The organism is Streptomyces sp. NPDC089919 (genome assembly GCF_040684615.1).
Classification (GTDB): domain Bacteria; phylum Actinomycetota; class Actinomycetes; order Streptomycetales; family Streptomycetaceae; genus Streptomyces.
In genome coordinates, this window is sequence record NZ_JBFBGK010000008.1 from 1 (window position 1) to 109636 (window position 109636).

General features: G+C 75.2%; 113 protein-coding genes (1 of these 113 cut by a window edge). 59 read left to right on the forward strand and 54 right to left on the reverse strand.

The genetic code is table 11. The features are described 5' to 3' along the window. Positions 1-124: 124 nt before the first annotated feature. Complete coding sequence (locus AB0O40_RS05625; protein WP_365035965.1) at positions 125-478, reverse strand: VOC family protein; 354 nt, start codon at positions 476-478, stop codon at positions 125-127. Between the two features lie 52 nt (positions 479-530). Continuing rightward, positions 531-731 (reverse strand): hypothetical protein, encoded by a 201-nt coding sequence (locus tag AB0O40_RS05630; protein ID WP_365035967.1) that lies wholly within the window; start codon positions 729-731, stop codon positions 531-533. Positions 732-954: 223 nt separating this feature from the next. Here AB0O40_RS05630 and AB0O40_RS05635 point away from each other — a divergent pair, with 223 nt between their 5' ends. The 3 genes from AB0O40_RS05635 to AB0O40_RS05645 all read left to right on the forward strand — a co-directional run bounded on the left by AB0O40_RS05635 (position 955) and on the right by AB0O40_RS05645 (position 2950). Beyond that, entirely contained in the window at positions 955-1224 is a 270-nt protein-coding gene (locus AB0O40_RS05635; RefSeq protein ID WP_365035969.1) for a hypothetical protein, read from the forward strand. Positions 1225-1350: 126 nt separating this feature from the next. Next, positions 1351-2241 (forward strand): hypothetical protein, encoded by an 891-nt coding sequence (locus AB0O40_RS05640; protein ID WP_365035971.1) that lies wholly within the window; start codon positions 1351-1353, stop codon positions 2239-2241. Positions 2242-2284: 43 nt separating this feature from the next. Continuing rightward, complete coding sequence (locus AB0O40_RS05645) at positions 2285-2950, forward strand: response regulator transcription factor (protein WP_365035973.1); 666 nt, start codon at positions 2285-2287, stop codon at positions 2948-2950. Between the two features lie 7 nt (positions 2951-2957). Here the strand turns inward: AB0O40_RS05645 and AB0O40_RS05650 are convergent, their stop codons facing one another. The 7 genes from AB0O40_RS05650 to AB0O40_RS05680 form a co-directional block, all read right to left on the reverse strand. Continuing rightward, complete coding sequence (locus tag AB0O40_RS05650; RefSeq protein ID WP_365035975.1) at positions 2958-4220, reverse strand: sensor domain-containing protein; 1263 nt, start codon at positions 4218-4220, stop codon at positions 2958-2960. After that, entirely contained in the window at positions 4213-5580 is a 1368-nt protein-coding gene (locus AB0O40_RS05655) for an FtsX-like permease family protein (RefSeq protein WP_365035977.1), read from the reverse strand. The genes AB0O40_RS05650 and AB0O40_RS05655 overlap by 8 nt, the downstream gene beginning before the upstream one ends. Before the next feature lie 5 nt (positions 5581-5585). Beyond that, entirely contained in the window at positions 5586-6338 is a 753-nt protein-coding gene (locus AB0O40_RS05660) for an ABC transporter ATP-binding protein (protein ID WP_365035979.1), read from the reverse strand. 197 nt (positions 6339-6535) lie between these two features. After that, positions 6536-7024 (reverse strand): RICIN domain-containing protein, encoded by a 489-nt coding sequence (locus tag AB0O40_RS05665; protein ID WP_365035981.1) that lies wholly within the window; start codon positions 7022-7024, stop codon positions 6536-6538. Positions 7025-7154: 130 nt separating this feature from the next. After that, positions 7155-7799 carry a pyridoxamine 5'-phosphate oxidase family protein gene (locus tag AB0O40_RS05670; protein ID WP_365035984.1) on the reverse strand — a complete coding sequence of 215 codons (645 nt, stop codon included), beginning with the start codon at positions 7797-7799 and terminating at the stop codon, positions 7155-7157. Positions 7800-7942: 143 nt separating this feature from the next. Beyond that, complete coding sequence (locus AB0O40_RS05675) at positions 7943-8407, reverse strand: flavodoxin (RefSeq protein ID WP_365035986.1); 465 nt, start codon at positions 8405-8407, stop codon at positions 7943-7945. 494 nt (positions 8408-8901) lie between these two features. Further along, positions 8902-9942 carry a vWA domain-containing protein gene (locus tag AB0O40_RS05680; RefSeq protein ID WP_365035989.1) on the reverse strand — a complete coding sequence of 347 codons (1041 nt, stop codon included), beginning with the start codon at positions 9940-9942 and terminating at the stop codon, positions 8902-8904. Between the two features lie 118 nt (positions 9943-10060). Here AB0O40_RS05680 and AB0O40_RS05685 point away from each other — a divergent pair, with 118 nt between their 5' ends. Beyond that, positions 10061-10768: a hypothetical protein gene (locus AB0O40_RS05685; RefSeq protein WP_365035990.1), complete on the forward strand. Its 708-nt coding sequence runs from the start codon at positions 10061-10063 to the stop codon at positions 10766-10768. Between the two features lie 192 nt (positions 10769-10960). Here AB0O40_RS05685 and AB0O40_RS05690 read toward each other — a convergent pair whose 3' ends face one another. Together AB0O40_RS05690 and AB0O40_RS05695 are read right to left on the reverse strand one after the other, a co-directional pair. Then, entirely contained in the window at positions 10961-11227 is a 267-nt protein-coding gene (locus tag AB0O40_RS05690) for a DUF4235 domain-containing protein (protein ID WP_365035992.1), read from the reverse strand. Positions 11228-11357: 130 nt separating this feature from the next. After that, complete coding sequence (locus tag AB0O40_RS05695; protein ID WP_365035994.1) at positions 11358-12200, reverse strand: helix-turn-helix transcriptional regulator; 843 nt, start codon at positions 12198-12200, stop codon at positions 11358-11360. A 165-nt stretch (positions 12201-12365) separates the two neighbouring features. Between AB0O40_RS05695 and AB0O40_RS05700 the strand changes: the two genes are divergently transcribed. Together AB0O40_RS05700 and AB0O40_RS05705 are read left to right on the forward strand one after the other, a co-directional pair. After that, positions 12366-13145 carry an NAD(P)H-dependent oxidoreductase gene (locus tag AB0O40_RS05700; protein ID WP_365035996.1) on the forward strand — a complete coding sequence of 260 codons (780 nt, stop codon included), beginning with the start codon at positions 12366-12368 and terminating at the stop codon, positions 13143-13145. 96 nt (positions 13146-13241) lie between these two features. Then, positions 13242-13550, forward strand: a complete 309-nt coding sequence (locus tag AB0O40_RS05705; RefSeq protein WP_365035999.1) for a hypothetical protein — start codon at positions 13242-13244, stop codon at positions 13548-13550. An 87-nt stretch (positions 13551-13637) separates the two neighbouring features. On the opposite strand, the gene AB0O40_RS05710 is transcribed toward AB0O40_RS05705, so the two are convergent. From AB0O40_RS05710 to AB0O40_RS05780, 15 genes are all read right to left on the reverse strand, one after another. Continuing rightward, positions 13638-15449, reverse strand: coding sequence for an ABC transporter ATP-binding protein (locus tag AB0O40_RS05710; RefSeq protein ID WP_365036002.1), 1812 nt, complete (start codon positions 15447-15449; stop codon positions 13638-13640). Beyond that, on the reverse strand, positions 15428-17218 hold the full coding sequence (locus AB0O40_RS05715; protein WP_365036003.1) for an ABC transporter ATP-binding protein: 1791 nt from the start codon (positions 17216-17218) through the stop codon (positions 15428-15430). The genes AB0O40_RS05710 and AB0O40_RS05715 overlap by 22 nt, the downstream gene beginning before the upstream one ends. Before the next feature lie 19 nt (positions 17219-17237). Next, a complete protein-coding gene (locus AB0O40_RS05720; RefSeq protein WP_365036006.1) occupies positions 17238-17357 on the reverse strand; it encodes an ALQxL family class IV lanthipeptide in 120 nt (39 codons plus the stop codon). 142 nt (positions 17358-17499) lie between these two features. Next, positions 17500-17619 (reverse strand): ALQxL family class IV lanthipeptide, encoded by a 120-nt coding sequence (locus tag AB0O40_RS05725; RefSeq protein WP_365036008.1) that lies wholly within the window; start codon positions 17617-17619, stop codon positions 17500-17502. A 61-nt stretch (positions 17620-17680) separates the two neighbouring features. After that, the gene (locus AB0O40_RS05730; RefSeq protein ID WP_365036010.1) at positions 17681-17797 is read right to left on the reverse strand and encodes an ALQxL family class IV lanthipeptide; all 117 of its coding nucleotides are present in this window, start codon (positions 17795-17797) and stop codon (positions 17681-17683) included. Positions 17798-17861: 64 nt separating this feature from the next. Further along, positions 17862-17978 (reverse strand): ALQxL family class IV lanthipeptide, encoded by a 117-nt coding sequence (locus AB0O40_RS05735; RefSeq protein WP_365036012.1) that lies wholly within the window; start codon positions 17976-17978, stop codon positions 17862-17864. A gap of 74 nt (positions 17979-18052) precedes the next feature. Continuing rightward, positions 18053-18172: an ALQxL family class IV lanthipeptide gene (locus tag AB0O40_RS05740; protein ID WP_365036013.1), complete on the reverse strand. Its 120-nt coding sequence runs from the start codon at positions 18170-18172 to the stop codon at positions 18053-18055. A gap of 114 nt (positions 18173-18286) precedes the next feature. Next, on the reverse strand, positions 18287-18406 hold the full coding sequence (locus AB0O40_RS05745; protein ID WP_365036015.1) for an ALQxL family class IV lanthipeptide: 120 nt from the start codon (positions 18404-18406) through the stop codon (positions 18287-18289). Positions 18407-18442: 36 nt separating this feature from the next. Further along, on the reverse strand, positions 18443-18559 hold the full coding sequence (locus AB0O40_RS05750; RefSeq protein ID WP_365036018.1) for an ALQxL family class IV lanthipeptide: 117 nt from the start codon (positions 18557-18559) through the stop codon (positions 18443-18445). Between the two features lie 61 nt (positions 18560-18620). After that, a complete protein-coding gene (locus tag AB0O40_RS05755) occupies positions 18621-18734 on the reverse strand; it encodes an ALQxL family class IV lanthipeptide (protein ID WP_365036020.1) in 114 nt (37 codons plus the stop codon). 44 nt (positions 18735-18778) lie between these two features. Further along, the gene (locus tag AB0O40_RS05760; protein WP_365036023.1) at positions 18779-18895 is read right to left on the reverse strand and encodes an ALQxL family class IV lanthipeptide; all 117 of its coding nucleotides are present in this window, start codon (positions 18893-18895) and stop codon (positions 18779-18781) included. A 5-nt stretch (positions 18896-18900) separates the two neighbouring features. Next, positions 18901-20718 (reverse strand): alpha/beta fold hydrolase, encoded by a 1818-nt coding sequence (locus tag AB0O40_RS05765; RefSeq protein ID WP_365036026.1) that lies wholly within the window; start codon positions 20716-20718, stop codon positions 18901-18903. Next, the gene (gene lanL / locus AB0O40_RS05770; RefSeq protein WP_365036028.1) at positions 20715-23525 is read right to left on the reverse strand and encodes a class IV lanthionine synthetase LanL; all 2811 of its coding nucleotides are present in this window, start codon (positions 23523-23525) and stop codon (positions 20715-20717) included. The genes AB0O40_RS05765 and lanL overlap by 4 nt, the downstream gene beginning before the upstream one ends. 329 nt (positions 23526-23854) lie before the next feature. Next, on the reverse strand, positions 23855-26815 hold the full coding sequence (locus AB0O40_RS05775) for an AAA family ATPase (protein ID WP_365036030.1): 2961 nt from the start codon (positions 26813-26815) through the stop codon (positions 23855-23857). Between the two features lie 152 nt (positions 26816-26967). After that, positions 26968-27825 carry a dienelactone hydrolase family protein gene (locus AB0O40_RS05780; protein WP_365036032.1) on the reverse strand — a complete coding sequence of 286 codons (858 nt, stop codon included), beginning with the start codon at positions 27823-27825 and terminating at the stop codon, positions 26968-26970. A 175-nt stretch (positions 27826-28000) separates the two neighbouring features. Here AB0O40_RS05780 and AB0O40_RS05785 point away from each other — a divergent pair, with 175 nt between their 5' ends. The 5 genes from AB0O40_RS05785 (at position 28001) to AB0O40_RS05805 (ending at position 31707) form a co-directional block, all read left to right on the forward strand. Then, positions 28001-28945 (forward strand): hypothetical protein, encoded by a 945-nt coding sequence (locus AB0O40_RS05785; protein WP_365036035.1) that lies wholly within the window; start codon positions 28001-28003, stop codon positions 28943-28945. A 91-nt stretch (positions 28946-29036) separates the two neighbouring features. Beyond that, a complete protein-coding gene (locus AB0O40_RS05790; RefSeq protein ID WP_365036037.1) occupies positions 29037-29534 on the forward strand; it encodes a hypothetical protein in 498 nt (165 codons plus the stop codon). Beyond that, a complete protein-coding gene (locus AB0O40_RS05795; protein ID WP_365036039.1) occupies positions 29531-30316 on the forward strand; it encodes a hypothetical protein in 786 nt (261 codons plus the stop codon). Before AB0O40_RS05790 ends, AB0O40_RS05795 begins: the two co-directional genes overlap by 4 nt. Before the next feature lie 134 nt (positions 30317-30450). Then, entirely contained in the window at positions 30451-31068 is a 618-nt protein-coding gene (locus AB0O40_RS05800; protein WP_365036042.1) for a hypothetical protein, read from the forward strand. 207 nt (positions 31069-31275) lie between these two features. Continuing rightward, on the forward strand, positions 31276-31707 hold the full coding sequence (locus AB0O40_RS05805; protein WP_365036044.1) for a hypothetical protein: 432 nt from the start codon (positions 31276-31278) through the stop codon (positions 31705-31707). 105 nt (positions 31708-31812) lie between these two features. Here AB0O40_RS05805 and AB0O40_RS05810 read toward each other — a convergent pair whose 3' ends face one another. Continuing rightward, positions 31813-32481, reverse strand: a complete 669-nt coding sequence (locus AB0O40_RS05810; protein WP_365036047.1) for a hypothetical protein — start codon at positions 32479-32481, stop codon at positions 31813-31815. Between the two features lie 277 nt (positions 32482-32758). Between AB0O40_RS05810 and AB0O40_RS05815 the strand changes: the two genes are divergently transcribed. Next, positions 32759-34405, forward strand: coding sequence for an alpha/beta fold hydrolase (locus tag AB0O40_RS05815; RefSeq protein ID WP_365036050.1), 1647 nt, complete (start codon positions 32759-32761; stop codon positions 34403-34405). Continuing rightward, a complete protein-coding gene (locus tag AB0O40_RS05820; RefSeq protein WP_365036053.1) occupies positions 34402-35994 on the forward strand; it encodes an alpha/beta fold hydrolase in 1593 nt (530 codons plus the stop codon). Before AB0O40_RS05815 ends, AB0O40_RS05820 begins: the two co-directional genes overlap by 4 nt. A 95-nt stretch (positions 35995-36089) precedes the next feature. Here the strand turns inward: AB0O40_RS05820 and AB0O40_RS05825 are convergent, their stop codons facing one another. After that, the gene (locus tag AB0O40_RS05825) at positions 36090-36395 is read right to left on the reverse strand and encodes a hypothetical protein (RefSeq protein WP_365036055.1); all 306 of its coding nucleotides are present in this window, start codon (positions 36393-36395) and stop codon (positions 36090-36092) included. 275 nt (positions 36396-36670) lie between these two features. Continuing rightward, positions 36671-38998, reverse strand: coding sequence for a collagenase (locus tag AB0O40_RS05830; RefSeq protein WP_365036058.1), 2328 nt, complete (start codon positions 38996-38998; stop codon positions 36671-36673). Between the two features lie 265 nt (positions 38999-39263). Here AB0O40_RS05830 and AB0O40_RS05835 point away from each other — a divergent pair, with 265 nt between their 5' ends. Together AB0O40_RS05835 and AB0O40_RS05840 are read left to right on the forward strand one after the other, a co-directional pair. Continuing rightward, entirely contained in the window at positions 39264-39911 is a 648-nt protein-coding gene (locus AB0O40_RS05835; RefSeq protein ID WP_365036059.1) for a dihydrofolate reductase family protein, read from the forward strand. Positions 39912-39955: 44 nt separating this feature from the next. Beyond that, a complete protein-coding gene (locus AB0O40_RS05840) occupies positions 39956-40645 on the forward strand; it encodes an alpha/beta hydrolase (RefSeq protein WP_365036061.1) in 690 nt (229 codons plus the stop codon). A gap of 7 nt (positions 40646-40652) precedes the next feature. Here AB0O40_RS05840 and AB0O40_RS05845 read toward each other — a convergent pair whose 3' ends face one another. Next, positions 40653-41852 (reverse strand): aromatic acid exporter family protein, encoded by a 1200-nt coding sequence (locus AB0O40_RS05845; RefSeq protein WP_365036063.1) that lies wholly within the window; start codon positions 41850-41852, stop codon positions 40653-40655. A 135-nt stretch (positions 41853-41987) separates the two neighbouring features. On the opposite strand from AB0O40_RS05845, the gene AB0O40_RS05850 reads away from it, so the two are divergent. After that, on the forward strand, positions 41988-42803 hold the full coding sequence (locus tag AB0O40_RS05850) for a hypothetical protein (protein WP_365036065.1): 816 nt from the start codon (positions 41988-41990) through the stop codon (positions 42801-42803). 10 nt (positions 42804-42813) lie between these two features. On the opposite strand, the gene AB0O40_RS05855 is transcribed toward AB0O40_RS05850, so the two are convergent. After that, positions 42814-43557, reverse strand: coding sequence for a class I SAM-dependent methyltransferase (locus AB0O40_RS05855; protein WP_365036067.1), 744 nt, complete (start codon positions 43555-43557; stop codon positions 42814-42816). 191 nt (positions 43558-43748) lie between these two features. On the opposite strand from AB0O40_RS05855, the gene AB0O40_RS05860 reads away from it, so the two are divergent. Beyond that, entirely contained in the window at positions 43749-46139 is a 2391-nt protein-coding gene (locus tag AB0O40_RS05860; protein WP_365036070.1) for a hypothetical protein, read from the forward strand. A 42-nt stretch (positions 46140-46181) separates the two neighbouring features. Here AB0O40_RS05860 and AB0O40_RS05865 read toward each other — a convergent pair whose 3' ends face one another. After that, positions 46182-46463, reverse strand: a complete 282-nt coding sequence (locus AB0O40_RS05865; RefSeq protein WP_365036072.1) for a pyrimidine/purine nucleoside phosphorylase — start codon at positions 46461-46463, stop codon at positions 46182-46184. A gap of 216 nt (positions 46464-46679) precedes the next feature. Here AB0O40_RS05865 and AB0O40_RS05870 point away from each other — a divergent pair, with 216 nt between their 5' ends. The 4 genes from AB0O40_RS05870 (at position 46680) to AB0O40_RS05885 (ending at position 50922) form a co-directional block, all read left to right on the forward strand. Beyond that, positions 46680-48233 carry an alpha/beta fold hydrolase gene (locus AB0O40_RS05870; RefSeq protein ID WP_365036075.1) on the forward strand — a complete coding sequence of 518 codons (1554 nt, stop codon included), beginning with the start codon at positions 46680-46682 and terminating at the stop codon, positions 48231-48233. Positions 48234-48290: 57 nt separating this feature from the next. Next, entirely contained in the window at positions 48291-48989 is a 699-nt protein-coding gene (locus AB0O40_RS05875) for a response regulator transcription factor (RefSeq protein WP_365036078.1), read from the forward strand. Continuing rightward, entirely contained in the window at positions 48989-50374 is a 1386-nt protein-coding gene (locus AB0O40_RS05880; RefSeq protein WP_365036081.1) for a HAMP domain-containing sensor histidine kinase, read from the forward strand. Before AB0O40_RS05875 ends, AB0O40_RS05880 begins: the two co-directional genes overlap by 1 nt. Before the next feature lie 173 nt (positions 50375-50547). Further along, entirely contained in the window at positions 50548-50922 is a 375-nt protein-coding gene (locus tag AB0O40_RS05885) for an STAS domain-containing protein (RefSeq protein WP_365036083.1), read from the forward strand. Between the two features lie 95 nt (positions 50923-51017). Here AB0O40_RS05885 and AB0O40_RS05890 read toward each other — a convergent pair whose 3' ends face one another. Next, complete coding sequence (locus AB0O40_RS05890) at positions 51018-51563, reverse strand: CchlQ (RefSeq protein ID WP_365036085.1); 546 nt, start codon at positions 51561-51563, stop codon at positions 51018-51020. A gap of 354 nt (positions 51564-51917) precedes the next feature. On the opposite strand from AB0O40_RS05890, the gene AB0O40_RS05895 reads away from it, so the two are divergent. After that, positions 51918-52160 carry a hypothetical protein gene (locus AB0O40_RS05895; protein WP_365036087.1) on the forward strand — a complete coding sequence of 81 codons (243 nt, stop codon included), beginning with the start codon at positions 51918-51920 and terminating at the stop codon, positions 52158-52160. 51 nt (positions 52161-52211) lie between these two features. On the opposite strand, the gene AB0O40_RS05900 is transcribed toward AB0O40_RS05895, so the two are convergent. From AB0O40_RS05900 to AB0O40_RS05910, 3 genes are all read right to left on the reverse strand, one after another. Then, entirely contained in the window at positions 52212-52565 is a 354-nt protein-coding gene (locus AB0O40_RS05900) for a hypothetical protein (protein WP_365036088.1), read from the reverse strand. A 107-nt stretch (positions 52566-52672) separates the two neighbouring features. Continuing rightward, positions 52673-53158, reverse strand: a complete 486-nt coding sequence (locus tag AB0O40_RS05905; protein ID WP_365036090.1) for an SRPBCC family protein — start codon at positions 53156-53158, stop codon at positions 52673-52675. A gap of 43 nt (positions 53159-53201) precedes the next feature. Next, on the reverse strand, positions 53202-57071 hold the full coding sequence (locus AB0O40_RS05910) for a DNA-binding protein (RefSeq protein ID WP_365036092.1): 3870 nt from the start codon (positions 57069-57071) through the stop codon (positions 53202-53204). 155 nt (positions 57072-57226) lie between these two features. Between AB0O40_RS05910 and AB0O40_RS05915 the strand changes: the two genes are divergently transcribed. Continuing rightward, positions 57227-59137, forward strand: coding sequence for an SMI1/KNR4 family protein (locus AB0O40_RS05915; protein ID WP_365036094.1), 1911 nt, complete (start codon positions 57227-57229; stop codon positions 59135-59137). 36 nt (positions 59138-59173) lie between these two features. On the opposite strand, the gene AB0O40_RS05920 is transcribed toward AB0O40_RS05915, so the two are convergent. Continuing rightward, positions 59174-59854 carry a TetR/AcrR family transcriptional regulator gene (locus AB0O40_RS05920; RefSeq protein WP_365036096.1) on the reverse strand — a complete coding sequence of 227 codons (681 nt, stop codon included), beginning with the start codon at positions 59852-59854 and terminating at the stop codon, positions 59174-59176. 125 nt (positions 59855-59979) lie between these two features. On the opposite strand from AB0O40_RS05920, the gene AB0O40_RS05925 reads away from it, so the two are divergent. Beyond that, positions 59980-61095 (forward strand): FAD-dependent monooxygenase, encoded by a 1116-nt coding sequence (locus tag AB0O40_RS05925; RefSeq protein WP_365036097.1) that lies wholly within the window; start codon positions 59980-59982, stop codon positions 61093-61095. A gap of 62 nt (positions 61096-61157) precedes the next feature. Here AB0O40_RS05925 and AB0O40_RS05930 read toward each other — a convergent pair whose 3' ends face one another. Beyond that, complete coding sequence (locus tag AB0O40_RS05930) at positions 61158-61811, reverse strand: NAD(P)-binding domain-containing protein (RefSeq protein ID WP_365036099.1); 654 nt, start codon at positions 61809-61811, stop codon at positions 61158-61160. A gap of 249 nt (positions 61812-62060) precedes the next feature. Here AB0O40_RS05930 and AB0O40_RS05935 point away from each other — a divergent pair, with 249 nt between their 5' ends. Together AB0O40_RS05935 and AB0O40_RS05940 are read left to right on the forward strand one after the other, a co-directional pair. Next, positions 62061-63662 (forward strand): FAD-binding oxidoreductase, encoded by a 1602-nt coding sequence (locus AB0O40_RS05935; RefSeq protein WP_365036101.1) that lies wholly within the window; start codon positions 62061-62063, stop codon positions 63660-63662. Positions 63663-63840: 178 nt separating this feature from the next. Beyond that, positions 63841-64308 (forward strand): MarR family winged helix-turn-helix transcriptional regulator, encoded by a 468-nt coding sequence (locus AB0O40_RS05940; protein WP_365036103.1) that lies wholly within the window; start codon positions 63841-63843, stop codon positions 64306-64308. A gap of 51 nt (positions 64309-64359) precedes the next feature. Here the strand turns inward: AB0O40_RS05940 and AB0O40_RS05945 are convergent, their stop codons facing one another. Together AB0O40_RS05945 and AB0O40_RS05950 are read right to left on the reverse strand one after the other, a co-directional pair. Further along, positions 64360-64821, reverse strand: a complete 462-nt coding sequence (locus tag AB0O40_RS05945) for a hypothetical protein (RefSeq protein ID WP_365036104.1) — start codon at positions 64819-64821, stop codon at positions 64360-64362. A gap of 150 nt (positions 64822-64971) precedes the next feature. Then, positions 64972-65733, reverse strand: a complete 762-nt coding sequence (locus AB0O40_RS05950; RefSeq protein ID WP_365036106.1) for a helix-turn-helix transcriptional regulator — start codon at positions 65731-65733, stop codon at positions 64972-64974. A gap of 84 nt (positions 65734-65817) precedes the next feature. On the opposite strand from AB0O40_RS05950, the gene AB0O40_RS05955 reads away from it, so the two are divergent. The 4 genes from AB0O40_RS05955 to AB0O40_RS05970 all read left to right on the forward strand — a co-directional run bounded on the left by AB0O40_RS05955 (position 65818) and on the right by AB0O40_RS05970 (position 69167). After that, positions 65818-66633, forward strand: a complete 816-nt coding sequence (locus tag AB0O40_RS05955) for a sulfite exporter TauE/SafE family protein (protein WP_365036108.1) — start codon at positions 65818-65820, stop codon at positions 66631-66633. Positions 66634-66715: 82 nt separating this feature from the next. Then, positions 66716-67459, forward strand: a complete 744-nt coding sequence (locus AB0O40_RS05960) for a hypothetical protein (RefSeq protein ID WP_365036110.1) — start codon at positions 66716-66718, stop codon at positions 67457-67459. 68 nt (positions 67460-67527) lie between these two features. Continuing rightward, on the forward strand, positions 67528-67896 hold the full coding sequence (locus tag AB0O40_RS05965; RefSeq protein WP_365036112.1) for a transcriptional regulator: 369 nt from the start codon (positions 67528-67530) through the stop codon (positions 67894-67896). After that, positions 67893-69167: an acetylhydrolase gene (locus tag AB0O40_RS05970; RefSeq protein WP_365036114.1), complete on the forward strand. Its 1275-nt coding sequence runs from the start codon at positions 67893-67895 to the stop codon at positions 69165-69167. Before AB0O40_RS05965 ends, AB0O40_RS05970 begins: the two co-directional genes overlap by 4 nt. Positions 69168-69223: 56 nt before the next feature. Here AB0O40_RS05970 and AB0O40_RS05975 read toward each other — a convergent pair whose 3' ends face one another. The 5 genes from AB0O40_RS05975 to AB0O40_RS05995 all read right to left on the reverse strand — a co-directional run bounded on the left by AB0O40_RS05975 (position 69224) and on the right by AB0O40_RS05995 (position 73216). Next, positions 69224-69790, reverse strand: a complete 567-nt coding sequence (locus AB0O40_RS05975; protein WP_365036115.1) for a hypothetical protein — start codon at positions 69788-69790, stop codon at positions 69224-69226. Between the two features lie 63 nt (positions 69791-69853). After that, positions 69854-70453 (reverse strand): hypothetical protein, encoded by a 600-nt coding sequence (locus AB0O40_RS05980; RefSeq protein WP_365036117.1) that lies wholly within the window; start codon positions 70451-70453, stop codon positions 69854-69856. Beyond that, positions 70450-70827 carry a PadR family transcriptional regulator gene (locus tag AB0O40_RS05985; protein ID WP_365036119.1) on the reverse strand — a complete coding sequence of 126 codons (378 nt, stop codon included), beginning with the start codon at positions 70825-70827 and terminating at the stop codon, positions 70450-70452. The genes AB0O40_RS05980 and AB0O40_RS05985 overlap by 4 nt, the downstream gene beginning before the upstream one ends. Before the next feature lie 377 nt (positions 70828-71204). Next, the gene (locus AB0O40_RS05990) at positions 71205-72275 is read right to left on the reverse strand and encodes a YncE family protein (protein WP_365036121.1); all 1071 of its coding nucleotides are present in this window, start codon (positions 72273-72275) and stop codon (positions 71205-71207) included. 212 nt (positions 72276-72487) lie between these two features. Continuing rightward, the gene (locus AB0O40_RS05995; RefSeq protein ID WP_365036123.1) at positions 72488-73216 is read right to left on the reverse strand and encodes an SDR family NAD(P)-dependent oxidoreductase; all 729 of its coding nucleotides are present in this window, start codon (positions 73214-73216) and stop codon (positions 72488-72490) included. 197 nt (positions 73217-73413) lie between these two features. On the opposite strand from AB0O40_RS05995, the gene AB0O40_RS06000 reads away from it, so the two are divergent. Next, complete coding sequence (locus AB0O40_RS06000) at positions 73414-73878, forward strand: MerR family transcriptional regulator (RefSeq protein ID WP_365036125.1); 465 nt, start codon at positions 73414-73416, stop codon at positions 73876-73878. A 62-nt stretch (positions 73879-73940) separates the two neighbouring features. Here the strand turns inward: AB0O40_RS06000 and AB0O40_RS06005 are convergent, their stop codons facing one another. Beyond that, complete coding sequence (locus tag AB0O40_RS06005; RefSeq protein WP_365036127.1) at positions 73941-75251, reverse strand: SgcJ/EcaC family oxidoreductase; 1311 nt, start codon at positions 75249-75251, stop codon at positions 73941-73943. A gap of 98 nt (positions 75252-75349) precedes the next feature. Here AB0O40_RS06005 and AB0O40_RS06010 point away from each other — a divergent pair, with 98 nt between their 5' ends. The 7 genes from AB0O40_RS06010 to AB0O40_RS06040 all read left to right on the forward strand — a co-directional run bounded on the left by AB0O40_RS06010 (position 75350) and on the right by AB0O40_RS06040 (position 80396). Beyond that, entirely contained in the window at positions 75350-75880 is a 531-nt protein-coding gene (locus tag AB0O40_RS06010; protein ID WP_365036129.1) for a MarR family winged helix-turn-helix transcriptional regulator, read from the forward strand. 182 nt (positions 75881-76062) lie between these two features. After that, a complete protein-coding gene (locus AB0O40_RS06015; RefSeq protein WP_365036131.1) occupies positions 76063-76305 on the forward strand; it encodes a hypothetical protein in 243 nt (80 codons plus the stop codon). Between the two features lie 164 nt (positions 76306-76469). Beyond that, positions 76470-76691, forward strand: coding sequence for a hypothetical protein (locus AB0O40_RS06020; RefSeq protein WP_365036133.1), 222 nt, complete (start codon positions 76470-76472; stop codon positions 76689-76691). 63 nt (positions 76692-76754) lie between these two features. Further along, the gene (locus tag AB0O40_RS06025; protein ID WP_365036135.1) at positions 76755-77489 is read left to right on the forward strand and encodes a helix-turn-helix domain-containing protein; all 735 of its coding nucleotides are present in this window, start codon (positions 76755-76757) and stop codon (positions 77487-77489) included. A 103-nt stretch (positions 77490-77592) separates the two neighbouring features. After that, the gene (locus tag AB0O40_RS06030) at positions 77593-78585 is read left to right on the forward strand and encodes a DMT family transporter (RefSeq protein ID WP_365036137.1); all 993 of its coding nucleotides are present in this window, start codon (positions 77593-77595) and stop codon (positions 78583-78585) included. A 331-nt stretch (positions 78586-78916) separates the two neighbouring features. After that, positions 78917-79336, forward strand: coding sequence for a hypothetical protein (locus AB0O40_RS06035; protein WP_365036138.1), 420 nt, complete (start codon positions 78917-78919; stop codon positions 79334-79336). Between the two features lie 106 nt (positions 79337-79442). Next, entirely contained in the window at positions 79443-80396 is a 954-nt protein-coding gene (locus AB0O40_RS06040) for a hypothetical protein (RefSeq protein ID WP_365036139.1), read from the forward strand. A gap of 20 nt (positions 80397-80416) precedes the next feature. Here AB0O40_RS06040 and AB0O40_RS06045 read toward each other — a convergent pair whose 3' ends face one another. Then, the gene (locus AB0O40_RS06045; RefSeq protein WP_365036140.1) at positions 80417-81415 is read right to left on the reverse strand and encodes a LysR substrate-binding domain-containing protein; all 999 of its coding nucleotides are present in this window, start codon (positions 81413-81415) and stop codon (positions 80417-80419) included. Between the two features lie 123 nt (positions 81416-81538). Between AB0O40_RS06045 and AB0O40_RS06050 the strand changes: the two genes are divergently transcribed. From AB0O40_RS06050 to AB0O40_RS06100, 11 genes are all read left to right on the forward strand, one after another. Next, positions 81539-82972 carry a 2-hydroxymuconic semialdehyde dehydrogenase gene (locus tag AB0O40_RS06050; RefSeq protein ID WP_365036141.1) on the forward strand — a complete coding sequence of 478 codons (1434 nt, stop codon included), beginning with the start codon at positions 81539-81541 and terminating at the stop codon, positions 82970-82972. Then, positions 82969-83799, forward strand: coding sequence for a fumarylacetoacetate hydrolase family protein (locus tag AB0O40_RS06055; RefSeq protein ID WP_365036142.1), 831 nt, complete (start codon positions 82969-82971; stop codon positions 83797-83799). Before AB0O40_RS06050 ends, AB0O40_RS06055 begins: the two co-directional genes overlap by 4 nt. Beyond that, on the forward strand, positions 83796-84563 hold the full coding sequence (locus tag AB0O40_RS06060; RefSeq protein WP_365036143.1) for a fumarylacetoacetate hydrolase family protein: 768 nt from the start codon (positions 83796-83798) through the stop codon (positions 84561-84563). The genes AB0O40_RS06055 and AB0O40_RS06060 overlap by 4 nt, the downstream gene beginning before the upstream one ends. Next, entirely contained in the window at positions 84560-84988 is a 429-nt protein-coding gene (locus tag AB0O40_RS06065; protein ID WP_365036144.1) for a RidA family protein, read from the forward strand. Before AB0O40_RS06060 ends, AB0O40_RS06065 begins: the two co-directional genes overlap by 4 nt. Next, the gene (locus AB0O40_RS06070; RefSeq protein ID WP_365036145.1) at positions 84985-85554 is read left to right on the forward strand and encodes a 3-hydroxyanthranilate 3,4-dioxygenase; all 570 of its coding nucleotides are present in this window, start codon (positions 84985-84987) and stop codon (positions 85552-85554) included. Before AB0O40_RS06065 ends, AB0O40_RS06070 begins: the two co-directional genes overlap by 4 nt. Continuing rightward, positions 85551-86573: an amidohydrolase family protein gene (locus AB0O40_RS06075; protein WP_365036146.1), complete on the forward strand. Its 1023-nt coding sequence runs from the start codon at positions 85551-85553 to the stop codon at positions 86571-86573. Before AB0O40_RS06070 ends, AB0O40_RS06075 begins: the two co-directional genes overlap by 4 nt. Continuing rightward, entirely contained in the window at positions 86570-87484 is a 915-nt protein-coding gene (locus AB0O40_RS06080; protein WP_365036147.1) for an acetaldehyde dehydrogenase (acetylating), read from the forward strand. Before AB0O40_RS06075 ends, AB0O40_RS06080 begins: the two co-directional genes overlap by 4 nt. Beyond that, positions 87481-88536: a 4-hydroxy-2-oxovalerate aldolase gene (gene dmpG / locus AB0O40_RS06085; protein WP_365036148.1), complete on the forward strand. Its 1056-nt coding sequence runs from the start codon at positions 87481-87483 to the stop codon at positions 88534-88536. The genes AB0O40_RS06080 and dmpG overlap by 4 nt, the downstream gene beginning before the upstream one ends. After that, complete coding sequence (gene kynU, locus AB0O40_RS06090) at positions 88530-89765, forward strand: kynureninase (protein WP_365036149.1); 1236 nt, start codon at positions 88530-88532, stop codon at positions 89763-89765. Before dmpG ends, kynU begins: the two co-directional genes overlap by 7 nt. Before the next feature lie 93 nt (positions 89766-89858). Then, positions 89859-91616, forward strand: a complete 1758-nt coding sequence (locus AB0O40_RS06095; protein ID WP_365036150.1) for a hypothetical protein — start codon at positions 89859-89861, stop codon at positions 91614-91616. Positions 91617-91715: 99 nt separating this feature from the next. Then, on the forward strand, positions 91716-93131 hold the full coding sequence (locus AB0O40_RS06100; protein WP_365036151.1) for an amino acid permease: 1416 nt from the start codon (positions 91716-91718) through the stop codon (positions 93129-93131). A 67-nt stretch (positions 93132-93198) separates the two neighbouring features. On the opposite strand, the gene AB0O40_RS06105 is transcribed toward AB0O40_RS06100, so the two are convergent. After that, positions 93199-93630, reverse strand: a complete 432-nt coding sequence (locus AB0O40_RS06105; RefSeq protein WP_365036152.1) for an OsmC family protein — start codon at positions 93628-93630, stop codon at positions 93199-93201. A 51-nt stretch (positions 93631-93681) separates the two neighbouring features. Beyond that, positions 93682-94362, reverse strand: a complete 681-nt coding sequence (locus AB0O40_RS06110) for a DUF6215 domain-containing protein (protein WP_365036153.1) — start codon at positions 94360-94362, stop codon at positions 93682-93684. A gap of 260 nt (positions 94363-94622) precedes the next feature. On the opposite strand from AB0O40_RS06110, the gene AB0O40_RS06115 reads away from it, so the two are divergent. From AB0O40_RS06115 to AB0O40_RS06145, 7 genes are all read left to right on the forward strand, one after another. Further along, a complete protein-coding gene (locus AB0O40_RS06115; RefSeq protein ID WP_365036154.1) occupies positions 94623-95996 on the forward strand; it encodes a deoxyribodipyrimidine photo-lyase in 1374 nt (457 codons plus the stop codon). Positions 95997-96106: 110 nt separating this feature from the next. Continuing rightward, on the forward strand, positions 96107-96742 hold the full coding sequence (locus AB0O40_RS06120) for a sigma-70 family RNA polymerase sigma factor (RefSeq protein ID WP_365036155.1): 636 nt from the start codon (positions 96107-96109) through the stop codon (positions 96740-96742). Further along, positions 96739-97995, forward strand: a complete 1257-nt coding sequence (locus AB0O40_RS06125; protein WP_365036156.1) for an FAD-dependent oxidoreductase — start codon at positions 96739-96741, stop codon at positions 97993-97995. The genes AB0O40_RS06120 and AB0O40_RS06125 overlap by 4 nt, the downstream gene beginning before the upstream one ends. A gap of 68 nt (positions 97996-98063) precedes the next feature. Further along, positions 98064-98777 carry a DUF1365 domain-containing protein gene (locus AB0O40_RS06130; RefSeq protein WP_365036187.1) on the forward strand — a complete coding sequence of 238 codons (714 nt, stop codon included), beginning with the start codon at positions 98064-98066 and terminating at the stop codon, positions 98775-98777. After that, entirely contained in the window at positions 98774-100075 is a 1302-nt protein-coding gene (locus AB0O40_RS06135; RefSeq protein WP_365036157.1) for a class I SAM-dependent methyltransferase, read from the forward strand. The genes AB0O40_RS06130 and AB0O40_RS06135 overlap by 4 nt, the downstream gene beginning before the upstream one ends. 65 nt (positions 100076-100140) lie before the next feature. Next, positions 100141-100896, forward strand: a complete 756-nt coding sequence (locus tag AB0O40_RS06140; protein ID WP_365036189.1) for a DUF1295 domain-containing protein — start codon at positions 100141-100143, stop codon at positions 100894-100896. Next, positions 100893-101552 carry an alpha/beta fold hydrolase gene (locus AB0O40_RS06145; RefSeq protein WP_365036158.1) on the forward strand — a complete coding sequence of 220 codons (660 nt, stop codon included), beginning with the start codon at positions 100893-100895 and terminating at the stop codon, positions 101550-101552. Before AB0O40_RS06140 ends, AB0O40_RS06145 begins: the two co-directional genes overlap by 4 nt. On the opposite strand, the gene AB0O40_RS06150 is transcribed toward AB0O40_RS06145, so the two are convergent. Both AB0O40_RS06150 and AB0O40_RS06155 read right to left on the reverse strand, forming a co-directional pair. Further along, a complete protein-coding gene (locus tag AB0O40_RS06150) occupies positions 101541-102542 on the reverse strand; it encodes a MerR family transcriptional regulator (RefSeq protein ID WP_365036159.1) in 1002 nt (333 codons plus the stop codon). The genes AB0O40_RS06145 and AB0O40_RS06150 overlap by 12 nt on opposite strands. Positions 102543-102612: 70 nt before the next feature. Continuing rightward, positions 102613-103419, reverse strand: coding sequence for an SDR family oxidoreductase (locus AB0O40_RS06155; RefSeq protein WP_365036160.1), 807 nt, complete (start codon positions 103417-103419; stop codon positions 102613-102615). A gap of 704 nt (positions 103420-104123) precedes the next feature. Between AB0O40_RS06155 and AB0O40_RS06160 the strand changes: the two genes are divergently transcribed. Continuing rightward, positions 104124-104324: a hypothetical protein gene (locus tag AB0O40_RS06160; RefSeq protein ID WP_365036161.1), complete on the forward strand. Its 201-nt coding sequence runs from the start codon at positions 104124-104126 to the stop codon at positions 104322-104324. Positions 104325-104404: 80 nt separating this feature from the next. Here AB0O40_RS06160 and cynS read toward each other — a convergent pair whose 3' ends face one another. Together cynS and AB0O40_RS06170 are read right to left on the reverse strand one after the other, a co-directional pair. Continuing rightward, positions 104405-104875, reverse strand: a complete 471-nt coding sequence (gene cynS / locus AB0O40_RS06165; protein ID WP_365036162.1) for a cyanase — start codon at positions 104873-104875, stop codon at positions 104405-104407. A gap of 89 nt (positions 104876-104964) precedes the next feature. Beyond that, complete coding sequence (locus AB0O40_RS06170; protein ID WP_365036163.1) at positions 104965-105552, reverse strand: carbonic anhydrase; 588 nt, start codon at positions 105550-105552, stop codon at positions 104965-104967. A 123-nt stretch (positions 105553-105675) separates the two neighbouring features. On the opposite strand from AB0O40_RS06170, the gene cynR reads away from it, so the two are divergent. Both cynR and AB0O40_RS06180 read left to right on the forward strand, forming a co-directional pair. After that, a complete protein-coding gene (gene cynR, locus AB0O40_RS06175; RefSeq protein WP_365036164.1) occupies positions 105676-106569 on the forward strand; it encodes a transcriptional regulator CynR in 894 nt (297 codons plus the stop codon). A 19-nt stretch (positions 106570-106588) separates the two neighbouring features. Beyond that, positions 106589-107683, forward strand: a complete 1095-nt coding sequence (locus tag AB0O40_RS06180) for a GNAT family N-acetyltransferase (RefSeq protein WP_365036165.1) — start codon at positions 106589-106591, stop codon at positions 107681-107683. 50 nt (positions 107684-107733) lie between these two features. On the opposite strand, the gene AB0O40_RS06185 is transcribed toward AB0O40_RS06180, so the two are convergent. After that, positions 107734-109636 carry the 3' portion of a LuxR C-terminal-related transcriptional regulator gene (locus tag AB0O40_RS06185; protein WP_365036166.1) on the reverse strand. It continues 773 nt past the right edge of the window, so 1903 of the gene's 2676 nt are visible here — the last part of the coding sequence; the start codon falls outside the window, past its right edge — the gene reads right to left on this strand; it ends in the stop codon at positions 107734-107736.

Consider the following 109636-nt stretch of genomic DNA (forward strand, 5'->3'; position numbering starts at 1 on the left):
GAGCTGATGACCTCGCTGCGCCCGCCCACCCGCGCGCTGCGCCAGGACAACCCCGACAGCTGGAACCGAGGCGGCGCAGTGCGCGGGGTGGGCGGAGGCCGCCGACCCCGAAGCCGGCGGCCCGTCAGGCCGGCTGCCAGAGTTCGATCCGGTTGCCCTCCGGGTCGGTGACCCAGCCGAAGCGGCCGACGCCGTCCATCTCCTGGACCTCCCCGGCCACCTCCGCCCCCTTGGCGCGCAGCTGGGCCAGCATCGCGTCCAGGTCGTGGACCCGGAAGTTCAGCATGGTCTGCTGGGAGGGGGAGCCGAAATAGTCCGTGCCGGACTCGAAGGCCGCGAAGACGGTCGGCCCGGCGGGCTGGGACCACAGGCCGTGTTCGTCGGTGTCCAGGCCCAGGCAGTCGCGGTACCAGGCGCCCAGCGCCGCAGGGTCGGCCGCCCGCAGGAAGTACCCGCCGATACCTTGCACTCGTTCCATGCCGTCATCCTGCCAGCAGCGGCCTCGCACAGGCGGCAACGGCCTCGGCACGTCAGTCCGGCGGCTCGTGCGGGTCCGGTTCGTGCTCGGGCACCGGCGGGTGCTCCGGACCGGGGCCGGGGTCGGGCACCGGCACGTGGTCCGGGTCCATCGGGGCCGGGTCGCGCGGGATCGGCTGCGGGCTCCGCGGCTGCGGCGCCGGATCGGCCGGCGGGCGTTCCGGCCGGGCGGGACGGTCTCCGGCAATGGTCACCGGACTTACACGGCTCACAGGGCGTCCTCCTCGTCCTCGGCAGGCGGGCGCGGCGCCGCGGCGCGACGGGGTCCGCACCGGCCCTGCTGCAGGGGCGTCTGCCCCGGCCGGCCCCGGACATGCGCGGACGACATCGGCCTTGCCCGATCGGCGGACGGCGCCTGGAACCGGGCCGCGAAGGATGCCCGGGTCCGTTGTCAGTGCCGGATGGCACGCTGGCCCCATGGACGAGCGGATCATGCGCGGGCGGGTGTACGGGGCGGACCACGACGACCCCGACGCGGGACTGCGGCCGGGCCACGAGTACGCCGAGCTGGTCGGCGGCCCGCTGGACGGCCTGCTGCTGGACGTGACGGGCTGGAGCGCCGCCGAGCGGGCCGCCGACGTCCTGCTGCCCACCGAGATAGGCCGCTGCGGCCCGGGCGGCCGCGCCGCCTACGGCCCCCGGGAGCACGCCCCGCACCGCTTCGACTGGCGCGGCGACCTCCCGTAGGCCCCCTCGGGAGACACCGGGTGCCGGTGGACGAGAAAAGGATGCGGCCCGCCGCCCCTCCGTAGCGGAAGATCATCGGAGTATTCACGGCGGGCACCGGGCCGCAGCCGTACAGGAGGGTGAAGCATGGAAGCCGACAGGATCGCGATCGTGACCAGCGGCGCGGGGTTCGCGTACGACGCCGACCTGCCGTTGCTCGTGGACGCGCTGCGGGAGGCCGGTACCACGGCGGAGGCCGTGGCCTGGGACGCGGACCCCGCGGTCTGGGGCCGGTACGACCTGGCGGTGATCCGCTCCACCTGGGACTACGCCGGGCGCGTCGAGGAGTTCCTGGCCTGGGCCGACACGGCCGGCGCGGCCACCCGGCTGTGGAACCCGCCCGCGACGGTCCGCTGGAACAGCGACAAGCACTACCTCCGGGACCTCGCCGCCCGCTCGGTCCCCGTCGTGCCCACCCGCTACCTCGAGCCGGGCGAGACCTGCACGGAGAAGGACTTCGAATCGGCGGACGGCATCGTCGTCAAGCCCGTGGTCTCCGCCTCCGCGCAGGACACCGCCCGGTACGCGCCCGGCCAGGAGTCCCTGGCGCGGCAGCACGCCGAGGCGTTGCTGTCCCGGGGCCGGGGCGTGATGGTGCAGCCGTACCTGCACCGGGTGGCCGAGGGGGAGCGGGCGCTGGTGTTCTTCAACGGCGTCTTCAGCCACGCCATCCGCAAGGGACCGCTGCTCACCGAGGCCGGCGTGATCGACAACGACCGCGCCCCGCACCCGGACGTCGTCGCGTACCAGCCGTCCGCGGCCGAACTGGACACCGCCCGCGCGGCCCTGGCCGCCGCGCCCGCCCCGCAGCCGCCGCTGTTCGCCCGCGTCGACCTGGCCCTCGACGACCTCGGCGAGCCCGTCCTGATGGAACTCGAACTCATCGAGCCCGACCTCTTCCTCTCCCACGACCCGGCCGCGGTGTCCCGGTTCACCCGTGCCGTCACCGACCGCCTCGCGCAGGACCGCACCGGCTGACCCCCGGCCCGTCCGGCCCGGGGCGGCGGCCGATAATGGCCCGGTGAGCGAGACAGGCGTGCGGGTCGTGTTGGCCGAGGATTCCGTGGTGCTGCGGGACGGGATGGTCGAGTTGCTGGGCGCCCGCGGGTGCGAGGTGGTGGCGGCCGTGGGCACCGCGGAGGCCTTGGTCGAGGCGGTGGGCGCGCACCGGCCCGACGTCGCCGTGGTGGACATCCGGATGCCGCCCACCCACACCGACGAGGGAATCCGGGCGGCCGTCGAGATCCGGGCGGCGCATCCGGAGACCGGGATCCTGGTCTTCTCGCAGCACGTGGAGACCGTCTGGGCCGCCCGGCTGCTGTCGGACGGCACGGCCGGCCTCGGGTACCTGCTCAAGGAACGGGTCGCCCGCACCGCGGAGTTCGTCGAGGCCCTGCACCGGGTGGCGGCCGGCGGGACGGCTCTCGATCCGGAGGTGGTCGCCCAACTCCTGCGCGGCGGCCGGCGCGGCCGGGTGGACGCGCTGACCCCGCGCGAGCGCGAGGTGCTGGAGCTGATGGCGCAGGGGCACTCCAACCGCTCCGTGGCCGGTCTGCTGGTGGTGTCGGAGCGGGCGGTGGAGAAGCACGTCGCCGCCGTGTTCGCCAAGTTCGGCCTGGCGGCGACGGAGTCCGACAACCGCCGGGTCAAGGCCGTGCTCGCCTACCTGGCGGAGACCGGCGGCTGACCCTCCGTCACAGCCGGGCCGGAAGCTCGGCGGTGATCGTGGTGGGGCCGCCCGGCGGGCTGTCGACCCGCAGGGCGCCGTCCACCGCGGCGAGCCGCCCGGCCAGCCCGGTCAGACCGGTGCCGGCGCCCACCACCGCGCCGCCGCACCCGTCGTCGCGTACGGTCAGCAGGACGCGGCCGCCGGCCGCCCCGAGGCTCAGCTCCGCCGCGCCCGCACCGCTGTGCTTGGCGATGTTGGTGAGCAGTTCCGCGGCGCAGAAGTACAGGGCCGCCTCGATCGCGGGGTCCGGGCGCTCGGGCAGGTCCAGGCGCATGTCGACCGGTACCGGCGAGGTGGCGGCGAGTCCGGGCAGCGCCTGGGGCAGACCGCCGTCCAGCGCCGCCGGGTGGATGCCGCGGGTGAGCCGCCGCAGCTCGGCGATGGTGTCGTCGGTCTGGCCGCGGGCCCGGTCCACCAGGGTGCGCAGCCGGCCGAGGTCCGGGCCGCCGGCCGGGGAGGAGCCGGCCGCGCCCTCCCCGGCGGGCGGGAGCGCGTCCTCCGCGAGCGAGAGGGTGATGGCCAGCGCCACCAGCCGGGCCTGGGTGCCGTCGTGCAGGTCGCGCTCCAGCCGGCGCAGCCGGTCGGTGCTCTCCGAGAGCAGCACGGCCCGGGCGCTCTCCAGCTCCCGGACCCGCCGCTGGCTGCCGGCCGGGCCGAGCAGCAGCCGCACCAGCCGCCGGTCCACCGCGCTCGTTGCGCGGAGCGCGGCGGGGAACACCGCCAGCAGCCCCAGGCCCAGCAGCACCGAAGCGGCGTCCAGCGGGCCCGCCGGCCGCGGCCCCGGCTCCCACAGCCGCACCCAGAGCGGGAAGCCGATCAGCCAGCCGCAGCCCAGCGGGAGCAGCACCGCGGCCGTGAAGGCCAGCACCCCGAGCGGCAGCCGGACCACCAGGTACAGCAGCGCCCGCCAGCCGACCGGATCGGTCAGTACGGCCCGGCCACGGGCCAGCCGCCCGCGCGGCCGGGGCAGCGCCGCCGGTGCCTCGACCGCCACCCCGAGCAGCCGGCCGGCCAGCCGCCGGTGCAGCGTGCCCAGCGCCCGCGCCCCCAGCAGCCCGGCGACCAGGAAGGGCAGCCCGAGGACGGTCAGGGAGAGCAGCACCCCGGCGTACCCCACGGCGAGCGCGTAGCCGCCGCCCGCCACCGCGAGCGGCAGCCCGAGCGCGGCGAACACCCAGGGGCCGCCGGCCACCGAGAACGGCCGCGCACCGCCGCGCCGTTCAGTCACGGCCGCCTCCCACCAGCTCCGCCGCGGGGCCGCGCACCGCCCGCGCCCCGGCGATCAGCACGGCGGGGACGGTCAGCGCCGTCGCCAGGGCGACCGTCCACCAGCAGGCGCCCACCGGGACGGCCGGGAGGAGGGAACCGGTGGCCGCGGTGGCGAAGGCCGCCGACGCGGCGCCCGCGACCGCCGCGCCCAGCGCCACACCGACCACCGTGGTCAGCACCGCCTCCGCCGTCAGCATGCGCACCAGCTGCGCACGGGTGGCGCCCACCAGCCGCAGCAGGGCGAACTCCCGCCGCCGGTCGGCGGTCACCGCGACCAGGGTGTTGACGGTGGAGACGGCGGCGAAGCAGATCAGCAGGGCCAGTTCGGCCTGCCGGAGCCACATGTCGGTGGCGGAGGTGACGGAACCGGTCCGCGCCCCCGCGGCGTGCCCAGCGGTACAGGTCATGATCGACATGGTGCCCGACAACCCCACCAGCAGGGCCACCGGTACCACCGCCGACGACAGCCGCCGGGCGTACCCGCGCAGGTTCGCCTCGGCCAGCCACCCCGTACCCGGCGCCAGGGCCCGCACCGGCGCGCCCAGTACGGCCACCAGCAGGCCCGCCGCGAACGGCCCCAGCAGGGCGACCGCGACCAGCAGGACCAGCGCCCCGAGCAGGGCGGCCTGCCCGGCCTTGTCGAGCTCCCCGGGCGGCCGGGTCGAGGCCAGCCGCAGCAGCAGCCCACCGCCGGCCAGCACCACCAGACCGGCCACCACCCGCGGGGGACCCGTCCGTGCGGACTCGGTGGCACTCGCGCCGAGCGCGGCGGCGGGCGGGATCCGGGAGATCCGCCGGCCTGCGGCCGCGGCGGCGGCCAGGCCCACCGCGAGCGCCGCGGCCAGCGCCACCAGCATCGGCACCGGCGTCCCCGGCACCTGCACCTCGGGCGCCGCCATGCCCCGCTCCTGGAGCGCCGTGAGGAACCGGCGGGCGCCGATCCCGCCCGCGACCCAGGCCGGCCCGGCCACCAGCAGCATCGTCGCCACCACCTGGCCCCGGACCAGCCGCCGCACCTGCCGGGGCGTCGCCGCGACGGTGCGCAGCAGGGCGAGCTCGCGGTGCTGCCGGCTCAGTGCGAAGCCCAGCGCGTTGACCACGACGAAGAACGCCACCAGCACCGCGATCTCACCGAAGGCCCCCGCGATCACGGCGAGTCCGGGGCCGGCCACCGCCCGCGCCGGGGCGGGCGCCGCGAGGTCGGCGGCGAACAGCGAACCGAACAGCGTCACCGCGGCGACGGCGAGGAAGGACGCGGCCGCCAGGCCGGCGAAGGCGCTGGGCCGTCGGCGCAGCTGCCCGAGGGCGATCGGCACCATCGCGCTCACCCGCCCAGCCGGGCCAGCCGGTCGGCGACCCCGGCGGGGGTGGGCCGCGCCAGCTCGTCCACCAGCAGGCCGTCCGCCAGCAGCAGCACCCGGTCCGCGTAGGCGGCCGCGACGGGATCGTGGGTGACCATCACACAGGTCTGGCCCTCGCGGTCCACCCCGGCGCGCAGCAGCGACAGGACCTCGTGGCCGGTCGCCCGGTCGAGCGCACCCGTCGGCTCGTCGGCGAAGAGCACCCGGGGCCGGGAGACCAGCGCCCGGGCGATCGCCACCCGCTGCTGCTGCCCGCCGGACAGCTGCCCGGGCCGGTGCCGCTCCCGGCCCGCGAGGCCGACCCTCGCCAGTGCCTCTCGTACCAGCGCCCGTTCCGGCGGCGCCCCGGCCAACCGGCCCGGCAGTTCGACGTTCTGCGCCACCGTCATCGCCGGCATCAGGTTGAAGGCCTGGAAGACGAAGCCCACCCGGCTGCGCCGCAGCGGGGCCAGCCGCCGCTCGGGCAGTCGCGACACCTCGGTCCCGCCCCACCACACCGCGCCCCGGGTCGGCCGGTCCATGCCCGCCAGGCAGTGCAGCAGGGTGGTCTTGCCGGACCCGGAGGGGCCCATCACGGCCGTGAACGTCCCCGCCGCCAGCTCCACCGACACCCCGCGCAGGGCCTGCACGGCCCCGCCGCCCCGCCCGTACGCCCGGTGCAGCCCCACGGCCCGCGCGGGCACCTCCGTACCGCTCCTGCTCTCTGTCTCCGCCATGCCCCCATCCTCGGCACCCGGCCCCCGCCGATCGATGGTGTCCCCACCCGGATCCCGGGTACGGAAAACCGAACCCGCAGGGCGGCGCGGCGCGGATCCGGCGGGCAGGGCGGTCGGGGCCCCGCCGGTCGGCGAGGCCCCGATACGGTGGGCGATGCCTCACCACCCGTTCAGGCGCGGCGGTCGGCGGGGCTGGTTCAGACGGCCGGGATCCACTGCTGGTTGCGGCCGTCGTTGCAGTGCCAGAGGGCGAGACCGTTCGAGCTGGTGGACCAGTCCAGGCAGGTCTCGGCGGCGGCGTTGACGAAGGTGAACGTCGCGGGCGAGGAGCCCACCTCCGCGACGTACCAGGACTGGTTCGCACCGCCGTTGCAGTGCCAGACGCCCACCTTGTTGGTCGTGGCGGACCAGTCCAGGCAGGTGCCGCCGGCCTTGTTGACGAGGCGGACGGTGCTGGCCGACGTGCTCTCGGCCACCCACTTCTGGTTGTCGCCGCCGTTGCAGTGCCACAGGCCCACCCGGTTCGTCCCCACGGACCAGTCCAGGCAGGTGCCCGTCGCGGCGTTGACGTAGAAGAAGCCGTCGGCGGAGGTGCCCGCGGCGGCGGCGGGGGTGGAGATCCCGACGAGGGCGGCCAGGCCCCCGACCGCGGTGACGGCGAGGCTGGTGATCCGGTTGCGAAGCATGGTGACGTCCTGTCGTCGTAGGGTCGCCCGGCCGCGCCGTCCTCGGTGGGACGGTGCCGGCCGGGCGGGCTGACCCTTTGACGCTGCGGACCGCACGGAGGTAACAACGCCCCGGCGCCGACCGGCTGTTCTACGTGTACAGGTTGTCCCGGCCGTACTGCGGGCCGTAGTAGCGCTCCAACTCCTCCAGGGGCTGGTCGGGCTTCTCCAGGGCCTTGGAGATCAGGGCGCGGGAGGGGGCGGCCTCGGGGTCCCAGCCGTCCTGCTGCCACAGGCCCGAGCGCAGGAAGGCCCGGGAGCAGTGGAAGTAGATCTCCTCGGTCTCCACGACCAGGGCGAGCGAGGGGCGGTGCCCCTTGACCGTCATCGTGTCGAAGAACGGCGCCTCGCGCAGCAGCCGGGCCCGGCCGTTGATCCGCAGCGTGTCGCCCCGGCCGGGGACCAGGAAGAGCAGCCCCACGTGCGGGTTGGCGAGGATGTTGAGGTAGCTGTCGGCACGGCGGTTGCCCGGCCGGTCCGGGATCGCGACCGTGGTGTCGTCGAGGACCTTGACGAAGCCGGCCGGGTCGCCCTTGGGCGAGACGTCGCACCGGCCGTCCGCGCCGGCGGTGCCGATCAGGCACAGCGGCGACCGGGCGATCCACTGCTTGTGGTACTCGTGCAGGGACTGCCGTTCCTTCAGCCGGGCGGCGGGCGCCACCGGGCCGAGCAGTTCCCGCAGTTCGGCCTCGGAGGTGATCTCCACGAGGTCCGTCTTCGCGTTCTCCACCGTCACTGTCCAGCTCCCCCTGGTCCGTTGCACGGCGCCGGCCCCAGGCCCGTGACGCCCGTCCCATGATCGTCGCACGGCGCCCGGCAGGGCCCGCGGGCGCCCCGACCGTCCGGCCGGTACGGGCCCGTCGGGGCGCCGTACCGGGATCAGCGGGGCCCGCCCTGCCGCAGGCCTTCGGCGAAGGCCCGCGCGGCGGCCAGGTCGGCGGGGCCCGGCCGGTGCCGGCGGATGCCGCCGACCAGCCCGAAGGGCCCCCAGGTGTCGTACGCCCGGCAGGAGAAGGCCGCCTCGACCGTGACGCCCCGGCTCCCGAGGAGCCGGGTCAGCGGGCGGGCGTACGGCGCGAACGGCGGCTCGGGGAGCCCACTGGTGGCGAACACGAAGGCCCGGCCGCGCCCGGCGGGCAGCCGCCTGGCCAGGGCCGCCAGGCCCGGGTGCAGCCGGCCGTAGTAGACGCCCGAGCCGAAGCCGAGGAGGCCGGCCCCGGCCAGCTCGGCCGGGTCGGCCTCCTCGGGTGTCACGATCCGCGCGTCCAGCACCCCGGCCATCGCCTCGGCGACTCGACGGGTGTTCCCGTGCGCCACGGAGGCGCACACGATGACGGTCTTCATCCGCGAGGTCCCTTCTCCCGACTCTGCAAGAAGGACAGCGCGGCCGCGCGGAACGTGACATCGGGTCGTCGGCGACGCCCTTGTTGATACGGCCCACGGCGATCCGGTTCTGGGCCTCGTCGGGCCGGAAGACGGGGTAGTTCCGGTCGAGGTCCAGCTGCTTGGTCGCGACCGGCGTGCCGTCCGCGGCGAACGGGCCCTGAACAGCCGCAGCGTGGTGCTGTAGCCGACGACCAGGTCGGTCTTGGACCGACCCGAAGCGACGGTTCTCGGTCGCGTCCCCGGGCACGCCCGGGCTGTCCTGGTGAGGACCTTGAGGCCGGTCTGCTGCGCGCCGGAGCGGCTGCCGTACGAGACGGTGACGTCCCCCGCGGCGTTCAGCTGCTTGCTCACGCCGTCGGTGCCGGTGACGGTCACGAAGGCGTATGGGATCGGTTACACCCACCAGACACGGCAGCCCCCGCAAGGGTTGTACGGACGGCCGGGGGATTGCGTCACAGCATCAGCAGGAGCCGGGTGCTCGGCGCGAGCTTGCGGTTCACGCTGGTGCTCTGCACGAAGATCGTGAAGTCGGCGTTGTGGTCGGGCTTCACGCGGACCTCGACGTCCGGCAGCCCGAGCAGGGTGCGCGCCTCGTCACCGGAGTACACCCGGTCGGTCCTGTGCTCCAGGACCGCGATCTGCTTGCGCGCCTGGATCTTCTCGGACTTGCTGAGCTGGTAGAACGCCGCTCCGGTGCGGTAGGCGTGCCCGCTCTCGACCACCCACTCGCGGATCGCCGCGTCCCGGGTCACCGGCACCAGCCGGTACTGCGCCGGGTCCAGCGGCGCCAGACCGGCGGCCTTGATGGTGGCTTCGTTGAGCGCGTCGGCGTTCATCGAGAACACCGACCGGGAACCGCGGATGCCCTTGGACCGGCCCACCATGAACTTCTCGGTGGCCTCCTGGATGACCTGCCCGGCCTCTTCGAGGCCGGTGGTGCTGGTGGCGTCCCAGACGGCGATGTTGTCCTTCGGGAAGCCGCACTGCATGGCCTCGCGGCGGCCCATCTGGTCCGGTACCAGGACGGCCAGGGTCCAGTTGTCCTCCTGGGTCTCGATCATCCGGGCCACCGCCGCGACCAGCTCGCCCGGCTTGCGGGAGGGGGCGTCCGGGCAGCGGTGGCTGGCGTTCTCCTGGCCGTCGGTCAGCACGAAGGTCAGGAAGCTGTGGTCGCCGTAGAGCTGGGCCGTCTGGGCCAGCTCCCGCTGCGACTTCAGGGTGGCCGCCAGGAGCGCCGTCATCCCACCCGCCCGGTAGAGCTGCTTGAGCGACGGCATCCGCAGCACGTCCTTGTCGTAGACCACGCACTCCACGGCATTGGAGAAGACGTAGACCGTGACGCGGGTCTCCTGGTCCAGCTCCCGGGACCGGCGGGCGAGGTAGGCGATCTGCCGGTCGGCGACGTCCACGACCTTGTCGCTCAGGTGGGACATGGACGAGCTGGCGTCGAGGACGAGAGCGACGTGGTTGATGTAGTTCTGGCTTCCGGACATGGCAAGTGCCCCCTCTTTCCCGGTGGATTGCTTCCACGCTCTCACCCGCCACTGACAATCGATCTCCGCCCGGGGTCCGCGGGGCGGGCTGTCAGAGGCGGGGCCTAGGCTCCTGGCCATGAGTACGACGACCCTGCTGATCGACGCCGGCAGCACCGCCCCCGATGCCCCGGTCACCCGTCTGGGCGGGCTGCCGCTCGCCCCGGCCGGGACCGAGTGGCCGGTGTGCGCGGCCTGTTCGGGACCGCTGCAGTTCATCGCCCAGGTGGTGCCGGGGGACGGCAGCGTCCTCGCGGTCTTCATGTGCGCCAACGACCCGGGATCGTGCCAGGAATGGGACGCCTGGGCCGGGGCCAACAAAGCCTTCGTCTTCCCGGCGGAGGGCCTGCGCGCGATGCCCCTGCCGCCCCTTCCGGCGGCCGCGGACGCCGAGGACGACACGGCTGACGACGACGCAGACGAGGCTGACGACGAGGACGAGGACTACGCCGACGAGGACGACGACGAGGAGGTCCGGGTGCTCGGCGCCGTCCGGGCCGCCGTGTCGGTCGTGGTCCCCGGGACCGGGTACGACGAGGCCTGCGATGCCTGGGCGGGGAGCTCCGGCCGCGCCGAGCGCGAGGTCCTGGGCCAGCTCGGCGGGGAGCCGGAATGGCTCCAGTACGACCAGACCCCGGTCTGTCCGGACTGCGCCGCCCCGATGGCCTTCACCGCCTGCCTGGAGGAGGGCCCGGACGCGGTCACGGCGCCCAACTTCGGCTCGGGTACCGGCTACCTCCACGCCTGCGCACCCTGCGCCCGGGCGGCCTTCCTCTGGCAGTGCTGACCCGGGCGGGCGGCCGGACTGAGACCGGGCGGGCGGGCGGCCGGGACCCGGCCGCTCTCATGGGGACGGCCCGCAACCGGTACGGTCGCTCGCGCGACGGCCGCTCAGGCGGGCCGGGCGCTGAGGCGGGCCAGGCGCTCAGGCGGGCCGGGCGCTGAGACGGGCCCGGCGCTCAGGCGGGCCCGGTGCCGTTCAGGCCGGCCAGGTGCCGGTCAGCCTCCGCACGCCGGTGGCCCCGGCCCGGTCCACCGCCGCCTTGACCACCGCGAAGACCGCCCCCTGGAGGGCGGCGGCCGCCAGGACCTCGGTCCAGGCCCGGCCCTCGTCCAGCGCGTCCGGCGCGTCGTCCTGGCGGCCCGCCAACCGCCACGCCTGTTTGAACAGCATCCCCGCCGCCAGTCCGCTCAGGGCCCCGAGCCCCAGCCCGACCGGCCGGTAGACGAGCTTCGACTTGTTCACCGCACTCCTCCCGTCGTCGACCGCGCCGGCCTCCCACACCACGGGCGGGTGCCGCCGACGCCTTCCCCGCGCACCTGCCCCTTGCGGCGGCGGTGATTCGTGCGGATTCCGGCCGTGGTGCGGGGGTGCCTCAGTCGAGGGTCCGGGTCCGGGCCGGTGGGTGGGGGGCGGCGCCGTCCGCGCCGAGTCCGGCCAGCAGGCGCAGGCCGTCCTCGGCGGGGCTGCCGGGGGCCGCGGAGAGCACCAGCAGCTCCATGCCGGAGCCGTCCGGCAGGCTGAAGTTCTCCTGGTGCAGTTCCAGGACCCCGACCAGCGGGTGCCGGTAGGCCTTGCGGCCGTGGGTGCGGGCCCGGACGTCCGCGCGGGCCCACAGCCGGCGGAAGCGCTCGCTGCCCATCGCCAGCTCCCCGATCAGCGAGGCGAGCGCGGGGTCGTCGGGGTACTGGCCGGCGCCGAGGCGCAGATGGCCGACCACGTCGAGGGTGCAGCTGTCCCAGTCCGCGTACAGGCCGCTCTCCTCGAGGAAGAGGTGCCGGGCGATGTTCAGGCCCGGCATCGGGCGGCCGAAGAGGAGCCCGGCGAGCCGGTTGCCGGCGTGCACGTCCAGCCGGTGGTCCATGATCATCGCCGGGGCGCCGGAGACCAGGTCGAGGACGCGCAGCAGCTCCGGGCGGACCCGCGCGGCGGGTGCCTTGGCGCGGCGCCGGCGCTGCCGGGCGAGCCGGTAGAGGTGGTCGCGTTCGGTCACGTCGAGCCCCAGGACCCGGGCGAGCGCGTCGAGCACCTGCTCGGAGGGCTGGGTCGCGCGGCCCTGTTCCAGGCGGACGTAGTAGTCGACGCTGACGCCGGACAGGTGCGCGACCTCCTCGCGGCGCAGGCCCTCGACCCGGCGGCGGCTGTCGACGGGGATGCCGACGGCGGCCGGGTCGACCCGGGAACGCCTGGTCCTGAGGAAGCCCGCAAGATCGTCCATGCGTCCCAGTATGGCCGCGGCCGGGTCCGGGAGGGTGGCCCTGCGAGTACCAGGAACGCCGGTCCGACGGAAGCGGCGGCCCTGAACACCGGGCGCCGCACGGCCCAGGATCGAAGTCGTCCGGCCAGGCCGGCCGCTCCGTCGCTCCGATCCGAAGGAACTCCCATGAAGACGCTCATCGTCCACGCCCACCCCGAGCCGAACTCCCTCAACGGCTCGCTGACGGACCTGGCGGTCGCCACGCTCACCGGCGCCGGCCATCAGGTGCAGGTCAGCGACCTCTACGCGATGGACTGGAAGGCGGTCGTGGACGCCGCCGACTACGGCGCCGCCGCCTCGAACCCGCTGAGGGTCGCCCTGGACTCGGGCCGGGCCTTCCGGACCGGGACGCTCACCCCCGACGTCCGGGCCGAGCAGGAGAAGCTGCTCTGGGCCGACACCGTGATCTTCCAGTTCCCGCTGTGGTGGTACACGATGCCCGCGATCCTCAAGGGCTGGGTGGACCGGGTGTTCAGCTACCGCTTCGCGTACGGGGTCGGCGAGCACAGCGAGACCAAGTACGGCGAGCGCTTCGGCGAGGGCACCCTCGCCGGCCGCCGGGCGCTGCTCTCGGTGACCCTCGGGGGCCCGGAGTCGCACTACTCCGCCCGCGGGATCAACGGCCCCATCGACGACCTGCTCTTCCCGATCCAGCACGGCATCCTCTACCACCCGGGCCTGGAGGTGCTGCCGCCGTTCGTGCTCTTCGGCGCCGACCGGATGTCCGTCGAGGACTACCCGGACGTGGCCAAGGCCTGGCGGGAACGCCTGCTCACGCTGGAGACCACCGACCCGGTCCCGTACCGCCGCCAGAACTTCGGCGACTACGAGATCCCCTCCCTCCACCTGAAGGAAGGCCTGGAGACCCCCGGCCACAGCGGCTTCAGCCTCCACCGCCACGCCTGACCCCGACCACCCCGCGGGTGCGGTCCGGCGGGAATGGAGCGGGTCGCGCGGGGTAGGCGTGGGCGGACGGTGGCCGGTGATGGAGGGTGGACGGGTATGGGTGAGGAGTCCTGGGGTGCGGGCGACGCGGTGCGGGAGCCGACGGCCGCCGAGCATGCGGCGCGGGACCGGGTGCGGGCGCGGGCGGAGGGGATGACGCACCACGAGGCGGCCAAGGCCCTGGACGCGGCCGAGGAGGCGGCCGGGGACCTCGACGCGGCCGACGAGGGCACCCGCGCGGAGGTGGCGGAGTGGCGGCGCATCACCGACCAGCTCTACGACCACGGCGGGCCCTACACGGTCGACGCCGACGCGTTCGTCCAGGGCGAGCTGACCGCGCGCCGCAACCGGCAGGACGCCCCCTGACCGACCGGCTCACCCGCCGGAGCCGTCACCCCCGGCTGGTCCCGGCCCCGGACCGACCGGGGGCGACGGACCGGCCGGCCCGTGTCGTCATCCGCGGCCGGCTCCTGCGTGGACCGCGGTGCCCTCCCAGTGGCCGACCAGCTCTGCGTACTGGGGGCTGCGGACCAGGAGTTCGGCATGGCTGCCCAGGTCCGTCCGGGCGCCGTCCAGGAGCAGGACGCGGCGGGCCCGGGTGGCCGAGACGAGCCGGTGGGCGATGACGATCAGGGTGCCCGGGCGGTCGGCGAAGGCGGCCTCCGCGCGCTCCTCGGCGACCGGGTCCAGGTGGCAGGTGGCCTCGTCCAGCACCACCACCGGGGCGTCCCCGGCGTGCACCCGCGCCAGCGCGAACAACTGCCGCTCCCCGCTGGAGAGTTCCGTGGCCGGGGCGCGGAGTCGGGCGTCCAGGCCGCCGAGCCGGTCGATCACCCCGGACAGCCCGACCGCCGCGGCGGAGCGCTCCAGGTGTGCCCGGTCCGCGCCGGGGGCCAGGTAGGCCAGGTTCGCGGCGACCGTGCCGGGGAAGACGTACGCCTCCTGCGGCACCAGCGCGAACAGCCGGCAGCGCAGGGCCTCTTCGAGGTCCGCGACCGGTCGCCCGGCCACGTCGACCGTGCCGGCGGTCGGCGCGACGATCCCGGTGAGCAGGGCGGCGAGCGTGGACTTGCCGATGCCGCTGGGCCCCACGATCGCGAGGTGGTCGCCGAAGGGGACGTCCAGGCCGAGCCCGTGCAGCACCGGCTCGGCGTGCGGCCCGTACGCGAATCCGAGTCCGCGGACCGAGAGGGCGGGGGTGCCCGGGCGTGACGCGGGCGTCGGCGCCGCCTCGGCGGGTCCGGCCGACGGGGTCCGGGGTGCCGGCTCCTCCGGCAGTGTGGCCGCCTCCGCCAGCCGGTGCAGCACCACGCCCAGCTGGCTCCAGTAGCCGGACACCGCACCGGCCAGCATCTGGAGGGCCGGCAGCAGGTGCGCCGCCACGTAGGTGGCCGCGCCGACCACCGCCCCGGGCGTGACGGATCCGTCCCGCACCAGACCGGGGCCGGCCAACAGCAGCAGGATCAGGGGTAGTTGACCGCCCAGCAGGACCACGGGCACCCGCAGTGCGGCGGCCAGCCCGACGGAGAGCTGCGCCTTGGCCACCCCGGCGGCCTCCTCGGCCACCAGCGCGGCCGCATGCGACTCGGCCCCCGCCGCCGTGATGTCCCGGGCCGCCCCGAGCGCGGCCCCGGTCCCGCGCGCCACCCGCTCCTCCGCGAGGACGAGCAGCCGGCGGCGGGTCGTCAGCCGCCGCATCGACCAGAAGAACACGCCCAGCGCCGGTACCAGCGGTGCCAGGACCAGCCCGGCGAGCAGCGGGTCCAGCGTGGCCAGCCCGAGCACGGCGGCCAGCAGGGACACGCTCAGCGGCCGGGCGGTGCGCAGCAGCGTCCCGGTCAGGTTGCGGACCGTGTCCACCTGGCCGTTGAGCTGCGCGACGGCCGCGGAGCCGCCGCCGCGTCCGCCGGTGGTGGCCCGCTCCAGCACTCCGCCGACCACCCGGCGCACCAGCGCGTCCCGCAGCCGTTCGACCACCTCGGCCAGGGGCGTGAACAGGGCGCGCTCGGCGGCGGCCCGGGCGAGGAACAGCCCGGCCAGCACACCGATCCAGGCCAGCCCGACGCCGGGCCGGCCGGCCAGGAAGCCGCGGTCCAGCGCGGCGGCGGTCACCCAGCCGGAGGCCAGGGCGGGGGCGGCCTCCACGACCGACCAGCCGGCGATCGCCCGCAGCGGCCGGCCGCGGCCGCGCAGCCCGTCGGCGAGCAGTCGCGCCGCGGGGGCACTGAGTCCAAAACGGGATGTCACCGCTGTTCGACGCGACACCGCTCCTCCTCCTTCTCCATGGGCAGGGGGGCCGGGCCTGGGGCGGGCCCGGTGGTGGCCGCCGGGCCGAAGACCGCCCGGTAGGCGGGGTCGGCCCAGAGCCGGTGGTGCGGCCCGAGGGCGCGGATCCGGCCGGCGTCCAGCCAGGCCACCAGGTCGCAGCGGGCGGCGGTGGCGGCACGGTGCGCCACCACCAGGCTGGTACGGCCGGCCAGTACGTCGGTCACCGAGCGGCTGACCTCGGCCTCGGTCGCGGTGTCCAGGCCGGAGGTCGCGTCGTCCAGCACGTGCAGCAGCGCCGGTCGCAGCAACGCCCTTGCCAGCCCCAGTCGTTGGCGTTCGCCGCCGGACATCGGGGTCTCGTCCAGCGGGGTGTCGTAGCCGGCCGGGAGCCGCTGTACGAAGCGGTCGGCGCGGGCGGCGCGGGCGGCCCGGACCACGTCCTCGCGGCTGACCCCGGGCCGGCCGAAGGCGATGGCCTCGTGGACCGTGCGCCCGTACAACTCGGGCCGCTCGAAGGCGTGTACGACCAGGTTCCGCAGCTGCTCCAGGGGCAGTTCGCGCACCGGGACGCCGCCGATCGAGACCTCGCCCTCGTCGGGGTCGGTGAGCCGCCCGGGCAGGCCGGCCAGCAGGCTCTTGCCCGAGCCGGTACGGCCGACCAGGGCGACGCAGGCCCCGGCGGGCAGGTCGAGGTCCAGCCGGTCCAGGACGGTCTCACCGGCGTGCCGGACGGTGACGCCGCGCAGGCGCACCGCGCCGTCCGCGGGGGTGGCGCTCGTCGTGCCCCCGGCGGGCGGTTCGTGGCGGAAGACGTCGTCGAGCCGGCGGGCGCCGGCCCGGGCCTGGGCGATGCCGAGCAGCCCGTCGATCTGGTCGACGATGCCGGAGGCCAGGGCGAGGTAACCGGTGACGGCCAGGAGTTCCGCGGGGCCGAGCCGGCCGCCGGCCACCGCGAGGCCGGCCACGGCCAGCACCAGTACGTCGGTGAGGGGCATCAGCAGCCCCAGGCGCCAGACGACCTCGCGCTGGGTGCGCCACATCGCGCGGCCGGCGGCGGACAGCTCGGGCAGCGGTTCCAGCACCCGCTCGGTCTCGGCGCCGAGGGTGCCCGCGGCCCGGATCGTACGGGCGCCGGCGAGCGCGGAGACCAGGCCGTCAGCGAGCCGCGACTGGGCCGTCAGGTAGTTCTCCTGGGCCCGTCCCGCCTCGCTCATGAAGCGCTGGGCGATCAGTACGGTCAGCGGCATGGCGAGCGTGAAGGCCAGGCCGGCCTGCCAGTCGGTCCACCACAGGCCGGCCAGGCCGGCCACCGCGCCCAGCAGCGAGAGCGCGCTCTCGGTGGCCCGGGCCGGCAGGCCCGCGGCCATCGGCGCCGACTGGACGACCTGGGTGACCGATTCCCCGACGGCATGCGGCGATCGGGGCCCCAGCGCCAGGAGGTGACGTACCGTCAGCATGCGGAGCCGGAAGGTGCCGGTGGCGTTCGCCGAGGCGGCCAGGGGGCCCACGGCCGCCTCGCAGAGCCCGCCGGCGACCAGGACCGCGGCCAGCAGGCCCGCCGGGCCCCGGACGTCGGTGCCGTCGAGCACGGCGCCCACCGCGGCGGCGAGCAGGGCGGGCAGGGCGACGCCGACCGCGATCCGGGCGGCCATCAGGACGGCCAGCGCGACGAGTCGCAGCCGGACGGGTGCCAGGGCGGCGCGCACCGGCCGCCGGGCCGGGGCAGGGGCGGCAACGCCGGTGCCCCCGACTGCCGTCGGGGGCACGACGCCGTCCGTGGCCTGCTCAGGCACCGGAGGCCTCGCAGGTCGCCGGGCACGAGACGCAGCAGGTGGTGCAGCAGCGCTCGACGGCCTGCGTCTCGGGCGCCGGCAGCAGTTGCAGGGCGTCGAGGTCGATCTCCATGGGGTTGTCCTCTCGTGGGGTGGACGCCCACCGGGCCGCCCCGAGTGCGGGGCGGCCCGGTGGCGGGGTGTGACGGGGGAGGTCCGGCCGGCGGGCGGCCACGGTGGTCGTGGCCGCCGCCCGGCCCGGGGCCTTCCGACCGTCAGGCCGCGCCGGTCAGCTCACACGTGCTGGGGCACGAGTGGCGACATGTGTAGGCGCACTCGGTGGCCTGCTCCTCTTCGGCGGGCAGCTGCTGAAGGGTGTCGAGGTCCAGCTCCATGACGGTTTCCTTTCGGCGGAGTTGACGGGCGTGGCGGCCGGCGGTGCGGTCCGGCAGGGAGTCAGGAACCGCTGACGATGCAGGTGCTGTCGCAGGTCACGCGGCAGGTGTAGCCGCACACGGTGGCCTGGTCCTCGTCGGCGGGCAGCTGCTGGAGGGTGTCGAGGTCGAGTTCCATGAAGGTGTTCCTCTCAGAAGGTCGTGGGTGTGCGTGGCCGGCTGTGCGCAGGTCCGGTACGGACTCAGGCGCCGGTGACCAGGCAGGTGCTGGGGCAGGTGGCCGTGCAGGTGTAGCCGCAGCCACCGGCCTGGGCCTCCTCGGCGGGCAGCTGCTGCAGGGTGTCGAGGTCGAGCTCCATGACGGTGTTCCTCTCAGAAGGGGGTGGTGCCGGGTGGGGTGGCGGGACCGTCCGGGGACGGCCCGCGGCGGGTGCTATTCGGCGCCGGTGGACCAGCAGGTGCTGGGGCAGGTGGTGCGGCAGGTGTAGCCGCAGATACCGGCCTGGTCCTCCTCGGCGGGCAGCTGCTGCAGGTGGTCGAGGTCGAACTCCATGACGTGTTCCTTTCGTCGCAAGGTGGAGCGGAAGGGGTGGGGACGCGGGCGACGGCGGTGCCGGGCGCCCGTTCGGCCGGGTGCCGGGCCGGCGCCGCGGCAGCCGCGGCGGTCCTACTCGGCGCCGGTGGCGAGGCAGGTCGCGGGGCAGCTCGCCGAGCAGGAGAACTTGCACATGTTCGTCTGCTCCTCCTCGGCGGGGAGCTGCTGCAGGGCGTTGAGGTCGAGGTCCATGACGGTGTTCCTCTCAGAAGGTCCGGAAGGGCGGGGTCAGTTGCCGGTGGCGAGGCAGGTGTAGGGGCAGCTCGCCGAGCAGGAGAACTGGCACGCGCTGGTCTGCTCCTCCTCGGCGGGCAGCTGCTGCAGGGCGTTGAGGTCGAGCTCCATGGCGATCACCTTTCGGTCGGGGGTGCGGCGGCGCCGCTGGGGTCCGGGCGTGCGCCCGGCGTCACGCCGTGTCGGGCGTGGTGTACGGGCACGTGATCTTGCAGGTCTGGCCGCACACGGTGGCCTGGTCCTCCTCGGCGGGCAGCTGCTGGAGGGCGTTCAGGTCGAGCTCCATGGGGATTCACCTCCCTTCGCGGGTCGGCGGGACGCGGTGGCCGGTCAGGACGGGTCCTGGCCGGTGGCCGGGCAGGAGGTGCAGCACGAGTAGCGGCAGGGCCAGTTGGCCTGCGCCTCCTCGGCGGGCAGCTCCTGGAGGGCGTCGAGGTCGAGCTCCATCGGGGTCACCCCCTCTCGGACGGGGGCGGGCCGGGATGGCCCTGCCCGGTGAGGAACCGCACCACCGATGCGACGACCGGATCGGCGGTTCCCGTCCCGAGCGCGGCGTGGCCGCGGTCGGGAAGCTCCAGGTAGTGGAAGTCGGTGCCCGGGCGGCGGCCCAGGGCCGTCAGACGCGCGACCAGGGTCCGCGAGTGGGCCACCGGCACCGAGTCGTCCCGGGCGCCGTGCACCAGCAGCAGCGGCGCCGCCAGGCCGGGGGCCAGCCGCTCCACGTCACGCGGTCCCAGCCGGTCCTGCGCGGTGGTGAGCCCGTCGAGCCGTTCGACCATGCTCCGGACCTGCGCCGACCCGTCGGCGTGCAGCCGGGGGCCGGACAGGAAGGGCGCCACGGCCGCGCAGGCGCTCCACGCGTCCGGCTCGACGGCCGCCGTCAGCAGGGCCAGGTAGGCGCCGTAACTCACCCCGTACAGGGCCGGCCGCTCGCGCCCGGTACCGCGCTCGTGGATCAGGAAGCGCGTGACGGCGGTGACGTCGGCCAGGTCCGGCCCGCCCCAGGCCCCGCTGACGGCCAGCGTGTGGGCGGCGCCGTAGCCGGTGCTGCCGCGCTGGTTGAGCGCGATCACCGCCGGGCCGGCCGCGGCCAGGGCTTGCAGGAACGGGTCGAAGGCCAGGGTCCAGCGGCTGTTGGGGCCCCCGTGCAGGGCCACCACGACCTGCCGTGCGGTGCGCCAGTCGGGCCCGTAGAGCACCGCCTCGACCGGGCCGTCCGCGCCGGCGAAGGTCTCCAGACGGGCCGGGAGGTGCCCGGGCCGGGCCGGTTCGGGGAGTTCGAGGGCGCCTCCGGCGGGCGGTACCCAGGCCAGGGTGCGCGGCCGGCCCGGATCGGAGTACGGCAGCCACAGGCCGTGCCCGGTCCACGCCGCGGTGGGCAGCAGGTCCCCCGGCGGCAGGTCGACCTGCCGCGCGGTCCCGGAGACCGGATCCAGGAGGGTGAGGAACGACCTGGCCCCGCAGGTGGTGAGCAGGGCCAGCAGTTCCCCGGCCGGGTCCATCGCCAGCGGGTGGACGACGCCCGGGAGACCGGTGTCGCCGTGCACCTCCCGCGGCGGGGCGTCGCCGTCCAGGTCCGCCACGGCCAGCCGGTGGCCGTCCGGCGCGGGCCGGGCGATCAGGACGCGCCCGGCGGCCGCGGCGAGGACGTGGGCCGGCCCGGGGCCGGTCTCCAGTTCCAGCAGGGCGCCGACCCGCAGGTCCAGGACGACCGGCCGGGCGACCCCGTCCAGCAGGCGGGTGAAGAGCACCCGGTGACCGAGGACGATCCCGCCGAGCAGGCTGCCCGGGACCCGGGCCACCTCCTCGAAGCGCGGCCCGTCCTCGCGGACCGCCGTGACGACGGTGTCCGGCGCCGCCCCGCCGCTGACCCCGAGGGCAAGGAGTCCGGAGCCCGCGGGGGCCGGCAGCAGCCGCAGCGGCCGCCCGCCGGGCACGGGTACGACGTCCCGGCGGCCCCCGGCGCCCAGCCGGGCGAGCGACTGCGCACCGCCCTTGCCGTACCAGGAGACCAGCACGTCCGTGCCGTCGAGGGGCAGGAGTTGGGTCCAGGTGGGATCACTGCCCAGCGAAGTCCGCAGGTCGAGCCGGGGACCGCGGTCCGCCAGGCGCCAGCCCTCGGCGAAGTGCCTGCCGTCGGTGTCGGTCGCCACGCAGGCGGCCCGCAGGCCGTCGGCGGAGAAGCAGAAGCTGGTGCGGACCGTCACCTCCGCGCCGGCCGGCACGGCCCGGCGGTCGTCCGGCGGCCGGACGGCGGTACCGGTGCTCACGGCCGCTCCTTCGTACAGTCGGCTGCCCCGTCCCGCCCGGTCGCCGGGCCGTCGGCCATCCACGGCCGCGGGCCGCCGTGCCGGAGCCGGAGCAGGAAGCCGAGGACCCCGCTGAGTCCCACGTTCCAGTCGGCGGTGACCTCCGACCCGCTCTCGTCGGCGATCAGCAGCCGGCCGTCCCGGACGGTGTGCCGGGCGTACAGCGAGGCGGCCAGTTCCTGCGCCCAGCCCCGGTACGGCCCGCCGACCGCGTCGGCCATGTCGAGCAGGAAGTCGCCGTTGCCGGCCAGGCCGTGGCAGGCCGCGGTGGGGGAGTTCCAGCGCGCGCCGCGGACCGCGACGGCGGCCTCTTCGGCGGCGAGCAGGTGGGCGGGGTCCCGGGTGTCCTGCCAGAGCCGGACCAGGAAGGTACCGACCCCGGACGCCCCGCTGCACCAGTGGTAGAGCATCCCGCTGCCGGGCGCGTCGTCCCGGCCGGTGCGCCAACGCGCGCCCCACGGCCCGCGCTCGGCCTCGGCGACCAGGGTGTTGCCGGCGTCCACGGCGGCGTCCAGGTACTTCTGCTCCCCGGTGGCCCGGGCGGCGGCCAGCAGCGTGTAGCCGACGCCGGCCACGCCGTGGGCGAAGCCGAGGTGCCGGATGCCCGCGAGCGCCGAGTCGAAGTCCTTGGGGACCGGCCAGTACACCCGGTCGCCCTCGTACTCGGCGGCGGCCAGCAGGTCGTCGGCGGCCTCGGCCGCGCGGAGCCGGAACTCCTCGCGTCCGGTGCGGTGCCACAGGTGGAGCTGGGTGAGCGCACTGCCGGCGGTGCCGTGGCAGACGTCGGGGTTGGGCCAGCGCACCGGCAGGCCGAGGGCGAACTCTTCGGCGTGCCGGGCGAGTACGGGGTCGTCGAGACGGCGCGCGGCGTCGTGCAGCGCCCAGGCGGTGCCGGCCCGGCCGAAGTACAGCCCGGGCAGCGGCTCGGCCACGTCGGTGCGGCGGCGGTCCAGCCAACCGGCGACCCCGGACAGGGCGGCGCGCAGGGCGTCCCGGTCGGTCGCGGGGCCGGCGTGCGTGTCGGCGAGGGTCAGCAGGGCGAGTATCCCGGCCGCGCCGTGCTGGACGTTGCAGGGGTCGCTGGTACTGCCGAAGCCGGTACTGGCCCACAGGCGCGGGGAGTTCGCGCCCGGGTCGGGGAGGGTGGCGAGCAGGTGCGCCAGGCCGTCGTCGATGAGCAGCTGCTGCAGGCGGGGGTCCAGCCGGTCGGCGGGCAGTTCGCCGTCCGCCCGGTCCGGAACCCCCTCGGCGGAAGGAGAGGCGGCGGGTGCGTCGAGGTCGATCCCGGCCAGGAACGCGTCGAGCCGGTCGAGGGTCCAGCGGGCCCCCGGGTCGTCGTGGGTCAGGCCGAGCACGGCCGGTGCCAGCAGGCGGACCGCCCGGTTGTGGACCGCGCTCATGGTGAGCAGTCCGGTCACCTGCTGCCGCCGGGAGGACGGCAGCGGGCGGTCCTCCGGGAAGGCGGGCGCGCTGCCGACGGACAGGTAGAAGAGGACCCCGCCCAGGGCGTACAGGTCCGACTCGAGGCCGGGCGCCGGGCCGAAGCGCGGCCCGCGGGCCAACTCGGGACCGGCGAACCCCTCGGTGAAGCCGCGGGTGGTCCACTGTCCGGGGCGCACCGCCAACTCCGGGTCGATCAGGCGCAGTCCGCCGTCCGGGCCCACCATGATGTTGTTCGGGGTGAAGTCCCGGTACACCACGCCCAGCGCCTGCACCCGCGCCAGCAGCGCGGAGAGCCGCCGGGCGGTCGCCACCACCAGCGCCGGGGCCAGGCCGGCGCTCCGGTCGGTGCGGTCCAGCTCGTCCTGCACCCATTGGGTGAGGGTGGCGCCGGGCAGGGACTCCTGGATCAGGAAGGTGTGCCCGTCGACGTCGAGCAGGTCGATGTGCGCGGCGGCGATCCCCTCGAGCCGGGCCAGTGCGGCGGACTCGCGGCGCAGTGCGTCCCGGGCGTCCTCGCCGGTCACCCGGGTGCCGACGTGCGCCCGGGCCTGCTTCACCACCACCTCGGCCCCGGTCCGGTGGTCGAGCCCGCGGTAGATGCCGCCGCGGGCCGAGTGCCGGATCGCCTCGCGGATCTCGAACCGGTCGGCCAGCAGGACCGGTCCGGGCGTCCTGGGCGCGGCGGGCGCGGCCGCGGCTTCCGCGGGGAAGGGGGACACGGCCCAGGCCGGCGGGCTGAACCACGGCTTGCGCAGGTCCTCCATCGTGGTGCCGTCCGGCGCCTGGATCCGCAGCTGGTGGCTGCCGTCGTTGGTCAGTACCGGCACCCCGCCGTACACGCCGTAGCGGTAGTGCACCAGGCTGCCCGGCCGCAGCGGGCGGTCGGAGAGGATGGCCGGGCCGGGCAGTCCGGCGGTGGCCTCGTCCAGGGCCGCGGCCAGCGCCCGCAGCTGCTCGTCGTCCGCCGGGTAGCAGGTGACGATCTTGCCGCACTGGGCGCGGTCGTAGCGGTCCGAGGTCATCTCCTCGACCACCGCGATGCTCTTGGCGAACTTGAAGCCGCAGCCGGCCGCGACCAGCACGGTCGCCGCGCGGTGCACCACCTCGGGCGCCGACAGCCGGGTCGCCGACAGGTGCAGCTTCCAGCCCTGGACGCGCTCCTGTCGCTCCGGCGGCATCACCCGGCACCAGGCGTCGTCCTCGGTGACGGTCCACCCCTGCGCGCCCTGTTCGGCGAGGACCGCCTGTGCCACGCCCCGCAGACCGAAACCGTCCGCCGAGCCGGCCGTCGCGTGCTTCTCGCTCGCCCCTGCGACCTGTTGCACCTGCTGCCTCCCGTCCGTGTGCCGTGCCGGCCACCGCACCCCGTCCGACCGCGGGCGGGCGACGCCGCGCCGGCGGATCGAGGGGTGTGGGGCCGTGTACTCCGGCGGTCCGCCGGTCACAGGAAGGACGCTAATGCGGCGGGTGGGCCCGGCAGATCGTGGATTCCCGCAGGACGGACCCGTATCCGGCGGCCCGCGGCGGGACTGCGGGAAACCACGACACGTACGTACGGGGACCCGGAAACGACGCGGCCCCGGCCCCCGCCCCGCGGGTACGTCGGGGGAGGGGCCGGGGCCGTCGCCGGGTGCGGCGGTCTAGCGGTGGCGGGTCACGCCGCGTCCAGCGCGCGGGCGAGCGCGCCGCGGCGGGCGATGCCCAACTTGTTGTAGACCCGCGTCAGATGGGTCTCCACGGTACGGACGCTCACGAACAGCCGGGCCGCGATGTCCTGGTTGGTGAGCCCTTCGAGCACCAGGCCCGCGATCTCGCGCTCCCGGGCGGACAGCACGGAGTCGGCCGGCCCGCCGGGCCGCAGCGGCGGCTCCGCCCGGTCCGCCGGGTGCGGCAGGCCCCCGGCGGGGCCCGCCCGGTGGCCGTCCGGGCGGCCGGCGGGGGAGCCGGCGGCCGGGTGTGCCTGGCGCAGCTCCGTCGCCGTCCTCCGCAGCCCGTGGGCGCCGGCCCGCTCGAACTGGCCCTCGGCGGCGGCCGCGGCCCGGTCGAAGCCGTCCGTGCGCCCCAGGGCGAGGGCGGAGCGTGCCGCCACCAGGTACGCCTGGCCGGCCTTGACCGGCATCCCGGCCGCGGCCAGTTGGTCGCCGGCCCGGCCCGCGAGCTCGGTGGCCCACTCGTGCTGTTCCCGTACGGCCGCCAGCCGGGCCTCGGCGAGCTGCGCCACCGCCGCGGTGATCGCCAGGCCCGGGACCCGGACGCCGGTCGCCTGCGCGACGTGCCCGGCGACCGCTTCGACGTCCCCCTCCCGCGCCCAGAACTCGGCCGCCAGCGCATGGCCGTTGACGGACATCGGGTCGGTGCGCGTCCCGTTGGGGGAGCCCAGCAGCCGGACCGCCTCCGCCGGCGGGATCGGGGTGCCCAGGGCCAGCGCCGCCTCGATCCGGACGTGCCGTACGAAGCCGGCCCACATCCAGGTCTCCGGCTCCGGGTAGCCCTCCAGCAGGGCCAGCGCCGGACCGGCGTGCTCGGGGCCGGCCCCCCACACCACCGCCCGCAGCCGCAGGCCCGCGGCCGGCGCCAGCATCTCCGTGGTGCCCAGCGCCCGGCCCAGTTCGAGCGCCCGGTCCGCAGCCGCCAGCGCCTCCTCCATCGGGCCGGACTGGGCCAGCAGGGCGGCCCGGACGACGTACAGCTCCGGCAGCATGTAGCGGTGCCGGTGGGTCTCGGCCAGCGAGATCGCCTCCTCGACCCGGCGGGCGCACCGGTGCGGGCGCTCCAGAAGGATCTCCGCCCAGCACAGGTCGGGCAGTCCGCCCAGCAGCCGCAACTGCTCGTCGGGGGTGAGGGAGTCGGCCAGCCGCTCCGCCGAGTCGAGGGCGTCGGCGGCGCCGGTCACCTCGCCCCGGATGATGAGGCTGAGGCTGCGCAACGCATGCGCGGCCGCGCTGAGTTCGGGGCGGTCCGCCGGAATGTCGAGGGCGTCGAGGCGGCCCAGACATCGGTCCCAGCCCCCGTTCATCATCTCCCGTCTGGCCAGGCTGATCCCCGTCTCCACCGGGGTGACCGGCCGCAGGGCGGGGGCCGCACCGTCCGGGGTGCCGGCGGGCCCCCGGGGGGCCGCGCCGGCACCGGACGGCGCATCGGTGGTGAGGCCCGCCTCGCGCAGCAGCCGGTAGGCGCGTTCGCCCCGGCCGCGCAGCCGTTCGCCCAGCGCGAGCAGGTCCGCGGCGGCCGTGGCACCTCCCTCCGCGACGGAGAGCAGCGGGCGCAGCACCTCGGAGGCCTCGTCCAGCCGGCCGGTGACCGTCAGGGCCCGCCCCAACAGCACCGCGGCCCGCCGCAGTTGAACACTGTCCCCGCGGTCGGCGAGGACCCGCAGCACGGTCCGCAGCCGCCGGATGCAGGTCTCGGGCGCCTGGTGCAGCTCGGCCCGCGCGATCTCGACCAGCCGGGCCAGCTCCGCGTCCGAGGCCGTGTACGCCACGTGCTCCACGTGCGCGGCCCAGTCGCCCGGGGCGGCCCCGCGCCGGTCGAGGTGGCCGGCGGCCCGGCGGTGCGCCTCGACCCGCCAGCCCGGACCGGCCAGGCGGTACCCCACCGACCCCAGCAGCGGCCGGCCGAAGCGGTACCACCCGGCGGTGCCGACCACGCAGCCGTGGCCGGCCAGCTCGTCGAGGGCGACGCGGACCTGCCGGGCCGGCAGCACCGCCACCTCCGCGAGCAGCGCGGCGTCGAAGGCCGGGCCCGCCACGGCGGCGGCCTGCAGCACGGCGCGGGCCGGGCCCGAGAGGGCGTCGAACTCCCCGAGCAGGTCCGGGTCCGGGTACCAGTCGTCGAGCAGGCCCGCCGAGCGGGGGTCGCCGGAGGCCAGCTCGGCCGCCAGGTCGTCGGCGAGGTCGGTGGCGAGGGCGGCCGTCAGGGAGTGCAGGGCGCGCAGCTGGCGGGGGTTGCCGCGGCCCGCAGCGATCAGCTGGCGCTCCCGGGCGGGCGGCGCGCCGGGCAGCAGCCGCGCCGCGTCGGCCGGGGCGAGCGGACCGAGCGCGATCCGCAGCACGGCGGCGTCCCCGAGGGTGCGGGCGAGCCAGGGCGGGCAGCCGCCCGAGCGGTGCGCCAGGACGAAGCCCAGCCGCTCGTCGGACGGCCCCCGCAGCAGGTGCTCCAGGACCCGCAGCGACTCCTCGTCGGCCCACTGGAGGTCGTCCAGGACCAGGACCACCGGAGTGAGCTCGGCGTGCTCCAACAGGGCGTCCCGCAGCCGCCGGTGCCTGCGGTGGCGCTGGGAGGCACCGGCGGCCGGCAGATCGCCGAACTCCTCCAGCAGGTCCAGGGCCGTGGTGTGGTAGAACGCGTGCATCAGCAGCCCGTACGGCACTTCGGCGTCGGCGGGCGTGGCCGCCGCCCGCAGCACCTCCCGGCCCGCCGCCGCGGCCCGTTCGGCCAGGGCGGACAGCAGCCGGGTCTTGCCGATGCCGGCGGTCCCCTCGACCACCGCGACCCGTCCGCTCCGGCGTCCCGTCGCCAAGAGCCCCACCAGGCCGTCGAGTTCGGCCGCCCGGCCGATCAGCGGTCCCGCCGAGGTCTCCTCGGCGCCCGGGGTGGTCGTCCCCGTATCCGTCACTCCTCGAAGCACGGCATCTCCCCTGCTGTCGCGGGCACGGTGCGGACCGTCTGCCCAGGACGGTCCGGCACCAGACCTTCACGTCACGCCCGTCAGATCCCCGTAACTGGGGCTGATGGTCGCTTCACTCGCCCGTCCTGTCGAGCGGGGGATCAACTGCGGCCGGGCGCGGGTGCGGAGCCCGGCAGCGCTTCGTCCAGCAGGCGGCTGCGGAACAGGTCGAGCACCTGGTCCAGCGCCGCCCGGGTGGCCTCGCCGGGGGAGTCGACCAGGTGCTCGGTGAGCACGGAGTGGGCGGGCATCAGGGAATCGGGGTTGGCCGTGTCGTCGTCGAGTTCCACGGCCACGAAACCGTCGCCGAGTTGGCGCGTGAGGAAGGCGAAGCGGTCCTCGGGCACGAACTTGTCGCCCCGGAAGCGCAGCCCCAGGACCTGCAGCCCCTCCCGCTCGCAGCGGCCGCGGACCACGGCCAGTTCCTCGGGGGAGACGTCGATGGTCCGGGACCGGCCCGCGGTGACCGGCAGCGGCAGCGAGGGCTGCGAGAGCACCGGCGCCAGCAGCCGGGGGTCGGTGGCCATCGCCAGGGCGAAACCGCCGGTGAGGCACATCCCCACGGCCCCCACCCCCGGACCGCCGCACCGCTCGTGCTCCTCGGCGGCCAGGGCGCGCAGCCAGGAGACGACCTTGGAGCTGCGGCCGGTGGCGAGCACGGTGAACTCCCGGCTCACGCAGACCTTGAGGATGGAGGAGTTGACATAGCCCGCGGCGCCCAGTTTGCCGCGCGCGTCGGGGTGCGGATCGCGGCCGGGCCGCCCGAAGAGCACCGGCAGCACCGCCGTGCAGCCGATGGCCGCCACCCGGTCCGCGAACTCCAGTACCTTCGGCGTGATCCCCGGTATCTCGGCGATCACGATCACCGCCGGCCCGCTGCCGCGCCGCAGCACCCGCCGCTCCGTGCCCTCGTAGGTGAAGGTGCCCTGCTCGAAACCCGTCAGATCGTGGTCCGCCATGCGCGTGCCGCCTCTCGACCAGTCGAATACCCGGCGGTAACCCGCCGGTCGGGGCGAGTCTGGCACGCGCACCTCCGCACGCCCCCCTCGGATCCCGCCGACCGCTGTACGCGGGACGTGCCGCCCGCCATGCTGGGTCCGCCGATCGGCTCCGTACCGACAGAGGGGGACGTACATGGGGACGGGTACGAACGTGACGCGCCGGCTGGCCGCCGCGCTGCTCGCGTCGGTCGCCCTGCTGGGACCGGCCCCGGCGGGCGCCACCGCCGCGAGCACCGCGCCGGACACCGGCTACATGGCCTGGCGGGGGACCGGGAGCGACCCGAACATCTACTGGTCGAAGGTGGTCAACGGCCGGTGGACCGACCAGAGGGGCTTCCCGGCGACCACCGCCCGGGATCCCGACCTGATCCACCTCAACGGCCGCACCTACATGGCGTGGCGCGGGTACGGCGCGGACGACCACATCTGGTGGTCCCGGTACAACGGCAGCTCCTGGACCACCCCCAAGCAGCTCGCCGACCGGCGCAGCACCTACGCGCCGGCCCTCGGCGTGTCCAACGGCAAGCTGGTCATGGCCTGGCGCGGGACCACGCCCGACAACCACATCTGGTGGTCCACCTTCAACGGCACGTCCTGGTCGGGCCAGCGGGTGCTGGACGACCGCCGGGCGGTGGGGGCGCCGGCGCTGGGGTCGGCGGGCGGCAAGCTCGTCATGGCCTGGCACGGCGTGGGCACGGACGACCACATCTGGTGGTCCACCTTCAACGGCACCTCCTGGTCCGGCCAGCGGGTGCTGGCCGACCGCCGCTCCACCGGCTGGCCCACCCTGGGCGCGTACGGCCGGACGCTGGTGATGGCCTGGCGCGGCACCGGACCCGACGACCACATCTGGTGGTCCACGTACAACGGCACCTCCTGGTCCGCCCAGCACCTCCTGGACGACCGCCGGACCGGCAACTACCCGGCCCTGGGCCGGGGCGCCGGCCGCCTGTACATGGCCTGGCGCGGCACCGGCCCGGACGACCACATCTGGTGGTCCACCTTCAACGGCTCCTCGTGGTCGAGCCAGCACGTCCTCCTCGACCGCCGCACCAGCGGCTCCCCGGGCCTGAGCTGACGCCCGCGAGCCCGCCCGTGCGTCATGGCGGGCTTCCGGGGGCGGCTCGGCTCGGTCACCATGCAGGTCCGTCGGCGATCCGGGGGTGGGGATGAGCGAGGGTGGGAAGGCCCTGAACGGGCCGGAGGGCGGGGGAGAGCAGGTCGGCCCCGCCCCGTGGCTGGCGCTGGCCTGTCTGATCGGGCTGGTGCTGGCCTACGTCGTACTGGCGAACTTCACCGCGGAGCTTCGGACGGCGCTGTGGGGCGAGCCCGGCACGGTGACCGAACCCGACTGCCGGACGTACGACAACACCGTGGCCAACGCGGGCACGTCGACGTCCTGCTCGGGGACCTTCACCCCGGACGACGGCGGCTCGTCGTTCCGGGTCCCCGTCGAGGGCGACCTCGATGCGCCACCGGTCCGCGCGTGGCTGGTGGACGGCACCTCCGGCACCGCCTACGTCTCACCCTCGACGTGGGCCGGGGTGTTCCCGGTGGGCCTGTCCCTCCTCCTGGCCGGCCTCCCGACAGCCGTGACGGCACGGCACGTCCGCCGCGTCCACCTCCGACGACCCAGGATTTCGGACACGCGTACGATACGGCGGTGATGATCTACCTGTCCGTCGACACCACCTCCGAGGCGTACCAGAGCGGGAGGGCCCTGGGATTCCTGGTGCCCGTCGCCGTGCTGCTGGTCGGGATCTGGTTCGCCACCGGCTCCTGGCGGCGGGTCCGGGTACCGGCTCCCGGAGTGACCCCCGACGCGCGCACCGCGGCGCTGCGGGTGCGCCGGCGCCGCACCGTGCTGATCGTCCTGGGCGCGCTCGGGGCGGCCGCGGTGGTCAACGCCGTACTCCGGTACCAGCCGGAGCCGCGCGCGGCCGAGACCGCCAGCGCCTCGGCCGGCCCGGTGGAAGCCGACGTCGCCACCCGTCCGCGCACCGTCACGGCGCCCGCGGCCCTGGACGGCTACCGGCTGATGACGGAGGAGCAGGCCGCTGCCTACCGCCAGGCGGAAGCCGGACGCCTCCCCCGGGGCCGCACCTGGTACTACGACCGTGACGCCGACGGCCGCGTCGACGGCATCCTCCACGTCGACACCACGCAGTGGTCGCAGAAGCTGGCCGCGGAGAAGCGCCGGGACTCGATCACGCAGGAGTTCCGCAACTTCTTCGCCGGGGCCAAGAGCAGTGACGCCGCGGAGTACCCGGCCGGCCCGCTCGGTGGCCGGCTGGCCTGCGGGCACTACGAGGACCGCCCCTCGATGTCCATCTGCGTCTGGAGCGACGCCGACACCCTCGGCACGTTCGTGCAGAACGGCGTCGGCGAACTGTCCGAGGCGGCCAGGGCCACGCTGGACTTCAGAAACGCATCCGACCGGCGCACCTGACCGAGCCCCTGCCCCCCCGGGCCCGGGCCTGGGACCTGTCCGGGCGATCATGTAACAAGCCGGTGAGAGCGATCCTGATTGGGCCCCACAGGAAATGGATCTTCGTCCGCTGTCGGCTATGGCAGGGTGCTCGCATGTCCAACCCCATCGCGTACCCGATCTTCCGCACCACCGACCCGGTACTGGCACTGCACGTGGCGCGTCAGCTTGTGGCAGTGGGCGACCGGCAGTACGCGGAGGTGTCAGTGGACGTCGAACTGTGCACCGTCCCGGAAGTGTTGCGGATCCGCGAGGCGCTGCCGGATGCCTGGTTCCGGAAAGAGGACGTCGAGGACTGGGCGCGGGATCCTTCCGACCCGACGGGTTTGCACGGCGGAGTACACGCGCCCGACCTCTCCACCGATCGGGACTTCCTCTCCTCGCATCTGCCGCTCTGGGCGTCGATGGAGTACCGGCCCGTGGGCAGCGTCGAGGAGGACTTCGCTGCCTTGGTGGGCCCGAACATCGGCGAGATCTGGTGGTCCGGCTTGCTCTGGCCCGACGTACCCGACCGTGACATCCACGGCGAAGCCGATAACGCCCGGGTCTCTTTGCTGTTCAACTGCCGAACCCGAGGCCTCGACCAGTGCTCCGATGACCACACTGTGCTGGTCCACGTACGCCGTAGGAATCGCGACGGGTCCGAGGAACGGCACGCTTCCTGGCTGGCAGAGCAGATCGGTCAGTCGGTCATCGGGCCGCCTCAAGAATGATCCCGTGATCGGCCCCAGCCGCTCCAGGTCGATCACGTGACTGCTCCCGGCCACGCATCGTTTCAGGTGGACATGGGGCGGGGTGAACTGAGCAGTGCAGAGTGGGAACGGCTACGGCCGTTCCTGCCGGTGTACGGAAGGAGCCCGGACGGCTCCGGGTCCCCAACCCGATTGCCCTCGCTACCCGGCACGGTGTGACATGTGGGCATGAGCAGAATGGCGCAGGTCATCGTGTTGGCGCGATACGAGGACGAGGTGATGGAGCCGCTGACGCGGCCGGACGAGGCCCGCACCTGGCAGGGCTGCTTCGTGCAGATCCCCTGGTTCGTAGGGGGCTGGTACATCGAGTTCGAGCGATGGAACCGGCGCCGCGGCATCCTCAAGGACCTGGAGTCCCTGCCGTGGAACGAGCCCGCCTGCGTGCAGGTCATGCTGCACGACGAGGACGACGACCTGTTCGGTCTGTGGATGTTCCGCGGCGGAGCCCTCGTCGAGGTGGGCATCCCCGGCACCCAGCGGGTGCACACCGCTGCCCCGCCATGGGAGGTGGACCCCGGCTTCCTGGTCCGGACCGGCCTGGGCAGGGGAGAGGACCGGCACTCGCCAGAGCACGTACAAGACCCGCGGTCGTGCTGGTGACCCGCCGCGAGCCGGGGCCGGACAGGTACTGAAGTCGCCATTGCCGGTCCTGCCCGGGGCTGCACCGGCTTCATCTGGCTCCGAACATGACCGGCCGGACAAGTCCTAGTCGAGCGGGTCGGTCGGGGAGACCCGGTGGGCTTCCAGGGACGGGTCGGCGAGGAGGTCGGTGATCAGGGCCTCCGAGCCGGCCACGTAGGTGCTCCGCAGGTCCACGTCCCCGCCGAGGCACCAGGCGCGGTCCTCGGGCCACCACAGGTCGGGGAGTTCGGCGTACGGGTCGAGGGAGGTGGGTGAGTCGGCGTCCGCGAGCGGGCCGGCCATCAGCACCCGGCCGCGGTGGGGGGTCTCGAACCGCGGCACCGCGTACCACTCCCAGCGGCCGTACCCCTCCCACAGCGCGTACCAGCACCGCTCCGGGGTGCCGGTGTGCCGGGCGAGGACCGGCACGAGGGCGCGCGCCACGTCCGGCGGGGTGGGCCCCTCGCCGGGCTCCTCGTCCCAGACGCCCGGCAGGGACACGTCGCCGTACGACTCGTCCCGGGTCACGCCGATCAGTTCGTGCCACCGCACCGCCCCGCCCGGCCTGCGCCCGTACGCCGCCCCGACGGCCTCCCAGCGCACCGGCCGCTCGTCGAGATGAGCCGGGTGCAGGACCCGCGCGTACGCCGCGAAGCCCACGGCGGTCGCCCCGGCCACGGTCATGAACTCCCCCTGCCCCGACTGCCGTTCGGTCAGCCAGACGGCGGGGGAGAGGTCACCCGTCTGCACCACGAGCCGACCGTAACGGTCCGGCCCCGGCGGATTCCTGATCACGCGGTAGCTGCACACCCGCCCAGTCTGCCGCCCGCCCCGCCATCCACCGAACGAATATCGACGGCCCGGCGCTCGGGCGAGCCTGCGCCTGCTCCAAGTGGCGCCCGCGAGTGGCGGGGGCCACCCGGCGCCCGCACGCTGGCCGACGTGTCCCCGTCCGAACCGTGCGGCCTCGCCGGCCGGGACACAGCCGCGCGGCCGGAGGCGGCCCAGGATGCGAGAGGGACACGAACACATGACGGAACACGTCACCGGAACGGATGGCGTCCTGCCACCCGCGGGAAGCGAACGCGGTCCCAGCCGTGGGCGGCCGGGGCTGCGCGGCCGGGCGAAGGGCGCCCGCACCGGGGCGGCGGCATTCGCGGCGGCCGGTCTGGCCGTCCTCGGCGCCGTCGGCTCCGCACCGGCCAGCGCCCTGACCGGCCCTGACGGCCAGTCCGAGCCGGCGCATCACGCACGGTACGTGCCCGCGCCCTGCCCCCAGAAGCCGGACCCCGTACCCGGGCGCTGCGGGTTCCTGGAGGTGCCCGAGAACCGCTCCCGCCACCACGGACGGACCATCCGGCTGACCGTCGCGACCGTCCCGGCCACGTCGGCGAGGCCGGCCCATGACCCGGTGGTCTTCATGGAAGGCGGCCCCGGCGGCGATGCGCTCGGCGCCATCCCCTTCCTCGTCGCCTCCGGTGTGAACCGCGACCGCGACCTGATCGTGATGACCCAGCGCGGCGGTCCCGACGCGCAGCCGAGCCTCCTGTGCCCGGAGCTCGACCGGTTCGAAGCGGAATCCGTGGGGCTGGTCTACGACGCACCCTCGACCGGGCGGCTCCGGGTCCGCGCAGCCAAGGAGTGCCGGGACCGGCTGGCCGCCGACGGCGTCGACCTGGCCGCCTACAACTCCACCGAGAACGCCGCAGACTTCGCCGACCTCCGCACGGCCCTGGGCATCAGGAAGTGGAACGTCTACGGCTACTCGTACGGCACCGACCTGGCCCTCACCTACCTGCGCCGGCACCCCCAGGGCGTCCGCTCGGTGGCGATCGACTCGGTCGTCCCGCCACAGATCGTCAGCCTGCCGTGGACCTGGGACAGCGCCCGGGAGGGGCTTGACGGGATCCTCGCCGCCTGCGCGGCCCAGCCCCGCTGCAAGAGCCGCTATCCGGACCCGTACCGCACACTGACGGAGCAGGTGAAGCGGCTGGAGGCGAACCCCCTCAGGCTGAGCGTGACACCGCCCGGCGGCGGGGGTCCGGTGACGGTGGTCATCGACGGCGGCACGCTGGTGAACATGATCGTCAGCGACGGCTCCACGCTGCCGGCCGTGGACGTCCCCGCGGCCCTCGACGAACTCGCCCACGGGCGTCCCGAACGCCTCGCGCAGGCTCGCGCCGCCGGTGCGACACCCGTCATCGGCGAGACCGCCCACGGGCTGACGCAGTCGGTGGCCTGCGCCGAATGGGTGCCGGGCTTCTCCAAGAAGGACCTTCTGAAGGCCGGGCGCCGCAATTTCCCCGGCTGGCCGGACTCGGTGCTGGCGCAGGCCCCGCAGCTGCCGTTCGAGCACGACGTCTGCCGCGCCTGGAACGTCCCGGACCGCACCCCCGTCCAGCGGGTGACCACGCAGAGCAAGGTACCGGCGCTCGCCATCGGAGGCACCTTCGACCTGAAGACCGGGGCCAGCTGGGCGCAGTTCGCGGCCCGGACGCTGCACCGCTCGACCTCCGTGACGATCCCCGGCATCGGGCACTTCGTGGTGCCCCGGTCGCCCTGCGCGGCGAGCGTCCTGACCTCCTTCCTCGACCGGCCCACCGCGCCCGACACCACCTGCGTGGCCGGACTGACACCCCCGCCGATGACCATCACCCCTGAGCTGGAGAGCCGATGACGTCCCCCCTGCCCACCCACCGCCCCCGCACCGGGCGCAGGCTCCCGGCGACCCTGGCCGGCGCCACGGCCGGCGCCCTCGTCGTCGGCCTCGCCGCGATGCCCGCACGAGCCGAGTCCGGCGCCGGCGGCCCGATCGGCACGGTCGCCCGTACGGTGGGCAGCGCCCACTACGAACCGGGCCCCTGCCCCCGGACCGCGGACCAGATCCCCGACCTCGCGCGGGCCCGCTGCGGCACGCTCACCGTGCCCGAGGAGCACGCCCGGCCCAAGGGACGCAAGATCACCCTCGCGGTCGCGATCATGCCCGCCGAGACCAGGACCCCGGCCCCCGACCCGATCGTGTGGTTCGCCGGCGGCCCCGGTGACGACGCGGTCTCCGAGATCCCGATGGCGCTCGCCGGCGGCCTGAACCGCGACCGCGACGTGATCTTCATGTCCCAGCGGAGCACCTACTCGGCCGACCCGGCACTCACCTGCCCGAACATCGACGAGTTCAACGCCCGCGCCCTCGGCCTCGTCTCCAACGCGCCGTCCACCAGGCGCCTGCACGTGGCCGCGACGCGGGCCTGCCGCGACCGGGTGGTCGACCAGGGGGCCGAGCCCGCCGCCTACAACGACATCGAGAGCTCTGCCGACTACGACGCCCTTCGCAAGACCCTACGCGTGAAGAAGTGGAACGTCTTCGGGATCTCCTACGGCACCCAACTCGCGCTCAACTACATGCGCCTGCACCCCAAGGGCATCCGGTCGGTCGGCATCGACGGCATCCTGCCGCCGTCCCTCGGCGGCGGAGCCGTGACCTGGAAGGCGGCCCGTGAGGGCTTCGACGGCGTGTTCAAGGCCTGCGCGGAGCAGCCCGCCTGCAACACCCGTTACCCGAACCTCAAGGGCACCTTCCTGCGCCTCGTCAGCGAACTGGAGGCCAAGCCGCTCACCACCACCGTCACCGTCCCGGGACGGCCCGAGCCCGTGAAGGTCGTGATCGACGGAGCGAACCTGGTCGGCTGGCTGACCTCCGCCACCCACGTGGCGGCCGGAGTGCCCCGCTCCCTCGACGAACTGGCCCACGGCGACCCGCAGCGGATCGCCGAACAGCTGGCGGGCGGCAAGTACAGCCCGCAGGCCATCGGACGCGTCTCCCACGGGCTCGTCTACGGCGTCTTCTGCAGCCAGTGGACACCGTACGAGAGCACGGAGGAGGTGATCCGCGGCGGGCGGCGGGCGTTCCCGTCCTTCCCCCGTTCGATGCTGGCCAACGCCCCGCAGCTCGCCTGGCTCCACGACGACTGCCGCGCCTGGGACGTTCCCCCCGCGCCCCCGTGGATCCGGGACGTGACGCACAGTGACATCCCGACCCTGGCCCTGTCCGGCGGCTTCGACGCCCAGACCGCGCCGAGCAACGGGGCGTACGTCGCCCGGACGCTCAGCCGCTCCACGGCAGTCACGATCCCCTACGTCGCCCACGTGGTCTTCGCCGACTCGCGGTGCGCGCAGACGATCACCACGTCGTTCTTCGACGACCCGGGCGCGCCGGACACCCGCTGTCTCGCCGGACTCCGGCCCCCCACCTTCGAGATCGCCCCGTAGCGGGGCCGCCACGACGCAACCCCGCCGACGACGACCGGGTGGCGGCCGACCACGGCCGTCACCCGGTCGTCGCGCCGTCCGTGGGCGGCCGGGTGTTACAGGTCCTCGGACTCGGTCAGGTCGCAGTCGGTGAAGGCGGGCGGGCGGGTGCAGAGGGAGGCGAGCGTCGCGGCCAGTTCGCCGGTCTCCGGTGCGTTGCTGTTGGCCATCGCGTCCTCGTACGAGTCGAACTCGATGACGGCCAGGTAGCGGTTCGGGTTGGCGCGGTCGCGCAGGAGCGTGCGGTGGGTGGGGGCCGGCTTGCGGCCCTGGGCCCGGGCCGTCTCCTCGTACCGGCGGATGGCCTCGCGCAACTCGTCGGCGCGCTCGGTCTCGAAGTCGATGATCTGCGCGAACTTCACGGGTTCCTCCTGGTCCGCGGTGCCCCCGCGGACCGGGAGCATTACCCCGTCCAAGCAAGCACCGGCCCCCCGCCACGGCAACTCGGCGCACGCCCGACCGGCCCACACGCCCACCCGGACGCCCCGAGCGCCCCCCGTCCGGCCCCGCTGCCCCAGTACGGACGCCCGCGTGCGGGCCGGTCGCACGAGGGGCGGCCGGTGTGCGGGGACGCGGACGGCGGCCCACGCGGGCTCCGGGAGGAGGGCGTGGGCCGCCGGGGGGGCGGACCGGGGTGTTACCTGGTCTGGGTGGTGAGGGTGACGCCGGTGAAGGACTGGGTGGCGGAGAGGCTGAAGTAGACCCAGCCGGCCGGCGGGTTGGCGATGGTCAGGGTCTCGGCGTTGTCGGCGCCGGTGGACTTCGCCTGGTAGCTGCCGGTGGTGGCCCAGTTCCCGCCGCCGTAGTACAGGTCGGCGTTGCCGGTGCCGCCGCTGCTGGTGATGGTCAGCTGCTTGACGCCGGCCGGCAGGTACACGAAGTGGTAGCTGTAGTTGCCGGTGGCGGCGGCCAGCCCGTCCCGGCGGCAGTTCTGGTCGAACTGCCGGGTGTCGGCGAAGGTGCACTGCGGGGTCTGCGGGACGGCCGGGGCGTCCGGCAGCGGGCCGCAGTCGGCGGTGGCGCAGGTGGTCGTCAGCCAGGTGGCGAAGCCCGCGTCGTAGGAGGTGCCGATGGTCTGCTTGATGAAGGTGCGGGCGCCGTTCCAGTCACCGGCGCGGTACTTGCCGAGGATCGTCTCGACGTCGCCGCGGTGCTCCTGGAGCATGTAGCGGACCGCGAGCCAGCCCCACCGGTAGACCCGGTTCGAGTTGACGTCGGGGTCCTCGTCCTGGCCGTAGACGGTGTCGAAGAGCTGGCTCAGCTTGTAGGTCTGCTTGCCGGCCTCGGCGATCGCGTCGGCGTTGCGCTGGCCCCGGTAGCCGAAGGAGATGTTCTCCGCGATGCCCTCGACCCACCAGATGGTCGGGGTGGTGATGCCGGCCTCGAAGTCGCCCGCCATGTTGAAGCGGCCGTCGAGGTAGTGGGTGTACTCGTGGTTGAGGTTCCAGATCTGGAAGTCCGGACGCAGCCAGTCGGCCTCGTGGGCGATGAAGCGGGCCTGGTTGCCGGCGACGGCCGGGTTGCCCTCCTCGTACATGCCGCCGTTGTCGACGTCGATGTCGTAGATCGCCCAGGCGTACAGCGAGTAGTTGGTGTAGTCGTCGAAGACGACCACTTCCAGGTCGGTGTTCAGGTCACCGGGGATCGCGCCCTTGTCGCCGATGATGCGGTGGAAGTACGCGTCCTCGTTGACCAGGCTGGTGCAGGTGCTCTCCAGCTGGCCGGGGGACATGTCCTGGGCGCGGATCTTCAGGCCCGGGGTGCAGGTGTGCTGGATCGGCAGGATCGCCGGGAGCACCCGGCTGCCGAGGTCGCAGATGGCGTAGGCGGCGCAGTTGCCCTTGTCGTACTGGCGCGTGTACCAGCCCAGGTTCATGGTGATCGGCGCCGTGGGGCCGACGTTCGGGTACCGGTTGATCAGGTCCTTGAGCAGCGGCCGGACCCGGTCCTTGAGCTCGGGGACGTCGAGGGCGTAGCCGAGGTAGCGGCCGACGTTGCTCACCACGTCCAGGCGGTTGAGCTGAGAACCGTTGCGGGTGATGAAGCCGGCCCAGGTGTCGAGGAGGGCGGGGTCGGCCTTGAGGGCGGCGCGCCAGCCGCGGTCGTCGTTCTTGGCCTTGAAGCCGTTCTGGACGACCCATTCGACGTGCTGCATGGCGAGGTTCATCTGGGCGGGCCAGGTGCCGGAGTAGCCGCCGAGCATCCACTTGACGACCCCGGCGTAGCGGCCGGCCAGGTGGGTGCTGTCGATCAGGGTGACGGCCTCGTTGAGGATCTCGCCGTTGGCGTCGGTGACGTCCTTGCTGTGCGGGGCGGCGAAGAAGGCGTCCAGTGCGCCGCGCGCGGCGGTGTCCAGGGCCGGGCCGTAGGCGCCGACCGCGGCGCTGTTGTTCTCCTGCACGTAGTAGCCGGCGCGCAGGAACATCACCAACTGGCCGACCCTGGCGCGGTTGTCGCCCGTGTACGAGGCGGCCGCGTCGCGCAGCGCGTTGGCGACGGTCACCATCTGCGGCTCGCGGAAGGCCTTGCGGGCGTCGTCGCCGGTGAGGTTGAACAGCGGGTAGGTACAGGGGATCTGGGGCAGCGCCGTCAGCGCCTGGACCAGGGTGGTGCCGGTGCCGTTGATCACGCCCGACAGGTCGCTGCACGCGTCGGCCGCGGCGCTCGGGGACAGCTTGGCGGTCTTGAGGGGCTTGACGGCCGGGGCGGGCGGGGTGAACTCCCCGGCGCCGTCCTGCGCGGAGAGGTGGAAGCGGGAGGCCTTGCGCAGGGCATCGGGCGACTTCGGGACCGGGATCGACCGCGGCGCCGCGGCCGGGGCCTTGCGGACGTGCTTGCCGGCGGCCGCGGCGCCGACGGGGGCGGCCTGGCTCTGCGGTGCGAACAGGCCGAGGGCGATGAAGACCGCCGCGCCGAGCGCAGGGATTCTGCGCGCGCCGGTCGTCGATATCCGGAACGGATGCATCTGTGGGGGCCTCCGGGGCCGTGGGGCGCGTGCTGGGGAGAACACGGGCCGTTGACGTGTGACATGTAACATTTCACATGACGGCAATGTTGCGGAAGACGTGCGGCAAGATTGCCGGGCCCACTCTGGGAAAACGTTGTCAAAGGCCGCCCGAAGCAGGCCCGTCCGGCCCGGCGGAAACCGGATCCCGGCGCGGCGATGAGTTCCGCGGCCCCCGCCGGTCTATCTCTTTGACGGAAGAGGACCGACGCACCGGGAGCAAGCCATGGGCCAGATCAACATCGCGATGTTCGCCACCCTCGACCTCGTCGGGCAGGCGCCCGGCGGCCCGGAGGAGGACCCGGAGGGCGGCTTCCCGTTCGGCGGCTGGCAGGCGCCCCTGATCGACGAGGTCGCCGGCGCGCAGATCGACGCCGCGTACGAGGGGACCGACGCCCTGCTGCTGGGCCGCCGGACCTACGACATCTTCGCCGGCTACTGGCCCCAGGTGAAGGAGGACGAGGGCGGCGGCTTCGGCCCGCTCTTCAACGGCATCCCCAAGTACGTGGCCTCGCGCGGCAACCCGGACCTGTCCTGGGCCGGTTCCACGCAGCTCGGCCCGGACCTGGCCGACGAGGTGCGCCGGCTCCGCGACCGGCACGAGCACGTCAAGGTCGTCGGCAGCCTGGACCTCGTCCAGACCCTGCTGCGCGAGCAGCTCTTCGACCGGCTCGACCTCTGGCTGCACCCGATCGTGCTCGGCGTCGGCAAGAAGGTGTTCGCCGGGGGCACGGTCCCCAGCAACCTCACCCTGCTCGCACCGCCGGAGAGCGGCCCGAAGGGCGCGGTGTACCTGCGCTACGGGCTCGCCGGGGGCACCCCGCGCACCGGTGACATGAGTGCCCCCGACCTCGGGCTGGGCGGCGAGGGCTGAGCGGCGGACGGCGGGGCAGCGGACGGCAGGCAGAGGCGGTCGCGATGAGCAGCTTCGTCCTGATCCACGGGGCCGGCGACGTCGGTTGGTACTGGCACCTGGTCGCGGCCGAACTCCGGGCCCGCGGGCACGCCGTGGTGGCGCCGGACCTGCCGGCCGGCGACGACGCGCTGACCCTGGACGACTACGCCGACGCGGTGGCCGAGGCCGTGGGGGACCTGTCCGACCTCGTGGTCGTGGGCCAGTCCTTCGGGGCGTTCACCGCCCCGCTCGTCGCGGTCCGCCAGCCGGTCGCCGAGCTGGTCCTGGTGGCCGGGATGGTCCCGGCGCCGGGCGAGCCGCCGGACCGGTGGTGGAGCGCGACCGGCTACGCCGAGGCCGTGGCGCGGCAGGCGGCCCGGGACGGCGGCCTGACCGGGCGCGAGGACCCGTACCTCGCCTTCTACCACGACGTGCCGCGCGCGCTGGCGGAGGAGGCGATGGGCCGGCAGCGCACCACGCACCCCTCACCGGCCGCCGGCGCCCGCCCCTGGCCGCTCGAGGCGTGGCCGGCCGTGCCGACCCGGTTCGTGCTCTGCGGCGAGGACCGCTTCTTCCCGCCCGACTTCCAGCGCCGGCTGGCGCGCGACCGGCTCGGCGTGGTCCCCGAGGAGATCGCGGCGGGCCACTGCGTCGCCCTGAGCCGCCCCGCCGCACTGGCCACCCTCCTGACCACCGCGCCGACCCGGCCCTGACGCGTCCTCAGCCCCGCACCCGGCGGGCCGCGTTGCGCAGGCGGTGGCGGCGTTCGTAGCGCAGCCGCGAGTGCCGGTCCAGTTCCTCCAGGAGCCGCTGCGAGCGGCGGTCCACGTCCAGCTCGTCCAGGACCCGGTCGGCGTCCGCCAGCAGCGCGCCGTGCAACTGCCAGTGCGCGGGCGCGCCCCGTACCTGGTCCAGCAGCAGCCCGGCCAGCAGGTCCCGGCTGCGGCGGGCCATCCGCAGCTCCGCCGTCAGCCGCTGCTCCATCTCCTCCGCGTTGGTGCTCACCTGCGCGGTGACCAGCCGCGAGAAGCTGTGCACGGCCAGGGCGAGGTGCCCGAAGAGCTCCTGCACGGCCCGGGCCACCGGGGGAGCGAAGAGCGGCTCCTCCTCCGTACGGGCCTTGGCCAGGTCCGTCAGCGCGCGCGCCGAGACCCGCAGCACCACGGCGCAGATCTCCAGGGTGTCCAGCCCGGTCCGCAGCACCAGGCGGAACATCAGCCCCTCCCGCACCCGGGGGTTCATCCGCAGGCTGTCCTCCGCCTGGCGGAGCGCCGCGTCCACCCCGGCGATGTCGTTGTCCAGCGCCCGGGCCTCGTGCAGGCGGGAGGCGGCCTCGGCCACGCTGGGGCGGCCGCTGACCTCGTCCACCATGCCGGTCATCAACGCGGCCATCCGCGAGGCCAGGTCGTCGATGGCCCGGCTGGCCGGCTCCACCCACACCGGCGGCGCGACCAGCAGGTTGAACAGCAGGCCCACCACGGCGCCGATCAGCGTCTCCAGCACCCGGTCCCAGGCGGTGGCGCCGACCCGGGTCACCCCGAGCACCAGCATCGCGCTGATCGCCACCTCCGGCACGAACTCGTCCACCCGCACCAGGTGTCCGACCACCAGCGACGCCAGGATGATCAGCCCGAGGCTCCACCAGGTCAGCCCCACCAGCGCGCTGAAGCCGACGGCGATCAGCACCCCCGCCACCACCGAATTGACCCGCCGCACACCGGTGGTGAGGGTGGCGTACAGGGTCACCTGGACCACGAGGAGCGCCGTCAGCGGCGCGGTCAACGGCGCCGGTTCGTCACTGAGGAGCAGGGCCACCACGTACGAGACGACGGCGGCTCCCGTGGAGCGGACGCTCTGCACCACCACCGGGTTCCGGCGGCCGCGCAGCACTTTCTGGAGGACTGCGGGGAGATCGGACATACCTTCGCCCCTTCCCCACCAGTCGCTTCTGATCACATCCGTCCCACAGGCCACTCAGGGTGACGCGCGGCCCCGGAGCGTGTCCGGCGTCCGGTGCGTGATGCGCCGGGGCCGAGCCGGGCGGAGGCTGGAAGCATGAGCGGTGCCGAGCGCCCCAGCAGTCCTCGGAGCCGGCCGGCGGCCGGCGGCGGCCTCGCGGGTCTCCTGGAGAACCCCGTGGTCGGCATGGCCCCCTGGATCATCTTCGGGATCCTCTCCGGCCCGGGCCGCTTCGAGCTCTCGGTCGGCATCGCCCTGGCCGTGGCCGTCGCCCTGGTCGCGGCCGGCCGGTGGGCCCATCCGGGCACGTCCTGGAAACTGCTGGAGGTTGCCGACCTGGTGTTCTTCACCGGGCTGGCGATCATCGGCGCGGTGGCCGACGCCGGCACGCTGCGCTGGCTCGAGACGTACTCGGGCGAGATCTCCAACCTGGCGCTGGTCGCCATCGCCTTCGGCTCGATGGCGATCGGGCGGCCCTTCACGCTCGCCTACGCCCGGGAGCAGAGCGACCCGTCCCTGTGGGACAGCCCGCAGTTCCTGCGCGCCAACCAGGTCATCACCGGCGTGTGGGGACTGGCCTTCCTGGTCGGCGCCGTCCTGGGCGGGTACGGGGACCTGGTCCTGCGCGAGCCAGACAACCTCTGGACCGGCTGGATCATCCCGGTCCTCGCCCTGGTCGCCGCCGTCCGCTTCACGCTCTGGTACCCGCAGACCCTCCGGGCCCGGGCCCGTCGGGCGGCCGGCGAGCCCGGCCCCGAGCCGCCCGGCCCGGCCGCCCTCCTGGTGCCGCTGGCCGGCCTGCTCGTCCCCGTCGGCATCGTCGTCCTGATCTTCGAGGACGTCTGGTGGCTGGGTGTGGCCCTGATCGTCGCGGGCGTCCTGCTCACCAAGTCCCTGAAGGAACGCGCCTGACGGCCGGGATTCAGCGGAATTCGGGCGTCCGGCGCAGCACCAGGGTGACGAAGCCCCAGGAGTCGCGGTAGTGGTGCAGCCACTCGGTGCGCCGGGCGGTCGCCGTGGCCAGCACCTCCGGCGCGTCCGGATCGGCCGGGTGGTCCAGGGCCCACGAGGCCAGCGAACCCCAGCAGGCCCACTCGTACGCGTCCAGCTCCCGGCGGCTGCTGACGTGCCCCTCGACGGGGGTCCACCCCGCGGCGACCACGCGGTCCACCGTGGTGGCCAGGTCGTCCAGCTCGCCGAAGATCCCGAACGCCTCCGGGGACGGGGTGTCCGCCCAGAACCCGTCACCGAGCAGGACGCGGCCCCCGGGCGCCAGGTACGAGCGGGCCGCCGCCAGGGTCGGCAGCAGGCCGCCGAAGGCATGACCGGACCCGACGCACAGGACGAGGTCGAACGGCCGGGACGCCTCGAACCCGGCGGCCTCCTGCCGGTGCAGGACCAGCCGCCCGGCCACGCCCCGCGCCGCCGCGGCCCGGCGCGCCAGGTCCAGGGCGTCCCCGGAGACGTCCACGCCCTCGGCGTGCACCCCGGGGTGGGCGGTCAGCGCGCGCAGCAGCCATTCGCCGCTGCCGCAGCCGAGGTCGAGCACCCGCTCGTCACCGCGCGGCAGTCCGCGGGCCAGCAGCCGCTGCACCGCCTCGTCGTCGAGGGGGGCCCGCACCGGGCGTTCGGCATGGGCGAGACCGGAGATCCGTTCGTGCTTCACCTCGGCAGCCTGCCAAGCACCGGCCCCCGCCGCACCCCCTTTTCGCCCCTGTCCGGGCCCGCCGCAAATCGATTGCCCCTGCTCCGGGGCCGCCCCTAGGGTCACGGCAACGAACGGCGTGTAGCTCAGCGAGTGAGAGCACCGGGCTTCAGACCCGGAGGGCGCAGGGGCAGGACCTGCCACGCCGGCTTATGAACGAGAACGCTGAGCAGCAGCATCCGACGCACTCCGCGCGCCCGGCCGGGACCGCCCCGGCCCCGGCCGTCACCGTATCGAGCTCCTACGCCGCGGGGCAGTTGGCGCGGGCCCTGCGCACCTCGCTGACCGGGCCCGACCAGGCCGTCCGGGACCGGGCCGCCGGCCGCATGGAGAAGTGGCGCGCGGTGCTGGCCGGCATGGCCGACGGCAGCCTGGCCATCGGCTCGCGCACCCCCGTGGCCGGACTGCCCGCCTGGGTCACCCCCGACGTGGTCCACGGCGGCTTCGCCACCGGGTCGGCCGCGGCGGCCGGCCCGCTGAGCGCCCACGAGCTGACGGCCGCCCGGGCGGCCGGCGTCCCGGCGGACCGGGCCGCCCTCTTTGCGCACGCGCTGACCGAGGACGGCCTCGCCCGGCTGTGGCGGCTGCTGGACGACGGCTGCTACGAGGTCGTGCTGCCCGAGGAGGCCGCACTGCTGACCGTGGCCTGGCTGGTGCGGGCCGGCGACTTCGACGCGGCCGCCGCCCTGGTGCGGGAGCTCCAGCCCTTCGCGGACCGGCTGCGCTTCCTGCCCCGCCCCACCCACCGGCCCGCGACCGACCCGAACGCCGTGTACCGGCGCAGCGTCGGCGAGGTCGCCGCGAGCCTGCGCACCCGACGGCCCAAGGCCGCGGTCGAGACCCAGCGCGAGGCGCTGGCCGTCTGGCGCCCCTTCGAGGACGAACTCCTCGGCTACTGGCTGCACGACGACCGCCACGAGCGGGCGGCCGAGCCGGGCCGCGCCCCCGCCGACCGGTCCGCCACCGTCCCCTGCCCGCAGGCCGCCGTGCTCCTCGCGCACTACCGGGAGCTGGCGGACGCCCACCCCCGGTGCGGCCGGCACGCCGACCCGAGGTCCAACCCCGGGATCATGCTCCGCGCGCTGACCGAGACCGCCGCCGGCCGGCCGCTGGAGCCCCGGCTCGCCGGACTGCTGCGCCATGCCGTCAACAGCTCGGTCGCCAAGCGGGGACGGCCCGGCTCCGCCCGCCACACCGCGCTCCGCGCCGAACAGGCCCGGGTCGCGGCGCTGCCCGGCCACCACGAGGTCGCCGCGGTGGTGATCGGCCGGCTGGCGCCCCTGGACCAGCGGTCCGGCACGCCCGACGTCGACGGCCCGCTGGCCCCGGTCACCGCGGCCGAGGCCGCCGACTCCGGGCTGCCCGCCGGCACCGTCGTCCCGCCGGGGCTGCGGCGCGTGGTGCGCACGGCGCTCAGCGCCTCACCAGAGGTCCTGGCCGAGCGGGGCCTGCTGCCCTCGGCCGAGGTGCTGGCCGAGCTGGTCCCGCAGCTGGCGGCCAACGCCGTCGCCGAGCGGTACGCCGACCCGGCCCTGCGCACCCTGGCCGCCGCGACGTACCGGGCGTTCCGCAACCGCCGCTCCCTGCTGCTGCTCGACCTGGCGCACCAGGTGCGCCCGGAGGAGCTGCCCTGGGTCCGGGCCCTCGCGGCGCACGGCGGTGACGAGGACACCCTCGAGCGGGCCCGGACGGCGGCCGAGGACACCCTGCGCCGGCTGGGCGGGCTGGCCCTGACCGCCTTCCCGGCCACCCCGCTGCCGAACCCGCTGGTACGGGAGATGTCCCAGCTGGCGCGGCAGGCGGAGCTCCCGGCGCAGTACGTCGAGGAGCTGGCGGCCGACATCTTCATGGGCACCTTCAGCGCCAAGTTCCTGGCCGCCGCCCGGACCGCCGCCGACCTCCTGGAGGGCGGCCTGTACGCGCGCTACTACGGCATCGACTGCGCCGCGGTCCGCAGCATGGCGGTCGTGCAGGCGGCCGATCGGCTCGCCCGGGACCGCGCGCCGCGGACGGCGCCCGCCTTCGACCGGCTGTGCGTGGAGCGGGCCGGCCCGGAAGCGGCCTCGTCCTGGTCACCGGCCCGCAACGGCACGGTGATCGAGCAGGCGCAGATCCTGACCACGCACAACCTGGCGGTGCTGGTCCGGCAGACGGGCGTCGCCCCGGCGGCCGGCTGGGAGGCGGCGGCCGAGGCGGCCTTCGCCGTGGTGTGCCGGCTGGTGGCCGGGGTGCACGGCCACCCGAGGCCGTTGGGCACCATCAAGCAGGCGGCTTACGCCTGGCGGCAGATGGTCTTCCACCTGTCGATGTGCCCGCCCGACGGGCAGGCCGCGGCGGTCCGGCGGATCGCGCTGGAGGCGGCCCGGCAGCCGTGGCATACGGCCGCCCGGCTGGCCCCGGCCGTCGCCGGCCTGCGGCTGGCGGCCGAGGGCGGCACCTTCGACGCGGACGGCACCGCCCTGGGCGGCCTGGCCCGCCGCTTCCAGGGCTGGACGACCACCGGGCACTGGATGCGCCGCCGCCCCGGCGCCGCCTCCGGATAGCCGTCCGGGCCCGGGCCGCACGCGGCCCGGGTCAGGCCCAGGTCAGCGGTACTCGCACAGGTAGGCGGTCTCGACGGCGACCGTGAGCTGGAACTTGCTGTCGCCCGGGACCTGGAAGCGGCTGCCGGCGGCGAAGGTCTGCCAGTCGTCCGCGTCGGGCAGCTTGACGGTCAGGGCGCCGCTGACCACGTGCATGACCTCCGGGGCGGCGGTGCCGAACTCGTACTCGCCGGGGGCCATGACGCCGATGGTCGCCGGGCCCTCGTCCTGGGTGAAGGCGATCGACTTGACCGCGCCGTCGAAGTATTCGTTGACCTTGAACACGAGCATCCTCCTGGGAGCGAGCGGAAAGGGGCCGGTTCGTCGCGCGCTGCCGCCGGCGAGGGGAAGGCTACCGCTGCCCGCGCCGGTCCCCTCAGCCGGTCCGCCCGGGCACCCGCAGCGGTTCTTACACGCCTCTGTCACGGGTCTTCCGCCACGGTGACGTACGCCCGCCACCGTGGTGATCACACCGGAAGGCCGGAGCAGAGGGAGACAGCAGTGATCGACAAGAGCACGGTACGGCGGGCCGGTCTGGCGGCGAGCGCGATGGCGGTGCTGCTGACGGCGCTGCCGGCGGCGACCGCGACCGCCGCGCCGGCCGCCGCCGCACGCGGGGCCGTGACCGCGGCCGCCGCCCCCGCCTGGTGTCCCACCGTCGCCGGGCACCGCGTCGACTGCGACCGCATCGACCGGCCGCTGGTGACCGGCGAACCGGGACTCGGCCGCGTCAAGGTGAGCTACGCGGTGGTGCGCCACACCGCGCCCGGCCCCGCCAAGGGCACCGTCGCCGTCAACCCCGGCGGCCCCGGCGAGACCGCCATCGACAAGGCCGAGGCCTTCGCACGGGGCCTGGGGGCCTTGCTGAAGGACCACGACCTGCTGCTCCTCGACCCCCGCGGCACCGGCCGGTCCGAGCGCATCCCCTGCGGGGTCACCGACACCGAGTACCGCTTCGGCACCCGGGCCCAGCAGCGGGCCGCCGTCGTCCGCTGCGCCGCCAACCTGGGCCCCCGGGCGACCGGTTACACCTCGGCGGCCACCGCCGACGACCTCGACGCGGTCCGCGCCCGGCTCGGCGTCCCCCGGCTGAGCCTGTACGGGCTGTCGTACGGCACGTACCTGATGCCGGTGTACGCCTCCCGGCATCCCGCGCACGTCCGCTCGCTCGTCCTGTCCGGCGCCTTCCCGCTGGCCCTCGACCCGCTGGCCCGGCCCAGCGCCCGGGCCGTCTCGCTGGCCCTGAAGCGGGTGTGCGGACGCAGCGTCCCCGCCTCCTGCGACGGCGACCGGGCAGTCCGGGACCTGGCGGCCACCGCCGCGCGGCTGCGCGCCCGGCCCATGACGGTGCGGATCACCACCGGGCACGGCGTCCACGAGAAGAGGTTCGGCGAGGACAAGCTCGCCAACCTGCTCTTCGAGGCCGCCAGCAGCGGGGTCGGCATGCACCCGCGCCAGCCCTCGCTGCTCGGCCGGCTGCCGCACGCCCTGCACCGCTTCGCCGGCGGCGACCCCGCGCCGCTGCGCCGCCTGGTGCAGGAGGAGGGCGCCGGCGCCGGCACCGTGGACCAGGCCCCCTACATCGCGGTCACCTGCAACGACTACCGCCGGGCCTGGTCCAAGGACGCCTCCCCGGCCGAGCGCCGGCGCCAGTACGCCGCCGCCCTGGCCGCGGTCCGGCCGGGCGAGCACGGGGCGTTCAGCGCCCGGGGCTTCACCGAGGGCACCACCGACGCGGGCGACGTCTGCATCGGCTGGCCCCGCGAGCACACCCCCGCCCCGCAACCCGTACGGCCCGCCCTGCCGGACGTGCCGGTGCTCGTGCTCTCCGGCGACCTGGACGCCAACACCCCCGACGCCAGCGGCCGCAAGGCCGCCCGGCAGTTCCGGGACAGCCGCTTCCTCTCGGTCCCCAACACGGGACACGTCCCCGAACTGGAGCCCAGCGGCTGCGCCACGCGGATCTCCGCGCACTTCCTGCGCACCGGCGGGCCCGGCGACACCTCCTGCCTGCGCACCCTGCCGCCGATCGCGGTCCGGCCGGTCCGGGGCTGACGGGACGTCGGCGGGGACCCGTACCGGCGCACCGACCACACCGGCGAAGATGATCATATGAACGATGAGACGGGACACGGCCGGACCGTGCTGGTCGTCGAGGACGACCCGGGCGTCCGCAGCACCCTCGACCAACTGCTGCGCTTCGAGGGCTACCAGGTGCTGCTGGCCCCGGACGGCCTGGCGGCGCTCGGGATCCTGGAGGAGCGGCGGCCGGACCTCGCGGTGGTGGACGTGGGCCTGCCGGGACTGGACGGGCTGGGCCTGTGCCGGATGCTGCGCCGGCGCGGCGACCGGCTGCCGGTCCTGGTCCTGACGGCCCGGCACGAGGTGGGCGACCGGGTCGCGGGCCTGGACGCCGGCGCCGACGACTACCTCGCCAAGCCGTTCGCCACCGAAGAGCTCTTCGCCCGGCTCCGCGCCCTGCTCCGGCGCACCGAACCGCCCCTGGACAGCGGGGTCCTGACGAGCGGTGACCTCGCCCTGGACCCCGCCGCCCGGCAGGCGCGCCGCGGGCAGCGCCCGCTGGACCTCACCAAGACCGAGTTCGACCTGCTGGAACTGCTCCTGTGCCACCGGGGCGCGGTGCTGACCCGGCCTCAGATCTACCGGGAGATCTGGGGGTTCGACTTCGACACCACCTCCCGCTCGCTCGACGTGTACATCGGCTACCTCCGCCAGAAGACCGAACAGGACGGCGAGCCCCGGCTGATCCACACCGTCCGCAACGTCGGTTACACGATCCGGCCCGCCTGATGCTCCGCGCGAAGATCACCGGCGTGCTGGTCGCCGCCGCCGCGCTCGCCATCTGCCTCGCCGCGCTCCTGTCCTACCGGGGCGTGAGCGACCTGGTCGCCGACGAGCTCGAACGCGGCCTGGAGGACCGGGTGCGGACCGTCACCACCCTCCTCGACGCCGGCCTGATCCCGCCCGCCCGGCCGGACATGGTCGGACAGACGGTCTCCGCCGGGGGAGTGGTCACGCCCCTGGCTCCCGGCCGGGACCCGCTGCCGGTCCCACCGGACGCCCTCCGGGTGGCCCGGACCGGGCACGGCAGCTGGCGCGCCGACCTGGTCGTCGCCGGCACCGAGTACGGCGTGCTGGCCAGGCCGCTGCCCGGCGGCGGCGCGGTCATGGTCGGACAGAGCTACGAGCGGGCCGCCCTGGTCGACCGGCAGTTCCTGCGGCGGATCACCTGGACCACCGCGGCCGCCGTGCTCCTCGCCGGACTGCTGGGCTGGCTCGTCCTGGGACGGATCCTGCGACCGGTGCGCCGACTGGCCGCCGCCACCGGCCGCATCACCGCCACCCAGGACCTCGGCACGCCGCTGCCCGCCGCCGGAGCCGACGAGATCGGCCAACTCACCCGCAGCTTCACGCACATGCTCGAGGCCCTGCGCCGCTCCCGCGCCCAGCAGCAGCGACTCGTCCAGGACGCCGGCCACGAACTGCGCACCCCGCTCACCTCGGTGCGCGGCAGCGCCGAACTGCTGCAACGCGCCCGCGGCCGGCTCGACCCGGCGGACGAGGAGCAGATCCTGACCACCCTGGTGACCGAGGCGGCGGCCCTGGACGACCTGGTCCGCGAGCTGGTGGAGCTGGCCACCGACCGCTCCACCGAGGAGCGGCCCGAGCCCGTCGACCTGGTCGCCGCCGCGCAGGAGGGCGCCCGGCGTTGCGCCCAGCGCACCGGCCGCCCCGTCCTCGTCCTCGAAGACCCCGAGGACCCGCCCGCCCCGGTCCTCGCCCGGCCGCGCGCGCTCCAGCGCTGCATCGACAACCTGCTGGGCAACGCGGTGAAGTTCAGCCCCGACGCCACCCCCGTCACCGTCCACCTGGCCGGCACCCGGCTGGCCGTACGCGACCAGGGGCCCGGCATCGACCCCGCCGAACGCCGGGCGGTGTTCGACCGCTTCTACCGGGGTCCCGGCACCCAGGCCACCCCCGGCTCAGGCCTGGGCCTGGCCATCGTCCACGCCCTCGTCACCGCCGAGTCCGGCACCGTCTTCGCGGGCGAGGCCCCGGGCGGCGGGGCCGAGGTGGGCTTCCGGCTGCCGCCCCCGGGCCGGCCGACCCCCGCCCCCCGGCGCCGTGGCCGGCGGTCCCCGGCGGAGGGGGCCCGGCAGCCCGAAGGGAGCTGACCGGTTTCGCAATCCGGCCCGGGGGTTTCGTCCAGGAGGAAGCGGAGGCCCGCCGGACCGGGCAGGCTGGAGCCCCCCGGTCCGCCGCGGCCGGGGCTGTGCACCGTGCTGTGCCGTCCGGGCCCCTCCGGGCAGCGGGTCCCGGCCGGCTTCTCGGAAGGGCGGCCCGCCGCATGATCGAAAGCCATTCCGCCCACGTCACGCTCGAGACCCCGCCGGGCCTCGACGGGGTGGTGGTGTGCCGACTGGCCGGGGAGATCGACATCGACTGCCGCCCCGAAGTGCGCGCGGTGTTCAGCCGGGCGCTGGACCGGGCGACCCGGGGCGTGCTGGTGGACTGCGGCCGCCTGTCCTTCTGCGACTCCACCCTGCTCAACGCCCTGATCAACCTGCGCAACCGGGCCGGCGCCCGGCCGATGCCCGTGTTCCTGGTCGCCCCGTCCCGCCAGCTGCGGCAGTTGCTCGACCTCACCGGGACCACCCACCTGCTGCCGGCCCACCCCACCCTCGCCCGGGCGCTGGCCGCCTGCCCGCCCCCGCAGCCGTGACCGGCCGGTACCGGTGCGGCCGACCGGCGCCCGGCACCGCGTCCGGCCGGTGACGGCCCGCCACCGGCCGGCCACCACCGTCCGCCGGTGACGGCTCAGCGCGGCCCGGCGACCGCCTCCGCCCGGTGCTGCCGGCAGTACGGGCAGCGCTCCCGGCCGTCCCAGGCCGACCAGCCGAAGGCGGCCGGGGTGAGGGCGCGGCCCTCCAACTCGTCCCGGACGGCCTCCCGGTAGGCCCAGACGGCGTCGAGGTAGGGGTGGTAGACGTCGTGGAAGGCGGGCGAGGAGATCCCGGCGCCCTCCGCCACCGTCCGCCGCAGGCCGCGCAGCCGCTCGAACATGGTCTGGCCGGCGCCCGCGATCCGCGCGCTGGCGTCGATGAAGAGCCGTTCGCGGACCTCGTAGATCCGGGCCTCGGCCAGCGCGGCGCGGGTGGCCTCCTCCAGCCCGGCCGCCCCCGCCCCGTACTCGGCCAGCCGCCGCAGCTCGGCATGGGCCGAACCGGCCGCCGCGATGAACTCCGTGTAGACGTCCCGGCGGCGCGCCTGGAGACCCCGGTGGTGCTCCCGGCCGGTGCGCAGCCGGTCCGCCAGCACCGTCCCGCCGATCGCGATCAGACCGCCGCCCAGCGTGGCGACCAACGTCCCCCACTCCACCCCGCACCCCCGTCCGCCCCGGCGACGGCACCCGTCGTCCCGCCCCGGACCGATCATGCCCGAACGGACCGGCGGCCGCGCGGACTTGCGAGGTCCGCCGCCGGCGACCACAGCGGGGGACGGCCCTCGCACCCGCCGGAAAACCGGTGGAGCCGGCCGGCCGCGGGCCGTTACCGTGCTCCCGTCCGCGCACACCCGCGCCACCGCCCCCGAAGGACGTGCTGCCGTTGTACTCCGTGTGAGACCCCCCGAGCGCTGGTCCCCTGCGCGTCGCACCCCGTGCGCCGTGCTCCTTTCCGCTGCGGTCCTCTCACATGAAAACGGTGTGTCCCTGTGTCCATGTCCCGGGCGTTCCAGCCCGTCCGCCTGCCCGTCCGCCCGCCCCTTCGCGTGCCGGTCCTCCTGACGTTCCGCCTCGGCCGCTCCCTGCCCGCCCCGGTCCGGGCCGACCGGCCGGCCTGGCAGTCGCCGTACGGGCCGCCGCCGCGCCGGACCCGTCGCGGCCGCTGGGCGCCGACTCCGGTGCGGGTCGCGTCCCGGTCCGTGGTGCGGCGCGGCCACGTCTGCGAGAGCTGCGACTGATCCCCCGCCCGCCGGCCCGTCCGGTCCCGTTGCGTGGCGGGGCCGGGCGCGTCAGGCGGGGCGGAAGCGGAGTGCGGACCAGGTGTGGTCGACGGCGATCTGGCGCACCGGCCGCACGCCCTGCTCGGAGAGCGCGGCGGCGAGGGTGTCGCGGTTCAGGTCGGTGCCCAGCTTCCCGGCCTTCGGGTACGCGACCCACGCCAGCGCGTCCCGGCGGGCGGCGTCGAGCGCGGCCCGGGCGTCCGGGCCCAGCAGGTCGTCGGCGACGGTGACGAAGGCCAGCACCGCGTCGGCCGCCGCCGGATCCCCGGCCGGTGACTCGACCTCCAGGTCGACGTCCTCGGGCTTGCCCAGGACCGCGACGCTCTGACCGGGCTTGATCTGGAGCTTGCTGATGACGGACACGCCGCCATCCTGCCACGGGGCCCGTCCCGGCGCGGCCGGTGCGGGGTACCCCGCCGCGTCCCCGAGCTCCCGTAGGACCGGTGGCCGGCTCCGGCGGGGGAGGGGCGTCAGGCCGGGTGGTGGTCGGGGACGGCGCGCAGGTCGAGGTCGTGTTCGAGCAGGGCCTTCACCGCGCACAGGACGGTGGTGAAGCCGCCGACCGTGTCGTTGAGCCAGCCCACGAGCTCGGCCCCGGTGCCGTCGAAGCCCGTCTCGGTGACCTCCACGAAGGTGGCGTCCCCGGGATGTCCGGTGCGCGGGGTGAACCGCATCTCGACGGTGGTGGGCCGGGTGGCGTTGCCCCACTCGAAGCGGATCCGCCGGTCGTCCTCGACCTCGGTGACGCGGACCTCGGCGCTCGCGCCGTACGTCTCCCAGTCCCACCGCAGTGCGGCGCCGGGCCGCATCGGCCCGCTGCTGCGGGTGTACCAGAACCGCGTGGTCACCTCCGGTTCGGTGAACGCCCGGAACACCTCGGCGGCGGGGCGGCGGACGAGCATGCAGGCGTAGGCGGCGGGTGCGGCCCCGCGCTCCGTGTCCGGTGTGTCGGCCATGGTGACGATGATGCCCGGCCCGCCGCCCCGCCCGGCGGGAGGCTCACCGGGGCGGGCCGGGGCAGGTGGCGCGGTAGGGGAGTTCGGGCAGCAGGGCGCGCCAGAGGGCCGCTTCGAGGCCGCCGCCGGTGCGGGCGCAGACGGCCGCGACCGCCTCCTCGGTACCGGTGCGCAGCAGCACCGGCGCCGTGTGGGGTCCCTGTGCCAGGACCGCGGCCCCGTCCCGGGTGAAGGCGAGCCGGGAGACCGGGTCCCCGATCCCGGTGAGCGGGCCGCCCAGCGGGGCGCGGGAGGGCACGTCCCACAGCCGCACCGCGCCCGTCGCGTCCCCCACGGCGAGCGTGTTGCCGTCCGGTGAGAACGCCACGGAGGTGAACCCGCCCGGCACCTCGTCCGCGCCGTACGGCCCGCCGTCGAGCACCTCAGGTGAGCCGGCGGGCGCATCGGGCCACAGGGCGATCCGGCCGGTGGTGTCCGCGAGGGCCAGGTAGTGGCCGTCCGGGCTGAAGGCGGGGGTGAACGCCGCACCGAGCAAGCCCGCCATCTTCTCGGCCTCGACCGCGGCCCCGGGCAGCCGGACCATCGAGCCGTCCGACAGGGCGAGCAGGCGCCCGTCGGGCCGGACCGCGAGGGGGTGCGGGCCGGACAGGGTCATGAAGGGGGTCCGGAAGGCCGTGAGGTCCCACAGCATGTCGCTCCCCGTGGAGTCCCGGACCGAGCCGTAGACCACCGGCTTCCCGTCCCGGAGGACGGGCGCGAGGGAGGTGACGGTGAGGTCGTCGTACGCGCCGTCGGCCGAGGGCGCCTCCCGCGGCACGGTGACGTCGCGCAGGGCCCGTCCGGCGGCCAGGTCCCACAGCTTGACGGTGGTCCCGTCACCCGGCCGACGGGAGGCCGCGTAGGCGAAGAGCCGGCCGTCCGGGCTGAAGGCGCCGAGCACCGGCTCGGGATCCGCCCCGGCCGGCACGGCGAGGGCGGGCAGCCGGACCGTCGGCCGGGCGTGCGCCGCGCGCGGGTCCGCGGCGCCGGTGCCGGCCATTCCCGGGTACGCCTCCGGGACGACCGTGCCACCGCTGCGGCGCAGCACCATCGCCACGGAGCCGTCCGGGGACAGGAGGACGGGGTCGGTGCCCGCCGCCGACCACCGGATCCCGGGCAGCCGCCCCAGCCGGAGCACGGCCACCGCGCGCTGGTCGGCGTGCACGTACCGCAGCAGGCCCGCCCGGTCGTCGATCCGTACGTCCCCGGGCCGGTCGTGGCGCAACGCCTGGTGGAAGACCAGGGGGTCGGCCCGGAGGTCCGCGGTGCGCCACACCCGGGCCGCGTCCGGGGCCACGGCCGCCAGTAGGGAGCCGGTCCGGTCGAAGGCGAAGCCGGTGACGCCGGCGGCCGGCAGCCGCCGGGCGGAGTGCAGGCCGCCGGCGGAGGCCAGCAGGATGCCGGTGCCGGACCGTACGGCCAGCCACGCCCCGTCCGGGCTCAGCCGCAGGCCGTCGGAGGAGCAGGCCTGGGCCGGGACCGACGCCTCGACCACGTCCTCGGAATCGAGCCGGCGCCGCCCCGGCACGTCCCAGACCTCGACGCCCTGCCGCCCGCACAGTGCCGCCCGCCGGCCGTCCGCGCTCAGCGCCACGCCGGTGCGGATCGGAGCGGCGGGCACGTCGAAGAGCAGCCGTCGGCCCGGTACGTCCCAGAGCTGCACCGTCCCGGGCGCGGCCACCGCCAGCAGCCGGCCGGCGCCACCCCAGGCGAGGTCGTCCGCCAGCGGCACGGCGGGCAGCGGGAGCGCGAAGCGGGTGCCCGCGCGCAGGTCCTGGACCCGCACCTCGGCCCACTGGGGCGTGTGGTTGACCGGGCTGCCGCCCTGGCTGATCGCGGCCACCCACCTCCCGTCGGGACTGGGCCGGACCCGCTCCGAGGGGTCCGGGGCCTTCCCCTCCGCCTCCGGCCCGCCACGGTCCGGGGGCGGCGGCTCGGCGGTGGTCGGGGACGGCTTGACCGGGCCCGGTTCCGCCAGCCGGTGCACGCTCAGGCGCCGCCGGTCGCGCAGGTCCCAGCGCTCGACCTGGGTGCGTCTGCTCACGCTGAGCACGGTTCCGTCCGGCTCTGCGAACTCGCTCTGCACGACCCCGCCGCCGGTGCCCACTCGCACGTCGGCGTCCCTGCGGTCGGTCAGCGCGGCGAACAGCCCGGACTGGGTCTGCGGGGTGCGCGCCGTGCGCCAGGCCGCGACGTTCAACCGGGCGGCCGTCGACGGGTCGGTGGCGCGCAGGTTCTCGGCGACCACCGCCGCGCGCAGGGCGGCCGCCAGGTTCCGGCGCTCGGTCGCCGCCCGCCCGGACTGGTGGGCCATGGCGCCGGCGAGCAGGGCGAACACCGCCAGCACGGCCAAGGCGCCGACGGCGGCCCGCCGGAGCCCCACGGCCCGGGTCCGGGCCCGGTTGCTCGCGTGCAGGAACGCGCTCTCCAGCGGCGTGAGATGGTCGGCCCCCTCGCCCTGGACCAGCGGCCGCAGGGCGGTGAGCAGCGCGGCCGGAGCGAGGGCGCTGGCATGCCCGTCGAGCCGCTGCCAGGCCTGCGCGGCCGCGGTCAGCCGCTGCCGCAGGCGCAGCCGCTCGTGGTCCTCCGCCAGCCAGCGGGCCAGCCGCGGCCAGGAGGTCAGCAGGGTCTCGTGGGCGAGTTCGACGGTGTCGTGGTCCAGGGTGACCAGGCGGGCCGCGGCGAGGGCGTCGAGGACCGGTCCGATCTCCTCACGCGTGCCGAGCTCTTCGCCCCGGGCCGGCCGCCGGGTGTCGGGCAGCCCGTCCTCGCCCGGGCTGACCAGGCGCAGCAGGATCCTGCGGGCGGTGGCGGCCTGGCCGGGGTCGAAGCCGCCGTACGTCGCCTCGGCGGTGCGGGCGATGGCGCCGTGCACGCCGCCGGCCGCCTCGTACGCCTCCAGGGTGAGGCGGCGGGCGGTGCGGCGGCGCCAGGTCTCCAGCAGCGCGTGCGAGAGCAGCGGGAGGGCGGCCGGGTCACCGTGCAGCTCCTCGACGAGGCGGGCGGTGAGGGCCCGTTCGACGACGGCGGACCGGGCCGCGGCCGGTGCCACGATCGCCCGGCGCAGTTCCTCCCGGCTCATGGGCGTCACCGGCAGGCTCGCCTCCCGCACCGCGGCCGCCAGGGCGGGATCCCCCAGGCAGGGGGCGTAGAAGTCGGCCCGGACGCCGAGCACCACCCGGACCCGGGCGCCGTCCTGCCCGGCCGCGGCCAGCAACTCCTTGACGAAGAGGGCCCGTTCGGCCGGGTCCCGGCAGAGCGTGAAGACCTCCTCGAACTGGTCGACGATCAGCCAGGTGTCGCCCTCCCCGGCGGCCGGCGCCAGCTTCGCCCGGTGCCGGGCCGGCGGGTCGCCGCCCGGGGCGAACAGCCGCACCGCGGCCGCCGTACCGGGCTCCGCGGCTCGCAACCGGGGCACCAGCCCGGCCCGCAGCAGCGAGGACTTCCCGCTGCCGGAGGGGCCGAAGACGACCACGACGCGGTGCGCCCGGGTGAGCGCGACCAGGTCGTCCACCAGCTGCTCCCGGCCGAAGAAGAGCTCCCGGTCGCCCGGCTCGTACCGGGCCAGCCCCAGGTACGGCGCCGCTTCCCCGTCCTGCCGCGCGGCCAGCTCGTCCGCCGCCCGCTGCCAGCGCTCCCGCCACCGGTCCGGGTCCCCGCCGCAGGCGGCCACGTACGCCAGCACCACCGGCAGGGTGGGCAACTGGTCGCCGCCCGCCGCCCGTGAGAGCGTCGCCACCGAGTACGCCCCGGCCCGCCGCGCCATCGCCGCATAGGTCGGCCCGCCCGCCTCGCGCCGCAACTCCCGCAGCGCCACGGCGAACTCCGCCGCCGGACCGTCCGCCGGATCCAGCGGCTTCTCCGACCGTCCCACGCCCACCCCCGCCGCGCCCCGACTCCCCGGACCACGACCCAACACGCCGTCCCCCCACCCCCACAAGCACCCTTCACGCCGCAATCCCCGCAGCCGAAGCCCACCCGGCGTCCGAAACGAGGGCGTTGTCAGTGCGCCCTGACAGCATCCGGAGCATGACGCAGACGACCCCGTTCGACTGGCGCCCGTTCCTGCTCCGGTGGAGCGCGGAATGGGCCGACGCGCGGCCCGCGGACGAGACGCTGAGCGAGGAGGAGGAAGCGGCCCGGCGAGAGCGGTGGCTGGGCTTCCCGCCCGCGGCCGAGGAGCGGATCGCGGCGCTGGAGGAGCGCCTGGGCCGCCGGCTGCCGCCCTCGTACCGGCAGTTCCTCGAGGTCAGCGACGGCTGGCGGCACGCCGGAGGGTTCGTCTGGCTGCTGGCCGGCACCGCGGACGCGCACTGGCACGACAACGCCTCCGGCCTCGCGGACCTCTTCGAGGAGTACCTGGACGAGGACTCCGGGCCCGAGGCGCGGCAGTCCGCGGACCTCTGGCGGCGCGGCCTCCAACTCGACGTCGAGTCCGACGCCACCCATGTCCTGCTGGACCCCGAGGAGGTGGACGCGGACGGCGAGTGGGCCGTGTACACCTGGGCGAGCTGGCGGGGCGAGGGCCCCGAGCGGCACGCCGACTTCCGCGCCTTCATGCTGAGCATGTTCCAGGAGTTCCACAGCATGCGAGCCGACCCGGAAGACGGCTGGCCGGAGTTCGCCAACGACACCACGCGCGAGCTGGACGAGCTGGTCGCGCGGGGCCGCCGGCAGGCCCTCGACGGCGCCTGGGAAGCCGGCCTCGCCGCCTTCGACGAGGCCCGGGAGTACGGCCGGCCGCGGGCCACCGGGCTGGGGGACCAGGTGCGCCGCCTGCTCGGGCAGACGTACATGGTGGAATTCGACGGGGTGGCGTGCGACCCGCGCTACGCCCCCGAACTCCTGCCCCCGCTGGTCGCCGAGCACGCCGCGCACTCCTACCGGGACGACTCCGTGCTGCGGTCCGCCATCCGGGGAGCCGGGGAGGATGTGGTGGCCCTGGCCCACGAGCTGCTGCGGCAGGTGCGCGCCGGCGACTACCGGTACACGGCGGCCGGGGGATTCGGGGAGGCGGTCAGCCGGGCTCGGGAGCTGGTGCGCTGGGGTGACGGCGACCGGGCCTGGGCCGCGCTGGTCGAGGCCCTGCCCCTCTGGGAACCGCTGGGCCCCGACCACCTGGTGCCCTTGGGCTGGCTGGCCGATCCGCTGCTCGGGCCGCTGCTGACCCCGGAGCGGGGCCGGGAGCTGCTGGCCATGCCCCGGGCCGGCCGGACCGGCGGGACCGCCGGCCCGCGCGCCACCTGCGTCCTCGACCCGGAGGGCCTGGCCTGGCTCGCCGACCCGGACCCCGGCGGCGTCCTGACCTCCTACCGGTTCGTGCTGGTCGAGGACGTGGCGCCGCAGGAGCTGCCCGGGCGCCTCGGGGCCGCGCCCTCCGCGGGCCTGGGCGCCCCCAGGACCACCTATGAGGCGCGCCGCCGGACGCTTGGGTCCTCTACCTACGACGACCGGGCGCTGTTGGCCGTCGGCCGGGCCGGGTCGGGGTGGAGCTTCGCCTTCGACGCTGAGCCCGCGCCGTTCGACGCGCGGCGGTTCGTCTCGCCGGCGGTGGCCGCCAGCGCCGGCACCCGCGCCGTGGTGGTCTGGAGTGGTCTGCGGAGCCAGAGCGAGCAGCCGTTCTTCCACCTGTCGGTGGCGCGGGACGGCGCCGAGGAGTACGCCTTCACGTACGCGGCCGGGGCGCTCCGGCGCAGCGGGGACATCCCGGAGGCACTGGACCCCGACCGGTGCTTCGGCCCGGGCGCCGCCGAGGAGGTGGTTACGGCCGGAGAGCGGGCGCTCCTGGAAGCGGTGGCGCGGGAGTTCGAGGTCCGGCTGCCCCGCCATGCCCTGCTGCACGGTCGCCTGCACACCGTCACCAGCGGCTCCTGGACCCGCCCGCCGGCGGACGGCGAGACCTACACCGTGATCACCCTCGAAGGGGGCTGGATGCAGTGACGGCGGCGGCCGCCGTCGGCCCCCCCGCCCGGTCGGTCAGCGGGTGAGGGAGGCGCCGATGCCGTCGAGGAGGTAGGTGAGGCCGAGGCGGAAGGTCTCGTCGGCGTCCAGGTGGGCGGCGTCGCGGACGACCGTGGCCAGGGCCGGGAAGCGGCCGGTGGCGAAGGTGCGTTCCAGGTAGGGGCCGAGGGAGGCCTGCCAGCGGCGTTCGTCCATGCCGGTGGCCCGCTCGGCGCGCCGCTCGGCGATCTCCCGGCGCACCGCGCCGATGACGTACGCCTCGACGGCGGTGACCACGGGCATGACGGCGTCCAGCGCCACGCCGTCCAGCGACGCCATCACGGCCTCGCCCCGGGCGAGCGCGTGCGGTCCGAGCTGGGGCCGGCCGCCGAGCAGGTCCGCGAGCCATTCGTGCGCGTGCACGGCCCGCCGGGTGCTCTCGGCCAGGGACTGCAGCACCTCCCGCCAGTCGGCTCCCACCGGCCGGATCTCGGCGTGCACCGCGTCGACCATCAGGTCGAGCAGTTCGTCCTTGCCCGCGAGGTAGCCGTACAGCCGCATCGGCCCGACGCCCAGCGCGCCGGCCACCTTCCGCAGCGAGACCGCCTCCAGGCCGTCCTCGTCGGCCAACCGCACCGCCGCTCGCACGATCCGCTCGCGGTCCAGCGGAGCCGGTACCGGCCGGCTCGGCGGCTCGGGCCTCTCCCACACCAACATGGGCCTGACGATACATCCGCCGAGTCGATACAGTGTATCGAGCAGTACGGTGTATCGCCGTACCGCCGACGATCCACGCACGCCCGTCGACGTCCCGCCGGACGTCCACCGAAGGGGAGGCGACCATGACCATCGCCATTGCCGGAGCCGGCCTCGGCGGCCTGCTCCTCGCCCGGGTCCTGCACCTGCACGGCGTCGAGGCCGAGGTGTACGAGCGCGAGCCGTCCCGCCTGGCGCGCGGCCAGGGCGGCATGCTCGACCTGCATTCCGGAACCGGTCAACGGGCCCTGCGCGAGGCGGGCCTGATCGACGGCTTCCGCGCGATAGCCCGGCCGGAGGGCCAGGACCTGCGGCTCCTCGAACCGGACGGCACCCTGCTGCTCCAGGAGGACACGCCCGACGACGCCCCGCTCGACCGGCCCGAGGTCGACCGCGCCGACCTGCGCGACCTCCTGCTCGACTCGCTGCCCGCGCACACGGTGCGCTGGGGACGCGAGGTGGCGCGCGCCGAGCGGGGCCGGCTGCACTTCGCCGACGGCACCAGCGCCGGCTGCGAACTGCTGGTCGGCGCCGACGGCGCGCACTCCCGGGTCCGCCCGCTCCTCACCGACGCCCGCCCGGCCCACACCGGCCACCACCTCGTCGAGCTCGGCATCCCCGACGTCGACCGCACCCACCCCGGCCTCGCCGCGATGGTCGGGCGGGGCAACTACTGGGTGCTGGGCGACCGGCAGTCGCTGACGGCCCAGCGCAACGGCGACGGCCGGGTCCGCATCTACCTCAGCTTCTTCGGCACCGACGAGGACCACTTCGCCACCAGCGGGATCCCCTTCGACGACCCGGCCGCCGCCCGGGCCCGGCTGGTCGAGCGGTACGCCGGGTGGGACCCGCGGTTCACCGCGCTCATCGAGGCCTGCGACGACACGGTCGTGCCGCGGTCGGTCAGCATGCTCCCGGTCGGCCTGACCTGGCCCTCGACACCGGGCCTCACGCTGCTGGGGGACGCGGCGCACCTGATGCCGCCGGTGGGCCAGGGCGCCAACATGGCGCTCCTGGACGGCGCGCTGCTCGGCCTGGAACTGGCCGCCCGTCCCGACGACCTGCCCGCGGCCGTCCGGGCGTACGAACGCGAGATGTTCGCGCGCACCAGCGCCGCCGGCCGCCAGTCGGCGGACATCCAGGACATGCTGGCGGCCCCGGACGCCGGCCGCCGGATGCTCGCCTTCTTCCAGCCCGGCTGAGCCCCGGCCTGCGAACCCGCCGTCCCCGTGCGGGTGTCCGGGGGCGGCGGGCCGCGGCGGCCTCAGCGGACGATCTTGAATCCGATCATGGAGGTGCCCAGGGCGGTCACCGCGTCGATCCACATGCGCAGCATCATCTCGGTGGCCCGGGAGGTCCGGATCCCGCCGAGGTCCAGGACGTCCCGCCAGCCCAGGGCGCGCAGCAGGTCGCCCACCACGGCCTTGGCGGCGTCGTCGTCACCGCTGAGGAAGACCGTGTGGTCGCCGTCGCCGATCGCCTCCGGGGCCGTCATGGCGCGCGCGGCCACGGTGTTGAGGGTCTTGACCACCCGGGCCCGCGGCAGGGCGCGCTGCAGGCGCTCGCCCAGGCTGTCGGTGTTGACCGGGTCCAGCACGGCGTCCGGGACGGTCCAGTCCATCGGGCTCGACACGTCCATCACCACGTGGCCGGCCAGCACCTCGGCGAGCGGGGTGAGCGCCGCGACGCAGGAGGGCCCGTCGATCGCGTTGACGACCAGGTCGGCCCCCGGCACCGCCTCCGCGAAGGTGCGCAGCTCCAGGGCGGGCAGCCGGGCGGCCAGTTCGGCGTACGCCGTGTTGGTGTCGAGGGTGGTGCGCGGGGAGCGGGTGCCCACGACCACCTCGTGGCCCAGGTCCAGCAGGGCGGGGGCGAGGACGTGGCAGACGCCACCGGTCCCCAGCAGGGCTATGCGCATCCGATGTCCTTCTCCGGGAGGGCCGTGCCGGGGGCGGCCGCCGGTGGGTGGCTCCCTGACACGGGCTCAGTCCGACCGACCGTAACCGATCATGATCGCGGGCCGGTGCCGCGGGGTGTCCGGTACGGCGCGCGGCCGAGACGGCTGATCGAAGCGACCGATCGAAATGGCCGGCCCCGGAAGGGAACCGACACCCGTGCGTTCGTACTCTGCTCAGTCGAGGGCGGGGCGACACGAACGGGGGCTGCCATGAACAGGCGCACGATGCTGGGTGCGGGTACGGGATTCGCGGCGGCGGCCGTCTGGGCGGTGGCCGGCAACGGCCAGGGCAACGCCGCACCGCAGGGCGGCTCCGGTGCGGCCGGCTCCGCCGGGGCCCCGGGCGGCACGCGCGCCGCGGCCGGCGCCCGCACCGGTGCGCCGACCGGTGCCGACTGGTCCGCCCTGGGCCGGGGCCTGCAGGGCTCCCTGGTGCGGCCCGGCGACGCCGACTACGCCACCGCCCGCCAGCTGTACAACACCCGCTTCGACGGACAGCGTCCGGCTGCCGTGGCCTACATAGCCAACTCCTCGGACATCGCCGAGTGCCTGGCCTTCGCCCGCCGGCACGGCACCCCCGTCGCCATCCGCAACGGCGGCCACTCGTACGCCGGCTGGTCCGGCGGCACCGGCCGCCTGATCGTCGACGTCTCCGCGCTGAAGTCCGTCCGCACCGACGCCGGCGGCGCCGTCATCGGCGCGGGGGCCAAGCTCATCGACGTCTACACCCAACTCGGCGCGCACGGCGTCACCGTGCCGGGCGGCTCCTGCCCCACGGTCGGCATCTCGGGCCTGACCCTCGGCGGCGGCCACGGCGTGGTCTCCCGCGCCTACGGCCTGACCTGCGACAGCCTCACCGGGGCGCGGATCGTCACCGCCGACGGGAAGTCCCACGACGTGTCCAAGGACCGCGGGGCCGACCTCTTCTGGGCCCTGCGCGGCGCCGGCAACGGCAACTTCGGCGTCGTCACCGAGCTGCGCTTCCGTACCCACAAGGCCGCCGACGGCGTCACCGCCTACATGACCTGGCCCTGGTCCAAGGCGGCCGCCCTGCTGCGGTCCTGGCAGGAATGGGGCCCCTCGCAGCCCGACGAGATCTGGTCCGCGCTGCACCTGGCCGCCGCCCCGGGCCGCACCCCCACCATCTCGGTCGCCTGCTTCTCGCTCGGCACGTACGGCGCCCTGCAGAACGCCGTGGACCGGCTCGCGGACCGGGCCGGCGGCCCCGGCCCCGCCTCGTACGTGAGCCTGCGCCGGCGCGGCTACCTCGACACCATGCGGTCGTACGCGGGCTGCGCGACCAAGTCCACCGACCAGTGCCACCTGCCCGGCAAGACCCCGGGCCGGCGGCCCACCGGCCAGCTCCAGCGCGAGACCTACGCGGCCCGCTCGGACTTCTACGACCGCTCGTTGAACGCCGCCGGCATCCGGGCCCTGCTCGACCAGCTCGAGCGCTACGGCCGCCGCACCGGCGGCGGGGGCGCCGTCTCCGTCGCGCTCACCGCGCTCGGCGGCGCCGTCAACCGCGTCCCCCGGCAGGCCACCGCCTTCGTCCACCGCGACTCCCGCTTCCTGGCCCAGTACACCGGCTCCTGGCCGGCCGGCCAGTCCGGTGCCGTCCAGACCGCCTGGCTGGACGGCGCCCACACCGCGATGCGCCGCTACGCCTCCGGCGCCGCCTACCAGAACTACACGGACGCCACCCTGAAGAACTGGCGCACGGCCTACTACGGCCCCGCCGCCACCCGCCTCGCCACCCTCAAGCACCAGTACGACCCCCACCGCCTCTTCGACTTCCCCCAGGCGCTCTGAGCTCGACGTCTGCCATGTCCCTCCCCCGGGGGCTCAGGGTTCCTGGCGGTCCCACAGGGCGTTCTCGCCCGGCAGTGAAGATCATCCGCTTGACCTCGATCGAACTTGAGGTCCTACGGTCTCCCCATGACCCGCACGGTGGCGGGCTCCACACCGAAGTATCGGGAGGGGACACCCCATGACGACACAGCAGATCTCCGACGCCGCACTCGCCGGACAGCCCGCCGCGTACTGGACCGGCGTCGCCTACGAGGCGCTGATTGCCTACACGCGGGCCCGGCAGGCCGAGAAGGGCTACACGCAGCCCCAGTTCTGGCTGCTGCGCAACCTGTCGGTGAACGACATCTCGCCCGACGGCGAGGGGATGACCCTGCCCGAACTGCGGGAGGCGATGACCTCCTACATCCGTCGCGAGGACGACCTGGCGGCGGAAGCAGAGGGACTTCTCGAACGCGGCTGGCTGACCCAGGACGCCGAGGACCGGCTGTGGCTCACCCCGGAAGGGGAGCAGGCCCGCATCGACCTGGCCCGCAACGCCCCCGCGATCCGCGCCGCCCTCCACCAGGGCATCGACGACACGGACTACGTCACCACGGTGAAGGTGCTCCAGCAGCTGATCCGGAACGCGGGTGGGACGGTCGCCTGACGGGCCGCGAGCCCGGGGCGGAGCGCCCTCCCGGCAGCTGTCCCCGGCGGCTCAGGCCCGCACCCGCCGCCCCACGGCCTCGACCAGGGCGCTCGCGGCATCGCGGGTGCGCAGGGACCGGGCGGCCAGGTCGTCGGCGTCGGCCGCCTTGTGCAGGGTGAAGGTGGCGTCGGCCAGTTCGTCGAGCCGGCGGCGGATCTCCGTGTCGCCGGTGAGCAGCCGGACTTCGGCCAGGGCGGCGATCACGTCGGACCGGGCCTGGAGCGCGACGGCCGTCCCGGCCTCCCGCTCGGTGGGCGGGGCCTCGCGCAGCCCCCACCGGTCGTACTGCAGGCGTCGGAAGACTGTCTCGGCGGCCAGCAGGCGGGCCGTCGCCTGGCGCAGCTCGCGCCGGCCCTCGGCGTCGAGGGCGGCGGAACGCATCCGGTCGGCCGTCCGGGACTGCAGGACGTGGGAGGAGACCGCGCCGAGGAGGGTGCCGATCACGGCGATGATGCCGGCCCAGAGTTCCACAGCACGTCCTCCCCGCCGCCGCGCGGAGCGGCACTCCTGTGAACCGCCGTCGCCGACGTGGTGCCGGACCATCTTCTGCCAGCAGGGGCGGCCGCGGGTGGCCTTCACCGGATCGGGACCCGGGCCGGACGTCCCGCGGCAGGCGGGGCGTCAGCGGTCCTTGAGGGTGGACGGGGGTGTGCCGAAGGTGCGGGTGAAGGCGTAGGAGAAGGCGGCGGGGGAGGCGTAGCCGAGGAGGGTGGCGACTTCGGTGACGGTGCGGTGGCGCAGGAGCGGGATGGCGGCGAGCAGCCGGGCCCGGGCGCGCCAGGACGCCGGGCTGGTACCGGTCAGCTGCCGGAAGCGGCGGGTGAACATCCGCTCGCTCATGGCCGCCGCCCGCGCCCAGTCGGCGTTGGTCACCGCGAGGTCGGGGTCGGCCAGGTAGCCGCGGCACAGCCCTGAGAACGGCTGCTCGTGGGGGAGGGCGACGTGCAGCGGGACCTCGGCGAGCGCGGCCGCCTCCAGCAGGATCAACGCGATCACCGCGCTGCCCCGCGGGTCCGCCGGGTAGTCCGCGTCCAGGTCGGCGGCGGCCAGCAGCAGTTCGCGGAGCAGCGCCGGGACCTCCACGACCCGGCAGGCGGCCGGCCACCACGGCACGGCCGCCGGCTCGATGTAGAGGCTCGAGGTCTGGGTGTCCAGCATCCGCACCTGGTGGCGGACCCGCGGTGGGATGAGCACCGCGCGTTCGCCCGGGACGGTCCAGGCCCCGTCGTCGGTCTCCACGAGCATGGTGCCGGTCGCGGCGTACAGGAACTGCGCCCGGCGGTGCTCGTGCCAGGACAGGAGGGTGTCCGGCGGGTAGTCGGTCGCGATCGGCAGCACCTCGGCCGGCAGGTGGTCGACGCGCGCCAGGGGCACGTTGCGCATGACGCGGAATCCTATGGCCGGAACTCGAAAGGAGCCGTCCGGCACTCGATCGTCGGCCGGCCGCGATTCGACTGGACTGGACGCATGAGTGCAGCCGCCGTTCTTGTCGTCGTCGGGGCCCTGACCGGCCTGACCACCGTGTTGTTCGGTTTCGGCGGGGGATTCGCGACCGTCCCCGTCATCGTCTGGGCCGACGCCGCCGCGGGCCCGGCCGCGGCCACCGTCGCGGTGGCGACCTCCTCGGTGGTGATGGTCGTGGGCGCGGTGACGGCCACCGCGGCGACCCCCCGGCAGGTGCTGCGCCGCCTCCGGGGCAGCGCCCCGCTGCTGGTGCTGCTCGGCGCCGGGGGGCTGGCGGGGGCGCTGGCCGCGAGCGCGGCGCCGGCCGGGCTCGTCCACTGGGGCTTCGTGGTCTACCTCGCGCTCACCGTGGTCGACGCACTCGCCCGCCCGGGCTTCCTGCGCCCGCCGGCGGTGCGCGAACCCGTATCCGCCGCCGCCGCGCGGCCGTTCGCGATCCGCGCCGCGCTCGGCGCCCCCGTCGGCGCGGTCGCCGCCTTCCTGGGGGTGGGCGGGAGCGTCATGACGGTGCCGCTGCTGCGGCGTTCGGGACTCCCGATGGGCACCGCCGCCGCCCTGGCCAATCCCCTGACCGCCTGCATCAGCGCCCCGGCCGCAGCGGTCTTCCTCGCCGGCAGTCACGGACCGGGCTCCGGGGCCCCGGTGCTCGCCGTCGGCTCCGTCGACCTCGGCGCCGCCGCCCTGCTGCTGCTCGGCGCCCTCCCGGTCGTGGTCCTGCTGCGCCGCCGCCCCCCGCGCATCGCGGACCGCGCGCACGCCCGGGGGTACGTGGCCCTGCTGTGCGTGGTGCTGACCGCGATGCTCGCCCGTACCCAGTGAAAGCGCCTGCGATCGGTCGAAGTTGGAGCCCATCCTGGTCAACTCCCTTGTGCCAACTGGTTTGTGATGCAAAGCTCTCGGCATGGCAGACACCGCACTTCCTTCGTCGGGTTCGGCCCGCGAAGTCCTAGCCGATCTCGGTGAGTTGACCCGCAAGGTCCGGGCCGCGCAGCGGGGTACCTGGGTCCCGCTGCTGCTGATGGGCCTGCTGACACTGGGTGGGATCCTGGTCGGCCGCCTCACCTTCAGGGCCGAGACCGTCCCCTGCCCGCCGGGTGACGCGGCCCCCGAGGGCTGCACGCTGATCAGCCAGGGCTCGCCGCTCTACTGGCCCCTCGGGCTGGGCCTGGCGTACACGGTGACGGCCCTCTTCTACGCCCGCCGCGCCCGTCGTCGGGGCGTCGGCACGCCCGTGGTCCCGTACGTCGTCACCGGGATCGCCCTGGTGACCCTGGCCGGTGCCACCGCGTACTGGAGCCTGCGGCACGGCATGCCGAAGCCCGGCGCCCCGCTCGACCTGTGGGGCCTCCGCCTCGACGCGGACTCCGGCACCACACGCTTCGTCCAGCGGCTGGCCGGGAACGCCACGGCCGTCGGGCTGCCGCTGCTGGTGCTGGCCCGGGTGGAGCGCAGCGCCGCCCTGCTGCTGCTCACCGCGGCGTACCTGGCCGTCGAGCTGGTCCCGCCGAGTACGGGCTGGGCGGGCATCCCCGCCACCTCGCCCTGGTCGTCGATGCCCCACTTCGCCGTCCCCGGCGCGCTCCTCCTGCTCGGCGCGCTCGGCTTCGCCCTGGCCGAGCGGTCCGCCCGGCGCACCGCCTCATGACCGACCGCCCCGCCCCGGCCGGCAGCGGCAGCCGGTCCGACCGTCTCGGCCGACCCGATCCGCACCCCGTGTCCGGCCAGGACGCCGACGCCGCCGTCCAGCCCGGTCCGCACCCCGTCACCGGCCTGGACGACGTCGTCCACCAGCGCGTCCGCCTCGGCATCCTCACCGTCGCCCACCAGGCGCGCCGCGTCGAGTTCGGGTTCCTGCGCACGGCGCTGGACCTCACCGCCGGCAACCTCAGCCAACACCTGTCCGTCCTGGAGAAGGCCGGACTCGTCGAGGTCGAGAAGGGCTACGAGGGCAGGCGGGCCCGCACCTGGCTCTCCCTCACCCCGGCCGGTGACCGCGCCCTCCGGGACGAGGTCACCCAGCTCAAGCGCCTCATCCAGCAGATCGAGCAGACCCCGTCCGCACCGCCCCAGGAGGAGATGTGACCAGCACGCCCGCCGCCCCCCGAACGTCCCTGACGCGCCGCCGCGTGCTGGCGACCGCCCTGGCCGCGGGAACCGCCGCGGCGACCGGCACGGCCGTTCCCGCCGCGGCCTCGGGCGCCCCCGTGGGCCGAGCCGATGCCCCGCCCGCCCACCGCGGGAGCACGGCACCCGCCGGGCCCGGCCCGGTCCCGCTCACCCTGCCCGCGCCCACCGGTCCGTACCCCGTCGGGACGGTGTCACTGCGCCTCGTCGATCCGGCCCGCCCGGACCCGGCGGCCGGGTCGGGCCGCTGCCGCGAGTTGATGGCCGGCCTCTGGTACCCGGCCCGGGTGCCGGCCGGCGGCGGGTGGGACGCCCACCGGTATCCGCGTGCCCCCTGGATGTCCGAGGGCGTGCTGCGCGCCTTCCTCGCGGAGGTCGGCTTCCCCCTCGACCCCGCCCTGGGCCCGCTCACCGCCGCCCGCACCGGCGCTCCCGTGCTCCGTACGGACGGCGATCGGCTGCCCGTGGTCGTGTACGCCCACGGCGCGGGCAGCCACCGGGGCGACCACACCATCACGGTCCAGGAACTCGCCAGCCACGGCTACCTGGTGGTCACCGTCGGCCACACCCACGACACCTTCGCCGAGTTCCCCGACGGCCGGGTGATCACCCCCGACGACGTGCCGATGTACCCGCGGGACTTCGCCACCGACCTGCGCTTCCTGCTGGACTGCGTGGAGCGGCTGGCGGCCGGGCACAACCCGGACGCGGACGGCGCGCCCCTGCCCCGGGGCCTGCGCGGCGCCCCGGACCCCCGGCGGATCGGGGCGTTCGGCTGGTCGAAGGGCGGTACCGCCACGGCGCTCGCCCTCCTGGCCGACCGGCGCATCCGCGCCGGGCTGAGCCTGGACGCACCGATGGAGCCGCTGATCACCACCGACGTGGACCGGCCGTTCATGCTGATGACCGCCTCCTTCCCGCGCGAAGGGGCGCCGGCCGTGGCCGAGTTCTGGGATCACCTGCGCGGCTGGCGGCTGGACGTCCGGGCCGACGGGGCCGTGCACCCCTCCTACGGCGACAACGCGACGCTGATCCCGCAGGCCGGCCGGCTGCTCGGGATGAGCGAGGAGCAGATCCAGGAGATGGTCGGCACCCTGGACCCGGCGCGGGCCGTCCGGATCCAACAGGCTTACCCGCTCGCCTTCTTCGACCGGCACCTGCGCCACCGTCGCGCGCCGCTGCTCGACGGCCCGAGCCGGGCCTTCCCGGAGGTGCGCTTCCCGCGCTGACCGGCCGGCCCGGGGCGAACGGGGCGAACGGGGCGAGCGGAGCGGCCGGGCCGCCGTCAGGCCAGGGAGGCCAGCAGGCCGATGTCCGGGGCCAGGACGCCGGGTTGGGCCAGGTCCCGGAGGTCCTGCTCGATCTCGGCCAGCGTCAGGACCCCGGCCTTCACGGCGTGGTAGCGCACGATCGTCCAGAGGAAGACGTCGAGGTCGTCGAAGTGCGTGCCGGCCTCGATGACCTCCTCCTCGTGGAACCACACCGCGACCCGGCCGTCGGTGAGCACGACGAAGTAGTTGCCGCTGCCGTCGGCGCCCACGGACCACACGTCGGCGTCGGGGAGTTCGGTGGCGTAGTCGGTGTCGAGGACCTGGCAGCCGTTCGCCTCGAACTCGAAGGCGTACGACCAGTCCTCGATGCCGAGCGCCGCGGGCAGCGCTCCCGTACGCACCCTCAGGTCGAGCGCGGCCAACGCGGTCGCGGCGGCCTGCGGCAGGCGGGCGAGGAACGGCTCGACCGGCCGGACCCGCGCCGGTACCGCCGCCCGCGGCGCACCGGCGAACCACCGCGCCAGGTCCCCGTCCAACTCCCGCTCGGCGTAACCCGCCACCTGCTCGACCCGAAGTCCCATGCCCGGAGGTTAGCCACCTCGTCCGCGGGCCTGCGGGCCGGGGTCGGCCGCGGCGCCGGGTCGTCAGGCGCGGCGGGTGCGCCAGAGCCAGCCGGCGGCCAGGCCGACCGCGGCGGTGAGGGCGAGGTTGGCGACCAGGGTCTCGGTACCGACCGCCGGGCCGCCGCCGGACAGGTTCACGGTGGCCATCACGACGATCGGCAGCACGGTGGTCAGCAGCACGCCGGTGGTCTTCTGGACCGCGCTCCAGTGCACGGAGGTGCACAGCAGGACCGCGCCGGCCAGGCGGAACAGGACGCCGAAGACCGGGCCGGGCTGGTCGGAGAAGACCATGACGAACGGCAGCGACAGGCCGAGCATCAGCAGCGGGACCAGCGGGTGGACCTTGCCGCGCCGGACCGGCGCGGCGGCGGCGCCCGGGACGGCCGGGCCGGCGGGCGCCGGGCCGCCGGCCTCGGCGAGCGCCGTGGCCGCGATGGCGCGCGGATCCCCGAGCTCCGCCAGGATCTCGGCGACCGTGGCCGCGGGGCGCTCGGCCCGGGTCACCTCTATGTGTTCGGAGAGGTCGGCGAGGAGTTCCTGGCGGCGGTCGGCGGGGAGCGTGGAGGCCTCGCGTTCGACGGCGGTGAGGTACTGGGCGACCGGGTCGGCGGTGGTCTTCATGCGGGGTCTCCGGAGGTGTGGTGCGCGGGGGTGGCGAGGAAGGTGTCGACGGTGTCGCGGAAGCCGGGCCAGACGGTCGCGAACTCGTCCAGCGCGGCCCGCCCGGTGTCGGTCAGGGCGTAGTAGCGGCGGGGCGGCCCGGCGGCGGACTCCTGCCAGGTGGTGGTGACGAGGTCGTCGCGGCGGAGCCGGGAGAGCAGGGGGTAGACCGTGCCCTGGCCGGTGGCCAGGGTGCCGGACTCCTCGAGGGCGTGCAGCAGCTCCACGCCGTAGCGGGGCCGGTCGCGCATCAGCGCGAGGATGCAGTACTCCAGCACGCCCTTGCGCAGCTGCGCGGCGGCCCGCGCCTGCTTGGTCGACTCACCTGGTTCCATGCAATGCAAGGTACCTGGCCGGGCAAGCAGCGCGGAAGGGGGGTGGAAGATTCTTTTCGGCCACCGGGAACAACCCGGCATGGTTGACCGTTCATCCATACGTGTGCGGTGTGGGAAGGGACTGTGTCCCCGGGCCCGACCATCGCCTGCGGGGACGATCGTCCGGCTGAAGCCCCGCAGAGCCCTTTCGCCGCGAGGCGACCGCCCTTCCCGCCCGTACACACCTGTGACCGCCCCGACCGGCGCCCCCCCTGCCGGTCGGGGCCCGGCCCCGACCCGCCCTCCCCCCCGGGCTGGTCGGGGCCCTTTCTTTTCCCGTTCCCTCTCTACGGGCCTCGCCGGGCGGGGCCGGACGGCCACCGGTCGGGCGGGGCCGGTCAGACGGCGCGGGGCAGGTACGCCAGCCCGTGCGCGCCCGGCTCGCCCCGCTTGGCGATGTCCAGCCGGGCCACCCGCCGCAGCGTCTCCAGGTCGACGACGTCGACGGTGGAGGAGACGACGCAGGAGACGTAGCCGAGCCGGCCGTCGGGGGAGGAGGTGATGGTCAGCGGGAACAGCCCGACCTCGACCTCGCCCAGCCGCTTGCGGGTCTCCGCGTCGAACACGGCCAGCCGGCCGGGGGCCTGCCGCCCGAGCCGCGTCCCGGGGTCCGCGGCGGTGCGCACCTCGCCGGCGAGCAGCTTCCCCGTCGAGGTCAGGTGCACCGGCAGGACGACGTCCCCGGTGGGCAGGAGGTCGACCACGGACGCCGTCCGGGCCTCGATGACCCGGATGCCGGTGGCCGGCCGGTCCGCCGCGGCGCCGGAGAAGTCGGCGTAGGGCGCGGCGACGAAGACCTGCGCGCCGTCGGCGGAGACGGCCAGCCCCTCGCTGCCCGGCACCTCGATCTTCGCGGTCAGGACGCCGCGTTCGAGGTCGACGACCGAGACGAACGGCGCCTCCTTGTTGGTGGCGTACCCGGTCCGGCCGGCCGGGTCGACGGCGAACCAGTGCGGCCCCGGCGCGTCCGTGTCGATCCGGCCGAGCGGCCGGCGGGTGCCGGTGTCGACCACCACGACCCCGCCGGGCCGGTCCGGGCCGCTCTCCACGCTGACGTACAGCAGACCGCGCGCCGGGTCCAGGGCCAGCCCGTGCGGCCCGTGCTCGGGCGCGAGGTCGACGAACTCGACGATGCGCCGGGTGTCCGGGTCGATCACGGCCAGCTCGGTCCGCCGGCCGCCGTTCGCGTGGTAGTAGCCCGAGTGGTACGTCAGCGTGCACCACAGCAGGCGCTGCGCCGGGTCGAAGCACAACTCGTGCGGCTCGGAGCCGACATGGACCTCGCCGAGGAACCGGTCGGAGGCGGCGTCGAAGAAGGACACCGTGGGGCCGCTCTGACTGACGACGGCGAGCACGTCGCCTTCCCGGCCGGTACGAGGGGACCGGCCGGTACGGGAGGACTGGGGCATGACTGCTCCTCGGGGAGGGCGGGACGGGACGTCCCCGCGGGATCCGCGGGCTCCTCCACCCTCCGTGCCGAGACGGCCCGGCGGCAATGCAAAGATTGGCACCCCATCATTGCTGCAAGTGGAAAGTCCCAGCTCAGGACGGTGACGTCGGGCGCCTCGACCCGCTCAGTGCCGCCCGGCGGCGCACCCGGGGGCGGGCACCGGCCGCTGGCCTAGACATCGGTGGCCAGGGCAACGGGCCGCCAGGTGTCGAGTTCGCGGCGTACCGTCGCCAGTTTCGCCTCGATCCGCTCGACCGCGTCCGCGCCCAACTGCAGGCGCAGGGGCGGCCGGTCGAGGCCCACCAGGTCCACCACGGCCTTCGCCGCCTTCGCCGGGTCGCCCGGCTGGTGGCCGTCGCTCCGGGCCAGCGCCTCGCGGACCGGTCCCGCGCCCGCGGCGTAGTCCGCGATGGCGGCCGGTTCCACCCGCAGGCTCGCCCCGCTGAGGAAGTCGGTGCGGAAGCCGCCCGGTTCGACGACGGTGACGTGCACTCCGAGCGGTGCCAGTTCGGCGTGCAGCGCCTCGCTGATCCCTTCGAGGGCGAACTTCGAGGCGCCGTACAGGCCCACTCCCGGAGCGGTGGCGAAGCCGCCCACCGAGCCGATGTTGACGACGTGTCCGGAGCGCTGGGCGCGCAGCGTCGGCAGCGTGGCCCGCAAGGTGTTGAGCACGCCGAACACGTTGACGTCGAAGAGGGCGCGGACGGCCTCGTCGGAGGTCTCCTCCACCGCCCCCACCAGGCCGTGACCCGCGTTGTTCACCACGACGTCGATCCGTCCGAACTCCGCCAGCCCGGCCTCGACCGCGGCCGCCAGTTGCCCCGGCTCGGTGACGTCCGCGTCCACCGCCAACAGCCCCTGCGGCGGCGCCGGGTAGGCCCCGAGCACTGCTGAGGGCATCGCGGGCGGTGGCGATGACGCGGTGACCGCGTCGCAGTGCCTCGCGGGTGATCTCCGCGCCGAGTCCGCTCGACGCCCCGGTGACGAACCACACGCTCATGTTCTCCCCTGTTCCCCTGGCCGGGCGCCCGGCGGGGCCCCGGCTCCCTGGCCGACGGGACGACGCTAGAAGCTAGAGTCGGGTCTAGATCAAGCACATGGCGGGGGCGGTCGTGGACCTGAGCATCGGTGAGGTGGCGGAACGCAGCGGGCTGAGCGTGCACGCCCTGCGCTTCTACGAGCGGGAGGGGCTGTTCGCCAACCCGGTCCGCCGGCTCTCCAACGGACGCCGGGTCTACCACGAGGAGGACCTGGAGTGGCTGGCCGTGTGCACGAAGCTGCGCTCCTCCGGCATGTCCCTGACGGCCATCCGCGAGTACGTCGAGCTGGCCCGGCAGGGCCCGGGCAACGAACACCTGCGGCTCGAGTTGCTGCGCCGGCACGAGCGGCAGGTGGAAGCCCGGATCGCCGAACTGCGCGAGACGCTGGACGTGATGCGCCACAAGGTGCGGATCTACGAGGACCACCTCGCCCGGGGCGAGGCCGACCAGCTGTGGAACCCGTCCCGCCCGCCGGCCGGCGAGGCGGCCGACGGGTGCGAGCGGCCTCCGACCGGCACCTGACCGGCCGGCGCACCGCCCGGGCGCACCGCCCGGGAGGACCGGGCGGCGCGGGGCGGCGCGGATCACTCGACCGCGAGGGTGTTCTGGGCGGCTCCGATGCGCCAGGCGCCGTCCTCCTTGACCAGGACGTAGAAGGGGCGGCCCTCGGGGCGGTCGGTGATCCGGGACCCGTCCGAAGCCACCGGCTGCTGGCGGACGTTGACCGCGGCGACCCCGGGCTGCAGGAAGAGCACCCGCTCCACGTCGTAGACGGCGGTGGCGTACGCCGTCGCGCCCGGCAGCACCTTCTGGGTGAAGGCCGCGATCTCCGCGAAGCCCGACAGCCGCTTGCCGTGACCGGTGGTCCACACCGGGTCCTGCCGGCGGAAGAGGCTCAGGAACCGGTCGACCAGCTCGTGCTGCTGGGCGTGTTCGACCTCGGCGACCAGCCGGCGGATCGCGGCGACCTCGGCATCGGTCTCCGCGCCCTCCGGGGCGCCGAACACCTCGACGGGCCGGTACGAGCCCGACACCAGGTCCGCCACCGCGCCCGGCCCCGTCGGCCGCCAGCCCAGCTCGGCACGGGCCGCCGCGCCGCTGACGCTCTGGTCGAGGGCGAGCGCGTCGGCGAACAGGTCACCGAAGGTCTCGGCGGCCTTCGCGACGGTGACCACCTGCGGGGCGGCCAGGATCCCGGCCGCGCGGCCGGCGGCCCGGGCGAGGTCGCGGACCGGGACGGCCGACTCGGCGACGCCGTGCCACAGGGTGCCGGCCGGGGCCCGCTCCGCCGCGGCCACGAACAGCTCGGCCAGGTCGTCCACATGGACCATCGCCCAGCGCACGTCCTCCTTGCCGTAGTACTCGGGTACGCCCTGCTTGCGGGCCCGGTCGACCAGCAGCGCGGGGATGCCGCCGCCGCGGCCGTGGACGATCCCGGGCCGGACGACCACGGCCCGTACCCCGTGGGACGCCTCGGCCAGCACCCGCTGCTCGATCGTCGGGCGGTAGCCGACGAGGTCGACCGGATGGGTCGGCGCGTCCTCGGTGACGCCCTTGGCCTCGCCGGTGGCGCCGAGCACCCACACACCGCTGGTGTAGACGAAGGGGCGGCCGGTGCCGCGCAGCGGACCGGCCAGCGCCTCGACGACGGCCGTGTCCGTGTCGACGTCCCCGCTCGGGGGCGCGAGGTGGAGCACGGCCTCGATGTCCGGGGTCACCACCCCGGCCAGCGAGGCCGGGTCGGCGGTGTCCCCGGCCAGTTGGGCGTGCCAGCCCCGGCCCGGCCGGGGCGCGGCGTTGCGGGTGAGGGCGACCACCTGGTGGCCGGCGGCGACGAGGTGGTCGGTGACGGCGGACCCGATGTAGCCGGTGGCGCCGGTGAGCAGAACCTTCATGACAATCCCCCTACGACGAATATTTCGATGTCGAAACTATAGGCATCGGTGATCGCCGGTGTCAAACATTTCCATGTCGAGATGTTAGGGTCGGGGGCATGATCGAACAGCAGCCGCAGCACGACGGTGTCGACCGCATCACCTCCCAGTGGGCCGCGGTCCGCCCCGACCTGGACACCTCGCCCATGGCCGTGATCGGCCGGCTGTCCCGCGCCTCCCGGCTGCTGGAGCGCGGCATCAAGGAGAACCTGACGGCCCAGGGCGTCGAGCCCTGGGAGTTCGACGTCCTGGCCACCCTGCTGCGCTCCGGTGCGCCGCACGTCCTCACCGCCGGCGAGCTCAGCGCGGCCGCGATGGTCAGCTCCGCGGCGCTCACCAACCGCATCGACCACCTGGTGGCCAAGGGCCTGGTCGACCGCGCCGTGGACCCGGGGCACCGCCGCCGGGTCCTCATCTCCCTGACCGCCACCGGACTGGAGCTGACCCACCGGCTCGTCGAGCACCACCTGGCCGGCGAGGAGCGCCAGCTGGACGGCCTCACGCCCGAAGAGCGCGACCAGCTCACCGTCCTACTTCGCCGGGTCCTGATCACCCTGGGGGACCGCGCGGACGGTCCCGACCAGGCTTAGGCGCAAGGGAGTTGACCGCCCGTCAGGGAAGCAGGGTCTCTGAAGTATTGGCCTAGACCTATTGTGCGGGCTGGTTCCGTAACGGTACGTTCGTGATCGGCTGCGCAGCCGTGAGATTCCGCACCACATCGCATCGTCAGGGACCTTGCCGGGGCATCCGGCATTTTTCAGGAGGACATGCCATGTACCGCCGCGCAGCAGCCGTCTTCGCCACCGCCGCCACCGCCGGAGCCCTCGCCCTGGGCGTCGTCGGTACGGCCGAGGCCAACCCGGGCCCCGGCTACTACGCCCGCAGCAGCCACACCTCGTACGCCGACTGCCAGGCCACCGGCAAGGCCGGGTACCGGATCTGGGGCCCGAACTTCTTCTGCGAGCCCTTCAGCACGGACCGCCCGGACATCATCGTCCTCTGGGTCCGCGGCTGACCGCAGGTGACGCACGCGGCCGGCCCCGGCCGACCACCGGGGCCGGCCGCTGTCGTCGGGGGCCGGCCGTCGCCGTGGGGGCCGGCCGGCGGTGACATATGTACCGGTGTCGACGGGATCGGCGGCCCTACCGGACGGTCCGGGGCCCTCCGTACGCTCGTGGCATGACGAACTCACACGGTACGGCGCACGGTGACTCCTGGGAGGGCACCGTCACGGACCTCTCCCGCGGCATGCTCGACGGCTCGAACATGTACCACTTCGTCGAGGTCCGCCTCTCGGACGGCGCCTCGCTCAAGCTCCGGATCCACCGCCGCCTCTGGAAGTCCCTCGCGGTCGGCGACCGCCTCGTTAAGCACCCGGGCAGTGATCCGGCCAAGGTCTGACCGCCGGGAAATCCGGCGCTCCATCATTCGTCGGATGCCGAAAGATTCGGGCATCCTTGTCTCATGGACCGTGTACCTGTTCCCGAGCCCGGGGACGCTCCCGCGCCCGCCGCGCGACTTGCCGCGCTCGCCGCCGCGCTCGCCGACGAGACCCGGGCCGCCATCTGCATGACCCTGCTGGAGGGGCGCGCCTGGACGGCGGGCGAGCTGGCCCGGGCCACCGGGGTCGCGCCCTCCACCGTCAGCGGGCACCTGGCCCGGCTGCTGGAGGCGGGGATCTGCGTGACGGAGCGGCAGGGGCGGCACAGTTACGTGCGCATCGCCGACACCGCCACCGCCCGCTTGGTCGACGAGCTGGCCTCGCACGCGGTCCCGGGCCGGGACGCGGCGCACGCCGTGCCGGTGGTGGCCGCGCCCGACCCGCTGGCCCGGGCCCGGACCTGCTACGACCACTTCGCCGGCCGGCTGGGGATGGCCGTGACGGACGCGATGGAGACCCGCGGGTTGTTGCGCACCGAGGGGGTGTTCGCGCTGACCGAGGCGGGCGCCGACTGGTGCGGCGGCGCCGGGATCGACCTGGCCGGGGCCGGCCGCCGGCCCCTGGCGAGCTCCTGCCTGGACTGGACCGAGCGCCGTCGCCACCTCGGCGGACTGGTCGGAGCCAGGCTGTGCGCGCGGGCCTTCGACCGGGCCTGGGTGGTGCGCCCCGCGGACGGCGGCCGGGGCCTGCTGGTGACGGAGGCGGGGGAGGAGGCCTTCGGGGCGCTGCTGGGGCTGACGGCGGGGGACTGGAGCTGACGGGCGCCGGGCCCGGCGGACATCCTGCCGGCCGGTCGGCCCGGGAAGTTTGTTTCCCAATATTTTGGTGACGGCCGAAATGTCGGCGGGTAGGGTTCCCGGTATGAAGACCCGTCTGCGTGCCCTTCCGCCCGGCCTCCTCACGATCGGCGCCGTCTGCTTCACGGTGTTCGCCTGGGCGTCCGCCTTCGTCGCCATCCGCAGCGCCGGGGCCGCCTACTCGCCCGGCGCGCTGGCCCTCGGCCGGCTGCTCGCGGCCTCCCTGGTGCTCGTGGCGCTGCTGTTCCTCCGTCGCGAGGGCCCGCCGCCACCCGGCGCCCGGCGGGGAATCGTGGTCTCCGGGCTCGTCTGGTTCGCCGGCTACACCGTCGCCCTGAACTGGGGCGAACGCCTGGTGGACGCGGGCACCGCCGCCCTGCTCGTGAACACCGGGCCGATCCTGATGGCGCTGCTCGCCGCCCGGTTGCTCGGCGAGGCCCTGCCGCCCCGGCTGCTGGCCGGCATGGTGGTCTCCTTCGCCGGGGCGGTGGTCGTCGGCCTGTCGATGTCCGCCGGCCACGGCTCGACCCCGGTGCTCGGCGTGGTGCTCTGCCTGCTCGCGGCGGTGGCGTACGCGACCGGCGTGGTCGCGCAGAAGCCCGCGCTCTCCTTCGGCTCCCCGCTCCAGGTCACCGCGTACAGCTGCCTGGTCGGTGCCCTGGCCTGCCTGCCCTTCGCCGGTCGGCTGGCGGCGGAGGTCCCGAAGGCCCCGCTCTCCGCCACCCTGAACATGGTCTACCTGGGCGTCGTCCCCACCGCCCTCGCCTTCACCACCTGGACCTACGCCCTGGCCCGGATGCCGGCCGCGAAGCTCGGCTCGACGACCTATGCGGTGCCGGCCGTCGTCGTCCTGCTGAGCTGGGTCCTGCTGGCCGAAGTCCCGGCCTGGCTCACCCTGTTCGGTGGCCTGCTCTGCCTGGCCGGGGTGGCGCTCTCCCGCTACCGCCCCCGCGAGCGCACCGACCGGCTCCCGGCCGACCCGGACGCGCTCAGTGCTCCGGTGGTCGCGCGGGTACCGGACGGGGCAGCGGGAGGCGCCGGTCACCCACGGCCGTGACCAGGAACCGCCGGGCCGGCGTACGCACTTCGCCGCAGGCCGCGCTCGCGCGAGGTATCGGGATCGGCCATGTCCGCATGATCGCATCCGGCCGCCCGGTGGGGTGGCGGTGGGCCCGGGAGGCCCGCCCGGCCCGGCAAAAGTAGGGCGGGCCGGCACTTCTGCCGGTGGAATTGCCTGGTCCGGTGCGGTCCCGCGCGGTTGGCTGGAGGACGACCGGGCGGGAACCGGGTCGCACGGCTTGGGTCCGCGTGACGCTCCGCCCCCGCCCGGCAGCCGGTACCCACGCACCACGCACCGGCTCGACCACCGTCTTCACCTGGGGAACACCATGCTCGCAAGCGGCCCGCGCGCCGGGACGGCGGGGCATCTGACCTTCGCCGGCGCCCTCTTGCGCCACCACCTCCTGCGGAGTCTGGCCCTGCCGGCCCTCGGACTGCTCTTCCTGACCGCCGCCCTGCCGGCCCCGGCGACCGCGGACGCGGCGGCCGGCGGGAGGGAGGCGACCACCTCCCTCGACCACCGACCGCGGCCGGCCCGCCATGAATCCCTCGTCCGCCCGCGGCCGGTCCGGCCGGGGGAGTGGTCACCGGCTTCCCCGAAGACCGTGCACCGGTCGGCCGGACACTCCCCGCGGTGCTGGAGCACGAGAACACGGCGGACCTGCTGCGCCCGCCCGGTGCACGTGACGGCGACCGCCCGGACCGGCCGCACCTGCGTGGCCTGGTCGCGGACGACCGGCCGCTGGTGATCCGCCGCCACCTGTCGGGGCGTTGGCCCCGTCCGGGAACCGGGACTCCCGTCATGGCGTCCCAGGGGGACAGCCGTGGGGCAGTCGTGGGACAGGGGGAGGCGTCATGCGAAGAACCGTGTTCGGGAGCGCATTGCTGGTGTGTCTGGTGGCGGGCTCGGTAGCGGGCTGTACGCCGCTGGAGGAACCGCTGCCCTCGTCGAAGAAGGTCGCGGCCCGGATGGCCGCGGTCGAGTCCGCCTGGCAGGGCAGGTCAGCCGCCCGCGACTGGAGCGAGCACTTCTACCCCGTCGGCACCGCGGAGCAACTGCCGCGCGGCGGGTTCCGGACGGCCGCCGACCGGCTGGCGTACGCGGAGGGCCGGTACCTGTGGCGCGCCAAGTTCCCGGACGCACTCCCGGTACGGGAAGTGCGCGGGCTCGACGGCAGGATCATGGACATGTCCCAGACGCAGGGGCCCTTTGAGGCCTTCGCCGCCCTGGACCGGGCAGGTGATGAGGACGGTACCGCGCCGCTCGTGGTCACGGCCCTCGCGCCGACCGTGCTGAGCGTCGAGTCGAGCATGGGCTGGGGCCTCGCACCCGCCTGGTCCTTCACCCTGCGGGGCTACGACACCCCGCTGATCAGGCTGGTACCGGAGTTCGGTGGCATGCCGTCGGTGCCGAGTGGGCAACTGCCGGCCGCCCCGCGCAGAATGGGCCGCCTGATCGGCCAGTGGTCGGTCCCGGGGGATGCCCGCAACCTCACCGTGCTCGCCCAGACGAACTGCGGCGAGGACGTGTCCGTCCGGGTCCGGGAAGCCCCGAAGAGCGTGGTCCTGGCCGGGGTCATCAGGAGAGTCCCCACCGACCAGAAGACGTGCGGCGAAATCCACCGGGTCAAGGCAGTCCGGGTCGTGCTCCGCGAGCCGCTGGGCACCCGGGCCCCGGTCGACGCGGAATGTGCCTGCGCCCTGCCGCTGACCGACATCGCCGAGGCCGCGCGCCGCTCGCTCCACGGTCCCCGCCCCACCCCCAGCACCCCCGCCGCCGTACCGAGCTACCCGGGCATGGCCCCGTAGCACGGCGAGCGCCCCAAGCCTCAGCCCCCGCCCGTCAGGGTCTGCCGCAGTTGTGCCGCCTCCTCGTCGAGGTGGTGCAGGAGGGCCGTCAGGGCGGGGGTGCGGGTCCGGTTGGCCGCCTCCGTCGTGCCCACCGTCCGCCCCACCGAGGGGAGTTCCACCGGAAGCGCCGCCAGGCGTTCGTCGTCGCGCAGGACCAGCTCCGGCAGCAGGGCGACCATGTCGGTCTGGAGCAGCAGGGCCCGCATCGTCAGGATGGACGTGCACTCCACCCGGTCCGAGGGCAGCGCCAGGCCGCGCTCCGCGAAGAGCTGCCCCAACTCCTGCCGCAGGGCGGTCTGTTCCACCGGCAGGATCCAGGGGTACCCGAGCGCGTCCGGCAGCGTGACCGCACCTGCCCCCGGGGTCGGCGGCGCGGCCAGCAGGGGGTGGCCCGCCCGGACCGCGAGCATGATCCGCTCCCGGTACAGCAGCCGCTGGTGCAGCCCGTCGCCCTCCTCCGAGGCCGCGCCCACCCGGCCCACGATGACGTCCAACTCCCCGGCCAGCAGAGCCGGGTGCAGTACGTCGAGGGTGCCCTCGCGGACCACCACGGTCAGCTGCGGACGCTCCTGCTTGAGGCGTGCCACCGCGCGGGGGAGGAGGACGTTGGCCCCCGCCAGTAACGTCCCCACCGTCACCGTGCCCTGGTGGCCCTGGCGCAGGCCCTCCAGGTGCTCCTCGGCCCGGCGGACCTCCGTCAGCACCGCCCGCGCGTGCCCGGCCAGCGCCTCGCCGTAGGAGGTCGGCCGCATGCCCCGGGCCTCGCGCACGAACAACGGCAGTCCGGCGACGGTCTCCAGCTCCCGCAGGGTGCGGGTGGCGGCCGGCTGGGTGAGGTGCAGCGACTGCGCCGCCCGCGCCACGCCGCCGTGCTGCACGATCGCGACCAAGAGCGTCAGGTGCCGGAACTTCAGCCGGCCGTCCAGCAGGTCCATCGGGGTCGGCTCCTTCCAGGGCGTGGTGCCCGACCCTGCCATACCCGGACCGGTATGGGAACCACGGATTTCAGCATTGGTTCGGCATACCCGAGTCGGCGCATGATGTCGGCACGCGCCGGGGGCCGCAACCGATCTCCCCGGCCTGGCAAGGGAGGTCCGCAGGTGAGCTCATCCGTGCTCGTGCGGCATTACGTGGGCGGGGTCTTCGACGCGTCCGGCGATCCGTTCCCGCTCGTCGACCCGGTCCGCGGGCGCCCTACCGGTGAGGTGCCGGCCGCCTCCGCGGAGCTGGTCGACCGCGCGGTACGGGCCGCCCGCGAGGCGCTGGCCGGCCCCTGGGGCTCGTGGGCTCCGGCGGACCGGGCACGGGTCCTGCACCGCATCGCCGACGGCATCGAGGAGCGCTTCGAGGAGTTCGTCGCCGCCGAGTGCGCCGACACGGGCAAGCCGCACGAGTTGGCCGCCGGCGTCGACATCCCGCGGGCCGCCGCCAACTTCCGCGCCTACGCCGACCGTCCGGCCGGCCGCAGCGAGCAGTCCTGGCACACCGAGACCCCCGACGGGCGCGGCGCGCTCAACTACACCGTGCGCAAGCCGCTCGGCGTGGTGGCCGTGATCTCGCCCTGGAACCTGCCCCTGCTGCTGCTCACCTGGAAGGTGGCCCCCGCGCTCGCCATGGGCAACACGGTGGTGGCCAAGCCCTCGGAGCTGACGCCCCGGACGGCCTGCCTGCTGGCCGAGGTGGCCGCCGCGGCCGGGCTGCCGCCCGGCGTGCTCAACCTCGTCCACGGCAAGGGCGCGGACGCCGCCGGCCAGTGGCTCACCGAGCACCCCGGTGTGGACGCCGTGGCCTTCACCGGGGAGTCCGCCACCGGCACCACCATCATGCGGGCCGCCGCCGCCCGGCTGGCGCCTGTCTCCTTCGAACTGGGCGGCAAGAACGCCGGGTTGGTCTTCGCCGACGCGGACCTGGAGCAGGCCGTGGCGGGCACCCTCCGCTCGGCCTTCACCCACAGCGGCCAGGTGTGTCTGTGCACCGAGCGGCTGTACGTCGAGCGCCCGGTCTTCGACGAGTTCGCGGCCCGGCTGGCCGAGGGGGCCCGCAAGCTCGAGGGCTACGGGCCGATGATCTCCGCCGCCCACCGCGACAAGGTCCTGGGGCACCTCGCCCGGGCCGCCGCCGACGGCGAGGTGCTGGCCGGCGGTGGCGCCCCGCACTTCGGCGACGACCGGGACGGCGGCTTCTGGGTCGAGCCCACCGTGCTGGCCGGGCTGCCCGAGGACCACCCGGCGGTACGGGAGGAGATCTTCGGCCCGGTCGTGCACCTGGCGCCCTTCGACACCGAGGCGGAAGCCCTCACCCTCGCCAACGCGGGACCGTACGGACTCGCCGCCACCGTGTGGACCGGCGACCTGGCCCGCGCCCACCGCGTCGCCCCGGCCCTCGACGTCGGCATCGCCTGGGTCAACACCTGGAACCTGCGGGACCTGCGCACCCCCTTCGGCGGTGTGAAGGCCTCCGGCATCGGCCGCGAGGGCGGCGACCACTCCCTCGACTTCTTCTCCGAACCCATGAACGTGTGCGTGAAGCTGTGACCACCCTTTCCGACGCCGGCCCCGTCGCGCTGGCCGCCGACCGCCTCGAAGCGGCGCACCGCGACGGCGTCCCCTGCGACCCCGTCCGGGACCTCCTGCCGGCCGGCGACCTGGACGCCGCCTACGCCGTCCAGGCCCGGCTCACCGACCGCCGGCTCGCCGAAGGGCGTCGCCTCACCGGCTGGAAGATCGGCCTGACCTCGGCCGTCGTACAGGCCCAACTCGGGGTGGACACTCCCGACTTCGGGGCCCTGCTCGACGACACCGCGGTACCCGACGGCGCCGACCTGCCTTGGGGTACGGTGCTCCAGCCCAAGGCCGAGGCCGAGGTCGCCCTCGTCCTCGAGCGCGACCTGGACCACGAGCGGCACACCGTCGCCGACGTCATCCGGGCCACCGCCTTCGTCCTGCCGGCCATCGAGATCGTCGGCAGCCGCATCCGCGACTGGGACATCACCGCCGTCGACACCATCGCCGACAACGCCTCCAGCGGCGCCTACGTGCTGGGCAACCGGCCGGTCCTGCTGCGCGACCTCGACCTGCGCACCGCCGGCATGGTCCTGGAACGCCGCGGCGAGCCCGTCTCCACCGGCGTCGGCGCCGCCTGCCTCGGACATCCGCTGCACGCCGCGCTCTGGCTCGCCGACACGCTGGTACGCCTGGGACGGCCGCTGCGGGCCGGGGACACCGTGCTGACCGGCGCCCTCGGCCCCATGGCGGCGGTCGCCCCCGGCGACGTCCTCGAAGCCCGCATCGACGGGCTCGGCTCGGTCCGCGCCGCCTTCGGGACCGACGTACCGACGGCACCGGAAGGAGGGGCCCGATGAGCGCACCGCACCTCGACGCCCTCGCCCAGCGGCTCGACGACGCCGCCCGCCAGGCCCGTACGGTCGCCGGCGGCAGCACCGGACTGACCACCACGGACGAGGCCTACCGGGTCCAGGACGCGGTGCTCGCCCGGATGAGCGCCCGGGGCGAGCGGATCACCGGCTTCAAGCTCGGCTTCACCAGCGTGGCCAAGATGCGGCAGATGGGGGTGTCCGACCTGATCCACGGCCGGATCACCGACCGCATGGAGATCCCCGACGGCGGCCGGTACGACCTCACCGGGCTGATCCACCCGCGGGTGGAGCCCGAGATCGCCTTCCTGCTCGGCGACGTGCTGCGCCCCGGCGGCGACCCCGCGGCCGCGGTCGCCGCGGTGGCCCCGGCCCTGGAGGTCATCGACTCGCGCTACGACGGCTTCGTCTTCTCGCTGCCCGAGGTCATCGCCGACAACACCTCCGCCGCCGGATACGCCCTGGGCCCCTGGAGCACCCCCGGCGACCTCGCCAACCTCGGCGTGCTCCTGGAACTCGACGGGCGCCCCGCCCAGACCGGCTCCACCGCCGCGATCCTGGGCCACCCGCTGCGGGCGCTGGCCGCCGCGGCCCGGCTCGCCGGGGAACTGCCCGCCGGGACCGTGGTCCTGGCCGGCGCCGCCACCGCCGCCGTGCCGCTGCCGCCCGGCACCCACGTCCGGGCCACCGTCGCCACCCTCGGCAGCGTGCAGTTCGGCACCGGGCCCCACGCCCCCGGGGAGCGCGCATGATCGTGCCCGGCGCCGCCACCCCCCGCGGTCGGTTCCCGCACCTGCGCCGGGCCGGCGACCTCGTCTACGTCTCCGGCACCAGCTCCCGGCGGCCCGACGGCAGCTTCGCCGGCGCCGCCGCCGACCCGATGGGCGTCACCGACCTCGACATCCGCGCCCAGACCCGCGCCGTCATCGAGAACATCGGCGCCCTGCTCGGCGCGGCCGGCGGCAGCCTCGCCGACCTGGTCTCCGTCACCGCGTACCTGGTGAACATGAACGACTTCGGCGGCTACAACGAGACCTACGCGGAGTTCTTCGACGAGAACGGGCCGACCCGCACCACCGTGGCCGTCCACCAACTGCCGCACCCCCACCTGCTGATCGAGATCAGCGCCGTCGCCCACCTGCCGGCCGGCACCACGAACCAGGAGCAGCACCCGTGACCATGACCCCCTTCAACCTGCACGCCTGGATCGAGGAGCACCGCCACCTGCTCAAGCCGCCGGTCGGCAACGTCCAGATCTGGCAGGACGCCGATCTGATGGTCACCGTCGTCGGCGGCCCCAACCGGCGCACCGACTTCCACGACGACCCGATCGAGGAGTTCTTCTACCAGCTGGAGGGCGACATGGTCCTGCGCGTCATGGACGAGGAGGGCAAGCCGCCGCGGGACATCCCCATCCGCCAGGGCGAGGTCTTCCTGCTGCCGCCGCACGTGCGGCACTCCCCGCAGCGCCCCGAGGAGGGCAGCATCGGCCTGGTCGTCGAGTTCGCCCGGCCCCAGGGCAGCCTGGACGCCTTCGAGTGGTACTGCATGGAGTGCCACCACCTGGTGCACCGCAGCGAGGTGCAGCTGACCTCGATCGTCGAGGACCTGCCGCCGGTCTTCGCCGCCTTCTACGCCGACGAGGCCGCCCGCACGTGCGCGAACTGCCGGGCCGTGCACCCCGGCAAGGAGTGGCCCGAGGCGCTGCGCCCCCGGACCCGCCGGGACGGGGCCGGCGCATGACCGTCGTCGACATCCACGCACACGTCTTCCCGGAGATCGGCCGCGCCGAGGCCCGCCGCCTCACCGGCTCCGACGAGGCCCCCTGGCTGCGCACCACCGACGGCCCCGACGCCGGCATGATGATGGCCGGCGACCGCGAGTACCGGCCGGTGCGGCGCACCCTGTGGGACCCGGCCGAGCGGGTCGCCGACCTCGACCGGCTGGGCGTGGACGTGCAGGTCCTCTCCAGCACCCCGCTGATGTTCGGCTACGACCTGCCGGCCGACCGGGCCGCCGACTGGTGCCGAACCGTCAACTCCCGCATCCTCGAATACAGTTCGCACGCCCCGCACCGGCTCGCGGCCCTGTGCCAGGTACCGCTCCAGGACACCGGGGCGGCCTGCGAGGCCGTCACCGAGGCGATGCGCCAGGGCTTCCGGGGCGTCCACATCGGCAACCACCTCGGCGACCGCGACCTCGACCACGGCGCGCTGCTGGAGTTCCTGACGCACTGCGCCGCGGAGGACGCCGCCGTCCTGGTGCACCCCTGGGACCTGCCCGCCGGGCCCCGCTTCTCCCGTTACATGCTCGGCTGGCTGGCCGGCATGGCCGCCGAGACCCACCTGACGATCCTGTCGCTGATCCTCTCCGGCGCCTTCGAGAAGCTGCCCGCTTCGCTGCGGCTGCTGTTCGCGCACGGCGGCGGCAGCTTCCCGTACCTGCTCGGCCGCGCCGACAACGCCTGGCACCGCAGGGACCTGGTGCGCGCCGACAGCCCGCAGCCGCCGTCCGCCTACACGGACCGCTTCTCCGTCGACTCCGCCGTCTTCGACCCGGGCGCCCTGCGGCTGCTGGTCGAGGTCATGGGAGCCGAGCGGGTGCTGCTCGGCTCCGACCACCCCTTCCCCCTGGGCGAGGAGGAGATCGGCCGGCTGGTCCGCGACAGCGGACTGGCCGACGCCGACAAGGCGGCCGTCCTCGGCGGCAACGCCGTCCGCTTCTTCGGCCTGGACGCACTCGTGAAGGAGGGCGCCCGATGAAGGCCGCCGTCATCGGTTCCGGCAACATCGGCACCGACCTGCTCATCAAACTGGTCCGCGGCCGGGGCAAGGTCACCGCCGCCGCGATGATCGGCATCGACCCCGGCTCCGAAGGGCTCGCCCGGGCCCGCCGCCTCGGTGTCCCCACCAGCGCGGACGGCGTCAAGGGCCTCATCGCGATGGACGGCTTCGCGGACATCGAGGTGGTCTTCGACGCCACCTCCGCCGCCGCCCACCGGGCTAACGCCGCGGCCCTGGCCCCGTACGGCAAGACGCTCATCGACCTGACCCCGGCGGCCATCGGCCCCTACGTCGTGCCGCCGGTCAACCTCGACGAACACCTCGGCGCCAAGAACGTCAACATGGTCACCTGCGGCGGCCAGGCCACCGTCCCGGTGGTCGCCGCCGTCTCCCGCGTCACCCCGGTCCACTACGCCGAGATCGTCGCCTCCATCGCCTCCCGCTCGGCCGGCCCCGGCACCCGCGCCAACATCGACGAGTTCACCGAGACCACCGCGCACGCCCTGGAGCGCGTCGGCGGCGCGGCCCGCGGCAAGGCGATCATCGTCCTCAACCCCGCCGAGCCGCCGCTGCTGATGCGCGACACCGTGCACTGCGTGGTCGACAACTGCGACACCGCACAAGTGGCCGACTCCATCCGCGAGATGACCGAGTCCGTGGCCGCGTACGTGCCCGGCTACCGGCTCAAGCAGGAACCGCAGTTCCGCACCCTGGCCGCCGACGACCCGCTCGTCGCACTCGCCGGCGGCGGCCGGCTCCTGGTCTCGGTCTACCTCGAGGTCGAGGGCGCCGCCCACTACCTGCCCGCCTACGCGGGCAACCTCGACATCATGACCTCCGCCGCGCTGCGCACCGCCGAGCGCCTGGCCGAACGGAACCCGGCCCGATGACCCGCGTCTACGTCCAGGACGTCACCCTGCGCGACGGCATGCACGCCGTCTCCCACCGCTACACCGTCGACCAGGTCCGCGCCATCGCCGCCGCCCTGGACGCGGCCGGCGTCGACGCCGTCGAGGTCGCCCACGGCGACGGCCTCTCCGGCTCCTCGGTCACCTACGGCCCCGGCGCCCACACCGACTGGGAGTGGCTGGAGGCGGCCGCCGAGGTCCTGCAACGCGCCCGCCTCACCACGCTGTTGCTGCCCGGCATCGGCACCGCCGAAGACCTGCGCCGGGCCCACGCCCTCGGCGTCACCTCCGTCCGGGTGGCCACCCACTGCACCGAGGCCGACATCTCCGCCCAGCACATCGGCCTGGCCCGCGACCTCGGCATGGACGTGTCCGGCTTCCTGATGATGTCCCACCTCGCCGAACCGGCCGAACTGGCCCGACAGGCACGGCTGATGGAGTCCTACGGCGCCCACTGCGTCTACGTCACCGACTCCGGCGGCCGGCTCACCATGGACGGGGTCCGCGACCGGGTCCGCGCCTACCGCGACCTGCTCCGGGACACCACCGAGATCGGCATCCACGCCCACGACAACCTCGGCCTGGGCGTCGCCAACAGCATCGTCGCGCTGGAGGCCGGCGCGCACCGGGTGGACGCCTCCCTCGCCGGCCAGGGCGCCGGCGCCGGCAACGCCCCGCTGGAGCCGGTCATCGCGGTCCTCGACCTGATGGGCTTCGAGCACGGCTGCGCGCTCTTCCCGCTCACCGACGCCGCCGAGGAACTGGTGCGCCCGCTCCAGGACCGGCCCGTCCGGGTCGACCGGGAGACCCTGACCCTCGGCTACGCCGGCGTGTACTCCAGCTTCCTGCGCCACGCCGAGGCCACCGCGGCCCGGCACGGCCTGGACACCCGCGACCTCCTCGTCGAAGCGGGCCGCCGCCGGCTCGTCGGCGGTCAGGAGGACCTGCTCGCCGACATCGCGCTCGACCTCGGCCGCACCCGCCGCACCGAGCACACCGCCCCCTCCTGTACCGAGGACGTACCCGCATGCTGAACCAGCGCGCCGCCGACCTGGACTCCGCCGACCCGCTCGCGCACGTCCGCGACCGCTTCACCCTCCCCAAGGGCGTGGTCTACCTGGACGGCAACTCCCTGGGCGCCCTGCCCACCGCCGTACCGGCCGCCGTCGAGGACGCCGTACACCGCCAGTGGGGCACCGACCTGATCCGCTCCTGGAACGCGAACGGCTGGTGGGAGGCCCCGCTGCGGACCGGCGACGCCGTCGGACGCCTCATCGGGGCCGCCCCCGGCCAGGTGGTCGCCGGGGACTCCACCAGCGTCCAGCTCTTCAACACCCTGCTGGCCGCCGCCCGGCTGCGCCCCGGCCGCCGGCTGCTGCTGACCGATCCGGACCACTTCCCCACCGATCAGTACATCGCCGACTCCGTCGGCCGGCTGCTGGGCCTGGAGGTGCGCCGGGTGCCCGCCCGGGAGGCCGGGGCGGTGCTCGCCGCCGAGGGCGGGCAGGTGGCCGTCGCCGCCTACGCCCCCGTCGACTACCGCACCGGCGAACTGCACGACATGGCCGCCCTCACCGCGGCGGCCCACGCCGCCGGCGCCCTGGTCCACTGGGACCTGTGCCACGCCGCCGGCGCCCTGCCACTGCAACTGGACGCCATAACCGCCGACTTCGCGGTGGGCTGCGGCTACAAGTACCTCTCCGGCGGCCCCGGCGCCCCCGCCTTCGCGTACGTCGCCCACCGCCACCAGCAGGACTTCGACCACCCCGTCACCGGCTGGCACGGGCACGCCGAACCCTTCGCCATGTCGGGCGGCTACGCGCCGGCCCCCGGCATCGCCCGGGCCCGCATCGGCACCCCGCCGCTGCTCTCCCTGATCGCGCTGGAAGCCGCCCTGACCGCCTACGACGGCGTGGACATGGCCGACGTACGCACCAAGAGCCTGTCCCTGACCGGCTTCTTCCAGGAGTGCGCGGACCGGCTCCTGGACGGACTGGGCTTCACCCCCGTCACCCCGCGCGAGGACGCCCGCCGCGGCAGCCAGGTAGCCCTGCGCCACCCGGAGGCCTACCCGCTGGTCGCAGCCCTCACCGAGAGCGGCGTCATCGGCGACATGCGCGCCCCCGACCTGCTGCGCTTCGGCTTCAACGCGCTCTACCTCACCCACACCGACGTGCTGCACGCCGTGCAGACCCTGCGGCACATCGCGAGCACCGGAGCGCACCGGGCCGACCGCTTCCAGCAGCGCCCGACCGTCACCTGAGACCCGAGCCGCCCCCCCGCCCCGGCCCGCCCGCGCGGGCCGGTCCTCCTCGCACGCCTCCGTACCGCCCACCGCAGAGATCCCGAGGACCCCATGCGATCCCTCCGCACCCGAGCGGCCCTGGCCACGGCCGTCGTCGCCACCGCCGCGACCCTGCTCGCCCCCGGCGCCACCGCCACCCCCTCGGCGGCCCCCGACCCCAACATCCCCGACGTCTGCCAGGACCGCCGCCCCGGCCCCGCCGACCCCGGCGCGTACGGCATGCAGCTCGACGGGAGCTTCCGGCATCCGGCCCTCACGCCGGTCGACGAGGAGCACGAACACTCCTTCCCCGGCCGCAACAAGACGTACGACACCCACGCGTACATCAAGAACATGAAGGTCGAAGCCGCCTACGAGGGACCGGACTTCACCCCCGACTACTTCCACACCTGGCAGAACATCGTCGACTTCGGCGGCCGCCGGTACATGTTCCAGTACGACCGCTCCGAGGGCCGGGTCTACGACATCACCGACGTCAGGAAGGTCAAGGTCGTCGAGAAGACGACCCGCGAGGACGTGGGCGGCGACGAGACCAAGGGCAACGCCTCCTGGGCCCCCAACGACTACTGGGGCGCCTCCACCGTCCAGTGGAACAAGAAGCTCCGCGCCTACGTGATGGTGATGAGCTTCGAGGACAAGCGGCAGATCAGCGAGCTCACCGACGACCCCGCGCACGACAAGTTCCACAACCCCGCCGGCGTCCGCAAGCTGCGCGAGAAGCCCGGCCTGAAGGGCTTCAAGGTCTTCCGCCTCGACGGTCCGCGCAAGAAGGACTGGAAGCTGCTGGCCACCGTCTCCACCGACGCCACCCAGAAGGACCCGCTGAAGTCGGACCCGAACAAGCCCCAGCAGGGCTCCGGTTCGCTGGACGTGCCCTACTGGACCGGCGGCCGCTACATGTTCCTCGCCACCGCCCCGGACGACACCTACTCCGGCACCGAGTACCCGACCAACCTGCACTCGGCGGGCTACCAGTCCTGGGACATGTCCGACCCGGTCCACCCCCGGCTGCTCGACACCTGGCACCTGCCCGGCCAGCGCACCGGCGAGGACGCCGCCTACCGCAGCAACCCGCGCTGCGGCAACCACACCAGCTGGATGGGCGCCCGGATGCCCCTCTTCATCCCCAAGCCGGTGGAACAGGGCGGCCGTTACGCCTTCGCCGCGATGGGCGGCTACGGCCTGACCGTCCTCGACATCTCCGACCCGGCCCGCATGCGGACCGTCTCCCACCTCGACCTCCCGCCGTCCGTCTCCGGCACCGAGGGCGACAACATCGACGTCTCGCAGTACGAGCGGACCGGACTGGTCTACGTCTCGGGCTACCCGCTCACCGAGGACTGCTACGAGCCGTACAAGGAGGTCTACCAGGTCGACGCCAAGGACCCCCGGCACCCGCGCATCGTCGGCACCCTGCCCCGGCCCACCCCGCCGAAGTCGGCCGGCTTCCGCGACTTCTGCCAGCGCCGCGGCAGCTTCGGCCCCAAGCGCACCGGCTACTACACCAACCCCGGCAAGCACGACGCCGGTGTCCTCGGCTACGGCTTCTACAACGCGGGCGTGCAGTTCTTCGACGTGAGCCACCCCGCCAAGCCGGCCATCGAGGCCTACTTCGTCCCCAAGGCCTACGGCCCGGACACCCCCGACTACGCGTACGGCAACCAGACCCACGGCGTGTACGTGGAATGGGACCGCAACATCGCCTGGGCGCTGACCAACCACGGCATCTACGCCCTGTCCGCACCCAAGGTGCTCGGCAAGCCGCACCTGACCCGCCCCGAAAAGCCCTTCCGCACCAGCGAGTTCTGACCGGCGCGTCCCACGGCCCCCGGGCCCCCGGGGCGGTGGCCCACCCGACCGCCGCCCCGCCTCCCACCGCGCACCACCGCACAGAAGGACGTCCCCGCCATGGCTGCTCCGGAAAGACCCGCCTCCCTCGCCCCCGCGGGCGCATCGGAGGGCGAGGGCCTGGTCCGCTCCCTCACCCCCCGCCAGACCACCATGATCGGCCTGGGCTCGGCCCTGGGCACCGGCCTCTTCCTCGGCTCCGGCTCCGCGATATCGGCCGCCGGCCCCGCGGCGATCCTCTCGTACGCCATCGGCGCCGTCCTCGTCGCGATCATCGCGGTGCTGCTCGGCGAGATGTCCGCCGCCCACCCGGTCCAGGGCTCCTTCGGGGCCATCGCGCACACCTACCTCGGCCCCTGGGCCGGCTTCCTCACCCGCTGGACGTACTGGTTCAGCGCCGTCGTCGTCATCGGCACCGAAGTCGTCGCAGCCGCCCTGTACCTGCGCTGGTGGTGGCCCGGCATCCCGATGGGGGCGGCCATCCTCGCCGTCGCGGCCGTGGTGCTCGCCGTCAACGCCGTCAACGTGAAGTCCTTCGGCACCACGGAGTTCTGGCTCTCCACGGTGAAGGTGACCGCGCTGTGCGCGTTCATCCTGTGCGCCGCGTTCCTCGTCTTCTTCGGCCTGCCCGACCACGCCGCCACCGGTTTCGCGCACCTCACCGACGACGGCGGCTTCCTCCCGCACGGCGCCAAGTCGGTCTGGATCGCCCTGTCCGTGGTGATGTTCGCCTACGCCGGCTTCGAGGTGGTCGCCATCACGGCCGCCGAGGCCACCGACCCGCAGCGCACCATCCGCACCGCGATGCGCCAACTCGCCTGGCGGCTCAGCGTCTTCTACGTCCTGTCGATCATCCTGGTGACGGCCCTGATCCCGTGGCGGCACCTGGCGGCGGGCGACGGCAGCCTGGAGGCCAGCCCCTTCGTCCGGGTCTTCTCCGACGTCGGCGTCCCCGCCGCGGCGAGCCTGACCAACATGGTCGTGCTGATCGCGGCCGTCTCCGCCGCCAACGCCCAGCTCTACGGGGCCTCCCGGCTGCTGCACTCGCTCGCCCACGACGGGCTGGCCCCGGCCCCGGTGGGGCGGCTGACCGCCCGCGGGGTGCCGGCCGTCGCGCTGGCCGCCTCGACCCTGGGGATCGCCGCCGCCGCGCTGCTGGCCTTCTACGACGTCGGCGGGATCTTCACCTTCCTGATGTCCATCGCGCTCTTCGCCGTCCTGCTGGTCTGGCTGCTGATCCTCGCCTCGTACGTGGCCTTCCGGCGGCACCGGGACGCGCACCCGGCGGAGTTCACCGGCTTCAGCGTCCCCGGCGGCTCCCGGCTCGCGGTGCTGGCCGGCCTGGGGGTGCTCGCCGTCGCGGCCACCGCGATCGAGGTGCCCGACATGCGCCAGGCGGCCTGGGTGGGCCTCTCCTTCACCGCCGTCCTGCTGGCCGGGTACGCGCTGATCGCGGCGCGCCGCCGGCAGCACTGAGCCGCCCCGCCCCGTACGCGGACGACCGCCCCGGCGGCCGTCCGCACCGGCGTTCGCCCCCGGCGGCTCAGTCCTCGCCGACGAGCTTGGTGACCACCGGGGTGCCGGCCTCCACCGTCCGGCTGACCGTGCACAGCCGGTCGTGCGAGGTCTTCACCGCCCGCGGCAGGATCGCCCTCGCCCGGTCGCCGCCCTCGCCCTCGGGGAAGCCGACGGTGAAGGCCACCTCCAGGCCGGTCATCCGGTTGCCGCCCTCGTCCGCGACCTTGTCGCCCTCGACGGTCAGCGAGAACACGGACGGCTCGGCGTGGCGCGTGGTGGCCACGTCCACATCGGCCGCGGAGCAGCCCCCGATCGCGGCGAGGAAGAGCTCCACCGGCGTGAAGCCGCCCGCGGACCCGGTCCCGAAGGTGACGGTGTCCCCCCGGGAGTTGGTCGCGGTGAACAGCCCGGGCCCGGTCCGCTCGACGGTCACGGAACGCAACGAATCATCAGTCATGCCCCCGACACTAACCGCCGCCACCCCCGCGCCGGGCCCGCCGCGCCCCGGTCAGCGCGCGGGCGACCAGCCCGGGAGGGCCGGCAGGACCGTGCCGGCCACGCGCAGGAGGGCCTCGTCGTCCAGGAGGCCGCCGTCGGTGCGCCAGATGCTCAGTTCGTACGAGTCGCCGTCGTCCTTCGGCTCCCGGGCGACCGTGAGCACCCGCGCCGGGATGCTGGGGCCGCTGTGCGCGTCGCTGCCGTCCAGCCGGAACCGGATCTGCAGCGCCTGGCTGGAGTACAGGGCCGCCGGCCGGCCCAGCACGGTGCGCTTCGGGCCGGTGTCGCCCAGGAGTTCGGCGGACCCGGCCACCGCAGGGCCGCCGTAGGTGGCGGCCAGGGACACGGTGTACCCCTCGAACTCCACCTCGCCGGAGGGCGTGAAGTCCTTCCCGACGGAACCGCCCGAACCGGTCGCGCTCTTCGCGGTCCGCCCCGGGATCCCCAGCAGGGCGGCCAGACCGGGCCGGTGCAACGCCTCGCAGAGGTCCCGGCCCGAGACCTGTCCCGGCCCCTTCGCCTCGTCCGCGTGGTCGCAGGAGGCAGCCGGGGGCCCGCTCCCGGCTGTTCCCTCGTCCTGCTGCGCCACCCACCACAGGCCCAGCGCCATCCCCGGCACCAGTACCAGTGCCGCGACGGCCTGCCGTACGGCGCTCCAGCCCTTGTTCGCGGCGTCGACGTCCTCGCCCAAGATTCCCCCACCCCTCACGTGCCCCCGCAACGTGCCCGGATCCTAACCCGGGATGATCATCGCGGTGGTCACCTGGCCGGTTGTCGCCGGCCGGCGGCCCGCGGCGGCCCGTATCCGCCGGACCGGTGCCACGGCCGTGCCCCGTCACCGGCGGGCCGTGCATCCGGGCGGGGGCGGGCGGCGGAAGCAGGGGTGTCAGTTCGTTCCGAGCTGCCGGCCGCCCACCGGGTGTCCGGCGGCCGATCGCCCGGAAGTGGCCCATGACCATCGCCGTCGTCCTGTTCACGTCCGACCTGCGGGTGCACGACCACCCGCCGCTGCGCGCCGCGCTGGAGGGCGGCCGGGAGATCGTGCCGCTCTTCGTCCGGGACCCCGCCGTCGACCGGGCCGGCTTCGCCGCCCCCAACCGGCTGGCCTTCCTCGCGGACTGCCTGCGCGACCTCGACGCCTCGCTGCGCGGCCTCGGCGGCCGTCTCGTCGTACGGACCGGGGACACGGCCGCCGAGGTGCACCGCGTGGTGCGCGAGGCGGAGGCCGACGAGGTGCACATGGCCGGCGGCCACGCCGCCTTCGCCCGCACCCGCGAGAGCGGCCTGCGGCGGGCGCTGGAGGCCGAGGGCTGCCGGCTGTACACCCACGACGCGGTGTTCACCGCGGTGCCGCCCGGCGACCTCACCCCCCAGGGCTCCGACCACTTCGCCGTCTTCACCCCGTACTTCAGGCGCTGGAGCGCCGAACCGCTGCGCACCCCCTGGCCCGCTCCCCGGGAACTGCGGGTCCCGGCCTCGCTGCGCTCGGAGGACCTGCCCGGCCGGGCCGGGCTGTCCGGGGTGTCGCCCGGCCTGGCCGCCGGCGGCGAGGGGGAGGGGCGGGCGCAGCTGCGCTCTTGGCTGGCGCGGCACGCCGCGGAGTACGAGGACCGGCACGACGACCTCGCGGGGGACGTCACCTCCCGGCTCTCGCCCCACCTGCACTTCGGGACGCTCTCCGCGGTCGAGCTGGTGCACCGGGCCCGCCGGCACGGCGGCCCCGGTGCCGAGGCCTTCATCCGGCAGGTGTGCTGGCGGGACTTCCACCAGCAGGTGCTCGCGGCCCGCCCGGAGAGCTCGGGGACGGACTACCGCTCCCGCGGCGACCGCTGGCGGCACGGCCGGGAGGCGGCCGCCGACCTGCTGGCCTGGCAGGAGGGCCGGACCGGGTACCCGATCGTCGACGCCGCCATGCGGCAACTCGCCCACGAGGGCTGGATGCACAACCGGGGCCGGCTCATCACCGCCTCCTTCCTGACCAAGACCCTCTATCTCGACTGGCGTGCGGGCGCCCGCCACTTCCTGAGCCTGCTGGTCGACGGCGACGTGGCCAACAACCAGCTCAACTGGCAGTGGGTGGCCGGCACCGGGACCGACACCCGGCCCAACCGGGTCCTCAACCCCGTACTCCAGGGCCGGCGTTACGACCCGGACGGCGCCTACGTCCGCCGCTGGGTCCCCGAACTCGCCGGGCTCGACGGCCCGGACGTCCACGAGCCCTGGCGGCTGCCCGGCCTCGAGCGGGCCGCCTACGACTACCCGGACCCGCTGATCTCCCTGCCGGACGGCCTGGCCCGGTTCCGGCACGCCCGCAGCCTCGAGTAGCCGGGCCGGCGGCGTCGGATCATACGAATTCAATGCGGAACCGATGCGAGTTGAACCGCCTGCCGGGCCCCGCGGAAGCTGGGCGCATGCCGCGGACCGCAGGAGGCACCATGACCGCACCGCCGACGCACACCGGCCGCGCCGGTCCCCCCGGCGCCCGGACCGGGCCCCCGGGGGACGCCGCGCCGTCCGACGCGGAGATCACCGCCCTCCTCGTGGAGGGCGACGACCGGTGGCTCCCGCTGGCCCACCGGCGCTGGAGCCGCCTGGTCCACGCCCACGCCACCCAGGTCCTGTGCGACTGGCGCGAGGCCGAGGACGTCACCCAGCAGGTGTTCGTCGCGGCCTGGTGCGGCCGCGCCGGCTTCGACGGCGACCGCGGCACCCTGCCCGCGTGGCTGCTGGGGATCACCCGACGCAAGACGGCCGACGCCCTGGCCGCGCGCATCCGCCGGCTGGCGCTGGTGAACGCGGCCGGCCGGCACGTCCTCGACGCCCCGGTGCCGGGGCCCGAGCAGGCCCTCGACACGATCGTGGTCGCCCGCGAGCTCTCCCGGCTGCCGCGCCTGGAGCGCGAGGTCCTGACGCTCGCCTACTACGCCGACCTGACGCAGGTGCAGATCGCCGACCGCACCGGGATGCCCCTGGGCACCGTCAAGAGCCACGCCCGCCGGGGCCTGCTCAAGCTCAGGCTCCGCACGGCGGGCATCGTCCAGCCGTCCCGGCCGCCGGGGGCGAGGACATGAAGCGGACCGGAATCGCCGTGATCGGGGCCGGGATCTCCGGACTCACCGCCGCCCACGTCCTCTCCCGCGCCCACGAGGTCCACTTGTACGAGGCGGACGACCGGCTCGGCGGCCACGCGCACACCCACGAGCTGCCGGCCGCGGGCGGCGGGACGGTCGGCGTGGACACCGGCTTCATCGTCCACAACGACCGCACCTACCCCCACCTGCTGCGCCTGTTCCGCGAGTTGGGCGTGGCCACCCAGGACTCCGAGATGAGCATGTCGGTCCGCTGCGACGGCTGCGGGCTGGAGTACGCCGGCGCCCGGGGCCCCCGCGGCCTGCTGGGCGGCGGCAACCTGCTGCGCGGCCGCCACCTGCTGATGCTCGCCGAGGTGCCCCGCTTCCACCGCGCCGCCCGACGCCTGCTGGCCGCCGGCGACGAGGCCCCGACCCTGGGCGACTTCCTGCGCGAGCAGCGCTTCTCCCCTTATTTCACCGGCCATTTCGCCCTGCCCCTGGTCGCCTGCGTCTGGTCCTGCGCCCCGGCCACCGCCCTGGAGTACCCGGCCGCCTACCTCTTCCGCTTCCTCGACCACCACGGGCTGCTCTCGGTCACCGGATCGCCGCAGTGGCGGACCGTCACCGGCGGCTCCCGGTCCTACGTCGAGCGGGCCGCGAAGAACCTCGCCCGGGTCCGGACCTCGGCCCCGGTCCGCTCCGTCGTCCGCACCGGCGGCGCCGTCCGCGTGGTCACCGAGGACGGCAGCACGGCCGAGCACGCGGCCGTGGTGATCGCCGTCCACCCCGACCAGGCGCTGCGCCTGCTGGCCGACCCCACGGAGCAGGAGCGCCGGGTGCTGGGCGCCTTCACCTACACCCGCAACCCGACCGTGCTGCACCGCGACGTCTCCGTACTGCCCCGCGGCGCGCACGCCCGGGCCTCGTGGAACTACCGGCTGCCCGGCTGCGCCGCCCGGCCCGGCTCCGTCCAGGTCAGCTATGACCTGAACCGCCTCCAGCGGCTGCCCGGTACCGCACCGCACATCGTCACCCTCAACCCCGGCGACCGGATCGACGAGAGCACCGTCCTGGCCCGCATGACCTACGAACACCCCGTCTACACCACCGCCTCGGTCGCCGCCCAGCGCCTGCTGCCCGCCCTGAACGACCGCGTCACCGCCTTCGCGGGCGCCTACCACGGCTGGGGCTTCCACGAGGACGGCTGCCGCTCGGGCGCCGAGGCCGCCCGCGCCTTGGGGGTGACCTGGTGACCGCCGCCCCGGCCCGTCCGGCCGCCCCCGGCAGCCCGCAGACCGGCCCGCCGCCCCGCGTCCCGGCCCTGTACGACGTCGAGGTGCGGCACACCCGCACCGCGCCGCAGCGGTACGCGCTCACCCACCGCACCTACATGTGGCTGGTCGACCTCGACCGACTGCCCGTCCTGCCCCGGCTGCTGCGGCCGCTCGCCCGCTTCGACGCCCGGGACCACTTCGGCGGGCGCGCCGCCACCCTGCGCGCCGGCCTGGACGCCTGCCTCGCCGCGCACGGCGTCCACGCCGACGGGCAGGTCCTGATGCTGGCCCACGCCCGCGTCCTGGGCCACGTCTTCAACCCGCTGACCCTGTACTGGTGCCACGACCGGGCCGGCCGCCTCGTCTGCGTGGTCGCCGAGGTGCACAACACCTACGGCGGGCGCCACTGCTACCTGCTGCACCCCGACGACCGGGACCGCGCCGAGGTGCCCAAGGCTTTCCACGTCTCGCCGTTCCTGCGGGTCGAGGGCGACTACCGGATGCGGCTGCCGCGGCCCGGCGACCACCTCGACCTCTCCGTCCAGCTCCGCCTCGGCGACGGCTCCCGCCCCCTGACCGCCACCGTCCGCGGCAGCCACCGCCCGGCCGGCCCCCGGACCCTGCTCGCCGCCGCCGTACGGCACCCGTGGTCGACCGCGGCGGTGTCGCTCGGCATCCGGCGCCACGGGATCCGGCTGTTCCTCAAGGGCCTCCCGGTCCAGCCCCGGCCCGCCCCGACCGTCCAGGAAGACGCACCGTGACCCGCACCGTTCCCCCCGCCCCGCACGGCGAGACCGGCACCGGCCGGCACCTGGTCGACGCCGCGGCCTGGCCGGACGTCGCCCGCCTGCCCCGGACCTCGGCCCTGCGCACCGCACTGGCCCGCCGGATCGTGACCGCCGGCCTGGCCCGCCTGCCGCTGCGGATACGCACCCCCGACGGCCCGGTGCACGTCCCCCGCCAGCACCCCGGGCCCGCCCCCGGCCCGACGCTCGTCCTGCACGACCCCGACGCCTTCCACCGGCGGATCGGCGCGGCCGGACTGATCGGCTTCGGCGAGTCCTACATGGCGGGGGAGTGGGACAGCGAGGACCTGGTCGGCCTCCTGACGGTGCTCGCCGGCCACGTCGACGAGCTCACCCCCCGGCCGCTGCGCGCCCTGCGCGGCGCCTGGGTGCACCGGCGGCCCACCGCCGATCTCAACACCCCCGAGGGGGCCCGGCGCAACGTCCACCGGCACTACGACCTCTCCAACGACCTCTTCGCCGCCTTCCTCGACCCCACCCTCACCTACTCCTCGGCCCTCTTCACCGCCCTCCCGGCCACCGCCGAGGACCTGCCGGCGGCCCAGCACCGCAAGATCGACCGGCTCCTCGACCTGGCCGGCACCGGACCGGGCCGCACCCTCCTGGAGATCGGCACCGGCTGGGGCGAACTGGCCGTCCGGGCCGCCCGGCGCGGCGCCCGCGTCCGTACCGCCACCCTCTCGCCCGAACAGCGCGACCTCGCCCGCCGGCGCATCGCGGACGCCGGGGTCGCCGACCGGGTCACCGTCGAACTCTGCGACTACCGGCAGCTGGACGGCGTCCACGACGCGGTGGTCAGCGTCGAGATGATCGAAGCCGTGGGCGCCGAGTACTGGCCCGCCTACTTCCGCGCCCTGCACGGGCTGGTGGCCCCCGAGGGCCGGGTCGTCCTCCAGGCCATCACCATGCCGCACGACCGGATGCTCCACACCTCCCGCACCCACACCTGGATCAGCAAGTACGTCTTCCCCGGCGGCCTCATCCCGTCCCGCCGGGCCCTGGCGGAGCAGAGCCGGCTCGCCGGGCTGCGGATCGTCCAGGACAGCGGGTACGGCGACCACTACGCCGAGACGCTGCGGCTGTGGCGCGAGCGGTACCTGAGCCGGTCCGAGGACGTCACCGCCCTCGGCTTCGACCGGACCTTCCACCGGATGTGGGAGTTCTACCTGGCCTACTCGGAGGCAGGGTTCCGCTCCCGCTACCTCGACGTGCGCCACGTCGTGCTCGAGCACGACGGCCGGGAGGTGCGGTGACCGCCCTGGACACCGGCGCCCTCGCCGTCCTGCTGGCCGCGTCGGCCGGCACGGCGCTGGGCGTCATGCTGCTGACCTTCTGCGTCGCCCTGGTCAAGGGGGTCCACCGGATCGTGGACACCGCCTGGGGGCTCGCCTTCGCGGCCGTCGCGGTCCTCGCCTGGTGCCTGTCGGCCGGCCACGGCGACCCGGCCCGCCGGGCCCTGGTCGCCGGGGCCACCCTCGTCTGGGGGCTGCGGCTGGCCGTGCACATCGCCCGCCGGGGCCGCGGACAGGGCGAGGACCCCCGGTACGCCCGGATGCTCGCCCGGGCCCCCGGCAGCCCGGCGTGGTACGCCCTGCGGAAGGTCTACCTCCTCCAGGGCGCCCTGGTCTGGCTGGTCTCCCTGCCCGTCCAGGCCGCGGTCCTGCTGCCGGAGCCCCTGGAGGCCACCGCCGTGCTGGGCCTCCTCCTGTGGGCCGCCGGCCTGTTCTTCGAAGCGGTCGGCGACCACCAGCTTGCCCGCTTCAAGGCCGACCCCGCCCACCGGGGCCGCATCATGGACCGCGGACTGTGGGCCTGGACCCGCCACCCCAACTACTTCGGCGACTTCCTCGTCTGGTGGGGCCTCTACCTCACCGCCTGCGCCACCTGGCAGACCGCGGCCGCCACCCTCGTCTCCCCGCTCGTGATGAGCGCCCTGCTCATCAAGGGCAGCGGCAAGCGGCTCCTCGAAGCCCATCTGGCCGACCGGCCCGGCTACGCTGACTACCAGGCCCGCACCAGCGGCTTCCTGCCCCGCCCGCCCCGCCCCCCGACGACCACCGGCAGACCTCGTTGACGACCCGACCCTTCACCCGGCCCGCCCCGACGACCGCCCCGGACGCCGTCACGCTCCGGGGCGCACCGGCCGCGCCCACGGCCGCCGTCGTGCTCCTGCACGGCGGCCGCGAGGACGGCCTGCACGCCCCGCCGCTGCTCAACCTGCCCGCCCTGCGGATGCGCGGCTTCTCCCGCGCCGTGCGGCGGGGCCTGCGCGGGCAGCCGGTCCTGGTCGCCGAGGTCCGCTACCGGCACCGCGGCTGGAACGGCCCCCGCGCCGACGCCGCCCGGGACGCCCTGACCGCCCTCGCCCGGATCCGCGCCCGCCACGGCGACATCCCCGTCGTGCTCATCGGCCACTCCATGGGCGGCCGCGCGGCCCTGCGGGCCGCCGGGCACCCGTCCGTCCGGGGCGTCATCGCCCTCGCCCCCTGGTGCCCGCCCGGCGAACCGGTCGACCAGCTCGCCGGCCGCGAGGTGTACGTGCTGCACGACGAGGCGGACCGGGTCACCTCGGCCCGGCAGTCGTGGGAGCTGGTCCGCCGGGCGCGGGCGTGCGGCGCCGACGCCCGGGCCATCCCCATGCCGGCCGGCGGCCACACGATGCTGCGGGACGGCGGCCGGTGGCACCGGCGCACCGCCGAACTGGCCGCGGCCATGCTGTCAGTTCGCTGAACCGGCCTCCGCCGGCTGCGGACAGCGCGCGGAGATCACCTCCAGGGCCTCCCGCAGACCGTGCGGGCGCACCATGCCCGCGGTCAGGGTCCGCGGGGACCAGCCCGGGCCCGCGAGCACCACGAGCGGCGCGGTCCGGGCCCCCTTGAGGCCGAAGGCCGTGGCCGCCACCTGCCGGGCCAGCACGCCGTCGGCGGTCGAGCGGGCCTGCGACCAGAGCACCACCGCGGCCGGCCCGGACCGGGCCACCGCCGCCCGCAGCGCCTCCGCGGGCACGGCGGCCCCGAACATCCGCGTGGGCAGGCCGCGTTCGGCGAGCCCCGCGGCCAGCGCCTCCAGCGGCAGCGTGTGCTGCTCCCCGGGCAGACAGGCCAGCACCACCGGCGGGCCGTCCGCCGGGATGCCGGTGACGGCCGCCCGGCGCAGCACGGTCGACACGTGCCAGGAGAGCAGGTGCTCCACCTCGACGTACCGGTCCTCCGTCGACTCCCACTTGCGGCCCACCGCGTGCAGGGTCGGCACCATCACCTCGTCCCAGGCGGTCACCAGGCCGTGGGCGTCCACCGCCTGCCGCAACAGCGCGTCCATCGCGGGCCCGTCGAGCCGCACCGCGGCCCGCGCCAGCCCCCGGCACTCCTGCCGCACCGCCCCGAGCGGCAGGCCGTTCCCCGACCCCGGCTGCCGGGCCCGCCGTACCGGCCGCGCCGGGACCTCGACGGCCCGGCCGGGGGCCGACTGGTCCGTATCAGGCTCGCCGCGCACCGCCGCCGCGGCCCGGGCCGCCTCGGCGGGCGGGATCCCCGACGAGGTGAGCCGGCACATCTCCTCCAGCATCGCGATGTCCCCGGGCATCCACCGCCGGTGCCGGCCGCCCTCGCGCACCGCCGGCCCGATCCCGTACCGCTGCTCCCAGGACCGCACCGTGGTCGGCGACACCCCCAACCGCCGCGCCACCGCCCCCGTGGAAACCCCCAGCGCTGCCTCGGCCATACCCCCACCCTACGACGCACAACCGACGCGAGCGCGCCGGACCGCTACTCCCGGTTCGTGCGCGCCCGCCTCACGTGCGCAGGTACGAGGCTCCGTTGAGGTCCAGGACGGTGCCCGAGGCCCATTCGGCGGCGGGGGAGGCCAGCCAGAGCACGGCCGCGGCGATCTCGTCCGCCGTGCCCACCCGGCCGAAGGGGCTCTGGGCGCGGATCGCCTCGCCCGTCTCGCCCGCCAGCCGGTGCGCCACCCGCTCCGTCTCGAAGAAGCCGGGCGCGACCGAGGCCACGCCGATGCCGTACGGCGCGAGGTGCACCGCCAGGGACTGGCCCAGGGCGTGCACGGCCGCCTTCGTCGCCCCGTACGCCGGGTGGTCGGGCTCGCCGCGGAAGGCCCCGCGCGAGCCGACGTTCACGATCCGCCCGCCGCCGCCCTGCTCGATCATCCGGTGGGCCGCGAGGTGGCTGAGGTTCGCCGTCGCCAGCAGGTTGACCGAGACGTGGCTCTGCCAGGCGGCCGCCCACTCGTCGTACGGCGTCCCGGCGAGCGGGTGCGGCAGGTTCACGGCGGCGTTGTTCACCAGCACGTCCAGCCCGCCGAGGGCACCGGCCGCGGCCTCGGCGACGGCCCGCGCCCCGTCCGGGGTAGACAGGTCGCCTGCCACGAGCGCGTGCCCCGACCCGTCCAGGGAGGCGAAGGTCTCCTCGGCCTCGGCCCGCCGTGACCCGAAGTGCACGGCCACCCGGTCCCCGTTCCCGGCGAAGGCCTGCGCCAACGCCCGTCCCAGCCCCCGGGAGGCACCACTGACGAGCACCCGCCGCCCGGTGCTGGCAAAGGCCTCCGGAGCGCCGGGCGCGGCGATCGGTTCGATAGACGTCATACGGATCATGATCGCAGCCGAGGCCCGCGGTGCCGAGGCCCTTCAGCCGCCTCGCTGCCGGCCCTGCGGACATGTTCTCCGCCGGCCGGCGGGGCCGGTGCGGACGCCGCGGGCGGCACCCGGGGGGAAGGGGTGCCGCCTGCGGTCGCCGGCCGCGGCAGGAACCGCCCTGTCCCAAGGCCCCCTGCCGCCAACCGCGCGTCTGCCCTGCATTCCGCGGCCCAATCGCACTGTCCGCAGAAACTTTCGGAGGCGGCGGCCCGGTCGTCGTCCCGTCGGCTGCCCGGGGGCCGTTGCCGGGCAACGGGCGCCGGGGGCCTGCCCGGTCGGGAATACGTCGCGGCGGGCGGCACATGGCCGGGGTGCCGTGCGACGGGGCGATCGATCGGTGCCAGCCGGTGTGGCCCGCGGACGGCACCAGGGGGGATGGATGCCGTCCGCGGCCACGAGCCGCGGTGGTCGTCCGCGAGGGACGCACCACCGTCATCGCGCGTATGTCCCCGAACGCGGCGCCCAAACGCGCCGCCCGCAGGAAACCTCCCGGACCGCACCCCGGCCGGTGCCCGGCGCGTCCGGGCTGCGGGCGGGCGGGGTGGTGATACATGCTCGTTACGGGCGTATACGCCCTCGGCCATGCGAAGTGTGGCGAACCGTCCTCACGGGCCGTGCCCCCGCGGTCCCGTCGAGAAGGCCAAGGAGGATCTGTGAACCAGCGACCCGATGAGAGCCGGCAGGCCGAATCCGTCACCCCCGACGCACTGCTGCACACCGGCTCGGGCGGCGAGGTCACCGCCGAGGACCTGGTACTGGCCTCCGGCCGCGACATCACCCCGGAGAACCTCGCCTGGGCGGAGCGCAAGCTGGCCGCGGAGGGCCCGGCCGCCCTGGAGACCCTGCTTCCCTAGCGGGCCGCGCCTGCCGGATCCGCCGGGAGCGCGGCGGGGCGGGCCGGAAGGGATCCCCCGGCCCGCCCCACCGCCGCCCGTCAGAAGGGCTTGGTCGGCAGGTACTTGCCGTCCAGGGTGATGACGGCGCGCTCGCCACCCTCGGGGTCGGCGACCTTCTTCACGTCGAGCCGGAAGTTGATCGCGGAGATGATGCCGTCCCCGAACTCCTCGTGCACCAGGGCCTTGAGGGTGGTGCCGTAGACCTGCAGCATCTCGTAGAAGCGGTACATGGTCGGATCGGTCGGCACCCGGTCGGGCATGGAACCGCGGGCCGGGATGGTCTGGAGCAGCGCGGTCGCCTCCTCGTCCAGGTCCAGCAGCGCGGCCACCGCCCGGGCGGACTGCTCCGGCAGCGGGTGCTGGCCGAGGACGGCGGCGGTGGTGAAGGCCACCGAGAGGCCGGAGGCCTCGGCGATCTCCCGCCAGGTGAGGTCCTTGCGGATCTTGGCCGCCACGGCGGCGGAGGCCAGGGCTTCGCGGGCGGTCGGGTCGAACTGGGCGTGCACCATGGTCGTTACGTCCTTCACTGGGTGGGTCGTCGGGGGGAAGCGGCGGCGGGGGAGCGGGTCCCGGTGAGCCGCCGCGGGGTTCGGTGGGGTCAGGCCACGGGGGCGGGGCGGGCGCCGGTCAGGTCCTCGACGCGGCCGGTGCCGATGTCGTAGACCCAGCCGTGCAGGGTCACCGTCCCCGCCGCGAGGGCGCGGGCGGCCGAGGGGTGGGTGGCCAGGTTCGCCAGCTGGGCGAGCACGTTCTGCCGTACCAGCGCGGCCACGTCGCCGGCGGCGCCGGCGCGGGCCAGGGAGGCGTCCGCGTGCCGCAGCCAGCCGGCGACCGCCGGGGCGCCGCTCAGGTCGTGCCCCTCGGCGAGGGCGGTCATCGCCCCGCAGCCGGAGTGGCCGCAGACCACGATGTCCCGCACCCCCAGCACCGCGACGGCGTACTCGATGCCGGCGGCCACCCCGTCGGCGTCGAGGCCGTGGGCGGGGACCAGGTTTCCGGCGGTGCGGACGACGAAGAGGTCGCCCGGCTCGGCGCCGGTGATCAGTTCCGGCACCACGCGGGCGTCGGAGCAGCTGATGAACAGCGTGTGCGGTGCGTGCTGCGCGGCGAGGCGGGCGTAGAGCTCGGCCTTGGCCGGGAAGACGTCCCGCTGGAAACGGGCGACGCCGTCGGCGAGGTCCTGCACGGTCACTCCCTTCGGGTGGTGGCAACCCCTTTGGGCTGCTGAATCCACCCTGCATGACCTGCACCTATAGTGTCCAAGAGCTGCTACGGATAAGAGTCATCGACCACATCTATAGTGAGGTCCATGGCCCCTCTCGAACTCCGGCACCTGCGCTATCTGCTCGCCGTGGCGGAACACGGCAACTTCACCCGCGCCGCCGAAGAGCTGCACATCTCGCAGCCCACCCTCTCCCAGCAGGTCAGACAGCTGGAGCGGACCCTGGGCGTGCAGTTGCTGGACCGCTCCGGCCGCACGGTGCGCCTCACCGACGCCGGCGCCGTCTACACCGAGCACGCCCGCCGCGCCCTGCGCGACCTGGCCGCCGCCGAGCGGGCCGTCCACGACGTCCAGGACCTCTCCCGAGGCCGGCTGCGCCTGGGCGTCACCCCGACCTTCACCGCCTACCTGGTGGGACCGCTCACCGCCGAGCTCCGGAGCCGGCACCCCGGCATCGCCCTCACCCTGACCGAGACGACCCAGGACCGGATCGAGACCGCTCTGCTCGCCGACGAGCTGGACCTCGGCATCGCCTTCGCCGGCGAGCACCTGCCGGGCATCGCGGCCACCGCGCTCCGCACCGAGACCCTCAGCCTGGTCACCAGCGGCGAACGGGCCCGGACGCTGCCCCACCCGCTGCCGGTCCGGGACCTCCACGGCCGGGAACTCGCCCTGCTCGCCGCCGGGTTCGCCACCCGGGGCCACATCGACGCCCACTTCGCCCGGCACCGGGTCGTGCCGCGCATCGCCGTCGAGGCCAACTCCGTCCAGGCCCTCACCGAGATCGTGCGGCGCACCGGACTGGCGACCGTGCTTCCCGAGGCCGTCGCCGAGGGCCACCCGCACCTCGCCCCCGTGCCCCTCGACCCGCCCCTGCCGGCCCGCACCGTCGCCCTGCTGCATCGGGAGGGCGCCTACCGGCCCGCCGCCGCCCGGGCCTTCGCCCGACTTGCCGAAGACCTCACCGGGACGGACACCTGACCGGTCACGTTAAGTCGGTATGACCGAAGCCGGTGATCCGGTGACCGGCCTAGTGTCGAAGACGTCACCCCGTCGCTCCCACCCGGAGGTCTTCACCCTGACCGACTCCCGCGTCCACCGCACCGACGCCGCCCTCATCCCCGACAGCAAGGAGACCCGTATGCACTTTCGTCCCACCACCGAAGCCGACCTCGACCGCGTGACCGCCGTGACGGTCGACGAGCCCGTCGGCTGGATCGAGGCCGACCGCTACCTGGAAGAGCTGGCGGAGGGCATGTACCGCCCGGAGTGGACCTGGATCGCCGAGCAGGACGGCCGGGTCCTGGCCCGCGCCCTGTGGTGGGGCCGGGCCACCAGCGAACACCCCGTCGCCCTGGACTGCCTGTACGTCGACCCCTCGGTCGAGGACCGCGCGGCCGTCGGCGCCGAGCTGATCCGGGCCGGCCTGGGGGCCTTCGCCGAGCAGGGCGCCGCCAAGCCCCCGCTGTACAACCTGACGCTGCCGGAGGGCTGGCGCGAGGACCCGGCCGTGGTGGCGGCCACCGACTGGCGCCGCGAGGCGGCGCTGGCCGCCGGGCTCACGGACGTGGTGGAGCGGCTGCGCCTGGAGTGGACCCCCGAGGCCGGGGTGCCCGCCGCCGGCGGCCGGCTGACCTTCACCGAGGGCACCGACGAGGACTTCCTGGACGTCTTCCGGCGGATCGCGGTCGGCAGCCTGGACGGCGAGACCCGCCGCAACCTCGAGCTGATGGGCGCCGAGGCCACCGCCCAGGAGGAGGTGGACTTCTACCTCGGCTGCCCCGGCGAGCGCTCCTGGTGGCGGCTGGCCCGCACCCCCGACGGCGAGGTGGCCGGCCTGGCCCTGCCCTCGGCGACCCCGTACCACCGCAACGTCGGCTACCTCGGCGTGGTCCCCGAACTGCGCGGCCAGGGGTACGTCGACGAGGTGCTGGCCGAGATCACCCGGGTGCAGGTGGCGGCCGGCGCCGAGCTGATCACCGCCACCACCGACACCGACAACGCCCCGATGGCCGCGGCCTTCGCCCGGGCCGGCTACCGGGTCGCCCAGACCCGGCTGATCTGGTCGGCTCCGGAGGCCGCCCCGGCCTCATGAGGGCGGAGCCGGAGCCAACCCCGGACCGGCCGGGCCGGACGGCGACCGGTTCAGGCGGCCAGCAGGGTGGCCAGCTCCGTGCGGGAGCTGACACCCAGCTTGGGGAAGGCCCGGTACAGGTGGTGACCGACCGTCCGCGGGCTGAGGAAGAGCTGCGCCGCGATCTCCCGGTTGCTCGCCCCGGCCGCCGCCAGCCTGACCACCTCGCGCTCCTGCGGGCTCAGCAGGCTGATCGGCCCGTCCTCGCGGGTGCTGAGCACGGTCTCGCCGCCCGCCGCGCCCAGCTCCGACCGGGCGCGGTCGGCCCAGGGTGCAGCACCGCACCGCTCGAAGCCCTCCAGTGCGGCCCGCAGCCGCGCGCGGGCGTCGATCTGGCGGCGCAGCCGCCGCAGCCACTCGCCGTACAGCAGCTCGGTACGGGACCGCTCGAAGGTACCGGCCTCCCCGTGCAGGTCCAGCGCGGCCGTGAAGTGCCCCTCGGCCTCGCCGTCGGGACCGGTCAGCGCCCGGCAGCGGGCGGCCAGGGCGCCGATCGGGGGCCGTCCGAGCGCCGTGGCCCACTCGGCGAGCGTGCCGGCCGCCTCCGTCGCCCGCTCCGGGCGTCCGGCCCGGACCGCCGCCTCGACCAGGTCGGCGAGCAGGGGCCAGGCCAGCAGCGGATGGGCCGCCGCCTGCCGGGCCGCCGCCAGCTCCTCGAGGGCCGCCTCGGCCCGGCCCCGACCCAGTTCCAGCATCCCCAGCGCCCACCGGGCGTCGGCCGCGGCCCGGCCCACCCCGCGCGGCCCGGCGTACTCCAGGGCGGCCCCGGCCAGGGCCCGGACCCGCTCCTCCTCGCCGCGCACGGCGGCCGGCATCGCCAGGGCGGCCCGCAGGTGCGCGGCCCGGTGGGCGAGGTCGTGGCACTCGGCCAGCCGTAGCGCCTCGGTGCCCCGGGCGACGGCCTCCTCGTGCTCGCCCAGCGCCAGTTCGGTACGGACCAGCAGGTCCAGCGTGGTCGGCAGCCAGCCGCTGAAGCCCTGCTCCCGGCAGTGCGCGACCGCCCCGAGCGCGACCTCGCGGGCCCGCGCGTGATCACCGGCCAGCCGGCAGTAGATGCCGGTCATCAGCCGCTCCATCACCCCGGCGGCAGCTCCGCCCGCCACCAGCGGGGCCAGCGCGGCGAGCCCGCCGGCCACGTCACCCCCGAACAACCCCGCCGGCACGGCGAGCACCGGCAGCTCCGGCGCCTGCCCGGCGACCTCAGCGAGCAGGGCGGCGTCTCCCGCGGAGTAGGCCGCGTGCACCGCGTCGGTCAGCAGCGGGGCCCGCCCCTCGGGGTGGGCCGCGCCGGTGGCCCGGGCACTGTCGAGCAGGATCCGGGCGGCCGTGGCCGGGCTCCGGTAGCCCAGTTCGACCACCGCCCGGGCGCGGGCGAAGCCGGCCGCCACCTCCGGGTCCGCCAGCGGCACCGGCACCTGGTCGGCCAGCGCTTCGCACCGCTCGTCCTGCCCCGCGTCACCGGCCCGCTGCGCGGCCTGCACCAGCCGGCGGGCCCGCAGCTCCGGATCCGCGGTGAGCTGGGCGGCGCGCTCGTAGGCCGCGGAGGCCGAGGCCATCGCCTGCCGGTCGCCGGCCCACTCGGCCACGCGCTCCAGCTCCCGGGCGACCGCCTCGTCCGGGCCGGTCGAGGCGGCGGCCAGGTGCCACGCCCGCCGGTGCGGCTGCCCGGCCTTGCCCAGCGCCCCGGCGAGCGCCCGGTGGGCGGCGATCCGGCGGCCGAGCGGGGCACTGCGATAGGCGGCGTACCGCACCAGCGGATGCCGGAAGCGCACCAGCTCCCCGGACAGCACCACGAACCCGGCCCGCTCGGCGGGTTCCAGGTCCGCCAGCTCCGCGCCCAGGTCCCGGGCCGCCCGCAGGACCACCGCCAGGCCGCCGGTGTCGTCGGCGGCGGCCACCAGCAGCACCAGCCGG

Bases quoted from the DNA above. Each gene is read 5' to 3' on its own strand.
- AB0O40_RS05840 (WP_365036061.1), top strand. From the start codon at position 39,956: ATGAGCAGCTTCGTCCTGATCCACGGGGCCGGCGACGTCGGTTGGTAC.
- AB0O40_RS05675 (WP_365035986.1), bottom strand. From the start codon at position 8,407: ATGAAGACCGTCATCGTGTGCGCCTCCGTGGCGCACGGGAACACCCGT.
- AB0O40_RS06030 (WP_365036137.1), top strand. From the start codon at position 77,593: ATGAAGACCCGTCTGCGTGCCCTTCCGCCCGGCCTCCTCACGATCGGC.
- AB0O40_RS05895 (WP_365036087.1), top strand. From the start codon at position 51,918: ATGTCCCGGGCGTTCCAGCCCGTCCGCCTGCCCGTCCGCCCGCCCCTT.
- AB0O40_RS06025 (WP_365036135.1), top strand. From the start codon at position 76,755: ATGGACCGTGTACCTGTTCCCGAGCCCGGGGACGCTCCCGCGCCCGCC.
- AB0O40_RS06100 (WP_365036151.1), top strand. From the start codon at position 91,716: ATGGCTGCTCCGGAAAGACCCGCCTCCCTCGCCCCCGCGGGCGCATCG.
- AB0O40_RS06015 (WP_365036131.1), top strand. From the start codon at position 76,063: ATGTACCGCCGCGCAGCAGCCGTCTTCGCCACCGCCGCCACCGCCGGA.
- AB0O40_RS05730 (WP_365036010.1), bottom strand. From the start codon at position 17,797: ATGGAACTCGACCTCGACACCCTCCAGCAGCTGCCCGCCGACGAGGAC.
- kynU (WP_365036149.1), top strand. From the start codon at position 88,530: ATGCTGAACCAGCGCGCCGCCGACCTGGACTCCGCCGACCCGCTCGCG.
- AB0O40_RS05685 (WP_365035990.1), top strand. From the start codon at position 10,061: ATGAGTACGACGACCCTGCTGATCGACGCCGGCAGCACCGCCCCCGAT.
- AB0O40_RS05665 (WP_365035981.1), bottom strand. From the start codon at position 7,024: ATGCTTCGCAACCGGATCACCAGCCTCGCCGTCACCGCGGTCGGGGGC.
- AB0O40_RS06105 (WP_365036152.1), bottom strand. From the start codon at position 93,630: ATGACTGATGATTCGTTGCGTTCCGTGACCGTCGAGCGGACCGGGCCC.
- AB0O40_RS05875 (WP_365036078.1), top strand. From the start codon at position 48,291: ATGAACGATGAGACGGGACACGGCCGGACCGTGCTGGTCGTCGAGGAC.
- AB0O40_RS06020 (WP_365036133.1), top strand. From the start codon at position 76,470: ATGACGAACTCACACGGTACGGCGCACGGTGACTCCTGGGAGGGCACC.
- AB0O40_RS05785 (WP_365036035.1), top strand. From the start codon at position 28,001: ATGGGGACGGGTACGAACGTGACGCGCCGGCTGGCCGCCGCGCTGCTC.
- AB0O40_RS05760 (WP_365036023.1), bottom strand. From the start codon at position 18,895: ATGGAGCTCGACCTCGACGCCCTCCAGGAGCTGCCCGCCGAGGAGGCG.
- AB0O40_RS05860 (WP_365036070.1), top strand. From the start codon at position 43,749: ATGAACGAGAACGCTGAGCAGCAGCATCCGACGCACTCCGCGCGCCCG.
- AB0O40_RS06150 (WP_365036159.1), bottom strand. From the start codon at position 102,542: ATGGCCGAGGCAGCGCTGGGGGTTTCCACGGGGGCGGTGGCGCGGCGG.
- AB0O40_RS05635 (WP_365035969.1), top strand. From the start codon at position 955: ATGGACGAGCGGATCATGCGCGGGCGGGTGTACGGGGCGGACCACGAC.
- AB0O40_RS06180 (WP_365036165.1), top strand. From the start codon at position 106,589: ATGACCGAAGCCGGTGATCCGGTGACCGGCCTAGTGTCGAAGACGTCA.
- AB0O40_RS05920 (WP_365036096.1), bottom strand. From the start codon at position 59,854: ATGTTGGTGTGGGAGAGGCCCGAGCCGCCGAGCCGGCCGGTACCGGCT.
- AB0O40_RS05960 (WP_365036110.1), top strand. From the start codon at position 66,716: ATGGCAGACACCGCACTTCCTTCGTCGGGTTCGGCCCGCGAAGTCCTA.
- AB0O40_RS05740 (WP_365036013.1), bottom strand. From the start codon at position 18,172: ATGGAGTTCGACCTCGACCACCTGCAGCAGCTGCCCGCCGAGGAGGAC.
- AB0O40_RS05845 (WP_365036063.1), bottom strand. From the start codon at position 41,852: ATGTCCGATCTCCCCGCAGTCCTCCAGAAAGTGCTGCGCGGCCGCCGG.
- AB0O40_RS05820 (WP_365036053.1), top strand. From the start codon at position 34,402: ATGACGTCCCCCCTGCCCACCCACCGCCCCCGCACCGGGCGCAGGCTC.
- AB0O40_RS06000 (WP_365036125.1), top strand. From the start codon at position 73,414: ATGGCGGGGGCGGTCGTGGACCTGAGCATCGGTGAGGTGGCGGAACGC.
- AB0O40_RS05835 (WP_365036059.1), top strand. From the start codon at position 39,264: ATGGGCCAGATCAACATCGCGATGTTCGCCACCCTCGACCTCGTCGGG.
- AB0O40_RS06075 (WP_365036146.1), top strand. From the start codon at position 85,551: ATGACCGTCGTCGACATCCACGCACACGTCTTCCCGGAGATCGGCCGC.
- AB0O40_RS05905 (WP_365036090.1), bottom strand. From the start codon at position 53,158: ATGGCCGACACACCGGACACGGAGCGCGGGGCCGCACCCGCCGCCTAC.
- AB0O40_RS06010 (WP_365036129.1), top strand. From the start codon at position 75,350: ATGATCGAACAGCAGCCGCAGCACGACGGTGTCGACCGCATCACCTCC.
- AB0O40_RS05755 (WP_365036020.1), bottom strand. From the start codon at position 18,734: ATGGAGCTCGACCTGAACGCCCTCCAGCAGCTGCCCGCCGAGGAGGAC.
- AB0O40_RS05980 (WP_365036117.1), bottom strand. From the start codon at position 70,453: ATGAAGACCACCGCCGACCCGGTCGCCCAGTACCTCACCGCCGTCGAA.
- AB0O40_RS06095 (WP_365036150.1), top strand. From the start codon at position 89,859: ATGCGATCCCTCCGCACCCGAGCGGCCCTGGCCACGGCCGTCGTCGCC.
- cynR (WP_365036164.1), top strand. From the start codon at position 105,676: ATGGCCCCTCTCGAACTCCGGCACCTGCGCTATCTGCTCGCCGTGGCG.
- AB0O40_RS06140 (WP_365036189.1), top strand. From the start codon at position 100,141: ATGCTGCTGACCTTCTGCGTCGCCCTGGTCAAGGGGGTCCACCGGATC.
- AB0O40_RS05885 (WP_365036083.1), top strand. From the start codon at position 50,548: ATGATCGAAAGCCATTCCGCCCACGTCACGCTCGAGACCCCGCCGGGC.
- AB0O40_RS05780 (WP_365036032.1), bottom strand. From the start codon at position 27,825: ATGGCGGACCACGATCTGACGGGTTTCGAGCAGGGCACCTTCACCTAC.
- AB0O40_RS05815 (WP_365036050.1), top strand. From the start codon at position 32,759: ATGACGGAACACGTCACCGGAACGGATGGCGTCCTGCCACCCGCGGGA.
- AB0O40_RS05790 (WP_365036037.1), top strand. From the start codon at position 29,037: ATGAGCGAGGGTGGGAAGGCCCTGAACGGGCCGGAGGGCGGGGGAGAG.
- AB0O40_RS06125 (WP_365036156.1), top strand. From the start codon at position 96,739: ATGAAGCGGACCGGAATCGCCGTGATCGGGGCCGGGATCTCCGGACTC.
- dmpG (WP_365036148.1), top strand. From the start codon at position 87,481: ATGACCCGCGTCTACGTCCAGGACGTCACCCTGCGCGACGGCATGCAC.
- AB0O40_RS06120 (WP_365036155.1), top strand. From the start codon at position 96,107: ATGACCGCACCGCCGACGCACACCGGCCGCGCCGGTCCCCCCGGCGCC.
- AB0O40_RS05930 (WP_365036099.1), bottom strand. From the start codon at position 61,811: ATGCGCATAGCCCTGCTGGGGACCGGTGGCGTCTGCCACGTCCTCGCC.
- AB0O40_RS06045 (WP_365036140.1), bottom strand. From the start codon at position 81,415: ATGGCAGGGTCGGGCACCACGCCCTGGAAGGAGCCGACCCCGATGGAC.
- AB0O40_RS05995 (WP_365036123.1), bottom strand. From the start codon at position 73,216: ATGCCCTCAGCAGTGCTCGGGGCCTACCCGGCGCCGCCGCAGGGGCTG.
- AB0O40_RS05750 (WP_365036018.1), bottom strand. From the start codon at position 18,559: ATGGAGCTCGACCTCAACGCCCTGCAGCAGCTGCCCGCCGAGGAGGAG.
- AB0O40_RS05705 (WP_365035999.1), top strand. From the start codon at position 13,242: ATGGGTGAGGAGTCCTGGGGTGCGGGCGACGCGGTGCGGGAGCCGACG.
- AB0O40_RS05850 (WP_365036065.1), top strand. From the start codon at position 41,988: ATGAGCGGTGCCGAGCGCCCCAGCAGTCCTCGGAGCCGGCCGGCGGCC.
- AB0O40_RS05955 (WP_365036108.1), top strand. From the start codon at position 65,818: ATGAGTGCAGCCGCCGTTCTTGTCGTCGTCGGGGCCCTGACCGGCCTG.
- AB0O40_RS06005 (WP_365036127.1), bottom strand. From the start codon at position 75,251: ATGAAGGTTCTGCTCACCGGCGCCACCGGCTACATCGGGTCCGCCGTC.
- AB0O40_RS05625 (WP_365035965.1), bottom strand. From the start codon at position 478: ATGGAACGAGTGCAAGGTATCGGCGGGTACTTCCTGCGGGCGGCCGAC.
- AB0O40_RS05975 (WP_365036115.1), bottom strand. From the start codon at position 69,790: ATGGGACTTCGGGTCGAGCAGGTGGCGGGTTACGCCGAGCGGGAGTTG.
- AB0O40_RS06080 (WP_365036147.1), top strand. From the start codon at position 86,570: ATGAAGGCCGCCGTCATCGGTTCCGGCAACATCGGCACCGACCTGCTC.
- AB0O40_RS05700 (WP_365035996.1), top strand. From the start codon at position 12,366: ATGAAGACGCTCATCGTCCACGCCCACCCCGAGCCGAACTCCCTCAAC.
- AB0O40_RS05745 (WP_365036015.1), bottom strand. From the start codon at position 18,406: ATGGACCTCGACCTCAACGCCCTGCAGCAGCTCCCCGCCGAGGAGGAG.
- AB0O40_RS05915 (WP_365036094.1), top strand. From the start codon at position 57,227: ATGACGCAGACGACCCCGTTCGACTGGCGCCCGTTCCTGCTCCGGTGG.
- cynS (WP_365036162.1), bottom strand. From the start codon at position 104,875: ATGGTGCACGCCCAGTTCGACCCGACCGCCCGCGAAGCCCTGGCCTCC.
- AB0O40_RS05720 (WP_365036006.1), bottom strand. From the start codon at position 17,357: ATGGAGATCGACCTCGACGCCCTGCAACTGCTGCCGGCGCCCGAGACG.
- AB0O40_RS05925 (WP_365036097.1), top strand. From the start codon at position 59,980: ATGACCATCGCCATTGCCGGAGCCGGCCTCGGCGGCCTGCTCCTCGCC.
- AB0O40_RS05735 (WP_365036012.1), bottom strand. From the start codon at position 17,978: ATGGAGCTCGACCTCGACACCCTGCAGCAGCTGCCCGCCGAGGAGGCC.
- AB0O40_RS05940 (WP_365036103.1), top strand. From the start codon at position 63,841: ATGACGACACAGCAGATCTCCGACGCCGCACTCGCCGGACAGCCCGCC.
- AB0O40_RS05935 (WP_365036101.1), top strand. From the start codon at position 62,061: ATGAACAGGCGCACGATGCTGGGTGCGGGTACGGGATTCGCGGCGGCG.
- AB0O40_RS05985 (WP_365036119.1), bottom strand. From the start codon at position 70,827: ATGGAACCAGGTGAGTCGACCAAGCAGGCGCGGGCCGCCGCGCAGCTG.
- AB0O40_RS05680 (WP_365035989.1), bottom strand. From the start codon at position 9,942: ATGTCCGGAAGCCAGAACTACATCAACCACGTCGCTCTCGTCCTCGAC.
- AB0O40_RS05725 (WP_365036008.1), bottom strand. From the start codon at position 17,619: ATGGAGCTGGACCTCGACACCCTTCAGCAGCTGCCCGCCGAAGAGGAG.
- AB0O40_RS05695 (WP_365035994.1), bottom strand. From the start codon at position 12,200: ATGGACGATCTTGCGGGCTTCCTCAGGACCAGGCGTTCCCGGGTCGAC.
- AB0O40_RS05800 (WP_365036042.1), top strand. From the start codon at position 30,451: ATGTCCAACCCCATCGCGTACCCGATCTTCCGCACCACCGACCCGGTA.
- AB0O40_RS05805 (WP_365036044.1), top strand. From the start codon at position 31,276: ATGAGCAGAATGGCGCAGGTCATCGTGTTGGCGCGATACGAGGACGAG.
- AB0O40_RS05660 (WP_365035979.1), bottom strand. From the start codon at position 6,338: ATGGCGGAGACAGAGAGCAGGAGCGGTACGGAGGTGCCCGCGCGGGCC.
- AB0O40_RS06035 (WP_365036138.1), top strand. From the start codon at position 78,917: ATGCTCGCAAGCGGCCCGCGCGCCGGGACGGCGGGGCATCTGACCTTC.
- AB0O40_RS05830 (WP_365036058.1), bottom strand. From the start codon at position 38,998: ATGCATCCGTTCCGGATATCGACGACCGGCGCGCGCAGAATCCCTGCG.
- AB0O40_RS05950 (WP_365036106.1), bottom strand. From the start codon at position 65,733: ATGCGCAACGTGCCCCTGGCGCGCGTCGACCACCTGCCGGCCGAGGTG.
- AB0O40_RS05880 (WP_365036081.1), top strand. From the start codon at position 48,989: ATGCTCCGCGCGAAGATCACCGGCGTGCTGGTCGCCGCCGCCGCGCTC.
- AB0O40_RS05990 (WP_365036121.1), bottom strand. From the start codon at position 72,275: ATGCCCCAGTCCTCCCGTACCGGCCGGTCCCCTCGTACCGGCCGGGAA.
- AB0O40_RS06060 (WP_365036143.1), top strand. From the start codon at position 83,796: ATGAGCGCACCGCACCTCGACGCCCTCGCCCAGCGGCTCGACGACGCC.
- AB0O40_RS05640 (WP_365035971.1), top strand. From the start codon at position 1,351: ATGGAAGCCGACAGGATCGCGATCGTGACCAGCGGCGCGGGGTTCGCG.
- AB0O40_RS06155 (WP_365036160.1), bottom strand. From the start codon at position 103,419: ATGACGTCTATCGAACCGATCGCCGCGCCCGGCGCTCCGGAGGCCTTT.
- AB0O40_RS06115 (WP_365036154.1), top strand. From the start codon at position 94,623: ATGACCATCGCCGTCGTCCTGTTCACGTCCGACCTGCGGGTGCACGAC.
- AB0O40_RS06065 (WP_365036144.1), top strand. From the start codon at position 84,560: ATGATCGTGCCCGGCGCCGCCACCCCCCGCGGTCGGTTCCCGCACCTG.
- AB0O40_RS05655 (WP_365035977.1), bottom strand. From the start codon at position 5,580: ATGGTGCCGATCGCCCTCGGGCAGCTGCGCCGACGGCCCAGCGCCTTC.
- AB0O40_RS06040 (WP_365036139.1), top strand. From the start codon at position 79,443: ATGCGAAGAACCGTGTTCGGGAGCGCATTGCTGGTGTGTCTGGTGGCG.